This window comes from Nocardia sp. NPDC019323 (genome assembly GCF_044389845.1).
Taxonomy (GTDB): domain Bacteria; phylum Actinomycetota; class Actinomycetes; order Mycobacteriales; family Mycobacteriaceae; genus Nocardia; species Nocardia implantans.
In genome coordinates this window covers 512,837-596,663 of sequence record NZ_JBIRYN010000004.1, presented here as the reverse complement: position 1 = coordinate 596,663, position 83,827 = coordinate 512,837, and the positions used below count along the sequence as shown (strand labels likewise).

Below are 83,827 nucleotides of genomic sequence, written 5' to 3'. Positions count from 1 at the left end.
TGGTACTGCACTCGACAGGGTGTGGGAGAGTAGGACACCGCCGGAACATCCTTTCACGAAAGGCCCTCGACACAGTCGAGGGCCTTTCGTCGTTTCTGGAAAATTCCAGGAATTACTTGCCATGCCGGCCGGCGGTGAGCGCGGTCGTCAATTCGGCTGCCGTGCCGCGCGTCGCATCGATGAATTCGTCGCGTTCCACGCGCGTCGTCGCGGCACGCAGCGGTCCCAGCTGAATTTCGTAGGCCGCGGTGCCGCTCGCGTCGAAAACCGGGGCCGCGAGATAACTCAGCGGCAATATGTCGTCCGAATCCAATTCCGCCCGCGTGAAAGGCCGGGACGTGAGCGCGGCGAGCTGGCGAAGAGCGCGAGTACGCAGATGCGGTCGAAGCAATTCGGATCCGACCGCGCCGAGCAGATCGGCGAGAAGATCGACCATGCCCGCATCATCCGCGCGCGGCCGGAACACCGCGACCCCGCGTTCGTGCACCAACGCCAGCAGCGCACCCGCCATACGCTGATCCGCCCCGGTGGCAGTGCCCAGCCAGGTGTTCTGCTCATTCGCCGGACGCCACGGCATCACACTGGCCCCGGCGGGGAATTGCAGCGGAATGCGATGTCCCACCGGGATTCCCGGCACCACTCGGTCGACGCCGTGCCGGACGTCGAGCACGGTGAGCCGATCCGGTTCGATGCGGCTGAACGTGGCGCCGTAACCGGTCCGGGCGGCCAGGCCGGCGAGAAGTTCGCCCACGTCATGGGGAAGCGCGGCCCCGTGCAATCCCACCAGAGCCGGACCGATGCCGTAACCGCGCGCCGGATCGCGCACGACCCAACCGGCCGTATCCAATTCGGCCAGGATCGCGGTCGCGGTCGCGCGGGCTATGCCCAGCCGTTCGGCGATGCCTGCGACGCTGATCGGCTCCCCGGAAGTCGCCAGCAGCGACACGATATCGACGACGCGACGCGTCGGCGGCGACGCGGATCGGTCCGGCATGGCGGCAACCTCTTGTCCCGGCTCGGGTGAGCGACCTACGATGACGAATATTAGATCACAGACTGTCGAATATTCGTCAGTTCGACGGGTAGGGAGCGCCAATGATTCTGGATCTGTTCCGCATCGATGATCAGGTCGCCATAGTCACCGGCGCGGGTCGTGGCCTGGGCGCGGCTATCGCGGTCGCTTTCGCGGAGGCGGGCGCGGATGTCGTCATCGCCGCCCGCACCAAGAGCCAGCTCGACGAGGTTGCCGAGCGGGTCGCCGCCGCCGGACGGCAGGCGCACGTGGTGCCCGCGGATCTGAGCGACGCCGAGGTCACGGCGGCGCTCGCCGGGGCGGCTGTCGAACGCTTCGGGCGATTGGACATCGTGGTCAACAACGTGGGCGGCGCGCTGCCGTGCCCGCTGTTGGACACGACGCCGCAGGCATTGACGGAAGCCTTCGAATTCAATGTCACCAACGCGCACGCCCTGGTCAGGGCGGCGGTGCCGCGCATGCTCGAAACAGCAGGTGGCGGTTCGATTCTCAACATCACGTCCACGATGGGGCGGCTGCCAGGACGTGCATTCGCGGCATACGGCACCGCCAAGGCCGCTCTCGCCCACTACACCAAACTCGCCGCCCTCGATCTGAATCCGCGTATCCGGGTCAACGCCATCGCGCCGGGCTCCATCCTGACCTCCGCGCTGGAGGTGGTCGCCGCGAACGACGCCATGCGGGCGGAGTTGGAGTCGAAAACGCCGCTGCACCGGATCGGCGAACCCGAGGACATCGCCGCGGCCGCGCTCTATCTGGTGTCGCCCGCGGGGAAGTACCTCACCGGCAAGATTCTCGAGCCGGACGGCGGCTTGATCGTTCCCAACCTCGACCTCCCGATCCCGGACCTGTGACATGACATATCGCGTAGTGCAATGGGGCACCGGCAATGTGGGCAGGCATGCCCTGGCCGGCGTGATCGCCCATCCCGAACTGGAATTGACCGGCGTGTGGGTGTCCGGTCCCGCCAAAAGCGGCACGGATGCCGGAACGCTCGCGGGGCTGGATCATCCGGTGGGAGTCACCGCGACGACCGACGCGGACGCGTTGCTCGCGTCGCGTCCGGACTGCGTCGTCTACTGCAGCATGACCGACAACCGGCTCTTCGAGGCCGTGCAGGATCTGCAGCGCATCCTTGCCGCGGGGATCAATGTCGTCGCGTGTGCCCCCGTGTTCTTCCAGTATCCCTACGGTGTGCTGCCCGACGAGCTGCTGAAGCCGGTGGAAGAGGCGGCAGCGCAGGGCAATTCGTCGCTGTGGGTGAACGGCATCGACCCAGGTTTCGCCAACGACCTGCTGCCGCTCGCGCTCGCGGGGACCTGTCTGCGCATCGACCAGCTGCGCTGTCTGGAGATCGTGGACTACGCCAGCTACGACAATCGCGCGGTCATGTTCGACATCATGGGCTTCGGCAAGCCCATGGACGAGACGCCCATGCTGTTGCAACCCGGCGTGCTGTCGCTCGCCTGGGGCGGCACGGTTCGTCAGCTCGCGGCCGGGATCGGGGTCACCCTCGACGCCGTCACGCAGACCTACGAGCGCATCCCCGCGCCGGAGTCGTTCGACATCGCGACCGGGCACATCGCCGAGGGCACCGCGGCGGCGCTGCGCTTCGAAGTCAGGGGCATGGTCGGGGACACGCCCGTCACGGTGCTCGAGCACGTGACCCGGCTGCGCCCCGACCTGTGTCCCGACTGGCCGCAGCCGGCGGACCCGGAGGGCTCCTACCGCGTCGAGATCACGGGCGAGCCGAATTACGCGCTGGACCTGGTGACCTCGAGCCGCAACGGGGATCACAACTACGCGACCGTCCTGGCGACCGGCCTGCGCATCGTCAACGCCATTCCCACGGTGGTCGCGGCACCCGCCGGAATCCGCACCGCGCTGGATCTCCCGCTGATCACCGCTCCCGCGCACCGCCCTGGCCGGTGATCGCCGCGTCGGCTGCGCGGAGGTTCCGGCTCGATCGGGTTCCCAACTGATTCGGGGCGGCGGTTCGGCGGTCCGCGACCGGCGGCGGGGCTTCAAGGCATGCCGCGCCGCCGGTCCCGACCCGCCCGGCGGTCGCGGCCGCCACGGGGACTGACATCAGGATCAGGGCGGACCCGAGCACGGTAGACCGGGGGACCCGCAACCGCACCCTCGGTCGCGGGTCCAACACTGGATCTGCCGGACGGCTTCGGAACCGGCACTGCTCTGCTCCCGCAAGCCCATCAGTCCCAGCGCCTGACTGCTGCTCGACCGATCAGGACCAGGACGGACCGAGCACAGTAGGCCGGCTCTCGGCACGAGCAGTCCCCGCTCGACCTCAGCCTTCGGCCAGCGCGCGCAGCAGAGTGTTTTTGCCAGACGCGCTGCGGCCGATCGGACCGCGGTCACGCGCTGGAGCTGACAGGCTGGCGGGAGCAGTGCCCGCTCGACCTCATCCGCGAGCTCCAGTCGCGGGTCCGCAGTCGAGATGCGGTTGCGGACCCACCGGCCTACCGTGCTCGGGCAGCAGGCGGCGGGATCTACCCGGCGCGCAGTGCGGACAGCGCCCGTTCGACATCTTCGGCGCTGTTGTAGAAATGGAAGGCGAACCGCAGACCGCCGCCACGGGCCGAGGCGACCACCTCCGCCTGTTCGAGCCGGGCCGCCAGATCGCCCGCGCCAGGAACGGAGACGATCGGCGAGCGCGCATCGACCGGCTCGAAACCCAGTGCGCGCAGTCCCGCTCGGAAATCGTCGGCGAGTTCCAGGTCGTGTGCGCCGATCTTGTCGACGGTGAGTTCCTCGATCAGCGACAACCCTGCCAGCGCGGCCACGACGCCGAGCCAGTCGGGCGTCGTGTCGAAACGGCGTGCCGTCGCGGGTAGCGCGCTGGGGCGGTAGAGCTCCGCCCAGCGGTCCTCGGCGGCATACCAGCTGGAACCGATCGGGCGCAGCTGCGGGACGAGTTCGGGCGGCGTGGCCAGGAACGCGACGCTGCGCGCGCCGATCAGCCATTTGAAGCTGGCGCAGACCCAATAGTCCGCGTCGGCGAAGCGCAGTGGCAGCCAGCCCGCGGCCTGGGTGGCGTCCACGAGCAGGCGCGCGCCGTTGGCTCGGGTGACCGCGCGCAGTTCGGCGAGATCGGTGACCCGGCCGTCCGCGGATTGCACGACGCTCACCGCCACCAGCGCGGTCTCCGGCCGCACCTGGGCGGCCAGCTCCGCCAAGGGCGCGAACCGCACGGCCAGGTCGCCCCGGTAGACGAAAGGCATGGACACCGAGGCGAATTCGCCTTCCGGCAGCAGCACCTCCGCGCCGGGTGGCAGTGCCGCGGCCACGGGCGCGATCAGCCCCGCGACACCGCTGCCGAGCGCTATGTCGTCGGCGGTAGCGCCGTCGAGCAGCCGGGCGAACCCCGCGCGCAGGTCGGGTACCAGCAGGTCCACCTGGGAGGTCGGCCCGTTGCGGCCGGTCGCCCAGCTCGCGCTGGCATCGCGCACCGCGGCAAGGGCACGGGCGGACGGCAGACCGAAGGAGGCGGTGTTCAGATAGGTGATCTCGGGAGTGAACTCGTCAGGCGCTAGCGAGGGCATGGTGGCAGCATCCGCCGGGCGGCGCGGGACCGTCCAGCGCCACCGGGCGGATAGTGGACCGATTTCGCGCGACTATCGGGTGGCGCCCGGTGCGCCCGTCACTTGTCCGGCGCCCACATGTTGGACAGCAGGTGGAAGCTGGGTGTGTCCGACAGCGACTGCATGGATTCGTAGACGCGCCGGTAGGCCGTGGAGGCGATGCGCCACTTGCCGTCGGCGTCTTGGCGGTAGGTGTCGGTGTAGTAGCCGGCCCCCCGGATCAGTACCCCGTACTCGGTGGCGATCACGGTGTCCTCGAACGCCCAGGATCCGGTGGCCGTCGCGCCGTCGACGACGATCTCGGGGTGGTTGGCGATATGGACCGTGACCAGCGAGGGCCCGAGGTTCTCCCGCATGAACGCGGTGATGGCCGCACGGCCGTCGAGCTGTAGCGGCTCGCCCATGGCGTGCGTGCCGTAGCGCCCCTGCGCGTCCGCGGCGAGGGTGTCGGCGAACTCGTCCCACTCTTTGAGGTCGAGGGTGCGGAAGTAGCGATACTTCAGCTGGCGGACGGCTTCGATGGCGTCGAGATCCATCTGTCGAGCCTGGCACGCGCAGCTTCCACAGACAAGAACGTGTTCTATTTTGGTGGATTTCGGCCGAGGGTGTCGAGCCGGCACGACCGGGTATTCGTGGGACGGGCGTTGCCGTGCGGTCACGGCAGCGCCGAGGTGCCCGATCTCGTCACGACCAGGGGAATTCGCGATGACCGACCGTCCCGCCACCCACCAGCCGAGCCAGGAAACCGCCCTCGATCAGGAACTCGCGCTGAAAGCTGCCGCGCGGCGCTTGGAGAACGAATTCGGCGGCGTCGTCAGCGAAGCCGCGATCGAGGACCATCTCCAGGCCTCCTACGACCAGGTCGCCGACCACGCCACCGTGGTCGGTTTCTTGCCGCTGCTGGCCGAGCGGAACACCCGCGAGTGGCTGTTCGCCCAGGCTGATTCCGGGCACGGGTCCGCTTAGTGCCCTCTAAGCTCTACGCGAGCACGCGTGGAGGTTGTTGGCAATGACGGTCGAGGTGATGACCGATCCCGAGCCGGGGGAGTTACCGTACGGATCAGGATCGGCAGCACGACCGAGCCCGCCTCCGGTATCGATGATCGAGCGGATGACGCTGATTCTGGAGGCGTTCGACGGCGCTACGCCGACGCTCACCCTCGTCGAACTGTCCGAGCGCACCGGGCTGCCGCGCTCGACCGTGCATCGCATCCTCGATCAATTGGTCCGGTTGCGCTGGCTGGCGCACGCGCCCGGCGGTTACCGTCTCGGCCTGCGCACACTGGAGTTGGGCGGCCTCGCCGCCGACCACAACGAGATCCGCGACGCGGTGAGTCCGCTGCTGCACGACGTGTGCCGGCAGACCGGCATGGTCGGCCACCTCGGCGTTCTGGACGGCCACGATGTGCTGTACCTGGACAAGATCGGCGGCCGGATCGCCGCGAGCGTGCCCACCCGGCTCGGCGGCCGGATGCCGGCGCACAGCACCGCCCTCGGCAAGGCGCTGCTGGCGACGCTGGACCCGAGCATCGTGGAGGCGTCCTTCCGGGATCGCCTGCCCCAGTTGACCGCCCGCACGCTCGCCGACCGCTCCGAACTGCATCGCGAACTCGGCCGCATCCGCAACCGCCAGGGCGTCGCCGTCGACAACGAGGAATCCGTGCCCGGCATCACGTGCGTGGCCGTGCCGATTCGCGGTCGCGGCGCGGCGGTGGCCGCGGTGTCGCTGTCGAGCCGGGCCTGCGCCGACGTGGCGGCGCCGGACACCGCGCGGCTGGCTCGTGCGCTGGCCGAGATCGCCCGTGAGGCAGCGCGAACCCTCTGCCCTCGATACAGGCGGTGAAGGGGGCCTGCTCCGGTGCGCACGGGCCACGCCCGGATCATTTCCGATCCGCGGCTGCCGTCGCTGAGCGGAATGGCCGGAATTAGCGGCGCACTTGCTGAATCGCCTGCCTTTCACTGCGGATAATTTTCGTTCGCCGTGCGCGGCGGCGGCCGGGCTGCTTTCCTGGTGAGGTCAGGATGGAAAGTCCGTGAGCAGCCGAGCCGGAGCCGGGGGAGCGATGCACCGGGTACCGATCCAGGAGCGACCATTCCGTGCCGAATGGCTATGGTTTGCCGCAGGAGCGCTGGCCACCCTCGCGGTGGTCGTCTGGCTGGTGCGGCCGTCGGCGCCGACCTGCGGCGCCGCGCGTCCGCTCGACGAGGTGTCCGCACCGTCCCGATTCCCGGTGTCCGCGGTGACTTTCGCGCCGATCGGGCCGGATATGTCCGCCGAGGCGCGCTACTACGTGTTCGGCAGACAGGTCTCGTGCTCGTTCCGTGCGCTGCCGCCCGACGGCTACTATGCCGGGCTGTCCACTCCCGGCTACGGGCGCGCCGACCTCTGCGGGGCCTATCTGGACATCGCGGGTCCACGCGGGTCGGTCCGGGCGATGGTGGTCGACCACTGCCCGGCATGCGCTCCGGGGCAACTGGATCTGAGCGCGGCGGCGTTCGAGCGGATCGCCGATCCGCGCGACGGCGTGGCGCGGGTCGGCTACCGCTTGGTCCGCGACCCGCAACCGGCGCAGGAGTTGACCTACGAGGTACAACCGGATTCCTCCGCGTCCTGGTTCGGCATCCTGTTCGGCGGCACCGGGAATCCGTTGCGCGAAGCGGCTGTTCGCCCAGCCGATGGCGGCCCGTGGCGACAGCTCACCCGCCGAGGGGACAACTATTGGACCATCTCCGGTGCTGGCCCCGGCCCGTTCACCGCGCGCGTGACGGACGTCTTCGGCAACGAGGCCGAGATCGCCGAGGTGGTGGTGGAACCGGGCCGGTATCCGGCGGGTACCCGGCTCTATTCGGGCGCGCCGTCTTTCGCGTCGTCGCCGTCGCTCGCGACCGCGACGGGGCCCGTCACGGTCGCGTCCGGCTGCCGGCGATAGGCCGATCAGGCCAGTTTCGCGGCGAGCGCGCGCCCTGCGGCCCGGCCGGAGAAGATGCACCCCCCGAGAAAGGTGCCCTCGAGCGCGTTGTAGCCGTGCACCCCGCCGCCGCCGAATCCGGCGACCTCACCCGCGGCGTACAGGCCGGGGAACACCGTGCCGTCCGGCCGGACCACCTGCGAATCCAGGTCCGTCTGCAGGCCGCCCAAAGTCTTGCGGGTGAGGATGTTGAGCCGCACGGCGATCAGCGGGCCCGCGGCGGGATCGAGGATGCGGTGGGGTTTGGCGACCCGGCCCGCCCGGTCGCCGAGGTACCGGCGCGCGTTGGCGATCGCCATGAGCTGGCTGTCCTTGCCGTATTTGTTCGCCAGTTCCCGGTCGCGCGCGATGATCTGGCGTTCCAGGTCGTCGTAGTCGAGCTGGGGTCCGCGCGCGATCTTGTTCATGCCCTCGACCAGCTCGCGCAGCGTGTCCGCGACGACGAAATCGACACCGTGCCGCTTGAACGCCTCCACCGGGCCCGGCGCGCCCTTGGCGACGCGGCTCTTCAGGGTGAGCTTGAGGTCCTTGCCGGTGATGTCCGGGTTCTGCTCGGAGCCCGACAGCGCGAACTCCTTCTCGATGATCGACTGGGTGAGCACGAACCAGGAGTAGTCGTAACCCGTCTTCAGGATCTCCTTCATGGTCGTGTTCGTATCGAATCCGGGAAAACACGGCGCGGGCAGGCGCTTGCCGTTGGCGTCGAACCACAGCGAGGACGGCCCGGGGATGATCCGGATGGCGTGGTCGGGCCAGATCGGGTCCCAGTTGACGATGCCCTCGGTGTAGTGCCACATGCGATCCCGGTTGACGATGGCGCCGCCAGCGGCCTCGGTGATGGCGAGCATCCGGCCGTCGACGTGCGCGGGCACGCCGGAGATCATGGTCTCCGGGCACGGGCCCAGTCGCTCGGTGGGCCAGTTGCGCCGGATCAGCTCGTGGTTGTGGCCGATTCCGCCGGAAGCCACGATCACGGCCTTGGCGCGCAACTCGAACCCGCCGACTTCGGTCCTGGACGAGGCGCGGCCGCGTTCCAGATCGGTGTCCTCCAGCACGGCGCCGCGCACGCCGATCACCGCGCCGTCCTCGACGATCAATTCGTCCACCCGGTGGCGGAAACCGAAGCGGACCAGCCCGCGCCGCTCGCCCTCGAGCACCGGCTCGGCGAAGACCCGCACCACCTCGGGGCCGGTGCCCCAGGTGAGGTGGAAGCGCGGCACCGAGTTGCCGTGCCCGTCGGCGCCCGCGCCGCCGCGTTCGGCCCAGCCGACCAGCGGCGTCACGCGCAGGCCGAGTTCGCGCAGATAGTCCCGCTTCTCGGTGGCGGCGAACCGCACGTACGCCTGCGCCCACTGCCGGGCCCATTTGTCCTCGTCGTCGCGGTCGAACCCGGCCGAGCCGAGCCAGTCCTGCAGGGCCAGCTCGTAGGAGTCCTCGATGCCGAGACGCCGCTGCTCCGGGCTGTCGACGAAGAAGAGCCCGCCCAGCGACCAGAACGCCTGGCCGCCGAGATTGTTGCGGTTCTCCTGGTCAAGCACGTGCACTGTGCGGCCGGCCTTGACCAGTTCGTGCGTGGCGACCAGGCCGGCCAGCCCGGCGCCGACGACGAGGACGTCCACTTCGGGGCTGCTGTGGGACATGTTCATCCTTCGGTTGCGGTGCTGTAGGCCAGCACGACGTGGTGGAAGAGTTCGGTGCGGCGCTCGCGCACGGCCTGGTTGTCCGGCTCCATCAGCACCTGCACGCTGGTGCCGTCGTGCACGGCGATGAGCGCTTGCCCGAATGCCTCCGGATCGGGCACGATGCGGCCGCCGCGGGCGAGCGCAGCGACGATCGTCGGCATGAGGGCGGCGACGATGGCCTCCTCGCGGGCGGCCATCACTCGGCGCAGCGCGGGGGTGCGCAGGGCGTGCGCGGTGAATTCGGCCGTGATCCGGTACCAGCCCTCATCGACCGGCACCGCGCGTTCCAGCCGCTGGACCGCGGCGCGGATGTCGTCGGTGCCCTCGGCCGCGATCTCGTCCAGGATGGCGCTCGCCTGCGTGAGCATCGCCGTGGAGCGCTGCTCCCACATGGCCAGGAACAACTCGTCCAGCGAGCTGAAGTTCGAGTAGAACGCTCCGCGGGTGAATCCGGCGCGCTCACACACCCGCTCCACGGTGGCGCGGCCGAAGCCCTCCTCGGCGAACGCCTCGTAGGCGGCGGTGAGCAGCCGGTTCCTGGTTTCGGCGCGGCGGCGGGTGACCCGGGCCGGCGCGGCCTGCGCGGCGTCGGACGTCATCGGGCACCTCCTCGTTCGGGTGCATTGGATACAGGAATGTACTCGATACAGGAATGTATCAGAGGTCGTCGGGCTGCGTGCCGTATTTCCCGAGTAGGGTGATTCCGGCGCTGGCTACCGCCGGGGTGCCCCATCCGTGTCGATCCGATCGGTGCGAGGTGATCCGATGAGCGAAGTTCGCAGCGATGCGCCCGCGATGCGCTGCTGGCGGGTGCGCAGGCCCGGTGCGATCGAGAGCGGGCCGCTGGACGCGCAGCGCGCACCCGTCCCCGAACCCGGTCCCGGGGAGCTGCTGGTGCGTGTGCTGGCCTGCGGAGTGTGCCGGACCGACTTGCATGTGGCCGAAGGCGACCTTCCGGTGCACCGCCCCGGGGTGGTGCCGGGGCACGAGGTCGTCGGCGAGGTGGCCGCGCTCGGGCCGGCCGCGGAGGGGGAGGGCTTCGCGGTGGGGGACCGGGTGGGCATCGCCTGGCTGCGGCACACGTGCGGGGAGTGCAAGTTCTGCCTGCGCGGAGCGGAGAACCTCTGTCCGCATTCGGCCTACACCGGCTGGGATGCCGACGGCGGTTACGCCGAATTTGCTTGTGTACCAGCGGCATACGCACTGCGCCTGCCCGCCGGGTACTCCGACGCCGACACCGCTCCGCTGTTGTGCGCGGGCATCATCGGGTACCGCGCGCTGCTACGGGCCGCGGTGCCGCCGGGCGGGCGGCTGGGCATCTACGGTTTCGGCGGCAGCGCCCACATCGCCGCTCAGGTGGCCGCCGCACGCGGAGCGCAGGTGCACGTGATGACCAGGGACCCGGCGGCGCGGGAGCTGGCCGCCGCGCTGGGTGCGGCCTCCGTGCAGGGGGCGGCGGATCCCCCTCCGGTGCCGCTGGATTCGGCGATCCTGTTCGCGCCCGTCGGTGAACTGGTGCCGCCCGCGCTCGCGGCGCTCGATCGGGGCGGAGTCCTCGCCGTCGCCGGTATCCATCTCAGCGACATTCCCGCATTGAACTACCAGCGGCATCTGTTCCAGGAACGGGAGATTCGCTCGGTGACCGCGAATACCCGCGCGGACGCTCGCGAATTCCTGGCTTTCGCGGGCGAACACCGGATACATCTGACCACGCACGGGTATTCCCTGGACATGGCCGATCGGGCGCTCGCCGACCTCGCGCGCGGACGATTCGCCGGAGCGGCAGTTCTCGTCCCGTAGAACACGATTCGGCGCTGACTCCGTATCGGTCGGATGGAGTTGCTTGACGACCGGCGAAGCCGTTCCTACCTTCGCGGATATAGCCGAGTAATTGTCACTGACAAGTGTCGCTCGGCTGTCTCACAACGGCGTGAGTAGGTGAGCACGATGGCCAACCGGAAGGTAATCCAGTTCGAGAAGTGGCGTGTGGCAAGGGCATTCGCCGTGCTACTGCTCGCAGCGGCGTTCGGGGCCGCGACGGGCATGCACGCATGGGCGGCGTCCTGCGCGGCGGTCGACGTCGTCGTCGCGAGAGGCACCCATGAACCCGGATATCTGGGTTCGGTGGTGGGCGACCCGCTCTACGACGCACTGTGGCAGACGCTTCCGATCGATTCGCAGGCCTATCGGGTGGACTACCCCGCCGACCTGCTCGACCCGTCCTCCATCAGCCGCGGCACCCAGGACATGACCGCTCACGTGATCTGGCAGGCGGCGAGGTGCCCCGACCAGCGGTTCATCCTGGTCGGCTTCTCGCAAGGCGCCGTCGTCACCCACGGGGTCCTCGGCACCGGCATCGTGACGGTGCTCGGTGGCATCCACACACTGCCCGCGGATCTGGAATCCCGGGTGGCCGCGGTGCTGCTGTTCGGCGACCCGATCCGGCTGATCGGCTGGAACGTGCCGGACCCATACGCCTGGCGGACCGGAAACTACTGCGCGAGCGGTGATCCGGTGTGTGAAGGCGGCATCCGTCCGGCTGCGCACACGGACTACCGGTGGGCCATGCGGCCCGCCGTGGCGTTCGCGGTGGACCGGGTGTGACATCCCGGAACGACAGGGTGGGACCGGTTCGAACCCGGCCCCACCCTCAGCTGTGCGTGGCTACCACTGCAGACCCGGAACGACCCGCGCGACGCGCGCCGCGGGCCTTGGCAGCGCCATGAGCGGCATGATCACCGGAGCCAGCGCGGACAGCGGGCCGCCGGACGCCTCGGTGGCGGGCGACGACTCGGCCGGACGGTCGTGCGAGTCGCCGCGCGCCGCGCGGGACTCCCCGAACAACCGGAAACCCTGGTGCATGATCTGCCGCTTCACCGACGGCATCAGCAATTCGACCGCCTGGGCGAAGGTGCCGACCGGCGTGTCGATGCGATGCGGCCGGTCCTCGAGCGCGCGCACCACGATCGCGGCGGCCTGATCCGGATCCGGCACCGGAAGCGCGCGGTACAGGTCGGTCGGCGCGATCATCGGGGTCCGCACCAGCGGCATCCGCACCGAGGTGAACGTGATCCCGGCATCCCGGTTCTCCACCGCCGCGATCTCGCTGAAGTTGTCCAGCGCCGACTTGCTCGCCACGTAGGCGGCGAACCGGGGCACCTTGGTCTGCACCGCGATCGAGGAGATGTTGACCACGTGCCCGAAGCGGCGCGCCCGCATCGACGGCAGCAGTCCGAGGATCAACCGCACGGCGCCGAAGTAGTTCACCGCCATGGTGCGCTCGAAATCATGCATCCGGTCGGTGGAATTGAGCACGGAGCGGCGGATCGAGCGGCCCGCGTTGTTCACCAGGTAGTCGACGTGGCCGTGGTCGTCGAGGACGCACTGCACCAGCTTCTCGACCGCTTCGGAGTCGGTGATGTCGCACGGATAGGTATGCGCGACACCGCCTTCCGCGCGGACCGCCTCGGCGGCGGCCGCGAGGTCGTCGTGCCCGCGCGCGACCATGAGGACCGTGGCGCCGCGCCGGGCGACCGCGTGCGCGGTGGCAAGACCGATCCCGGAGGACGCGCCGGTGATGAGCACGATCCGTCCGGCGAGCGGGTCGCCGGTGACCGACACGCGGCCGCGCTGCGGGTCGAGGTGATCGCGCCAGTACTGCCACAACCGCTCGGCGTAGCTGTCGAACGACGGCACGGTCAGACCGGCGCCGCGCAGCTGGGCGCGGGTGGAGTCGCTGATGAACTCCGCGGAGAACGAGGTGTGCGGAGCGACTTCGGCGGGGATGCCCACCTGTTCGAGCAGGAAATCGCGCACGGTGGTGACGCCGGGGATGTGTGCGAGGCCGCTGAGGGCCAAGCCGCTGCCGGGCACCGTGCCCAGGCCGGTCGGGGCGCCCGCCGCCGCGGCGAGCGCGCGGTACACCTCCGCGAACGGCTGCGGTTCCGGGTTGACCAGGTGAAAGGTCCGTCCGTCCAGGCCGGGGCGGCGGATCAGTTCTCCCATGGCGGCCGAAACGTAATCGACCGGAACGATATTGGTCGCGCCGAGATCGGGCAGCGGCAACGGCAGATCGGACGGCAGCGTGGCCAGCCGCGCGATCGCGCCGAAGAAGTAGTAGGGGCCGTCGATCTTGTCCATCTCGCCGGTGCGGGAATCGCCCACGATGATCGCGGGCCGATAGACCCGCCAGCGCACCCCGCGCGACTCGCGGACCAGCTTCTCGGCGGCGAACTTGGTGCGGTGGTACGGCGAGGTCAGCTGCTGCCCGAGGTCGAAGTCCTCCTCGAAGAACTTGCCCTTGTGGTCGCCCGCCACCGCCACGGAGGACACGTGGTGCAGCACCGCGCCCAGTTCGGCGGCCAGGGCCAGCACCGAACGCGTGCCGGTGACGTTCGCGGCGTGCGCGGTGTCCTCGTCGGCCGTCATGTCGTAGACGGCGCCGAGGTGAACGATGTGGTCGGCCTGCGGCGCCTCGCACGCCAAGCCGAGTCCTTCGGCGGTGAGATCGCCGATCAGGGCGTAGACCCGTTCGGCGCCGCGCCAGCCCGAGGCGATATCGGTGAACTTCCCCAGCGACGTCTCGCGCACCAGCACGTGGACGATCGCTTCCGCGTCGTGGTCGAGCAGGTCTTGCACAACCCGCCTGCCGAGGAATCCGGTTCCGCCCGTCACGATGTAAGTGGCCATCGCACTCTCCTGCTGTTCACTCGAACCTTGTTGTCGCACAAGTCATCCGGCATGCGGCAATGGATGCGGACAGCGTGATTCGGCCCCCAGCGACAGACGTCGGGCCGAAAGTAGGAACACCTTCGTCCTGACTTATTACTGAAGAGTAATCGACCGCTCTCGACCCCGGCAAGCGATCATGAGCCGTTCACCATGTGGGACTGATCACCCGTCTGCGCAGGTCAAACGGTATGTGTTACAAAGATTTCCAGTTACCCGGATTCTGGTCGAGTGTCCAGCAAATAGATGGCGGCCGGTGCCGCTACTTCTTCTCGACGCGGGCGGGCGGCGTCTGCAGTGGAGGCTTGTCGCGCAGGAACGTCTCGAGGGCGTCCAGGTCGGTCGGGCCCACCGCGGTATCGGTGCCCTCGGTGAAGACGGTGAATCCGTCGCCCCCCGAGGCCAGGAAGTTGTTGGTCGTGATGCGATAGGTGGCGACCGGGTCGAGCGGCCGGCCCGCGATGCGGACGCTGTGCGCGATCACCTTCGCGCCCGCGGGGGCGGTGGCGGAGTAGGCGTAGCCGATCCCCGCCGGAGAGAGGATCGTCGCTCTGCCGGAGTCGTTCCACTGCTGTTCCAGCAGGCGCAGGAGCTGGCTGCCGGTCAGCGTGAGCGTGACGACCTGGTTGCCGAACGGTTGGACGGTGAAGAGGTCGCCGTAAGTGACCGGTCCCTGCTTCAGGTCCGCGCGCACGCCGCCGGGGTTCATGAAGGCGGCGACGGCGGCGGCCGGACCCGCCGTGACCGACAGCATGGAATCGGCGATCACATCGCCCAGTGGTGAGGTGCCCGCAGGCGCCGGATCGTGCGGGAGAGTGGTCGCGGTCGCGCCGACCACGCGGCCCGCGCGCGGGCGCGACTGTTCGGTGTAGAAATCGATCAGCGCGGTGGTCTCCGCGTCGGGCGTCACCTCGCGGGTGACCACGCGGTTGACCGCCGAGGCGTGCACGCCGTCGCTGCCGAAACGCAGCGTGACATCGGTGATGAGCCGCCCGTACGAGGCCGCCTGGGTGATCACCTTGCCGCCGATGGTGCACACGTAGGGCTGGTGGCTGTGCGCGGTGAAGACCGCCCGGACCGCGGGGTCGATGCGCTCGGCCAGTCCCGTGACGTTGGGCGTGACGTTCGCGCAACCGTTGTAGTCCAGCGCCGCGTCCCGCTCTGGCCGCTGGGAACCGCCGTCGTGCACCAGCGCCACGATCGCCTCGGCGCCCGCCGCCTTCAGCTCCGGCACGTAGCGGTTGATCGCGGCGGCTTCGTCGCCGAAGTGGAAGCCCCGGATCCCTTCGGGCAGCACGATACTCGCGGTTTCGGGCGTGACCGTGCCGACTACGCCGATGCGGTGGCCGCCCACCTCCAGCATGGTCCACGGACGCAGCGCGGGCGGCAGGTTGCCCTGCGCGTCGGTGACGTTCGCCGCCAGATAGGGAAACTTCGCGCCGGTGAACGGGGCGCCGGGAGAACATCCGTCGTAGGCGCACCCGCCGCGCTGCAAGCGCGCCAATTCCAGTACGCCGTCGTCGAATTCGTGATTGCCGACCGCGGACGCGGCCACTCCCACGTGATCGAGGAAGTCGATCGTCGGCTCGTCGTGGAACAGGCTGGAGATCAGCGGACTGGCCCCGATGTTGTCCCCGGCCGCCAGCACGGCGCTGGACGGATACGCCGCCTTCAGCCGGGCGAGATGGGTGGCGAGGTACGCGGCTCCGCCCGCCTCGTAGTGCGCGATCTTGCCGTTGGATCCGCTCGGCGGCTGCAGATTCCCGTGCAGGTCGTTGAAGCCGAACAGGTGCACCTCGTCCGGTTGCGCCCCGCGCAGGTCGTTCGTCGAGATCAGGGGCACGATCCCGGCGACCGTCGACGGGCCGGGACCACTGCCGGGATCGGACGTCGTGCCGCAACCCCCTACCAGACCGGCGCCGGCGAGACCGGCAAGAATCACGGCGATGCGACGGCGCGCTCTCATACCATGACTGTCCCACGGCGGCGGCGTTCGCGCACGACGGCCGAAATGCGGCGCGGCACAGGGGGATGCGCCGTGCCGGTCCGGCTACTGCGCGGCCGGGAACTGTTCGGCGAGTTCCTCGAAGACCGCGGTGTTCATCGCGAAAGCGCGCTTGCCCTCGTCGAGCACGCGGCGGCGTTCCAGGTCGTCGAGGTCCAGCTGGTCGAGCAGGCCGCGGTATTCCCGCTTGAACGCCGCCGGATTACCCACGCCGTCGAAGACGTAGAAGCGGACTCCGTCGCCGCGATGGGGCAGGTTCCACAGCTTCTCCGCGGTGCCGCGGATGACCTGCCCACCGGACAGGTCGCCGAGATAACGGGTGTAGTGATGGGCGATGTACCCGGCGGGCCACTCGCGCGCGCACTCGTCGATGCGTTCGGCGTAGGCGGCGGTGGCCGGCAACGGTTCCAGGCCGGTTCGCCAGCCGGGACCGAGCAGATGCGTGAGGTCGCGCTCGAGTTCGGCGGTGCGGGCCAGCTCGGGCCGGATGAACGGCCCGGCCACCGGGTCGTCGGCCAGCGTGGCCCACCGCTGTTCGAGCGCGCGATAGATGAACCAGAGCTGACCGGTGTAGCGGTGATACGAGTCGACGCCGAGCGATCCGCCGAGCATGTCGCTCATGAAGCGGGAGTTCTCCGCCTCCGCATGCTGTTGCGCGGTGGCGGTGCGGATCTGCGTCGAGAACGGCACTGCTTCCGACATGTCCGAACCACCTCACCTCACACCGGGGCGCCGCCCGATCGCGGCGCCCTGACCAGTTCGATATGAGGTTACCGGGCGGGCGTTCGGCGCGCATGCGCCTCGCGGCTCACTGCGCGGGCGCCGAACGGCGGCGGCGCCGCACGATCGGGCGGCGCAGCGAGCCGAACCGGCGCAGTATCCGCGGTCTGCGCACGGTGCGGTCGCACCATTCGCCGAGGGTGACGCCCGCCGCGAGCGCGCAGCCGATGCCGAAGGCCGACAGCAGCTGATTGCCCCCGATCAGCAGTTCGTCGTTGAGCAGCGCGTAGAGCCCGCGGTAGACCTTGAGGCCGGGAAGCAGCGGAGTGATGCCCGCGACGGCGACGACCAGCGGCGGTGTCAGCGCGCGGCGGGCCATCAGGCCACCGGCCAGGCCGACCAGCGTCGCCGCGACGCCGGAGGAGATGACGGGGCCGAAACCCGCCTCCTGGATGGCGAGGAAGCAGATGATGCCAGCGGCGCCGCTGCCCGCCGCTGCGGCCAGCGCCCGTCGTTCGGCGTAGCAGGCGAGCGCGAACGCCAGGGCGGCCACCGCACCGGCCAGGATCTTCACCGGCAGGTCGGTGAGGTCGCGGGAGGAGGTCAGATAGACCGGCGGCACGGTGGCGTCGAGGAGATCGGCGATGCGCAGGGTGAGCGCGATGCCCGCGATGATGCCGCCGGTCATCATCATCACCTCCAGCATGCGGGCCGTTGCGGTGATCGGCGCGCCGGTTATCGCGTCCTGCACCGAGCCGACCAGCTGCAATCCACTGAGCAACACGGTGATTCCGGCCGCGATGATCAGGGTCGGGTCGACGTCGATCCGCAGGCGCGCGGCCAGGCTCGCCAGCACGATGGCCGGGATCGCCGCGATGGCCCCGCCCACCATGTGCTGGAAGAAGAACGGCAGCCCGTAGCGATTGAGGACGCGATTGGCGCGGTCGATCGCCGCGGTGGTCGCGAAACTGACCGCGGCCACGAGGGCGCCCGCGCCGAGCAGCGCCGCGATCGCCGCCGCCATCAGCGACCACGCCGCGGTGGCCGTCCACCGGTGATACGGGTGTGGCGCCGAGGTGATCGCGTCCAGTGCGGCGCGGGCCTGCTGCGGCGGGACCACCTCGTTGCGAATCCGGCGGGTGAGCCGGTCCACGGCGGCGAGCCGGGTGAAATCCAGGGCGCGGTAGTGCACGATCCGCATCGTGCTGGCCGGGGGCAGCGCGGGGCCGCGGTCGGCCCAGATGCGGATGGCGTCGTAGGTGACGTCGATGCTGCAACGGGACAGCCCGTAGGTGGCGGCGATGAACCGCACCGTCGTGGTGGTGTCCACCACGCCGGTGCCTGAGGCCAGCACCACTTCGCCGACCCGGACCGCGAGGTCGAGGACCTCGGCGACCCTGGCGTCGTCGGTGAGGTCGATCGGCTGCAACGGCGTCGGCGCAGTGACGATGGTGTCCGCGGTCGCCTGCCGGTCCGCGACCAGCAGGCCGACGGCCTGGGTGACGACCGGAATCGGCCGGGCGCGCCGCAGGCGAAGCCCGCGACGCCAGCCGAAGTGATCCACCCGTTCGGTGGTGGGATCGCCTACGGAAGTTGCGTCAGGACTCATGGAGGCGAACCTAGTCATCGGATGACTTCTCGGCATCCGTGCGGGTCGCGGCGGGCGCGCCGGTTGTGCCCGGCCCCTTGGTGCCCCCGGCGATCCGTGGTAGAACTTGTTCTAATTTCGGCGATGGGAGCGCGTACGGTGCGGTACGGAATCGTGTTGTTCACCAGCGATCGGGGCATCACCCCCGCGGACGCGGCGGTGGCCGCCGAGCGTGCCGGATTCGACACGTTCTATGTGCCCGAGCACACCCACATCCCGGTGGTCCGTGCCGCGGCGCACCCGCGCACCGGCGACGCGAGCCTGCCGGACGACCGCTATCTGCGGACCCTGGACCCGTGGGTCGCGCTGGGCACCGCCGCTTCGGTGACCGAGCGCATCGGATTGTCCACCGCGGTGGCGCTGCCCGCCGAACACCATCCGATCACGTTGGCCAAGACCATCGCCTCGCTGGATCATCTCTCCGGCGGCCGGGTCAGCCTCGGTGTCGGATTCGGCTGGAACACCGACGAACTGGCCCACCACGGCGTGCCGGCGGGCAAGCGCAGGACGGTGCTGCGGGAGCACCTGGAGGCGATGCGCGCGCTGTGGACCGAAGAGGAGGCCCGCTTCGACGGCGAGTTCGTCACCTTCGGCGCGAGCTGGTCCTGGCCGAAGCCGGTGCAGAAGCGCATTCCCGTCCTGCTCGGCGCGGCGGGCACCGAGAAGAATTTCACCTGGCTGGCGAAGCACGCCGACGGATGGATCACCACACCCACCGAGGACGACCTGGACCAGAAGATCGCTCTGCTGCACCGGGTATGGCGCGAGCAAGAACGCGCCGACAGCCCCGAGGTCGTGGCGCTGGCCGGGCGGCACGACGCCGCGCAACTGGCGCGCTGGGCCGGATCCGGGGTCACGGAAGCGGTTTTCGGACTGCCCGACCGTTCCGCGGAGGATGTGCGGGCCTATCTCACCCGCCTGGCGGGGAAGCTGGGGATCGAGCACGCCGGGTGACACGCCGGCGCATCCTCGCCGACGGACTGGTTGAGGCGCTCGGGGCGCGCCCACCGGCGTCACTGTGAGGGTGGGGCCCGCGTCGCTCATCGTGGGGGCTGGGCCCGTGTCGCGCTGAAAGCTCGAACGCCATGGGCAGCACGACCTGTCCCGTCGCGTTACGCAGCTCGACCGCCCTGGCGTCGGCCTCGACGCGAACGTGCCCGCGTCGAGGACGGCTCGGTGCGCAACCGCCGTGAGCGTCGGTGCAGGTTTCCGGTGGCCCGCGCCCGCGCAGGTGAACTGCGCGCGTATCCAGCACGTGAACCCGATCGCTGGCGTCGATGCCGCGCTGCGTCACCCCATGCGGAACATCAAGATCTCGTCGTCGGCATCGTGGCGGTCCATCGCGCCGCGCGTCGAGTCGAACCGCATCCGGACGGAAGCGGCCCGCGCGAAGCGGATTCGCGCGGGCCACGAGCCGGACCTGTCAGCGCAGGTCGCGGCGGCGGAAGGCGGTGATGCCTACGGCGAGCAGCGTCGCGGCGAGCGCGAGCAGCCACAGCAGCGGCTGAGCCTGGAATTCGGAGCCGGGCACCTTCGGCGGGTGGACGAACGGCACGAGATCCAGCATCCAGTGCGGCAGGCCGTCGAGCGAGCCGACGAAGAAGATCACCACCATGGCGCTGAGCACGCCCCACGCGACCGGCGCGAACCGCGGTGCGACGCCGTAGAGCGCGACCGCGATCCCCGTGACTACCCACACCGCGGGCACCTGCACCGCGGCGGCGGCCAGCGACTGGCCGAGCTTGGTGCCGAGGCCGCCGCCGGTGCCGCCGTAGACGACGCCGATCGCCACGCCGGAGACCAGCAGTGCCGCGGCGGGGCCGAGCAGCGCGAAGCCGACGTGGCTCAGCGCGTAGCGGACGCGCCCGACGGCGCCCGATAGCGTGGCCTCGACCCTGGCGCTGGTCTCCTCGTCGTGCAACCGCAGGGCGGCGGAGATCGAATAGGCGGACGCGGCCGCGGCGAGCATCGTGATCGCGTAGGTGATGAAGGACTGCTGCAACTGCTGTGAGCCGCCCATCCTGGTGACCATGTCGCGGATGGACGCGCTGCCGTCGAGCATGTCGCCGACGCTGTTCACCGCGCCGCCGATGAGCAGGCCGTAGAGGGCGAAGCCGATCGTCCACGCCAGCAGGGTGCCGCGCTGCAACCGCCAGGCGAGCCCGAACGGGCCGGACAGGATCGCCGCCGCCGCGGACGGCCCCGGACGCTCGGCGATGAGTCCCGAACCGATGTCGCGATTGCCGAGCAACGCGTAGGCGACGGCGGTGGCGAGCACGGCGAGTGCGGCGAACAGCAGCAGCACCCACCAGCGTTCATCGGCGTACGGGCGGATCTGCAGCGACCAGCCGATGGGGGACAACCAGGACAGCACGCCGTTTCCGGCGTCACCGACCGCGCGCAGGGCGAAGGCCGCGCCGAGCGCGCCGAACGCCACGCCGCGCGCCACCCTGGCGCCCGAGCTCACCTGGGCGGCGACCGCGGCCACCGCGGCCCAGACGATGCCCGACGCCGCGAGGGCGGAGCCGAAGGCAAGCGATCCCCCCAGTGGCAGGTCGGTGCCGTAGAGCGACAGCGCGCACACGACTCCGGCGAGCGCCGCGCCCGCGTAGGTCATGATCACGGTGGCGGTGAGACCGGCGTAGCGGCCGATGCTGGTGGCGCCCACCAGCTCCGCGCGGCCGGTCTCCTCCTCGACGCGGGTGTGCCGGATCACCGTCAGCACCGTGGCGATGGCGATCATGGTGTACATGGCCCCGGCCTTCCAGGTGCCGATCGACCCGAGCGCGGAGCTGAACACCGGCCCGTACATGGCGATCAACGCGGGGCTGTCGGCCGTGGTCCGCGCGAAGCTGTCCAGGGACGCCTGATTGTCGTAGAGATCCTTGATGCTGACGACCTGGAAGGCGGGCATCACTCCGATCAGCAGCGTCCACAGCGGCAGCACGATCCGGTCGCGCCGCAGATACAACCGCAGCAACCGTCCGGTGCCCGCGAAGTCGCCGGAAACACCGAATGCCGGCGCCGCCGCGGCGCGGCCGGCGATGGCGGTGGTCATGCTCGCACCTTCTCCCCGGTGGCCGCGCCGGACTCGGCGTCGTGACCGTCGACGTGGTAATGCCGCAGGAACAGCTCCTCCAGCGTGGGCGGCGTGCTGGTCAGGCTGCGCACGCCCGCGTCGCCGAGCACCCGGATCAGCTCGCCGAGGTGCTCGTTGTCGACCTGGCAGCGCAGCGTGTGGTCGTCGAGTTCGATGTCCTCCACGCCCGGGATGCGGCTCAGATCGCCCGCGTCCCCGGTCAATTCGGCGGTGATCGACGTGCGCGACAGATGGCGCAGATCCGACAGCGACCCGCTCTCCACCGTGCGCCCGGCCCGGATGATGGTCACCCGGTCGCAGAGCACCTCGACCTCGGACAGGATGTGGCTGGACAACAGGACGGTCGCGCCGCGCTCCCGCGCCTCGCGCACGCACTCCCGGAAGACCTGCTCCATCAGCGGGTCCAGACCCGAGGTCGGCTCGTCGAGCAGCAGCAGCGGCGCGTCGGAGGCCAGCGCCGCGACGAGCGCGACCTTCTGGCGATTGCCCTTGGAATAGGTGCGTGCCTTCTTGCGGGGATCGAGATCGAAGCGCTCGATCAGCTCGTCGCGCCGCCGCACGTCGAGACCGCCCCGCATCCGGGACAGCAGATCGATGGTTTCCCCGCCCGACAGCGACGGCCACAGCGTGACATCGCCTGGCACATAGGCTAATTCGCGGTGCAGGGCGACCGCGTCGGCCCACGGGTCGCGGCCGAACAACCTGGCTCGCCCGCCCGTGGCGCGCAGGATGCCCAGCAGCACCCGGATGGTGGTGGACTTGCCCGCGCCGTTGGGGCCGAGGAAGCCGTGGATCTCGCCTTCGGCCACGGTGAGGTCGAGGCCGTCCAGCGCGGTGACGTGACCGAAAGTCTTACGCAGATCGCGGACTTCGATGATGTCGGACATCACTTCTCCTTGGTGAATGTGTCCAAGATCGTGGGATCGGTGAGCAGCCCCTGGGTGTAGAACTCCAGGGCTGGTGGGGTGAGTTCTTCGGAGAGCTCGCGAATCGCCTTGCGATAGTCGATCTTCTCGTCGCGGTGCTGGCGCATCTGCATGTACAGCATCGTTGCGCCGACGTTCAGCAGCATCAGGTAACGGGCGCGTGCCGCCGGATCTCGGCTCGGTTTGATCGTGCCCGCCTCGACCGCCTTCTCGATGTATCCCTCGGCATCGGCGGCCATGTGCTCGAACAGTGATTCCGCCATCGGTCCTCCCGCCTGCAGGCTGCGCACCATGTAGGCGACCAGCGGCGCGTACGACTCGATCTCGGCCAGGGCATCGAGCATGCCCGCCTTCACCGACGACGCGGTGATCGCCTTGACCTTCTCGTCGCGGATCAACTGCAACACCCGATCGTCGCAGGCGGCCCGCAGGCCGTCCTTGGAACCGAAGTGATGGTTGACCAAACCGGGGGAGACGCCGGCGGCTGCGGCGATCTTGCGGACTCCGACCTGGAATCCGTGTTCGCCGAACACCTCGATCGCGGTATCGCGAATGCGCGCCGCGGTGGTCAGATCCTCGGCGGATCCTTGCGGAACGGGCTGTTGGTTAAACACATGTTCAGTATATTAAACACTCGTTCAACGGTCGAGCAAGACCTTGCGCCGACTTGTCCTGCGTCACGGTTTGCCGCGCGTGTACGGGGCTATCGTCGAGACATGACTAGCGGCACGGCAACGACGGCGGACCACCTTCGCGCGGCACTCGACGGCCCATGGGCGGCCGTCCGGGACGAAGCCCGCACCCTGCTGGCCGGGGAGGAGTTCACCGCCGATCCCTACCTCGACTACAAGGCCGCTCGGGCGCGGGTGCTCGAGCAGATGAAGGCGATCTCCACCATGGGTTTCGCCGAACGCGGTTTCCGCAGGGAGAACGGCGGCACCAGTGAGCCGGGCGCCGCTGTGGTCGGCCTGGAGATGCTGGCGTACGCGGATCTGTCGCTGTGGGTCAAATCGGGTGTGCAGTGGGGACTTTTCGGCGGCGCCGTGGAGAACCTCGGCACCGAACGGCACCGGGAGTACATCGAGCGGTTGATCTCGCTGGACCTGCTCGGCTGCTTCGCCATGACCGAGTCCGGGCACGGCAGCGACGTCGCCAACCTGGAGACCACGGCGACCTACGACCCGGAGACCGAGGAGTTCGTGGTGCACTCGCCGACGCCGTCGGCGCGCAAGGACTACATCGGCGGCGCGGCCGAACACGCCAGGATGGCCGCGGTGTTCGCGCAGCTCATCACGCGCGGCGAGAACAAAGGCGTGCACTGCCTGCTGGTGCCGATCCGGGACGAGAACGGCGCCGATCTACCGGGCGTGACCACCTACGACGACGGTCTCAAAGGCGGCTTGCCCGGCGTGGACAACGGGCGCATCGTCTTCGATCACGTGCGCGTGCCCCGGGAGAACCTGCTCAACCGCTATGCCGACGTCGCGCCGGACGGCACCTACAGCTCGGAGATCGAGAATCCGAGCCGCCGGTTCTTCACCACGCTCGGCACGCTGGTCCGCGGGCGGGTCAGTGTCGGCGGCGCGGCGGCGGCGGGCGCGCGCGTGGCCTTGAGCATCGCGGTGCGCTACGCGTTGCAGCGCCGCCAGTTCTCCGACCCCGACACCGGGGTGGAGACCGTGCTGCTGGACTACCGCAGCCATCAGCGCCGCCTGCTGCCATTGGTCGCGAAGTCCTACGCGCTCGCGTTCGCGCAGAACGACCTGGTGCGGCGGATGCACCTGGTGCAGACCGGCCAGAATCTCGAGCCCGGCGCGCAGCGCGCACTGGAGAAGCGCGCGGCCGGCCTGAAGGTCGCGCAGACCGCGCATGCCACCCGCGCCATCCAGGAATGCCGCGAGGCGTGCGGCGGTGCGGGGTATCTCACGGAGAACCGGCTGGTCACGCTGAAGGCCGACACCGATGTCTTCACCACCTTCGAAGGCGACAACGTCGTGCTGACCCAGTTGGTGGCGAAGGAACTGCTGACCGCCTACGCCGACGAGGTGCGCGACCTGGACGCGCTGGGCTGGGTGCGCTTCGCCGCCACCATGGCCGGTGACGTGGTGCGCAAGCGGTCCGGTGTGCGTCAACTGATCCAGACCCTGCGTGACCGCGGGGACGACTCCATCGACGAGGGCGACCTGTCGCGCCGGGTGGTGCAGCTGCAATTGTTCGCCGACCGTGAGGACTACCTGGTCCGCACCGCCGCGCACCGGCTGCGCGCCAGGGCCGAGGAGACCGGCCCGTTCGAGGCGTTCAACAACGCCCAGGACCACATCCTGGCCGCGGGCGCCGCGCATATCGACCGGCTGGTGCTGGAGGCGTTCATCGAAGGAATCTCCGACATCGAGGATCCGGCCGCGCGCGAACTCGCCGATTGGATGTGCGACCTGTTCGTCTACTCCACCATCGAGGAGAACCAGGCCTGGTACATCATGCACCGGTTCATGTCGGTGGACCGGGCCAAGACCGTGCGCCGCGGGGTGAACGAACTGGTCGACCGGCTGCGTCCGCACGCGCTGACCCTGGTGGAGGCCATGGGCGTGCCGGAGACCATGCTGCGCGCGGCCATGCTCGACGACGCCAGCGTCTTCCAGCGCGACCAGCCGGTGCCGGCGTCGTCGTAGCGGCCCTGCCGCCGCGCTCGCCGGCGGCCGGTCAGCCCGGTCCGTACGCCGCGAGCGCGGTGACCAGGAACCACACGACCCAGACGAAGCCGACGACCATGCCGATGGCCAGTACGGTGCGCATCACCGCGCGCCCGAAGTCCATGTCGCCGGACTCGCGCGGGTACAGCTTCCACGGGCTGTACCAGGGCGCCCGGATGACGAAGCCGGAGGCCTGCGCTTCCCGTTCGGCCTGGGCGAGTTCCTCCGCGTAGGCCTCGGCCTGCGCCTGGTTGGGCCCGCCGTGCCAGAGCGTGATGTCGATCGGGCCGAGGAAGCCCTCGTTGAGCAACTCCTGCGGCGCGGGCAGGTAGGGCAGGATGCCGAGACCGCGGAACGCGACGGCGACGTCGTTGGCCGTCCAGAGGAATTTCTCCTCGGTGGCGAGCGCGTCGAAATAGTGCCGCAGCCGCCCCGGATCGTCGCCGATGATCACGTCGAAACTCGGGTCGGCCCACCGCTGTTCGAGCTGCAGCTGCGCGCCCGGCATCGGGACGAGCAGGGCGACGCCGTGCACCACCCGCTGCCCGAGGCCGCGGGCGGCCAGCCATTCCTGCAGCGCGAAGGTGTGCTCGCGCGACTTGTCCAGCGGCGTGCGGCGGTCGCGGCTCTCCGTCGCCACCGGTTCGCCGTTGATGGTCCACTCGCCGTTCAGCGGGACCTCGAGCACGCCGTCCTGGCGCGCGACCAGCGCGTCGGCCTCGATCACCACGCAACTGGTCGGGGTCCAGATCACGGCATCGAACTGGTGCAGCCGATCCTTGTGGAACAGGCTGCAGGTGATGGTCGCGACACCGTGCGGACTGTCGGGGTCCTTCCAGGTGCGCAGCCAATCGATCAGCGCCCGCTCGGCATTGGTGCCTGCGGCGTTCTGGACTCGCACGAGCATTGGCGTCCACCCTTCACGTCGGCACTCGACAGTGGACAGGATACGAGGTGCCGCAACGGATTCGCCGCGCCAGTGCCGCCCGGCGGCGTGTCGGGCGCGAAGCGCGGTGCCGGGCTACTCCGGCTCCTCGGCGTCGATCCGGCCCGCTCGCACGGCCTCGGTCAGTTCGGCATGGTCGGCTTCGGTGCGGTCGGCATAGCGCACCGCGAACGCGGCCACCGCGTCGTCGAAGCGCTCGTCGTCGTCCAGATATCCCGAGAGCAACCGCGGGTCCAACGAGCGGGAATGGGCCCTGGCCAGCAGCGCGCCCGCCAGCCGTCCGTAGTCGTCGAGATCGTCCGCGGGCAGCTCCGCGGGATCGATGCTGCCCTTCATGTTGCGGAATTGCCGGACGATGAACGGCAATTCCGCGCCGTCTCCGCCCGGGACGAGGGACGTCCATCCGAGCAGGAGATCGGACTCGGATTGAACGAGCCTGGCGCCCCGCACGATTCGCTCACCCTCGTGCCGGGCGGCGGGCGTCGGCAGGAACGGGGCGAGCGCCGCCGTCGCGGCCTGCTTCACCTGCAGGACCAGCGCCTCGCCGTCGTTGCCGTGCAACAGCGCCAGGTAACTGTGCAGGCCGACGCTGCCGGTCCCGACGATCCGGAAGGCGATGTCGGACACCGCGAAGCGGGCCAGCAGATTGCGCCGCGATTCGGGCAGGGTGTCGGCGTAACGCTCCAGCCCGCCGATCACCGCCTCCGCGACGCGCTCGTCCACCGCGGTGAGAATCGGAGGATCGCTGACGAAGCGGTGCTTGCGGATGCCGGTCCGGTGATCCTCGAGGTGCTCGGTCCACTTGGCCACCACCTTGGCGCTGGTGTTCTTGCGGGCCTTCTTCGCCGCCTTCTCGAAGTCGTCGAGCAGGTCGTCGGCCTTGGCCCTGGCCAGCACCGACTCGTCGGGCAGCGCGCACCAGGACGTCATGAACGGCATCGCGGCCAGCTCCGCCACGGCCAGGCGGTAGGAACGGGCGGCGTCGCGCGCCGCGGTGCGGCACTCGTCCTCGTCGGCGCCTGCCTCGCGGCCGGCCAGCACCAGACCGGCCGCAAGGCGCTCCAGGTCCCATTCCCACGGGCCGGGCACGGTCTCGTCGAAATCGTTGATGTCCATGATGATCTCGCCGCGCGCGGTGCCGTACAGGCCGAAATTCGCCGGGTGCGCGTCACCGCAGAGCTGGGCGGTGAGACCGCTGTCCGGGCCACCCGCCAGATCGGCCGCCATCAAGCCCGCCGCACCCCGGTAGAAGGTGAACGGCGAGGCGATCATCCGCCCGATCCGCAGCGGGATCAGATGCGGCAGCCGGCCCGCGTTGCTCGCCGCGACGAAGTCGAGCACGCTGGGACGCCGGGCTCCGGTGGCCTCCCGGTCCCGCGCGATGACCGGAACCCGCTGACGCAACGCGTGTCCCCGAGCGCGCACCTCCGCGGCGGGAACATAGGAGCGCAGGTCGATACCACTGTCTGACACGACGGATCACGCTAGCCGGTGGCAACCGTCCCTGCCGCGTGGTGTCGGCCTCACGGGGCCGGAATGCGGGGCGGTGCGGGCTCGATCGGCAAACGCAGAGCGCCCGGCGCAGCGGCGGGTACCGCTGGTCGCGCGGGCGGCACCGCGGCGACGCGCCGGTAGGGCGACCCCAGTTCCGGTCGCGGGTCCGGATCGCCACGGTTGGGCCAGAACGCCATCGCGCGCTCGGCTTGCGCGGTGATCGTCAGCGAGGGGTTCACGCCGAGATTGGCGGTGACCGCGGAGCCGTCCGCGACGTGCAGGCCGGGATGGCCGTAAACCCGTTGGTAGGGGTCGACCACGCCGGTGCTCGGGCTGTCGCCGATCACGCAGCCGCCGATGTAATGGGCGGTGGCCGGGATGTCGAACACGTCCATGATCAGCCCGTGGGTGTCGCCGTCGACCTTCGCGCCGAACCGCCTGCCGATGTCGTGGGCCAGCGGGATCCAGGTCGGGTTCGGCTCGCCGGTGCCCTGCCTGGTGCGCAGCCGCCCGCGTTCGCGGAACGAGGTCAGCGAGTTGTCCAGCGACTGCATGATCAGCAGAATCACCGACTTCTCCGAGGCGTGCCGCGCGTCGAGGCTGCGCAGGAACACCAGCGGATGCAGCACGATCGCCAGCAGGAAGCGCAGGAAGCGGAACGCGCCGCCGTCCACGATCGGCACCGACATCGGGAACAGCGCGTTCTGGCCCTTGCCGTAGTGACACACCTCGACGTGGGTGTCGGGCTCCGGGTGGATCGATGAGGTGATCGCGATGCCCTCGGCGAAGTCGCGGCGGGCCCGGCTGACCACGTTGAGGATGGCCTCGGAGTTGCTGCGGGTGAGTTCGCCGAGCCGGGGGGACAGGTGCGGCAGCGCGCCGTCGTCGCGCATCTTGTGCAGCAGTTTCTGGGTGCCGAGCGCGGCGCCGGCGAACACCACCTGCTCGGCGGTGAAGGTTCTGCGTTGCTTGCGGATCCAGCGGCCGGAGCGCTCGGTGTCGACGGCGTACCCGCCGCCGGGCAGTGGCCGCACGGCGGTGGCGGTGGTCATCGGGTGAACCTGCGCACCGGCCTGCTCGGCGAGGTAGAGATAGTTCGTGGTGGTGGTGTTCTTGGCGTTGTGCGGGCAGCCGGTGAAGCAGCGCGCGCAGTGCACACAGCCGTTGCGGCGCGGGCCCGCTCCGCCGAAGTAGGGGTCGTCGACCTCGGTGCCCGGATCGCTCTCGTTGAAGAACACCCCGACATCGGTCGGATGGTAGGTGTCGGCCACGCCGAGGTCTTCGGCGATCTCCCGGATCACCTCGTCGGCCGGGGTCGTGCGCGGGTTCGGCGCCACGCCGAGCATGCGCTTGGCCTGGTCGTAGTAGGGCGCCAGTTCCGCGCGCCAATCGGTGATGTGCGCCCACTGCCGGTCGGTGTAGAAGTTCGGCAGGGGTTCGTAGAGCGTGTTCCCGTAGATCAGCGAGCCGCCGCCCACGCCGGCGCCGGAGAACACCGCGCACTTGCCGAGCAGGCTGATCCGCTGCGGACCGGTGAGGCCCAGGCGCGGCGCCCAGATCGATTTGCGGACATTCCAATTCGTGCGCGGGATGTCCTCGGCGTTCCATCGGCGGCCCGACTCGAGCACGCCGACCCGGTAACCCTTCTCGGTGAGCCGCAGGGCGCTGACGCTCCCGCCGAAGCCGGAGCCGATCACCGCCACGTCGTAGTCGAATGCGGACATGACTTCCTCTCGCTCACCGGCCACACAGTGAGAAATATTTCAAATCATTCTGTCATCGCCGCGCTGTGGCGGGAACCATCCTCGCACGGGCGCGCCGCCCCGATAATTGGAAATTCGGCCCGTGCGGATGGCGAGGACCGGGGTCGGTGGGGTATGCACGGGGCGTGACAACCGAATCGGGCGCCGCCCAACCGGAGGAACGCGCCGCCGACGGCGGAGTGCGGGGCATCTTCGCCGACCGCATCCTGACCGTGCCGAACGTGCTGAGCGTGCTGCGCCTGCTCGGCGTCCCGCTGTTCCTGTGGTTGCTGCTGATCGAGCGGGCCGATGGCTGGGCGTTCGCTCTGCTGGTCGTCAGCGGCGTCACCGACTTCCTGGACGGCAAGCTCGCCCGGCTGCTCGAGCAGTCCTCCCGGCTGGGAGCCCTGCTCGACCCGTTCGTCGACCGGCTCTATCTGGTCACCACGCTGGCGGCCTTCGTGATCCGCGGCCTGATGCCGTGGTGGGTGGCCGTGATCCTGGTGGGGCGCGACCTCGTGCTCACCGCGACGCTGTCGGTGTACAAGCGCCGCGACCTGCCCCCGCCGGAGGTGATCTACCTGGGCAAGGCGGCCACCTTCGCGCTGATGTCCGCGCTGCCGTGGCTGCTGGCCGGGCAGATGGACTGGGCTGCCGCCGGTTTCGGGCGTGCCTTCGGCGGGGCACTGCTGATCTGGGGCACCGTGGTCTATGTCTGGACCGGCGTGCTCTATACCGGCAAAGCCATCGCGGTCGCAAGAGCGATACCGGCTGTGGGGCATCGGACGGCCTAGCCGATAGAGTTTGCGTGCAACGTTCAAACGAAAGGACGGCCTGTGACCCAGACCCCCGAGGATCTGCGCTACACCGAGGAGCACGAGTGGGTACGCCGGATCGCCCCGACCCGGGTGCGGGTGGGCATCACCGACTACGCCCAGTCTCAACTCGGTGACGTTGTGTTCGTGCAGCTGCCCGAGACGGACGCGGACGTGGCCGCCGCGGACAGCATCGCGGAGGTGGAGTCGACCAAGAGCGTGTCCGACATCTACGCGCCGCTGAGCGCGAAAGTCGTTGCGGTGAACGACAAGCTGACCTCGGAGCCGGAGACGTTGAACACCGATCCCTACGGTGACGGATGGCTGTTCGAGTTGGAGGTGGGCGATGCGGCGAGTCTCGACGCGACGCTCGGTGAACTGCTCGATGCCGCAGGTTATCAAGGAGTTATCGGGGGCTGAGGCAGCCTTCCCAGTTCTACCTGCACGGGTGCGGCCCGGCAGGGTACGGTCAATGCCAACAGATGCACCCGGCGGCTGCGCCGGGAATCTAGAGACTCGACGGCAGGTCGTGGTGCCAGAGGCATCACCTGCTTGCATGGATAATCAGGTTCGAGGAGGAGAGAAACGGTGAGCGAGAACAAAGACCCGGGTTACGGGGAGACCGCGGCCGAGACGACGTCGGTCTTCCGCGCGGATTTCCTGAACGAGGTCGACGCGTCGCGCTCCGGAGAGCCGACCGGCGAGCAGCCGGTCCAAGGGGTCGAGGGTCTGCCCGTTGGCGCGGCCCTCCTGGTCGTCAAGCGCGGCCCGAACGCGGGCTCGCGGTTCCTGCTGGATCAGCCGACCACGTCGGCGGGGCGCCACCCCGACAGTGACATCTTTCTCGACGACGTCACCGTCAGCCGCAGGCACGCCGAGTTCCGACAGGACGACGATTCCTTCCAGGTCGTCGACGTGGGCAGCCTGAACGGCACGTATGTGAACCGGGAGCCGGTGGACTCCTCCGAACTGCAGAACGGTGACGAGGTCCAGATCGGCAAGTTCCGGCTGGTGTTCCTCACCGGACCGCGCGCCCAGGTGTCCGACTCGTCGGCGGGCGCGGGGAGTCTATGACAGCGTCGGCGCCGGGTCGCGCACTCATGAAAGGCTCGGAGTCATGAAGGACCCGGCGCTGTGACCGGTGCGGCGCAGTGGGCACGCGGAGGGATGTCGATCGGCTCCGTGCTCGACCTGCTGCGCCCCGACTTTCCCGACGTCACCATCTCCAAGATCCGCTTCCTGGAAGCGGAGGGCCTGATCCGGCCGGAGCGGACGCCTTCGGGCTACCGCAGGTTCTCCGTGGCGGATGTGGAACGGCTCCGGTTCGTACTGACCGCGCAGCGTGACCAGTACCTGCCGCTGAAGGTGATCAAGGAACAGCTCGAGGCGATCGATAGCGGTGCGGCGACGCTCGGCGTGCGGGAAGCCCGCGCCCGAGCGCACTCCGTCCGGCCCGGGGCGCCGGAGTCCGGGCGGGGCACGCCCGACACCGAACCGGCCGTGCCGGGTTCCGAGCGGGGTGCGCGCCCGGTGGCCGCCCCGCGCAGGCTCGGCGTCGTGCCGAGCGAGATCTCCCCGGAAGATCTGCGGTTCGATCACGAAATCCGGGTCACCCGCGCCGATCTCCTGGACCAGGCCGGGATCGAGGAGAAGTTCCTCAACGACCTCATCCGGGCCAACTTGATCACGCCGGGCCCGGCGGGATATTTCGACGCCGACGCCGTCACGCTGGCCAAAACCGCACGGGCGATGGCCGAATTCGGTTTGGAGGCACGGCATCTGCGTGCGTTCAAGCTCGCCGCCGACCGGGAGGCCGCGCTCGTGGCGCAGATCGTCGCCCCGATCGCGAAGAGCCGGGACGCTGGTGCGCGCGCCCGTGCGGAGGAGACGGTGCGCGAACTGGCCGCGCTGTCGCTGACCTTGCACACCTGTCTGGTCAAGTCCTCGGTCCGGGGCTCGCTCGGGGGCTGACCCCCGTCGGGCCCCTCGGCCCGGAGGTCGCGGCGATCCAACACCCTGATTTCTGCTGTGCAGACGGATCGCTGGACCGGTGCCGGTTCGCCTAGACTCGTGGTACGGCGAGCTCTGCAGCGGTCATGCCGGGCCGGCGGCGAGTATGGGAGGCAGTGCGATGAGCGAAATGCGCGTGATCGGCATCCGTGTCGAGCAGCCACAGAACCAGCCCGTGCTGTTGCTCCGCGAAGTGGCGGGCGACCGGTATCTGCCGATCTGGATCGGGCAAGCCGAGGCGACGGCGATCGTGCTCGAGCAGGAGGGGGTGACCCCGATCCGCCCGCTGACGCACGACCTGATCAAGGTCCTGATCACCGAGTTGGGGCACACCCTGAAGGAAGTGCGGATCGTCGATCTGCAGGAGGGCACCTTCTACGCGGATCTGGTCTTCGAGAACGATCTGCGGATCTCGGCGCGGCCGTCGGATTCGGTTGCGATCGCCTTGCGGGTGGGTTGCCCGATCCATGCCGAGGAGTCGGTTCTGGAGGAGGCCGGCCTCGTCATGCCGGACGAGCGCGAGGACGAGGTGGAGAAGTTCAAAGAATTCCTGGAGTCGGTGTCTCCCGACGACTTCAAGGCGACCGATAGCTGAAGTAGAGGTCGAGACTTTTCCCGCGCGTCGCGTTTGGCTCGATGACGTCGCTGGCTGGACAATCGTGGGGAGTAATCTCGACAGTTGGGCCACGACCGTTTCGGCCGAATCCGCACCGATTCGGTCGGTGACGGCGCCGGGTCATCGATGAGGCTGGGAATGCGTCGGCGAAGCAAGGGAGTGGTCAGTGGCAGAGCAATCGCAGGATGTGGTACAGCCAGGACTGTTCCCCGACGACTCGGTACCCGACGATCTGGTGGGCTATCGCGTTCCCAGTGCGTGTCAGGTGGCCGGAATCACCTACCGGCAGCTCGACTACTGGGCGCGCACCGGTCTGGTGGTGCCCTCCATCCGCAGCGCGGCGGGCTCGGGTAGTCAGCGGCTGTACTCGTTCAAGGACATCCTGGTCCTGAAGATCGTCAAGCGGCTGCTCGACGCGGGCATCTCGCTGCAGAACATCCGGATCGCCGTCGATCATCTGCGCAGTCGAGGGGTGCAGGACTTGGCGGGGATCACGCTGTTCTCCGATGGCACCTCGGTGTACGAGTGCACCTCGGCCGAGGAGGTCGTCGATTTACTGCAGGGCGGGCAGGGCGTCTTCGGGATCGCGGTGAGCGGCGCCATGCGGGAGCTGACCGGCGCCATCGCGAACTTCCCCGCCGAGCGCGCGTCGGCGATCACCGAACGTCCGGAGGACGAGCTGTCGTTCCGTCGCAAGGCGCGGATGAACCGCAAGACGGGCTAGGATTCGCGGGTTCGGCGCGGAACGAAATGAACAAAACGCACGCACGGCCGGGCAAGGCGTCGAGCCTCCCGGCCGTGCGTTGTGGACATGCCGTCGGCGGTGGGTAGCAGGGCCACGGTGGCAGCGAGAGGGGGGCGCTGTGCAGACAGGCGACATCACCGGGCTCGTCGGCCCGATCGGCCGCATCGACGCGTTTCCGACCGTCGACGAACTGAACCGATACGCCGACGCGCTGGCGGCCGGTCATCCGGACCGGATCTCGATCACCGAACTCGGACGTTCCCGCGGCGGCGACCCGATCCGGGAGGTGACGATCGGGTCCGGCGACCGGCACATTCTGGTGTTCGGCAATCCGCACCCGAACGAGCCCATCGGCATGGCCACGATCCGTCACCTGCTCGGCCGGATGGCGGCGGACGAGACGGTGACAGTGGGCGCCACCTGGCATTTCCTGCTGTGCGTCGACCCGGACGGCACCCGGTTGAACGAGGGCTGGTTCGCCGGTCCGCACACCAGAACCGGCGTGGCACGCGGCTTCTACCGCCCACCGGCGACCGAGCAGCCGGAATGGTGCTTCCCGACCGAGTGGCGCGGCAAGCGGGTGGGGGTGCCGTTGCCGGAGACGGAGGCGATGATGGCGCTGATCGACCGCACCCGGCCCGCGCTGATCGCCTCGCTGCACAACGCGGAATTCGGCGGCGGGTTCTTCTACACCGCCGGCGGCGATCCCGAGTACTGGGCGGCGTTGACCGCCGGGCTTTCCGCCGCGGGCGTGCCGATCTACCGGGGCGAACCCGACGCGCCGGGCGCTCGCGCGCTGGCGCCGGGCGTCTTCGAGCTGCCGCTGTTCGGTGCGATGGCCGATCTGCTCGCGGCCCAAGGGCTCGACGCGGTCGCCGCGCTGGGCGGGGGCGGCTGCCGGGACTACGCGGCGCGCTACGGCACGGCCATCCTGGTCTGCGAATTGCCGCTCTGGGTGGATTCCCGCATCGGCGACGGCTCGGCGGGCGACCGGGTGCTCGGCGACCTGCTCGACGCCACGGCCGCCGACTATCGGGCCATGGCCGAGGTCGCCGCCGCGGTGCTGGCCCGCGTGGACGGTGAATTGAGCGGTCGCAGCCCGTTCGAACGATCGGTGCGCGCACTGGTCGCCGGGCTGCCCGGTCTCGCCGTGAGCAGGCAGTCCGTGCCGCAGCGGGATCGGATCGCGACCAGGGGCGAGATTTTCGTCGAGCAGTACGACTGGACCGCGATGCTGCGCCTGCGGCTGGGCGGCATGTTGCTGCGCCTGCTGGAGGACGAGTACGCGCGCGGCGGCGCGCCGGCGCTGGCCGTCGAGCGCGACCGGTTCGCCGCGGTGTTCGACCGATGGTGCGCCGACGTGGAGCACAACGCGCCCGGCGTCGCGGTGCCGCTGGCTCGTCTGGTCGGCGTGCAAGCGGAGTCCATCGTGCTCGCCGCGACGAGGCTGCGCGCGGGACTGGCCATCTGACGGGTGACGCCGGCTCGGTCCACGAGTGACCAGAACGACACGGGGCGGGCGGGGTCCCGTGGCGCGCTCCGGCGTGTCGTCGGCTTAGACTGGCGGTGCGTCGCCGCCGTGCGGGAGAGCCTCGGTCCGGAAACGAGTCCGAGCGCCGAAGGAGCAGCACCTCCCCGTCAATCTCTCAGGCAAAAAGGACCGTGCGGGCTTCGGCGCCTCTGGAAAGCGGCGGCTTCGAGCCGCCCGCCCATGGGGAAAGGGGCTCGGCCACCGGTCGGGGTACCCGAATCTCTCAGGCGCCACGACAGAGGGGGAGGGCCGGTACCCGTCGACCGCCCGGTCGACCCCGCCCGACCTTGGGAGCTGTTGTGACTCGCTCATTCGCCGACCGCCATATCGGACCCGACCGGGAGGAACTGGCCCGGATCCTGGACGTCGTCGGCGTGTCGTCGCTGGACGAGCTGGCCGCCGCCGCGCTGCCGGCGAGCATCCTGGACGGCGACGGCCTGGCCGGGCTGCCCACCGCGGGCTCCGAGCACGAGGTGCTCGCCGAACTCGCCGAACTGGCCGCGTCCAACACCGTGGCCACCTCGATGATCGGGCTCGGCTACTACGACACGCTGACCCCGCCGGTGCTGGTGCGCAATCTGCTGGAGAATCCCGCCTGGTACACCGCCTACACGCCCTATCAACCCGAGATCAGCCAGGGCAGGCTGGAGGCGCTGCTCAACTTCCAGACCATGGTGTCGGAGTTGACCGGCATGGATGTCGCCAACGCGTCCATGCTGGACGAGGCCACCGCCGCCGCCGAGGCGATGACGCTGCTGCGACGCGCGGGCAAATCGAAGTCCGCCCGGCTGGTCGTCGACCGCGACCTGTTCCCGCAGACCAGGACCGTGCTCTACACCCGAGCCGAACCGCTCGGCCTGCAGATCGTGGAGGCGGACCTGTCGGCCGGTGAGCTGCCGGAGGGGGAGTTCTTCGGTGTGCTCGCGCAGACGCCTGGCGCGTCCGGCCGCATCGTCGACCTGACCGAGGTGATCGCCGCGGCACACGAGCGCGGCGCCTTGGTGGCGGTCGGGGCCGACCTGCTGGCGATGACGCTGATCACGCCGCCCGGTGAGCAGGGCGCCGACGTGTGCTTCGGCACCACCCAGCGTTTCGGCGTCCCGCTCGGTTTCGGCGGCCCGCACGCCGGATACCTCGCGGTGCGGCAGGCGCACGCCCGCCAGCTGCCCGGCCGCCTGGTCGGCGTCTCGGTGGACGCGGACGGCGCCGTGGCCTACCGGCTCGCCTTGCAGACCCGCGAGCAGCACATCCGCCGGGAGAAGGCGACCTCGAACATCTGCACCGCGCAGGTGCTGCTGGCCGTCGTGGCCGCCATGTACGCCTCTTACCACGGCGCCGACGGGCTGCGGGCGATCGCTCGCCGGGTGCACGGGCACGCCGCGGCGATCGCGGCCGGGCTGGACGGCGCCGTGGTGCACGACAGCTTCTTCGACACCGTGCTGGCGCACGTGCCCGGCGGCGCGGAAGCCGTTGTGGCGAAAGCGAAGTCGCGGGGGATCAATCTGCGCCTGGTCGACGCCGACCACGTCGGCATCGCGTGTGACGAGGCCACCACCGACGCGCACGTCGCGGCCGTGCTCGAATCCTTCGGTACCGCGGTGTCCGCCGAATCCGGTGCGCCCGCGCCGGTCGCGGCGATCGAGAACCGGACCTCGCAGTTCCTGACCCACCCGGCGTTCACGAAGTACCGGACCGAGACGGCGATGCTGCGGTATCTGCGCGCACTGTCCGACAAGGACATCGCGTTGGACCGCAGCATGATTCCGCTGGGCTCCTGCACCATGAAGCTCAACGCCACCGCCGAGATGGAGGCCATCACCTGGCCCGGATTCGCGCGGGTGCATCCCTACGCGCCGGTCGAGGACGCGCCCGGTCTGCTGCGGGTGATCGCTGACCTGGAACGCTGGCTGTCGGACATCACCGGCTACGACTCGGTGAGCCTGCAGCCCAACGCGGGCAGCCAGGGCGAGTACGCGGGACTGCTGGCGATCCGCCGCTACCACCTCGATCGCGGCGACACCCATCGCGACACCTGCCTCATCCCGTCGAGCGCGCACGGCACCAACGCGGCGTCGGCGGCCATGGCCGGGCTGCGGGTGGAGGTGGTGAAGTGCCGCGCCAACGGCGACGTCGACCTCGACGACCTGCGCGCCAAGATCGCCGATCACGCCGATCGCCTGGCCTGCATCATGATCACCTATCCGTCCACGCACGGCGTGTACGAGCACGAGGTCGCCGAGCTGTGCGCGCTGGTGCACGACGCGGGCGGACAGGTCTACGTGGACGGCGCGAACCTGAACGCGCTGGTCGGACTCGCGCGGCCGGGCCGCTTCGGCGGCGACGTGAGCCATTTGAACCTGCACAAGACCTTTTGCATCCCGCACGGTGGCGGCGGCCCCGGGGTCGGTCCGGTGGCGGTGCGCGCGCACCTGGCGCGGTACCTGCCCGGCGATCCGCTGGAAACGGGGTCGCACGCGGTGTCGGCGGCGAAGTACGGTTCGGCTTCGATTCTGCCGATCACCTGGGCCTATATCCGCATGATGGGCGCCGACGGGCTGCGTCGCGCCACGCTGTCGGCGATCGCTTCGGCGAACTACATCGCGCGGCGGCTCGACGAGTACTTCCCGGTGCTCTACACCGGCGAGCGCGGCATGGTGGCGCACGAGTGCATCCTGGACCTGCGCGAGATCACCAAACGCACCGGCGTCACCGTCGACGATGTGGCGAAACGATTGGCCGACTACGGGTTCCACGCGCCGACGATGAGTTTCCCGGTGGCCGGCACGTTGATGGTCGAGCCCACCGAGAGCGAGAACCTCGCCGAACTGGACGATTTCATCGAGGCGATGATCGCGATCCGGGCGGAGATCGACCAGGTCGCCGCAGGGGTGTGGCCGGTGACCGACAACCCGCTGCGCGGCGCGCCACACACCGCGGCGTCGCTGGTGGGCGAGTGGGATCACCCCTACAGCCGGGAAGTCGCCGTGTATCCCCGTGGCCTCGGGCATGCCAGGGCGAAGGTGTGGCCGCCGGTGCGCCGGATCGACGGCGCCTACGGCGACCGGAACCTGATGTGCGCCTGTCCGCCGCTGGAGGCGTACGCGGACTGACCACCGGTCCGGTCGCGTATCTGCCTCACCGCGCGGCGGCCGCCTTCGCGTAGGTGTTCGCCAGATCGGGTCAGCCGCCCGCGCTGCCGACGGCGTCGTGCATGGACTGGTGAGAGTTCGGTCTTCCGCAGAGCAGGGCGCTACGGCGTGGTGAGAGCCTTGACGACGGCGGAGCCGAAGCCGATGTCGTCGGAGGTGGTCAGCCGGGTGTAGCTTCCGCCGGTCTGTTTCGCCAGGTCCTGGAGTGTCTGGGTGCCGTTGCCGCCGATCACGACGACATCCACCCGCACCGGCCGGGCGGGGTCGGTCGCCGCGGTGATGTCCGCCGCCAGTTGGGTGCCGGTGACCGACGAATCGTCGTCGGGTCCGTCGGTGATCAGCAGGACCGAATTGGTGCGGCCCGGCGTGTACCCGGCGACGGCGCTCTTGTACGCCGCGATCAGCGACGGGTAGGCCTGGTCCGATCGGTTCTCGCTCGGGCGAACCGAACTCAGCGCGGTGCCGATCTTCGTGCGCTGGTCGGTGGTCAGCGGGGCGGTGGCGGCGGCCACCTGGTACGGCGTGCTGCCGTCGAGGTTCTTGCCGAAGGTCCACACACCGAGCCCGAACTCGGGTGGCATGACCGTCATCGTGGAATTCAGCGCGGCCAGGACGTTCGCCAGACGGGTCGTGGCGCCCTCCGCGGTCCCCATCGACGCCGACACGTCGACCAGGGCGGTGGACCGCACGCCGAGGACGGGGTCGGCCAGGGTGGCGCGCACCTTGTCGAGCGCGCCACGGGGCGGGACGGCGGCCGCGGTCTGCGGCGAGGCGAATCCCGCCGCGACGAAGGCTTGCGCCTGCTCGGGCTTGCGCAGGTAGTCGGTGAACCGTCCGGCGATGAGGTTCTGCGTCTTGTCCACCCACGCGCCGGACATCAAGGCGGCCGGGTAGTCGGCCACGAGCGCGGACCCGGCGGGCCGGAACGCCGCGACGCCGGGAAACCCCTTCAGTTGCTGTTCGGTAGCGGCAATCGCGTGCACGGGTCCGTCCTGTGCCGTGAGCCGCGTCAGCGCGGCCGCGGCGTCGGACGCTTCGGGGGCGTCGGCGGCGAGCCCGGAGATCGCGGCGACCACCTGGCCGGACCGCGCGGCCTGCTCGCTGAGCGGTTCCGCGCCCGAGACCGCGGAGCCGACCGCCGTGGCCGCGGCGAGCGTGGCGTCACCCGCGGGCAGCGCCATCCGCAGCCCGCCCCAGCCGTTCAGGCCGATCTCGCCGAGCGAGCCCTGCTGCAATCGCGGCAGATCCGCCCAGGACGCGTCGGCCTGCTCCAGGGCGCGACGCAGGTCCTCCGGCACGGCGAGCACGATCGGGCTGGCGGCGACGGACACCGGCGTGCCCTCGATCAGGCCGGGAACCCGCATGGACTCGATGGAGCGGGTGGAATCGGCGATCCACAGCGCAGGCTGCGGGCCGAGCGCCTGATCCCACGGCTTGCCGCTGGTGAACGCGGAAACGACCGCGGCGGACGGCTGCGCGGTCACCTCGACCCGCGCACAGTGGTCGCGCACCTTCGGCTGGGTGGCGTTGTAGCCGTCGGCGGCGGCGCGCACCTGCGCGGCGATGCCGGGATCGGCGGTGACGTAGAGCGTCGCGGGCCCCTCCACGCATTCGGCCGCCGCCGCGCTGTCCTGATTCGCCGCGCGATCGCGCAACTGGAACCAGCCGACGACGATCGCGGCCAGTAACGCAACGGCGACCACTGCGATAACCGGACCTTTGCTGACGCCCCGGGATCTGGTTGCGCTGCGATGAGTGCCCACGCGCTCAGTGTATGGTCACCGGCGCCGGGCGAAGTCGTCGAGGCTCCCCCGCACCGGCACGGGTGCGGCGCGGTCGCGCTGTCCCCCCGCCGCGCCGGACGGCACGACGGCGGGACCCCTCAGTCGCGGATGACTCGTCCGCGGTCGAACTCGTGTCCGCCCCACACGCCGGATTGCCCGGTACGGGCGGCGAATTCGCCACAGGCATCCCGGATCGGGCAGCGGGCGCAGACTTCCCGGGCGTAGTCGAAGTCCTGAGATGGGTACGGGAACCAGGCTTCGTGGTTCGGGTCGCCGCGGCAGGCCGCCCGGTGCCACCCTCGGGAATCCGAGAGCGGGAGCAGGTCGGCCAGGGTCAGCTCCGCGACGGCGGTGGTCTCGGTGCGCGTCATCGCGATCTTCTCCTTTCTCGGGTCGTGGTCAGGTCGCGGCGAGTTGCTTCCAGATCCGGCGCTGCTGCCGGATCCGGTGGGTGGGGGCCTTCGGCTCCCAGAGCAGGCGCATGCCCGCCTCCTCCGGGGTGCGGTCCGCCTTGGCCGTGTTGCACGGCGCGCAGCAGGCCACGAGGTTGCTCCAGGTGTTCGGACCGCCCCGCGACCGTGGGCGGATGTGGTCGACGGTGCGCGCCCACCCGGCGCAGTAACCGCACCGGTTCCGGTCGCGGCGCAGCACGCCCGCCAAGGTGGCCCTGCTCTCGTCGTGCACCAGTACGGTGTGCTCGAGGTAGACGTAGCGCAGCAACCGAATAGACTGCGGCAGAGCGATTTCCACGTGCCGGGACCGGATCGGGAAACGCGGCTCGCGGTCGGCGACGGACTCCGCCGCTCCGGCGACCAGCAGCACGACGGCCCGGTCGGCCTTGATCTCGTCGAGCGCCTCGTAGGAGGCGTTCAGCACGAGTACCCCGGTGTGTATCCAATTGTCGGCGGTTATCGCCGCCTGATCGGCGGCACGGCAAAAGGTCATGGGAATCACCATGTTTCGTGCGAGCGGGAGCGAATGAGCAGAGTCGCGGCGATCAGCCGAGGATCTGGAGGCGGCTGCCGACCGGTTCGTCGTGCCGCGCGCGCAACGGCCTGCCGAGCGCGTCGCCCGCGGCCGACGAGCACGCCGCGATGGCATTCATTCGCTTCGTCGTCTCCGGGATCACTGCCGCCCCTCCTCTCCACTGCTCTGCGGCCACCTCGAGGCGGTGACCGGTGTCGAAACACATGGTGGCACAGCGCACCCGCCGTTGTCGGGTCATTTTCCGGCGGCGGCGCGGTGGGTCAGGCCGGTCGCAGTTCGGCCGCGCCGAAGGACACGTCGAACCGGTCGCACCAGATCGCGACGCTGGTCAGCCGGGCCAGGTCGGCATCGGCGGGAATGGGGTAGTTCTGCGAGCCGTGGTTGCCTTTGAGCTTGCCCAGATCGGTGTGGTCGCCGTCGTCGAAGACGAACCACCCGTCGCGGCCCGCGCGCACCGGCGCGTCGGTGAGCCAGACGTGCAGGTCGGGGCCGTCGGAGGTGTCGAGGTCCGTCAATCGCAGCACTCTGCTGCCGTCGGGCAGCAGCAAGACGGTGACGGCGCCGGTGGTGGCGTGCTCGTGTGAGATGAAGGCGCCCTCGGCGATGGTGCGCGGCTGCGACGGCCCGCCGGAGCCCGGCGCTGGGGAAGCCGACGGCGCGGCCTCCTGCACGGTGGTGTCGGTGAACAGCCGCCACGGCTGGAATGCGGCCAGTCCCGCGCCCAGGCCGGCGATCAGCAGTGCCACCGTCACCCAGGTGATCGGCGATCGAGCGATGCTCCGTGCGGACGCCATGGCTGCTCCTCGAAGTGTCGTCGCGGGACCGGAAGGGCTGGTGCACTACGTGCGGAAACTCGCCCCCATCCGAGTATGGGGGCGAGCGGGGGTGGCGTTGGCGGAACGGGCGTCATCCGATCGGGGAGTGCCCGAGCAGGACGTGACCGGTGAAGTGGGTCTGCTTGGCCCGTGGCAGCGGGTGGAACAGGCAGCCGTGCACGTCGCGGTAGCGCATTTCCAGTTCGCAGTCGCGCGAAAAGCCGAGTCCGCCGACGGTTTCGATGGCGAGGCGGACGGTCCGCACGAGCGCGTCCGCGGCGGCGGTCTTACGGCTGAGCGTCCGGCTCGCGTACTGATCGGTGTTGGCGAAACGCAGATTCTCCGACCCGGTGAACATGGCGTCCACGAGATCGCCGGCGGTGGTGTGCGCGGTGGCCATCTCACCGGCCAGTTGGACGGTCGGCGCGTCGGCCCGGCCCGCCGCCAGCGCGGTGGCCAGGTCGACCGCGCCGTCGGCGATGCCGAGGTAGGCCGCCATCACCAGCGGCATCGCCGCGCCGATGACGACGTTCAACAGCGGCGGCCACACGGTCGCCGGGCGGATGAGCGAGACCGCCGCGTCGGGCACGAACACATCGTCGAGCACCACGGTGTGCGAACCGCTGGCCCGCAAACCCAGAGTGTCCCAGGTCTTCTCGATTCGCACGCCTTCGGCGGCGAACGGGATCGCGCAGTGCAGCACCTGCGGCCCGCCGGGTGCGTCGTCCCAGCGCACGCTGGTCACCAGGACGGTGCCCGCCTCACATCCGCTGGCCGGCGCTTTGCGCGCGTGCACCCGGTAGCCGCCCTCGACCCGCTCGGCGCGTCCGCCCGAGCCGACCCAGTCGGAGGCGCCGGTGCTGACCAGGATCGCGCCCGCGACCACCTTGGCGAACAGCGGCGCGGCGTCGATGCCGTGGTTGTGCCGCCACACCTGGGCGGCGACCAGGTGGGTGTGCATCGCGAACGCGACGGCGGTGGAGGGATCGTGGCGGCCGAGTTCACGCAGGATCGCGCCCATCTCGCGGTGCGTGACCCCGCCGCCGCCGAACTCGGCGGGAACGAGAGCCGCCGACAGCCCGCTCTCGCGCAGCGAGCCGAAGGCGGCGAGGGAGAGCTCGCCGGAGCGGTCGCGGGCGGCGACCTCGGGACGGAGGGCTTCGCCGACGCGGCGTGCGCGGGCGATCCAGTCGGTGGTGACGTCGGTGGGGGCAGGAGCTGTAATGGTCATGTTTCGAAGTTAGGAACGGCCGCGATAACCGGATAGTGCAGAAAGTGGACCGCCCCGGTCCGCCGACGAGATCCGTTCGCGAGGTGCCATGACGACTTCGACGCCGAGTTACGGCCAGTACTGCCCGATCTCCCGGGCGCTCGAGGTGGTGGGCGAGCGCTGGTCGCTGCTCATCCTGCGCGACCTGCTGCTGGGCACCACCCGGTTCAACGACCTCGCGCGCGGCCTGCCCGGCTTGTCGCGCAGCCTGCTCGCCAAACGCCTGCGGCAGTTCGAGCGAGCCGGGCTGGTGGCGAAACCGGGCGGGGAGTACCTGCTCACCGACGCCGGACGGGACCTGGAACCGATCCTGTTCGGCCTCGGCGAATGGGGCGCGCGCTGGACCTTCGGCGCGCCGCGCGACGACGAGCGCGACCCGGCCCTGCTGGTGTGGTGGATGCACACCAGGGTCGACACCTCGTCGTTCCCTGGCCGTCGCCACGTGCTGCACGTGCGCTTCACCGACGACCTGCGCCGCTTCTGGATCGTGATCGAGGCCGGCGTGCCCTCGGTCTGCGAATCCGATCCCGGCTATCCGGTGGACGTCGCGATCAGCTCCGACGTCGCCTCGCTGTACCAGGTGTGGCTGGGGCGGCTGCCGCTGGCGCACGCGCTGCGGGCGGGCCGGGTGGCCTTCACCGGTCCGCCCGCGCTCACCCGCCGGATGCCGTCGGTGCTGCGGCTCAGCCCCGTCGCGGGGTACGCGGACCCCGCGCCCATGGGGGCGGCCGCCCGGCGCGCGTCGTGAACTCCGTCAGAGATTCCCCACGACGTGCTCGAGACGCCGGGCGACCAGTTCGCGGGCCTTCTCGCGCAGCGCGGGCCGGTATCCGCTCGGGTACACCGGGTCGCCCGGGGCGTAGTCCTTCAGGACCTCCTTCGCGAGGGTGATCTTGTGCACCTCGGTCGGTCCGTCGGCGATGGCCATCACCTCCGCGTAGCTGAGCATGTCGACGAACGGCAGGTCCTGGCTGACGCCGAGCGCGCCGTGCAGGTGCAGCGCGCGCTGGGCGATGTCGTGCATCACCTTCGGCATGGCGACCTTGATGGCGGCGATGTCCTTGCGCACCTTCTTGTAGTCCTGCTCCTTGTCGATGCGCCAGGCCGTGCGCAGCACCAGCAACCGGAACTGCTCCATCTCGATCCAGCTGTCGGCGATGCGTTCCTGGGTCATCTGCAACCCGGCCAGCGGACCGCCGCGCATCGGGCGCGAGACCGCCCGCTCGGCCATCATGTCGAACGCTTTGCGCACCATGGCGACCGTGCGCATCGCGTGGTGCACCCGCCCGCCGCCCAGGCGGGTCTGCGCGACGACGAAACCCTCGCCCTCCGCGCCGAGCAGATGGTCGGCCGGGACGCGGACGTCGGTGAACCGCAAGTGGCCTTCGTGCTCGCTGAACCCGGCCACGTGGTAGTTCTTCACGATCTCCAGCCCGGGCGCGCCCGCGGGCACGATGAACATCGACATGCCCTGGTACGGGCTGACCTCGGGATCGGTCACCACCATCACGATGTGGAAGGCGGCGAACTCCGCGTTGGAGTTGAACCACTTCTCACCGTTGATCACCCACTCGTCGCCGTCGCGCACCGCGCGGGTCCGGAACAGCGTCGGGTCCGAGCCGCCGGTCGGCTCGGTCATCACGTAGCACGAGCCGATCTCCCCGGCCAGCAGCGGCTCGAGATAGGTCTTCTTCTGCTCGGGCGTGCCGTAGTGGGCGAGGATCTCCGCGTTGCCGGAATCCGGCGCCTGGCAGCCGAATACCGACGGCGCCCACACCGAGGTGCCGAGCACCTCGTTGAGCAGAGCGAGCTTCATCTGCCCGTAGCCGGGGCCGCCCAGCTCCGGCCCGAGGTGGCAGGCCCACAGGCCCTGCTCCTTGACTCGCTCCTGCAACGGCCGCATCAGCGCCATCGCCTCGCGGTCGGTGCGGTCGTACGGATTGGGGTAGAGCAGGTCCAGCGGCTCCACTTCGGTGCGAACGAACTCCGCGGCCCAGTCCAGCTTGCGCTGGTATTCCGGGTCGGTCTCGAAATCCCAAGCCATGGTCAGCCTTTCGTGTCCCGCGCGGTGCCGGTCACCACGCCGTCGAGCAAAGTGGTCGCGAGGATGTCGGCGATCTCGCCGGGGGAGCGTCCGCCGCGCGGGCGGTACCAGAACGACACCGTGTTGAGCATGCCGAGCACGCTGTTGGTGACCACGTGGTCGTCGGTGCGCAGCAGCCCTTCGGCATGACCTGCGTCGACCACGCGCTGCCAGCAGTGCTGCACCCGGTCGCGCAGGTCCTGCAGTTGCGCGGCGCGCTCGCCGGTGAGCGCGCCGACGTCGCGCAGTTGGATGGACACCTCGCGCTGATGACGGATGATCAGCCGCACATGACTGTGGATCAGCGCGCGCAGTTTGGTGATCGGATCGCCGGGGCCGTCGGCGATCTGTTCGGCCTCAGCCAGCATGAGCTGGGTGTAGTCGCGCAGGATCTGCCAGAGCAGCTCTTCTTTGGAACCGATGTGGTAGTACAGCGCGCCGCGCTGCACGTCGGCGCGCTCGCCTATCTCGGCCACGCCGGTGCCGTGGAAGCCCTGCTCGGCGAACAACTCGATCGCGGCCCGCACGATGCGCGCCCTGGTGTCGCTCGCCGTCGATTCGGCCGCGGGCGGACGGCCCCGCCTGCGCGACGGGGCGGTCATGCCGACGGGTCCAGCACGATCTTGCCGACCCCGTCGGCCCGCTCGGCGAACAGACGGTAGGCGGCGGCTCCTTCGGACATCGGGAGGTGGTGGGTGACCACCGCCTCGGGGCGCAGCCTGCCGCCCGCGGTGAGTTTCAGCAGCGTGGGCAGCTCGTACTGGATCGAGCACAGCCCGATGTGGAATTCGAGGTCCTTCACCTGCGCCGCCATCAGGTGGAACGGATAGGCGCGGTTGTGGCTCACACCGATCACACTGACCCGGCCACCGTGCCCGACGGCGCTGATCGCCAGCTTGATCGTTTCGTCGGCTCCAACCGCTTCGATCGCGACATCCGCTCCACCGCGCGACATCTCGCGGATCGCCTGCTTCGGATCGTCCGACTCGACCGGCTCGGCGCCGAGATCGGCGGCGCGCTCGCGGCGCTCGGCGAGCAGATCGACGCCGAGCACCCGGGCCGCGCCCATCGCGAACGCGGACTGGACCGCCATGAGCCCGACCGGACCGAGTCCGATCACCACCACGGTGTCGCCCGGCGCGATGCGGGCGCGGCGGGCCCCGTACCAGGCGGTGGGCGCGTTGTCGGTGAGCACGACGGCGGCGGTGTCGCTCACCTCGCCGGGCAGCTTCGCCAGGTTGCCCGCGGCGTGCGGGACGGCCAGCAACTGGGCTTGGCACCCGTCCAGCGCGCCGCCGAGCCCGTAGCAGGCGTCCACCGGCAGCGGGTGGCGAGCGCACGCGGTGACGATTCCGGCGCGGCACTGCGCGCAGCCGTCGCACCCGGCCGACGCGGCGACCAGCACGCGGTCGCCGACGGCGAAGCCGCGGGTGTACGGGCCCAGTTCCACGATCTCGCCGACCGCTTCGTGCCCGACGCCGTAACCGTCGCCCGCGACGAATCCGTGGCCGGCGTAGATGTGCAAGTCGCTGCCGCAGATGCCCGCCGCGGTGACCCGGACGATCGCGCCGTCGGATCCTGGCAGGACGGGATCGGGCCGTTCGCCGTAGGAGATCTCCCGCGGTCCTTCGTAAGTCAGCGCCTTCATCGCCATCCCCCATCGATCGCGAGGGTGGCTCCGGTGCAGAACGCGGAGGCCTCGGTGGCGAAGAACAACGCCGCCCCGACGATCTCCTCCGGCTTGCCGACCCGGCGCAGGGCGTTGTGCTTCGTGAGCTCCGCGCGCAGCTCGTCGGGCCACGCCGTGGCGATATCGGTCTCGAACGGCCCGCACTGGATGGTGTTGACCCGCACGTTCGGCGCGAACGTCTGGGCCAGTCCGCCGGTCAAGGCGTTGAGACCCGCCTTGGCCGCCGAATAGGGGACCGCGAAGGGCTCCGGCCTGATCGCCTCGATCGAGGAGATGTTGATGATCGAGCCGCCGCCGCCGGCCGCCATCCGGCTGCCGATCAGCGCCGACAACCGGAACGGTCCTTTGAGGTTCACGCCGATGACCTTGTCGAACAACGCCTCGGTGACCTGGTCCAGACTGGGATACAGCGGTGACAGGCCCGCGTTGTTGACCAGCACGTCCACCCGGCCGAACGCGTCGTAGACGGTCTGCACCAAGGCGTCGCACTGGGCCCAGTCGCTGACGTTGCAGGCCACCGGCAGGGCGCGGCGGCCGAACCGTTCCTGCACCTCATCGGCCAGTGCGGCGCACCCGTCCAGCTTGCGGCTGGCGATCACCACGTCCGCGCCCGCCTCGGCGAACGCGAGCACCATCTGCTTGCCCAGCCCCCGGCTTCCCCCGGTGACGACGACGACCTTGTCGGTGAGTGACAACTCGACTCCTGCGCTCGGAAATGTTCCGATCAGTACATTAAATCGGGCGCACGTTAGGATCAAGGGGCTGTCCGGCCGACCGCCGACGGCTCACGACCCGCCGGGTGCCCGACCAGCTCGCCTCGGCGTGGCGGACGGATTCGGGCACAGGGCCTGGGCGACCCGGCGCGCGGTCACACCGCTACCCACGGGTAACATGGCACTGTTTTCCCACTCGGCTTTCCCGGAAGTGAGGCAGTAGATGACAGAGCGGATTCAGGTCGGCGGGCTCCAGGTGGCACGCGTTCTCCACGAGTTCGTCGAGAACGAGGCGCTCCCCGGTTCCGGCGTGGATTCCGCCGCGTTCTGGGCCGGCGCCGAGCAGGTCATCAATGATCTCGCTCCGCGCAACCGCGCTCTGCTGGCCGAACGCGACGAGATCCAGGGCAAGGTCGACGCCTGGCACGCGGAGCACCCCGGCGCGAACTACGACAAAGCCGCCTACAAGAACTTCCTGACCGAGATCGGCTACCTGCGGCCCGAGCCCGCCGATTTCCAGATCACCACCCAGAACGTGGACGAGGAGATCGCGGCCACCGCGGGCCCGCAGCTGGTGGTGCCGGTGATGAACGCCCGTTTCGCGATCAACGCCGCCAACGCGCGCTGGGGCTCGCTCTACGACGCGCTCTACGGCACCGACGCCATCTCCGAGGCGGGCGGCGCGGAGAAGGGCGCCGGCTACAACAAGGTGCGCGGCGACAAGGTCATCGAGTGGGCGCGCAACTTCCTCGACGACTCGGTCACCCTGATCACCGGTTCGCACATCGGCTCGACGTCCTACAAGATCGTCGACGGCGAGCTCGAGGTCGGCCTGGAGGACGGCACCAGCATCGGTCTGGCCGACCCGTCCCAGCTGGTCGGCTACCTCGGTGACCCGGAGGCGCCGAGCTCGGTGCTGCTCAAGCACAACGGTCTGCACATCGAGATCCAGATCGACCCGCAGTCCCCGATCGGCAGCACCGACACCGCGGGTGTGAAGGACGTCGTGCTGGAGTCCGCCGTCACCACGATCATGGACTTCGAGGACTCGGTCGCCGCGGTGGACGCCGAGGACAAGGTGCTGTGCTACCACAACTGGCTCGGCCTGATGAAGGGCGATCTCGCCGAGAAGGTCACCAAAGGCGAGAAGACCTTCACCCGCACCATGAACCCCGACCGGGTCTACACCGCGCTGGACGGCGGCGAGCTGGTGCTGCACGGCCGTTCGCTGCTGTTCGTGCGCAACGTCGGTCACCTGATGACCTCCGACGCCATCCTGGACGCCGAGGGCAACGAGGTGCCGGAGGGCATCATGGACGGCCTGATCACCTCGCTGATCGCCAAGCACAGCCTGGCCGAGGACGTGCAGCTGAAGAACAGCCGCACCGGCTCGGTCTACATCGTGAAGCCGAAGATGCACGGCCCCGACGAGGTCGCGTTCACCAACGAGCTGTTCGGCCGGATCGAGGACGTGCTCGGGCTGGAGCGCAACACCCTCAAGGTCGGCATCATGGACGAGGAGCGCCGCACCACGGTGAACCTCAAGGCCTGCATCCAGGCCGCCGCCGAGCGGGTGGTGTTCATCAACACCGGCTTCCTCGACCGCACCGGCGACGAGATCCACACCTCCATGGAGGCCGGGCCGATGGTCCGCAAGGCGGACATGAAGTCCCAGCAGTGGATCCTGTCCTACGAGGACTGGAACGTCGACACCGGCCTCGCGGCAGGCCTGCCCGGCAAGGCGCAGATCGGCAAGGGCATGTGGGCCATGCCGGACCTGATGGCCGACATGCTCACCCAGAAGATCGGTCACCCGCGCGCGGGCGCCAACACCGCGTGGGTGCCCTCGCCCACCGCCGCCACCCTGCACGCCACGCACTACCACCTGGTCGATGTGTTCAAGCGGCAGCAGGAGATCGCCAAGGGCGGTCGCCGCGCCACCGTCGACGAGATCCTGGAGATCCCGCTGGCCGCCGCGCCGAACTGGACCGACGAGGAGAAGCGCCAGGAGCTGGACAACAACTCGCAGTCCATCCTCGGCTACGTGGTGCGCTGGATCGACCAGGGCGTCGGCTGCTCGAAGGTGCCCGACATCAAGGATGTCGCGCTCATGGAAGACCGTGCGACCCTGCGCATCTCCAGCCAGCTGATGGCAAACTGGCTGCGCCACGGCATCGTCACCGCAGAGGAAGTGGTCGCGAGCCTGGAGCGGATGGCCCCCGTCGTCGACCGGCAGAACGCGGGTGATCCGAACTACCGGGCGATGGCGCCGGACTTCGCCGGCAGCATCGCGTTCCAGGCGGCCAAGGAGCTCATCCTGGAGGGCACCAAGCAGCCCAACGGGTACACCGAGCCGATCCTGCACCGCCGTCGTCGTGAGGCGAAGGCGCTGGCCTGCGTCTAGTCCCCGGGTGTCGCGAATCCCCCGGTCTTTCGGCCGGGGGATTCGTGCTTTTGCGGGCAATCGGAGTTTCGACTCTTGTTTATCGGTCCGTTACCCTGGGTGCCGCACGAGATCGTTCGATTTGTGAGGAAGATTCATGGGAAGCGTTGTGCTCGACATCGTGGCATTGCTCGCCAATCGCGCGGCGATGTTCTGGAATTGGATGGCCACCGGATCGGCGGGCTTCCCGCCGCTGTGAGCATGCGGTGCACGATGTGCTACGAGTAGTGAAATCCCCTGGTCAGGTGTACTGGCCGGGGGATTTTCCGATTCGGGCCGCAATCGTGAAACGTTCCGAATTGTTCGTTTTCACACTGTGGGCACCGTTGCTCGGTGAGCGCGGGATCAGCAGGTCGCGAAATTCGCCGGGCAGCTCTGCATCGGACCATGGGTGGCCCGCGGATTCGGATGGCCGCGTACCTTTTGCGCCACGCCCGCTGCGGCGTCCGCGTCGTCGTGATCCCTGACGCCCCGGGGGATTTCGCCGCCGATCCCGCGCGCGAAGCCGCTGCCCCTCGTATCTTGAACACGTGAACTCCGCAGGGTCCGTGCGCACGCGGTCGCGTATTCCTCGTTGGTTCGTGCTGTGGATGGGGCTGGTGACCGCCCTGGTCGCGCTCTGCTGCGCGGCGCTGTTCTGGCAACTCGCCGCGGAGGGCACGTTTCCGACCCTCGTCGTGCTCTGGGCGGTGCTCGGCGTGCTCGGCGGGATCGCCGTCCTGTTCGGACTGCTCGGGCTGCTGCGCTACCGTGCCGTCTTCCACAGCCTCGCCTCGCCCGTGCTCATCGTCGTGCTCCTGGCGCTGACGCTCTACGACGTCCCGGAGGACACCGGCTGGCGCCTCTCCCGGGGGATTCTCGAAGACCAAGCCGTCGACTGCGCGCATTCCGGCCACCGCACCCGCCTCGGCGTCTACACGATCACCTTCATCACCCCCCGCGACGGCGGCTGCCTGTTCTATACCCAGTCGGGAGACTCGAATTCGGAGGGCTTCGCCTTCTTCCGTGACCCGGCCACCCCACCCCACCTCGGTCCACCCGCCACCAACGGCATCGAATACTCCGCCTTCGACGGCCAGTGGTACCGCTTCGCCGACACTCACTGAACCCGGTCGCCGAAGATCGCTTCGAGGGTGTCGGCGTTGGCGGCGCGGGCTATCCACATGGTCAGGCGGGCGTCGTCGCGGCATGCTTTGATCTTGCTGACTTCCACACTGGGACTGTCCCTCCCGGAATTCGATCACGCCCGCGTCGATTCGGGCGACCTACCTGATATCGAACCCACCGAGTACCGTGCGGACCTGGTCCGTCACACTCACCGAGGCCGACGTCCCGGTTCTCGGCATCGTCGTCGAAGTCCAGCTGCAACGCGACGACGACAAGATGTGGAGCTGGCCGGTCTACCTGACCACGCTCTGCGCCTGACTAATTCGATGAGGACTTCGTGTACCGACGAAGGCATGGCGCGGAGGTTACCGATAGCCACCGACAGGTTCGGGTGGGGTGGGTCACCATTCGAAGGGCAGCGGTTGGCGGGGCTCGATCCACAGCGCCTCGGCGAGGGCGCAGAGCGTTCCGTCGGCGCGGGCCAAGGCCACGCCGACCGTGTGTTTGCGGCCGTCGGCGGAGACCGGCCAGCCGTAGGAGACGTAGGGGTCGCCGGCGCGGACCGGTTGGAACTGGGTGGCGGTGAGGGCGGCGGTGACCGCTCCGGGGCGCAGGTCACGCAAAGCCATCGCGGCCCAGCCACCGGGGCAATCGAGAGCGGCCCAGACGTTTTCGGTGGGCAGGTAGCCGTCCGGGCCGGCGAGCAGCGGATCCGGTGTCCAGGCGGCGATGACCATGTCGTGCGCGGACATGGCCCAGGGCGACAGGCGTAATCCGCGTCCGGGGGCACAAGCCGCGCCGCAGCCGTAGCAGTGGCTCATTTTGCGCAGTGCGCCCGCGGTCGCGCTCGCTGTCCGCGCCTGTTCCCACGTGGGCGCGGGCCGTGGCGTGACCGTGACCGCCGACGGGGAAGCCTCGGCGAGTATCGCGCCGTCCAGGTCGGTGAGTGATGCGCCGCCGGAGCCGTCGGCGGCCAGCACCACCGGAGTGTCCACGAGCACTCCGCGGCGGAAGTCGACGCGCACCTGCGTGGCGCCGCTCGCGGCGGCGAGCACTCCCGCCACATATCCGCCGAACGCCACGCCCGGATAACCACGCACGTGCGGGGGCACTGTGAACGCATCGGTCCGAATCATCAGCTGCCCAACCTTTCCGGCCGACGATCATGACCCGGCCCAGCCGACGATACCGCCGGGAGAGCGCCGATCCTCAGCCGGGCCGCCGTGTTCGCGGACCTTCCGCCGTCGACTACGACCGGAGCATGCGCCTCGCAGCCGGCCGCGAGGTCAGCGAAGCCTCCGGCTGCGGGTCGTATGCGGTGTCGTGGCGGCCCGGTGGTCAGGGCAGCGGGGCCGCCCCGCGCCGTGTGAGCAGCATGCCCATCACCCCGGCCTCCTGCCCCTGCCCATGGATCATGGACCGGGCGATCTCCTTGACCGGCCCGGAGCGCAGCAGGCCGTCGGCGGCCTCGGCCATCGCGATTCCGCCTTGGTGGTGGCGGAACATCAATTGCAGGAACAGGATCTCCGCGTTCGGGCCGCGCGCCGCGGCCAACTCGTCCAGTTCCGCCGTGCTCGCCATCCCCGGCATCACCCCGGCGGTCTGCGCGGCCGCTGCGTGGTGCCGATGCGGCGACGCGTCCGCGCTGTGCATCCACGCCATCGGCTGTGCGGAGGTGGGCGGCGCGTCGGCAAGGCGCAGCCAGCCGAGCATGGTGCCGATCTCCATGCGCTGTGCGCGGTCGAGTTGTTCGGCCAGCCGGGTGACCGCCGGATCGACCGCGCGGTCCAGCCGCTGCACCATGAGCAGGGCTTGCTGGTGATGGGTGGTCATGTCCTGGACGAAGCCGATCTCGACCTCGGTGAGAACCGGTGCGGCCGAACGGTGTTCCGAAAACACCAGCGGCCGCAGCGCGGCGCCGAGCACGAGCAGGGCGAAGGCCGCCGAAGCCAGGGCGGCGATCCGCATCCAGCGCGGCATCGCTACGACCCGACGATCGACCGCTGGTCCGCCGGAGGCGAGTACACGTCGTCGTCCAGTCGCAGCACCATGAAGCCGTTGTCCGAGCACGCGACGTAGAGCTGCGAGCCGCGCCATTCCGGCGGCGACAGACACCAGTCGGTGGACACGTCGCCGAAGGCGAGGCGGCCGGTGCGCGGGGTAAGGGCATCCAGCGGGTTGAACTGCCCCTCGAGCACGGCGCGCACCGCCGAAGGGGTGCTCATGAGCGGAACGCCGATGATCGAGGCGAGCGCGTGCGGCGAGTTCCACAGGCCGAGGTTCTGCCCGGTGCGGGCAGGCGGGTTGTAGTAGGCGATCTCGCGGATGGCGTAGGGATCGCGGATGTCGAACACCCGGATGCCGGAGGAGATCCATCCGCAGGCCAACGCGGTCGGGTTCTCCTGCCGGTCGGCGGCGCAGTAGTGCGATTCGTAGGCGAAGGCGGAACCGCCCATCGACGAACCGATATTGCTGTCCATGTGCTGGGGCAGGTTGATCTCGAGCTTGATCTTGCCGGCCACCCTCGGCGCGGTCTCGTCGGAGATGTCGATGAGTTTGACTCCGCCGGAACCGCCTTCGTCGACGGTGTAGAGGTAGGGCTTGCCGTCGTAGCTGACCGGGATGCTGTGCTGGGTCGCCCAGCCGTCGGTCCAGAACACCCGGCCCAGGTGGTGCACCTGCGGGTTGGGGTCGCGGCGCTGCACCGCGCTGATGTCGAGGACGGTGAACCCGCCGAGCGCGGAGATGTACATCCGGTTGCCGTCCGGACTGATGCCGAACCCGTGCGCCTCGATGCCCGTCAGTCCCTGCCAGACCACGTGCGGGTTGGCCGGATCGGTCAGATCGACCGCGCTGACGAAGCCGGGCGCGATCCCCGAGGCCCAATAGGTGTTGCCGTCGGGGGAGAAGCCGCCCTCGTGCGTGGTGATCGGCAGCGGCATCGCCAGATTCGTCCCCGGGCCGGGATTGAGCAGCCGCGGATGCGCGCAATCGGAGACGTCGTAGACCGACAGGTAGCCGACGCCCTCGCCAACCGGCACGCCGGTGCCGACCAGCAGTTTGCGCTCGGTGTTGACCTTGAGGCTCTCCCAGGTTCCGGCCAGCATCGCGGGCTCGGTCAGCGTCACCGTCGGCCGCGGACGCGCCGGATCGGACACGTCGAGTACCTGGACGCCGCGGCCCTCGCTGATCAGGTCGCCGGGAAAGAACGAACCCAGATAGGCGCAGTGCTCGAAGCTGGTGGAGGTGATACCCGCACCGCGGCCCGCGTAGCCGCCGACGAAGGAGATGTTGCACCGGTAGCCCTGCGTGCTGCGCCCACTGTCGCGATCGGCGGCGGTGACATCGCCTTGCAGTCCGTTCTCGGGGGCGGAGCCGGGTCCGCAGTCGGCGCGGGGGACCGAGGTGCGCCCGACGTCGAGGAATTCCTGGACGGCGTCACGGGGGGCCGATCGCGGATCGGCCGACGCGCTCACGGGCAGCAGCGCGACCGTGATCAGGCCGATGGTGAGCAGAGCCAGCGGTTTGGCGCGGCGCAGTGTGGCCGATGGGCGCATCGTCGCGACCCCCCAACTTCGTCGTCGAGATTGGCTGCCCAGGGTGGCTGGGACAGTCACCGCCGAACTGACTGAATGGTAATGATTCCGCTCGGCGCGAGCGTGAGTTTCGCCGAATCGCGGCCGAATTCGCGAAGTTTTCCGTCCGGCGTGGTCAGCGCGGCTGAGTCGGTTCGGTGCCGAGAGCGGCGGAATCGAGATGCGCCGACAAGAGATGCTGGCAGACACCCAGGAAGGTGCGTCGCAATCCGGCCGCGCGCTGCGCCAACTCGGACTGCGCGCGAACGTACTCCGCGCGCCCGGACGGCGTCTCGATGCGAACCGGCTCGTAACCGAACTCCGACAGATCGTAGGGGCTGGCGCGCATGTCGAGTTCCCGGGCGGCGCAAGCCAGCTCGAAGCAGTCCAGCAGCAGGTCCGAGGAGATCAGCGGGACGAGTTTGAAGCCCCACTTGTACAGATCCATGTTCGCGTGCAGACAGCCCGGCTGTTCGCGGCGCAGCTGGTCGGCGCGGGTGAGCGGCTCGGCGTTGCGGCCCACGGCGTCCGGAGTGAAGAAGCGATAGGCGTCGAAATGCGTGCACCGCAACTGCATCGAGTCGAGCACGGCGTCGGTGCCCGCGTGTCCCAGCCGCAGGGGAACCTTCTGGTGGCGGATGTCCTCGGTGCGGTACACCATCGCCCATTCGTGCAGGCCGAAACAGGACAGGTGGGCGGGCCGAGACGCGGTGGCGCGCAACAACTGCGCGACGAACGCGACGGTATCCCGGCGTTTGCCGAGGTAGGCGGGATCAGCGGAGTAGCAGTCCGTACCGGAATCGGTGACGACGTGGTGGTAGCCGCGGGCCCCCCGGTATTCCGCGGCGTCGGCCAGCCCGATGCCGTATCCCGGATGCCAACGCCGCAACTGCGCGGGTTTGTGCCCGTAGTAGGTGAACAAGAAATCGATCACCGGGTGCGACGCACCATGTGCTCGTCGCTCCAGATAGGGCCCGACCAGATCGTCCAGCCGGGCCCGATGTGCGGCGGCGGACGTTCGCCACCGCACACCGGACAACACCCGCATTGCTACCGCACCCCGCCTGGCCGGATCGTCACTCGCCCACTCGATGCGTTCCGTCTCGGACGGTGCCGACGAACTCCTCCACCAAGTCCTCCAGGGCGACGATGCCGGTGGTGTTGCCCCGGTCGTCGACCACCCGGCCGAGATGGCTGTTGGTGCGCCGCAGCCGGGCCAGCGCCTCGTAGAGCGTCGCGCCCATGCCCACCGTCGGCAGCGGGCGGATATCGGTGCGCGGGATCGGCGTCCCCGGGCCGGCGCTCTCGTCGGCCACCTTGTCGAGCACGTCCTTGACGTGCAGGTAGCCGACCAGCGAGCCGTCGTTCGCCCGCACCGGGAAGCGGGAGAAACCGGTCTCGGCGACGGCGGACTCGATGTCGCCGAGTGTGGTGCCGTTGCCGCGCAGCGGGATCGATCTGGTCGCGTCCCGCGGCACCATCACGTCGGCGACCACCCGGTCGCTGGTGCCGAGGGCCTGGGTGAGGCGGCGGTGCTCTTCCTCGTCGAGCAACCCCTCCGAGCGGGACTCACCGATCATCTCGGCCAGTTCGACCGTCGACACGGTGGCTTCGAGCTCGTCCTTCGGCTCGACCCGCAACATGCGCAGCGACAGGTTGGCGGCCAGGTTGTACAGCGCGATGAGCGGGCGGGCCAGCCGCAGCCACATCAGGTGCACCGGCACCAGCAGCAGCGCGCTGCGTTCCGGCCCGGCCAGCGCGATGTTCTTCGGGATCATCTCGCCGAACAGGATGTGCAGGATCACCACGATGGTCAGCGCGAGGGCGAAGGCCACCGGGTGCAGCAGTTGCTGCGGCAGGCCGAGCAGCTCGAACGGACCTTCCAGCAGGTGCGCGACGGCGGGTTCGCCGACGCGGCCGAGCAGGATCGAGCAGATGGTGATGCCGAGCTGCGCGGCGGCGAGCATCATCGAGAGGTTCTCACCCGCCCGGATGACGGTGTTCGCGTTGCGCTTGCCCTGTGCGGCCAGCGCTTCCAGCCGGTCGCGGCGGGCGGAGATGAGCGCGAACTCGGCGGCGACGAAGAAGGCGTTGCCGCCGAGCAGCACGACGGTGAGCAGGACGCCGAACAGGTCACCCATGGCTGTGCTCCTTGGTCGCGATGATGTCGGCGTCGACCGGGATCAGGCGGACGCGGTCGATGCGCCGCCCGTCCATGCGCTCCACCCGGGCGATCCAGCCGCCGGAACCGTGGCTTTCCGGCGCCGTCCACTGCTGCGAGCGGGGATTCGGCAGCACGACCTCGTCGCCGGGCACCGGGATGCGGCCGAGCCGGGTCAGCACCAGGCCGCCCAGCGTCTCGTACTCGCCCTCCGGCGCGTCGTATCCGGTCGCCCGGGACACCTCGTCGATGCGCAGCAGGCCCGAGCAGTCCCAGCCGTCGATGACGCGCCGGACGTCGCGCTCCTCCTCGTCGTGCTCGTCGCGGACGTCGCCGAGGATCTCCTCGATGATGTCCTCCATGGTGACCAGGCCCGCGGTGCCGCCGTATTCGTCCACGACGAGGGCGACCTGCATGCCGTCGGCGCGGACCCGTTCGAGCACCTCGTCGCCGTCCAAGCTGGCGGGCACGATGGGGACCGGCTGGGCGAGCCGGTACAGCGGGGTGGTGGTGCGCGCGTGCGCTGGGCGGGTGAACGCCTGCTTGACGTGCACGAAGCCGAGGGTGTTGTCGAGATCGCCGTCGATCACCGGGAAGCGGGAGTAGCCGGTGCGGCCCGCCGCGTCGATCAGATCGGCGATGGTGTCGTCCTTGTCGAGCGATTCGATCTTCACCCGCGGCGTCATCAGCTCCTCGGCGCTGCGCTCGCCGAATTGCAGGGAGCGGTCCATCACCTGGGCGGTGGGCTGGTCGAGCGCGCCGCGCAGCGCGGACGTGCGGACCAGGGAACCGAGTTCCTGCGGCGAGCGGGCCGACCGCAATTCCTCCGCGGGCTCGACGCCGAGCCTGCGCACCACCCAGTTGGCGGTGCCGTTGAGGAAATGGATCATCCACTTGAACACCACCGAGAACGCGATCATCGGTCCGGCCGTGACGCGGGCGGTGGCCAGCGGCTTGGCGATGGCGATGTTCTTGGGCACCAGCTCGCCGTAGATCATCGACAGCGAGGTGGCCAGGACCAGGGCCAGCGTCAGCGCGACGCCGCTCGCGGCGGCCGCGCTCAGCCCGAGGCCGGCGAACACCGGATGCAGCAGCCTGGCCAGCACGGGCTCGGCGATATAACCGGTGATCAGGGTGGTGATCGTGATGCCGAGCTGGGCGCCCGACAGCTGGAACGACAGCGTGCGATGCGCCTTGCGAACCATGCGGGCGCGGACGTCACCGGTGCGGGCGTGCGCCTCGACGGTGCTGCGCTCGAGGGCGGTGAGGGAGAATTCCGCGGCGACGAACAGGGCCGTGCCGACGGTGAGAGCGATGAATCCGATCAGGCTGAGCGCGGTGAGCGCGACGGACATGATCAGCACCACCCGGACGGTGCTGCGTGACGGCCTGTGCGGAATGGGACTACTGCGGAGCGGAGGACGCCGGGTTGGTCACCCGGCTCGATAGAGGAGCCCTCCTGTGCGGCGCCCTCGGACGCGGGTGACAACTGGATCCTTTCGCAAATGAGTCGTGGTGCCGGTGTCCGGCAACCACCATGCTACCGGCCCACGTGCCGCGCGGCGTGGGCCGGTGCCGGTGCGATGCGCGTGTCGGCGCTCACCAACCGCTCGGCAGCGGGCGGCCTTCGGCGAACCCCGCGGCGGACTGCACGCCGAGCACGGCCTTGTCGTGGAATTCGGCGAGCGTGCGCGCTCCCGCGTACGTGCACGCGCTGCGGACGCCGGAGCAGATGTGGTCGATGAGATCCTCCACGCCGGGACGCTCGGGATCCAGCCGCATCCTGGAGCTGGAGATGCCCTCTTCGAACAGTCCCTTGCGGGCGCGGTCGAACTCGCTGTCGGAGGCGGTGCGGGCCGCGACGGCGCGCTTGGAGGCCATGCCGAAGCTTTCCTTGTAGGCGTTGCCGTCGCGATCGACACGCAGGTCGCCCGGGGACTCGTAGGTACCGGCGAACCAGGAGCCGATCATCACGTTGGACGCGCCTGCGGCCAGCGCCAGCGCCACGTCGCGGGGATGACGCACGCCGCCGTCTGCCCAGACGTGCACGCCGATTTCCGCGGCCGCCGCGGCGCATTCGGCTACCGCGGAGAACTGCGGGCGGCCGACGCCGGTCATCATCCTGGTGGTGCACATGGCGCCGGGCCCGACACCGACCTTGACGATGTCCGCGCCCGCCGCGGCCAATTCCCTGGTGCCGTCGGCGGAGACGACGTTGCCCGCGACCAGCGGGACGCCGAGCCCGAGATCGCGCACGGCGGTGAGCGTTTCGAGCATCTTGGTCTGGTGTCCGTGCGCGGTGTCGATGACCAGCAGGTCGGCGCCCGAATCCACGAGGGACTTGGCCTTGGCGGCCACGTCGCCGTTGATGCCGACCGCGGCGGCGACGCGCAGCTTGCCCGCGGTGTCGACGGCGGGCTGGTAGATGCCCGCGCGCAGCGCGCCGGTGCGGGTCAGTATCCCCGCCAGGGCGCCGTCCTCGGCGGTGAGCACCGCGAAGTCGGCGTGCTCGGCGTGCAGCAGATCGAACAGGTCACGCGGGGTGGTGGTGGCGGGCGCCCGGACGAAATCGGTGACCGCGACCTCGCGCAGGCGGGCGAAGCGGTCGACGTCGGCGCAGGCGGCCTCGGTCACCACACCGACCGGACGTCCGCCGTCGACCACCACGACCGCGCCGTGCGCGCGCTTGTGCATCAGGGCCACCGCCTCGGAGACCGAGCGGTCGGGGGCGAGCGTGACCGGAGTGTCGGCGGTGAGCGAGCGGCTCTTGACGAAGGCGATGGTGTCGGCGGCCGCGGTGATCGGCAGATCCTGGGGCAGGACGACGATGCCGCCGCGGCGGGCCACGGTCTCGGCCATCCTGCGCCCGGCCACGGCGGTCATGTTCGCCACGACGAGGGGGATGGTGGTGCCGGACCCGTCGGTCGTCGACAGATCGACGTCGAAGCGCGACGCGACGTCCGTCCGGTTCGGGACGAGGAAGATGTCGTCGTAGGTCAGGTCGTACGGCGGCTGATGACCGGGGAGAAAGCGCACTCGACCGATGATATCCGCGCGCCGACCGGTGCGCGCCGTTCTCCGAGGACGCGATCGCGTCGTAACGGGTGCGGGCAAAGGCGCGGGACACAACGCGATGGGCCGTCGGCAGGCAGTTGCCCACCGACGGCCCGGGCGCACGCGCGGTCAGACGTAGGTGAAGGGGAGTGCGTTGCTGATGCCGTCCAGCTCCACTTCGACGGTGACGTCCACCGTGCCTGTTCCCGTCGGGGAGATGGCCGTGATCTGGGTGTCGGAGTCGATGGTGAACGTGGTCGCCTTCGTACCGAAGCGCACGGTCAGAGGACCGACATTGCTGAACCCGGAGCCGGTGATCACCACAGTGCTGAAAGTCGTCGCCGGGCCGGTGTCGGGGGTGAGGGAGGTGAGTACAGCTGCCATGGTTCGACTCCAAGCCGAGTAGTGAAAGAGATTATCGTGCAACGGATGTCGATCTTCTGCGGCAACCGCTACATATTCAGTAAGCCTCCGGCGACGGCTCTTCGACAAGGGATCCGAAGTCCGATTTCGTCCGGTTTCGACCCGCTGTCACGCCTTCCTGGAATCAGCATCAGCGCACCCTGGGCCTGCTCGATGGGGTCGGGCCGAGCGAGCACCGCGCGGGGGCCGCCGCACCCGTGGATTCAGGCGGCGGCTTGCGAGCGGGAGAGCATGATCGTCGCGGCGGCCATCACGACCACCGCACCGGCGGTGACGACCAGTCCCGCGGTGTCCGTCCGCAACCGCTCGTCCAGCACGGCGATGCCGATGAACGCCGCGGCCAGTGGCTCGACGACCGTGACGGCGGGCAGCGACGCGGTCAGGGGCCCCGCTTGATAGGCGCGCTGCTGGAGATAGACGCCGGTGACGCCTGCTCCGACCAGCGCCCAGGTCTGCCAGCCACTCAGCACGTCGCCGAGACCGTGCTCGAACAGATCGGTGACGTAGTCGGTGAGCGCGGCGGCCAGTCCGTAGAGCGCCCCGCTCGCGGCCCCGATCAGCAGAGCGCGCCACGCCGGATCACGCGCGGCGATCCCACCGACCGCTGCGGCGACGATCAATCCGAGCAGGATGCCCAGCGGCACGAGCCATTCGCGCAGGGGCGCGTTGGTATCACCCTCGGTCGGATTGCCGACCAGCAGGAAGCAGGCCAGCGCGGCGGCCAGCACGAGCGCGGTCGCCCAGGTGCGCGGCGCGACGCGGCGGTCGTTGAGCCGGGCCGACAGCGGCAGCGCGAACACCAGCGCGCTCACCAGGAGCGGCTGCACCAGCAGCACCGCCCCCAACGCGAGCGCGAGGACCTGCATGCCGTATCCGCCCGCGTCGCCGACGACCCCAGCCCACCAGCGCGGGGTACGCAGCAGCGAGCGGATCAGCGACGCGTCCTCCGGCACCGCGGCAGCAGCGTGCTGTTGTGCGACCGCGGCGACCGCGAACAGCAGCGCCGCGAGCAATGCGCAGAGGACGGCCGCTGCCGCGTGGGTCGACACCTTCTAGTTTGCTCCGCGATTGCCCCGCTGTGGCGACTGCTGGGCTCGCACGGCGCGTCGCCGGGGCCGGCCCGGCGTGTCGCCGGAGCCGGAAGCCGCGGCGCGTCCGGAGAATCCGCCCGCCGCGCCGGAACGGCGGGTGGACGCGCCCTCGCCCGAACTCGCACCGTATCCGGCGGTGTTGCCCGCGGCGGGCTTCCCGGCGACTTTCGCGTGGCCGCGCCGGCGTCCCGGCGCGGTGACCGATTCACCACGGCCCGAGACCGAGCCCGATCGGGACTGCTTCACGGCACCGGCGCCGCGACCACCGGCCGGAGCTGTCTCCGAGCGCCGGTTCGCTCGGCGGCGTGCGGGTTCGGGCGCCTGGGCGGCCACGGGCGCGGCGGAAGCCGGGACCACGGGGACACCGGACGGACGGCGGGCGCCGGTGATCTCCACCAGCGCGCGGTCGCCGGGACGGACCGCGACCCCGTCGACCTCGACACCCGCCTTCCGGGCCATCGCCTCCACCTCGCGGCGCTCTTCGTCCATGACCAGCGTGACGACCACGCCGTCCTCGCCCGCGCGGGCGGTGCGCCCGGCCCGGTGCAGATACGCCTTCGGCTCCGGCGGCGGGTCGACGTGCACGACGAGGGAGATCCCGTCGACGTGGATGCCGCGGGCGGCGACATCGGTGGTGACCAGCACCGGCACCGAGCCGTCGGCGAACGCGGCGAGCGTGCGGGTGCGGTTGTTCTGCGCCTTGCCGCCGTGCAGCGCGCCCGTTGGGATGCCTGCCGCGCGCAGCTGTTTGGCGAGCCGGTCGGCGCCGTGCTTGGTGCGGACGAACATGATGGTCAGCCCCTCGCGGGCGGCGATCTCGGTGGCGACCGCGCGCTTGGTCACCTTGTCGCCGACGTAGAGCAGGTGATGCGACATCGTGGCGACCGAGGCCGACGGCGGCGCGGTGGAATGCGTGACGGGGGAGCGCAGGTAACGCTTGACCAGCTTGTCGACCTCGCCGTCCAGCGTGGCCGAGAACAGCAGGCGCTGACCGTCGCGCGGCGTGCGGTCGAGCAGCTTGGTCACCTGCGGCAGGAAGCCCATGTCGGCCATGTGGTCGGCCTCGTCCAGCGCGGTGATCGTCACGTCGGACAGATCGGCGGATTTCTGGGCGAGCAGGTCGGCGAGCCGTCCCGGTGTGGCGATCAGCAGGTCGACGCCGCGGGCGAGCCGGTCGGCTTGGCGTTTGATCGGGGCGCCGCCCACCACCGAGGCCACGCGCAGGCCCAGCGCGAGCGCCGGTTCGTCCAGCGCCCGCTCGATCTGCGCGGCCAGCTCACGGGTCGGCACCAGGACCAGGCCGCGCGGGCGGCCCGGCTTGGCCGGCCGCCCCGCCAGCCGGGTGAGCATCGGGAGGCCGAAGGCCAAGGTCTTGCCGGAACCGGTCGGTCCGCGGCCGAGTACGTCCTTGCCCGCCAGGACGTCGGGCGTCGTCGCGGCCTGGATGGGAAACGGCATCTCGATGCCGTCGCGTCGCAGTGCCTGCACGAGCACGGCGGGCAGGCCCAGATCCGCGAAGGTCGCGGGGGGCGCCGCGGCGACGGTGGTCGAGGGGGTCACGAGGAGGATGTGCCTTTCGTCGCACGGCGGGTTCCACGCGGAACGCGCTGTTCGGTGGGATGGAGAGCGGCGCGCGATGCGGTTTCACCGCGCGGTGGCGCGAGCGATGACGCGCGCCGGGTGGAGCGAAGAGGATGGCCGACCGGAGACGGGCCGAAGCTCCAGGATACGCGCCGGGAAGTCAGCCGTGGAACAGTCGGCTCAGTTCCACCAGCCAGGGTACGGCCACCGCCTGCGTCGGCACCACCAGGATGGCGGCCGATCCCAGATAGGCGGCCGTGGCGATGCGGATGTCGCCGATCCGGCCGCTGAGCCGCTGGATGCGGATGAGCGTGGTGGGACCGCCCGCGGCGAGCGCGCCTTGCGGCGCGGTGGACTTCGCACAGGCGACCAGAGCGCGGGCCAGCGGTTTCGGCCCGGTGACCTTGACCGCCGAGTCGTCGGCGAGCAGCTCGATGAGCAGTTTCACCGAGCCGAGCGCGGCCTTGCTGCGCACCACCCTGGGGAACGCCTCGTGCACGGCCGTGAACGCCTCCAGCACCAGATCGTGCCTGGCCCGCAGATGCGAACGCTCGTGGCTGACGATGGCGGTGACCTCGGCGTCGGCCAGATTGGTCAGGGTGCCCTCGCTGAGCACGACGCGCTGGCGCAGGCCGGGCAGGCAGTAGGCGATCGGCTCGGTGGCGGCCAGCACCCTGATGTCGGCCGCGCGCCGGTGCGGACCGCTCTGGTCGAGCAGATCGACGAGCATGCGGTGCCGCGCCCGCCGCCTGCGGGTGTGCACGCCGACCCGGATGATCGCGTAGATCAACCGGGCGCCGATCAGCAGCGTGAGCGCGAACACGAACACGTACGCCAGCCACAAGGGCAACCCCAGCGCGTCGATCTCCCTGGTCGGCGCGGTGGTCGGGCGGCCGTCGGGGCCGGGGACCAGCAGTTCGGCGGCGATGGCCAGCCCGGAGCCGAACGCGCTGAGCACGGCGGCGAGCGCGATGGCCTGCCAGAGCACCAGCGCTGCCCGAGGCGTCCGATAGGTCCAGGTCGCCCGGCTGAGCAAGGCCGGGGCAGGCCCCGCGAGAAGCAATGCCAGTCCGGCGAATACCGGCGCGGTTGCGTTCATCGACTCAGCTCACTGCGTTGTGGGGCCAGGGCGCCCGAGGAGTCTACTGCGGCGGCGGCGCCGAGTCCTCGGTTGCTTCGAGCTTAGCGAGTGCTTCGCGGAGAGCGGCAGCCTCGTCCTTGCCGACCTGTTCGACGAAGTGCACCAGTGCCGCGGCGCGGCTGCCCGCCGCGTCGGCCTGTTGCAGCGCGTCGACCATCAAACTCGCCACCAGTTCGTCGCGCGTGTGCACCGGCGCGTAACGGTGGGCGCGGTCGTCGCGCCGCTGCACCACGAGATTCTTCTTCGCGAGGCGTTGCAGCACGGTCATCACCGTGGTGTACGCGAGCTCACGGCGTGCGGCGAGCGCCTCGTGCACCTGCCGGACCGTTTGTGGTTCGTCGGCCGACCACAACTGATCCATGACCGCTTTCTCGAGTTCACCAAGACCTGCCATTCCCTAATTTTAGGGACTCAACGACGAGGATGCGTACTACGGGGTGTCGTAACTATGGAGTAGCTGGTGTGTCATTTCTCATACGGCGCGGTCTCGGGCGGTGTGGCAGCCGGTCCGCCCACTTTTCCACGCACGTGCCGCGTGCCGATCGGGACGATCATCGGCCGCCCCGACACCGGGTCCTCGAGCACCCTGGCGTCCAGGTCGAAGACCTCACGCAGCAGCTCGGCCGACACCACCTCGCCCGGCGCGCCCGCGGCGACGACGCGCCCGGCGTGCATGACGACCAGTTGGTCGCTGTAGCGGATCGCGAGATTGAGATCGTGCAGCACCATGACGACGGTGCGCCCGAGATCGGCGTGCAATCGGTCCACCAGGTCGAGCACCTCGATGGAGTGCGCCAGATCCAGGTAGGTGGTCGGCTCGTCGAGCAGCAGGATGTCGGTGCCCTGCGCCAGCGCCATCGAGATCCAGGCCCGCTGACGCTGGCCGCCGGACAGCTCGTCGAGCGGGCGGTCGGCGAGGTCGGCGATCCCGGTTTGTTCCAGCGCCGTCGTCACCTCGGATTCGTCGGCGCCCGACCACTGCCGGAACCAGGACTGGTGCGGATGACGTCCGCGGGCGACCAGATCGGCGACGGTGAGCCCTTCCGGGGCAACCGGCGACTGCGGCAGCATGCCGACGATGCGGGCGACGTCCTTGGTCTTCATCGTCGAAATGGCTCTGCCGTCCAACATCACCCGGCCTTCCCGGGGGCGCAGCAGGCGGCCGAGCGAGCGCAACAGGGTGGACTTTCCGCAACCGTTTGGCCCGATGACCGTGGTGATCACACCCGGAGTGATGGTCAAACTCAGCCCGTTCACGATCACCTGATCGCCGTAGCCGAGGGTGACCTCCTCGGCGCCGAGCCGGTGACCGGGAGCGCTCGCCCGCTCGGTGGCGGCAGGGGTGAGGTCTGCGATCGTCATGACAGCGTCGCCTTCCGGTTCATACGCACGAGCAGGTACAGCAGGAACGGCCCGCCGAACGCCGCCGTCACCACGCCGAGGGGCAGGTCGACCGGGAACACCGTGCGGGACGCGACATCCGCGCCGACCACCAGGATGGCCCCGGCCACCGCGGAGCCGACCAGCGGCTCGCCCGGCGTGCGCAGCAGGCGGCGGGCGATCTGCGGCGCGGCGAGGGCGACGAAGCCGACCGGCCCGACGGCGGCGGTGGCCACCGAGGCGGCCACCACGGCAGCCGCGATCAGGATGGCCTGCTGGGTCTGGACGCGCACGCCGAGCGCCCGCGTGGTGTCGGAGCCGAGGCGCAGCGCGGCGAGCGTGCGGGCGGCGGCGAGCGCGACGAGCGCGGCGATCCCCGCGGCGATCGCCGCGGGAGTCAGGTGCGCGGTGTCGGCCGAGTTGAGCGATCCGTTGAGCCACAACTGCACTCGCTGGGCATCGGCCAGGCTGGCGCGGGTCAGCAGCCAGCTGATCGCCGCGGTCAGCAGGGCGTTCACGCCGACGCCGATCAGCACCAGCCGCAGCCCGGTCGCGCCGTACCCGCCGGTGGCGGTGCGTCCCCAGGCGAGCAGGTAGATGGCGACCGCGGTGAGCAGGCCGCCCGCCAGCGCCGCCACCGGCGCGCCGACCGAGGCGGCCAGCCCGGTGCTCGCGCCGCCGGTGCCGACCAGCACGGCGACCGCGCCCAAACTCGCGCCCGAGGTGATGCCGAGCATGTCCGGTGCGGCCAGCGGGTTGTGCAGGATGGACTGGGTGATCGCGCCGGCCAGCCCGAGCGCGAGGCCGACCACGAGCGCGGTGAGCGCGCGCGGCAGCCGGGATTCCAGCACGATGAACCGCTGCGCTCTGGTACCGCCGCCGGTCAGGACCTCCAGCACGCGTCCGAGCGGCATGTGGGACTCGCCCACCGCGATGTCCAGGCAGAACAGCGCGAGCGCCAGCGCGATCAGGATGGCGATGATCAGGATCATCCGCGGTCGCAGCACCGTCGACACCGGCCCGACGCGCAGCGCGGGTCGCGCACCCGTGGTGCGCAGCGAGATCGTCACAGGTTCACCAGCTTTCGTCTGCGCACGAACGCGAGGAAGAACGGAACGCCGAGCACGGCGACCACCACGCCGACCTCCAGCTCACCGGGGCGAGCCGCCACCCGGCCCGCCACATCGGCGATCAACAGCAGCAACGCGCCGAGGAGCCCGGAATAGGGAATCAGCCAGCGATGATCCGGTCCGGTGATCGCCCGCGCGAGATGCGGAACGACCAGGCCGAGGAAGGCGATCGGCCCGGCCGCCGCCGTCGCCGCGCCCGCCAGCAGCACGACGGCCGCGAGTCCGAGCGCGCGACTGCGGCCGACATGCACGCCGAGCCCGCGCGCCACGTCGTCGCCGAGGCCGATCAGATTCAATCCCGGCGCCGCCAGCACCGCCAGCAGCATCCCTGCGGCCAGGAACGGCAGCACCTGCCAGAACACCGCGGCGTCGCGGCCCGCGACGGTGCCGATCACCCAGAATCGGTAGGTGTCCAGCGCGGCGGCGTCGAACAGCACGACGGCGTTCGTCATGGCCTGCAGGAAGGCGGTGACCGCCGCGCCGGCGAGCACGAGGGTCAGCGGGCTCGCCTTGCCGCCGCCCACCGAAGAGGTCGCGAACACCGCCACCCCGGCGATCAGCGCGCCGGTGAGCGCGAACCAGATGTATTGCTCCGGTGCGCTGAAGGCGAACAGGTACACGCTCAGCGCGGCGAGGAACGCCGCGCCCGCGTTCAGTCCGAGCAACCCGGCGTCGGCGAGCGGATTGCGGGTGTACCCCTGTACCAGCGCGCCCGCTGTTCCCAGCGCCGCGCCGCAGACCAGCGCCAACGCGGTGCGCGGCAGGCGCAGTCCGCGCACGATCTCTTCCTCGGTGGAACCGGCCGCGCAGGTGAAGGGTCCGCTCGGGCAGGCGAGCGCGTGCTGCACAGCGTCGAACACCGTCCCCGGTGCGAGCGAGCGCGCGCCCACCGCGACACCGGCGAGCACGGCTAGCAGCAGTAGGACGGTCGAGACGAGGAGTCCGCAAAGACGTCGCCGCCTCACGGTGGCAAGAGAGGTCACGGCGACGAACTGCTCCTGAAATCATCGATACGGTTGCTAGGTCTGGTAAGCCTAACCTATCTTTCGCTGTACGGACGGGCACGGCCGAATGTCCGCCGCGCCGCGCGACGGAGCCGATCCCCGAGGAGGTTCGATGACCGAGCTCATCACCACGCCACATCGCTCGACGACGGCGTTCGGACGCGCCTGTGCCCGGCTGCGCGCGCTGCAGCCGGAGCATCCACGGGTCTATGCCGTCGCCGCGATCGCCGAGCAGGGTAAGCGCCGCTGGTGGCAACTGGCGGACGGAGTGCGCGAAGGTCGCGTCGAACTCATGTACCGCAGGCATGCCGCGGAGATGATCAGCGCCGACATCGCGGCGGAAGTGGTTGCCACGGCGCTGATCCATGCGATCGCCGGACGGGTGGTGGCGCTGCTCGTCGCGGAGGGTCGGGCATGGGACCCCGGGTTGGAGAATCTCTGGATCCACACGGACAACGACGGCGGCATCGACTGGGCGGGTTTGTCCGACACCACGATTCGCGTGGTCGACGGCGATCCGCTGGCGGGTGGACCCGGTGTGGTCGCCTTGCCGTGCCCGGAGGCGATGTCCGTCTGGCTCGCGCATCGCTGCGAGTCCGCGTTGACCGTCGTCCAGCGGAACCTGACGCGCTGCTCCGGATTGAGCGCACGGCGGTTCTGGTCCCTGGTGGGTGAATCCGTCGCGGGCGCTTCGGCTTACGTGCCCGATCTGGCGCGGACCGATTCCGTCGCCGGTGCGCGCCGCGGCCAGGCCCTGCTGGCGGCGATGGCCGAGCGCGGGCTGCCCGTGCGGCGGTCGGGCGGTTGCTTAGTTAGGTAAGCCTGACCTATACTCGGATCCGGCGTACGGATCGCGTGAGCGTCCCGAGGGCTGCGGTGACCCCCGATCCCTTGCCGCGGCGGGCTCCACCTCCGGTGGGGCCCGCCGCTCTGTCCGTCTGTGAAGTGCGTCGCCGACTCTGGCGCGCCGTCCGGCCCTGGTTCTACGCTGACGCCGACACGATCGCGAACCCCCTGTACAGCAGGGGTATTCGTCGTCCGGCCGTCCTCGCCCGGCCACCGCCGCACCGGGGAACCCGGCCCGGTGCCGTGTCGCGCCCATCGGCGCGCCACCTCCGAGGCCGCGCCGATGCCCGCCGTCGCGGACCGGACGCACGACGGCTCAACGGAATTCGAGGCTGTCAGCTTGTCCACCCGCAGATCGTCCCGCCGCCGTTCGATCGCTGCCGTGCTCACCGCTGTCGCATTGCTCGCCGTGCCCGCTTGCGGATTCGGTGAGCAGCGGGCGCGAAGCACCCCTGCGCCGCACTGGGATTACGACGCCGAAGGCCCCGATCACTGGGCCGACTTGGATCGTGACTACCTGACCTGCAAGAGCGGCCACCAGCAGTCGCCCGTCGACCTGCCAGGTCACGCGAAACTCGAGCCGTCCGAGCACATCACCATCGACTATCACGCGGCCCCGGCTGTGACGCTGCGGAACAACGGGCACACGGTGCAGGCGAATCTTCCAGCGGGAAATGGAAATCGCATCGTCGTCGACGGTGTTCCGTACGAACTCGTGCAATTCCACTTCCACCTGCCCAGCGAGCACACCGTGGACGGCGTGGGCACGACGATGGAAGCGCACTTCGTGCACAAGAGCGCGGCGGGCGCGGTGGCCGTGCTCGGTGTGCTGCTGCGCGCCGCGCCGGGACCGTCGGCCTTCGCGCCGATCCTCTCGGTCGCGCCGCGGGCCGTCGACGCCGAGACCGTCGTGCCGGGCCCGATCGATCTGCGCGCGATGCTGCCAGGTGCGACCGACCAATACCGCTATCAGGGTTCGCTCACCACCCCGCCGTGCAGCGAGGGCGTTTCGTGGACGGTGCTGGGCAATCCCGTCGCGGTGGCCCCGGCCGACGCCGACCGGTACCGGACGTTGTTCGCGCACAGCAACCGGCCGACCCAGCCGCTGAACGGCCGGACGGTCACGCTGGCGGGCGGGTGAGGCCGCGACGGCCTGGTCCGGGCGCTGTGCGACAGTGAGTACATGACACAGCAGGAAACCCGTCAGTTCGGCTCGCTGGCGGATGTCACACCCGAGCAGATGAACGCCTACAGCGAAGGCACCTTCGCCGATCTGATCGGCCTGCGTTACACCGAGCTGAGCCCGGAGCGCGTGCGCGGCGAGTGGGTCGTGAAACCGCATCTCTACCAGCCCGCCGGTATCCAGAACGGCGGCGTGTACTGCACCGTCATCGAGACGCTCGCCAGCATCGCCGGCGGCATCTGGTTCGGCGACCGAGGCACGGTCGTCGGGGTCAACAACAACACCGATTTCCTGCGGGCGGTGCGCGAAGGCACTCTGACGGGGGAGGCGACGCCGCTGCACCGGGGCAGGCTGCAGCAACTGTGGCAGGTCGTCATCACCGATGAGCAGGGCCGCACCGTGGCCCGCGGGCAGGTGCGATTGCAGAATCTGCCGCATCGGTCCTGACCGCTCGACCGGCGGCGGCGGAACGGGCGTGCCAGAATGTGCCTCACCCGTCACGGTGAACCGGTGAGGAGCCAGGATGCGACTGTCACCGCACGAGCAGGAGCGCCTGTTGCTCAGCTACGCCGCCGAGCTTGCCCGGCGCAGGCGGGCGCGCGGACTCGCGTTGAACCATCCCGAGGCGGTCGCGCTGATCACCGACCACGTGCTGGAAGGCGCGCGCGACGGCCGCACCGTCGCGGAGCTGATGTCCTCCGGGCGGACGGTCCTCACCCGCGCCGACGTGATGGAAGGGGTGCCGGAGATGATCCCCGAGGTCCAGGTCGAAGCGACTTTCCCGGACGGCACCAAGCTCGTCACCGTGCACCACCCGATCGGTTAGGCGGGCGGGATGCGGTTCGCGAGCGCCCCCGGGACGGATCGAGGCGCGGTGTGATCCCCGGCGAATACTTCTGCGCCGAGGGCGTCGTCGAACTGAACGCCGGCGCCGCGCGCATCGAACTCGACGTGATCAATACCGGCGACCGCCCCGTGCAGGTCGGCAGTCATGTGCACTTCCCGCAGGCGAACGCGGCCCTGGAGTTCGATCGAACGGCCGCGCACGGTCACCGCCTCGACATCCCGGCCGGTACCGCGGTGCGCTTCGAACCCGGTCTCGCGCAACGGGTGCGGCTGGTGCCGCTGGGCGGCGCCCGCGAGGTGCACGGGATCAGCCGGACACCGCCGGGCCGTCTCGATGACCGGCGCGGGACTCGGTGCGGGGAGGTAGGACGCGATGAGTGAGCTGAGCCGGGCGCGATACGCCGAATTGTTCGGACCGACGACCGGCGACCGGATCCGTTTGGCCGACACCGATCTGCTGATCGAGATCACCGAGGACCGCAGCGGGGGACCCGGCCGCGCGGGCGACGAGGCAGTGTTCGGCGGCGGCAAGGTCCTGCGGGAATCCATGGGCCAATCCCGCGCGACGCGCGCCGAGGGCGCTCCCGACACCGTGATCACGGGCGTGGTGATCATCGATCACTGGGGAATCGTCAAGGCGGACGTCGGCATCAGGGACGGGCGGATCAGCGCGATCGGCAAGGCGGGCAACCCCGACACCATGTCCGGGGTGCATCCCGACCTGGTCGTGGGGCCGTCCACCGAGATCATCTCCGGCAACGGCCGCATCCTCACCGCGGGCGCGATCGACTGTCACGTGCATTTCATCTGCCCGCAGCTGCTGGAGGAGGCGCTCGGCGGCGGCATCACCACCCTCATCGGCGGTGGCACCGGTCCGGCGGAGGGCAGCAAGGCGACCACCGTGACGCCCGGCGCGTGGCATCTGGCGCGCATGCTGGAGGCCACCGACGGCTGGCCGGTGAACATCGTGCTGCTCGGCAAGGGCAACACCGTCAGCGCCGAGGCGATGTGGGAGCAATTGCGGGCCGGGGCGTCGGGCTTCAAGCTGCACGAGGACTGGGGCTCGACCCCCGCCGCGATCGATGCCTGCCTCACCGTGGCCGACGCGGCGGGGGTGCAGGTGGCGCTGCACTCGGACACGTTGAACGAGGCCGGTTTCGTCGAGGACACCCTCGCGGCGATCGCGGGCCGCGGCATCCACGCCTATCACACCGAGGGCGCCGGCGGCGGGCACGCGCCCGACATCATCACCGTCGCCGCCCATCCGAACGTGCTGCCCAGTTCCACCAACCCGACCCGCCCGCACACGATCAACACCCTCGACGAGCACCTGGACATGCTCATGGTGTGTCACCACCTGAGCGCGTCGATCCCGGAGGATCTGGCCTTCGCCGAGAGCCGGATCCGCCCCTCCACCATCGCGGCCGAGGACCTGCTGCACGATCTGGGCGCCATCTCGATGATCGGCAGCGACTCGCAGGCCATGGGCCGCATCGGGGAGGTCGTGTTGCGCACCTGGCAGACCGCGCACGTGATGAAGCGCCGCCGCGGCGCGCTGCCGGGCGACGGCGCCGCCGACAACGCGCGCGTCCAACGCTACATCGCGAAATACACCATCTGCCCGGCCGTCGCGCACGGCCTCGACCACGAGATCGGGTCGGTCGAAGTGGGCAAGCTCGCCGATCTGGTGCTGTGGGAGCCCGCGTTCTTCGGCGTGCGCCCGCACGCCGTGCTCAAGGGCGGCGCGATCGCCTGGGCCGCGATGGGCGACGCCAACGCCTCCATTCCCACGCCGCAGCCCGTGCTGCCGCGCCCCATGTTCGGCGCCGCCCCGGCGGCCGCCGCCGCGACCTCGCTGCATTTCGTGTCCGAGCAGGCGATCGAGGACGGCCTCGCCGACCGGTTGCGGGTCCGGCGCAGACTCGTGCCGGTCCGCGACGTCCGTGGCGTGCGGAAGACGGACCTGCCGCACAACGACGCCATGCCGCGCATCGAGGTCGACCCCGACACCTTCACCGTCCGCATCGACGGCGAGGTCTGGCACGAAGACCCCGCCCCCTCCCTCCCCATGGCCCAGCGCTACTTCCTCTTCTGACACCCCGTGAGTGGCACATGGCTGCGGAGAAATGCGAGAAGAAGTCTCGATGGTGTGCCACTCGTGGGGAACCGGCGCGGAGCGTATAGTCCGCTGGACTCGGAGGAAGGGAGGGAAGGATGCCTCGGTCAGGCGAGCGGGGGGTGGGGCGCCGTGTTCTGGTGGGTTGTGTGGGGGCGGGGACGCTTCTGGCCGCGATGTTCGCGACATCGGCTGCCGCACCGTTGTCGCCCGGCAGCGGGTCGGCGAGCTCGACGGTCGCATTGAACGACTACTGCCAGGAGCACGGCGCGGTGGGCCACCTCGCCGACGGCCGGACGGTTTACTGCACACAGGTGCAGAACACCGACGCGTTCGTGTGGTCTTACAGCCGAGGCCCGATCCCTCGCGATCCCCACACCCGCGACTACACCTGTGACAGCGATACCTGCCACCGGCCCGACGGCAGCGCCGTTCCGAACTATCAGCGCTGCGGTCTCCTGTGCGGCGAGCCTCCCACCAGCGGCGACGTGCAGAGCGGGCTGTACGACTGCTTCGCGACGGGAGCCGAATTCGGAGAGTGCGAAGGCCGGATCCGATGACCGGTCGAATCCGTCCTTCGCCAACGAACGGATCGAAACCTACGTGAGCCGGTGCTCGTGGATCGGTGCGCTCAGCGCGGTGCCGTTGAGGTCGAGGTACAGCAGACGCTCGGTGACGGATACGGTCATGGCGTTGCGGCGTTCGGTCGCGGCGACGGCGGCATCGATGAATTCACGGTCGAAGCTGTACAGCGGTATCGCTTCGGCGCGGTGCACGCGCTTGCCGGTGAGTTGCGCCAGTACCTTGGCCGGGTCGCGGTGGGTATAGACGGCGACGCGGTCGGCGAGTTTGCTGCCTCGGTGCACCCGCTCCGCGTCGGGTGCGCCGATCTCGATCCAGGCGGTCAGGCGTCCGGTGAGGTCGCGCACCAGCACGGCGGGCTCGTCGGTCGCGGAGACGCCACCGTCGCTGAAGGCGATGCCCTCCTCGTATTCGAGGCAGTAGGCGAGCACCCGGGTCAGCATGAACTCCGCGGATTCGGACGGATGCCGCGCCACCCGCAACTCCAGCTCCTGGTAGACGCCTCGATCGACGTCGGCCAACTGGACGGCGAAGGTATGCAGTGTCGCGCTGAGTGCCATAGCTGCAGGAGCTTAGTGCCGACGGAGGCGTCGGCCGGGGTCGAGCTTCCTTCGGTGCAGGGCGGTCCGGCGCACGCAACGGGCTGGTTCTCGGCGTTCAGCGAATGCCATTGCGGGGCCGTAGGATCCGGCGATGACACTTACTCGTGCCGACCTGGCCGGATACGTCGAACGTGACTTGGACGCCGAGCTGGCGAGATGGTTCGCCGATCGCCCGCCGGTCGTCGTGCCGGAGCAGACCCGGCCGGTGGCGCCCTTTCTCCAGCGCCTGGCGCCCGCGTCCGCGGCGGCGCTGGCTGCGTTCGACCGCAGGGTGCGGTCCGGGCGGATGCCGCAGTTCCTGGACATCCACGATTGGTCCTATGGTTTCGACTTCGCCGGAAATGATTGCGGTATAAGGGATTCCGACTACGAAACCGAGCTCACCGACGACGACGTCTACTCGATCGGCGCGGACGGCGGCGGCAACCTGTACGTCGTGCTCACCAACGGGCAGGTCGCGCTCTGGTTCCACGAGGAGGAAGTGGTCGAGGGTGGCACCCGCTTCGACGACCTGGATGTCTTCCTCTGGTCGGTCGTGCGTTACCACGCGGTGCGGTCCGGGGCGCTGGCGCGCGATGCGGTCGAGGCGGACTTCCTGGCGCTGGGGCAGGACGGCGCGCTGGAGCCGGACCTCGGGTTGCTGCGCTCGATGAAGTAACGCGCGTTCGCTCAGTCCTCGCCCGCTCGCCGCTGGAACGGCCGCCCGGTTCGGAAGACGTCGCGCAGCCAGGGCGCCCGGCGGTGGTGCGGACGGCTGCGGTCGGCCCAGAGCGGATTGGATTCGTCCCGGCGGTAGGCCGCGAGCTGTCCGGCGATGGCGAAGTGCAGCCGGGTGGCTGTGCCGACCACCTCACCATCGGTCGCCAGCGCTTGCGGCGTGGGTACCTGCACCAGCAGTTCCGGCAACTGGCGTTCACCGTAGACCTTGCTGTGGCCGATCGCCGCCAGCAGCAGCGCCAGCACGGCGCGGGTGCGCGACCAGCGCAGGTCGGCCCGCAGCCAGCGGATGTCGAGCAGCCCGGCGTCGAGCCGGTCGCGGAAGGCGGGCACCGCGCCGTGCGGGTGGTAGGGACCGTTGCCGACGAACAGGAACCAGACTCGCCGCCACTGCCCGTCCAGGCAGATCTCGATCGGCTCGGCCCGGCGCAGGGTGACCACGAGCGCGGCGGCGAAGGCGGGCCACTTGCCCCAGCGCGACTGCCACTTCTCGCGCAGCTGCACCAGGTCCGGATAGGCGCCGAGGCTGGCGGTGTTGATCAGGTGCCGGGTGCGGGAGCCGGTGTCGTCCTCGCATTCGACGGCGGCGATGTCCACCGCCACCGCCTCGCCCGCGCCGGTCGCATCGATCACCTCGCGCAGGTCGTAGACGCCCAGATCCCGGGCGAAGTGGTTGAGCGTGCCGGTGGGGATCACGACCAGCGGCAGCTCGTGGCGCAACGCGACCGCGGCCACCGCGGCCACCGTGCCGTCACCACCGGCGACGCCGACCGCGAGCACCGGTTCACCGTGCTCGGCGATGGCCTGCTCGAGTTGCTGCGCGCAGTCCAGATCGGGTCGCGTGCGCAGCACGGTGGCGGCGGGCAGGGCGTCGACGACGTCGTCGGTTGGATCGTAATTCGGGTCGCCGGACATCGGATTCACCATGACCACAAGGCCTTTGCCCTCCACCAGCACGGGCACTTCGCGGACCGGACGGGCCTGCGCCTCATCGGATTCGCGCACGGGCCACCAGCGACGCGTGGCCAGGGCGACACCGGAACCCACGGCCGCACCGACGAGCACGTCGGAGCTCCAGTGCACGCCGGTGTGCACCCGCGAGTAGGCGACGGTGGCGGCCAACGGGGCGACAACCAGTGCGGTACGCGGGCTTTCGAGTGCGACGGCGGTGGCGAATGCCGCGGCGCAGGCGCTGTGGCCCGAGGGGAACGAGGAGGACCTCGGGGTCGGGACGAGTCGCCGGTGCACCGGCAAGAGTTCGGCGGCGGGCCTGCGCCGCGCGATCAGCGACTTGAGGCCGACGTTCACTACGAGACTCGCTCCGGCGACGGAGACGACACCGCGCAGCGCGGCCCGCCGCGGCGCGCCTTGGCGTGTGGCGAGCAATGTCGCCATGGTCAGCCACAGTCCGCTGAAATTCGCACTGCTGGTGAGCCGCAGCAAACCGTGGTCGACCGCCGAGGCGGGCAGTTCGGCGACCGCTCCGCCGATCGCTCGATCGATTCGTCCGATGCCGTGGAACTTCCGGCGCACCCAGCTACTCACGTGTCCGACATTACCGATCACCACCCCGGCGTCTCGAAACACGAAGGCGCGGTGCGTTCCGGCGGGGACGGCAAGGCTCTGGCGCGGCAGGACGGTCACAAGGTGGAGACTTGCCCCGAAAGCCCGTGTTCTAACGGTGCTCTCGTGATCCGAATGCCACCTGCCGGGAAGTCGGAAGCGGTCGATGCCGGTACGGACGCGGTCGCCGCTAGCGAATGGCGGTGGGGATGAGGTGGTGACGGGCGAAGGCGCGGGCTTCTTCGTCGGTATCGAGCGAGAAGTAGCTGTCCGGAATGAGCAGGAGGGTGAGGGACAGGCGCGCGGCGATCTCGGCGGACGCGTCGGGATCGATGTCGCCGATGTCGTCGGCGCGGCGGAGTTGTTCGGCGAAGAACGCGCGCGCGGCGGCGAGGAGCGTCGCGCCGTAGGTGATGACGAAGGGCTGGCCGCCTTCGTCGGCGAGCAGGATGCGGTTGGTGAGCGGATCCGTGCGCAGCGTGCGCAGTGCGATCGCGAAGCCCTCTGCCGCGCGGTCGCGTACGTCGGTGTGGTCGGCTACGGCCGTGGTGATCCCGGACAGGACGCGCCGCAGCCACACGGTCAAGGCCGTGGTGACGAGCAGGTCCTTGCTGGGAAAGGCCCGGTAGACGGTGGCGCGGTGCAGGCAGGCGCGGCGGGCGATGTGCTCCATGCGGACCCGGTCGATGCCGTGGTCGCGGAACTCCGCCAGGGCCGCGTCGATGATCCGGGTGGCCTGCGGGTCGCCTTCGATGCCTGCCGCGAGCCGGTCGACATCGAAGGCGGCGTTCGTCTGCCGGGCACTGCGCATGGACCTAATCCTGCCCGACCGCCCGGGCGTGGCGCATGCCCGCGCGCGCCCGGGGGTGGTAGCGCAGGGGTTCCGGAATCAAAGGCCATGCGTTGCGGATCAGCGTCGCGACGGCGCGGAAGTGGGCCTGATCGGCCCGGTTGTAGCGCAGGCCGAGTTTGTCGCGGGCCGGCTCGGGCAGCATGGCGGCGGTGATCACCCGGTACTCGGACATGATCACCGGCCGCAGCAGCCGTTCGACCGGTTGCGGCAGATACGGCAGCCGCATGTCGCTGGTGAACCGGAGCCGATCGGTCAGCCAGCGCGCCGACTCGGTGGCTTCCAGCACGTCACGGCAGATGTCGTCGAAGTACCGCTGGAAGCCGGCGTAATCGGGGGGCATCGGCCGGTCGCTGACGCCGTATCGCCGGAACCAGGTTTTGCTCTGCTGGTACAGCTGCTCGCGTTCGGCGCCGGTCAGTCCGTCGCCGAACACGTCGGCGATGTCGATGACCGCCTGCACCATCGTGGCGTGGGTCCAGTAGTAGGTCTCGGGATTGAGGGCGTGGTACCGGTCCCCGTGCGCATCGGTGCCGCGGATGTCGCGGTGGTAGTCGCGGACCCGGGCACCGGTGCCGCGTTCGACGGGGTCGTAGACGGTGCCGATGATCTCGGGTATCGAGCGCAGGACCCGGTCCCAGGGATCGCCGAAGAAGTCGGAGTGTTCGGTGACGCCGGCCCCCACCGCGGGATGCATCAGCTCCAACATGCCGTACGGCGCGGCGACCAGGAACAGTCGCAGGTCACCGAGGTAGCGCCAGAGCAGCGTGCCCGGTCCGAGCCGCGGGTCCTCCTGCGTGGCCTCGTCCGGCACGGCTTCAAGATGTGCGGTCATCCTCGACCCCTCTCTCGTGGTGCGACGAAAAAACTATAAATGTCGCATGTGTCGCAGACAAGGAGGACTTGGTTGGAGCTCGCGAGGATATGCAACCAATAGTTGCGTGATGACTGGCCGTCGACTAGCGTCATATGCAACCAAACGTTGCATATTGGAGGTCGCGATGATGGAGTACGGCAGCATCGAACGGGAGATACACGTCGACGCCTCGCCCGAGGTGGTCTTCGAGGTGGTCAGCAGCCCGGAGCACATCTCGCAGTGGTGGAGCGACGACGCCGAGTTCAGCGCGGCTCCCGGCGCCGTCGGCGAACTCGTCTGGGGTGACCGGGCCCAGGTCGCGCCGATCAAAGTGGAGCGCGCCGAGCCGCCCCGGGTGTTCTCGTTCCGCTGGTGCCATCCGGGCGGAGTGGTCGACGACCCCGCCGGTTCGCTGCTGGTGACGTTCGAGCTCACGCCGTCCGGTGCTGGTACCAGGATTCGGCTCACCGAGACCGGTTTCCGGGAGATGGGCTGGGAAGCCGCGAAGCTCGAGGAGCTCTACCGCGACCACACCACCGGGTGGGACACCTTCGTGCCCCGGCTCGGGGAGTACATCGCGCGGCTGGTGTCGACGCCGTGACCGCCGCCGTCGACGACGACCTGTGGTCGGCCATCGGGGATCCGACGCGCAGGCGGATGCTCGACCTGCTGCTCGCGGAGGGGGATGGCACGGCGACCAGCCTCAGCGAGCGCCTGCCGGTGACCCGGCAGGCGGTCGCGAAACATCTCGGCGTGCTCGACCGGGTCGGCTTGGTGCACGCGACGCCCGCCGGGCGCGAGCGGCGGTACCGGGTGGACGAGGCCCAACTCGCTCGCGCCGTGGCCCAGCTGTCCTCGGTGGGGGCGGCGTGGGACGCCAGGCTCCGGCGGATCAAGCGCATCGCGGAGGCGATTCAGCGCAAACAAGATCAACAGTGAAAGGAATCGAACATGGTGGACATCCTGCACAAAGTCGGCATCGAGGCGCCGGTGGACGAGGTCTACGCCGCCTTGACCACCACCGAGGGACTGTCCGGGTGGTGGACGACCGATACCGAGGGAAACGGCGGCGATGTCGGCGGCCTGCTCGAATTCCGCTTCGCGGCGGGTGGATTCGACATGCGGGTGCGTGAACTCGACCCGGCGAAGCGCGTGCTGTGGGAGGTGGTCGGCGGACCCGAGGAATGGATCGGCACCCAGGTGGACTGGAGTCTCGATCAGGAGGGCGATTACACCTCCGTCCTCTTCACGCACCGAGGCTGGCGGGAACCGGTGGACTTCATGCACCACTGCAGCACCAAATGGGCGGTCTTCCTGCTGAGCCTGAAGTCGCTGATCGAAACCGGCAAAGGCGCGCCGGATCCCGACGACGTCAAGATCGACAGCTGGAATTGACCCGCTGCCCTCCGGCCGCTCGTTCTCGGACGCGCGGCCGGAGGAAAGGTCCCGCGTTCCGGCGCGCAGGCCACCCGCTCCCGCGCGCCGTTCAGGCGCCGACGTAGGCCGCGAGATGTTCGCCGGTGAGGGTGGAGCGGGCGGCGACGAGATCGGCGGGAGTGCCCTCGAAGACGACCCGGCCGCCGTCGTGTCCGGCCCCGGGCCCGAGGTCGATGATCCAGTCCGCGTGCGCCATGACCGCTTGGTGGTGCTCGATGACGATGACCGACTTGCCGGAGTCGACGAGCCGGTCGAGCAGGCCCAGCAACTGCTCGACATCGGCGAGGTGCAGGCCGGTGGTCGGCTCGTCGAGGACGTAGACCCCGCCCTTGTCGGCCATGTGCGTGGCCAGCTTGAGCCGTTGCCGCTCGCCGCCGGACAGCGTGGTGAGCGGCTGGCCGAGGCTGAGGTAGCCCAGCCCGACGTCGGCGAGCCTGCGCAGGATGGCGTGTGCGGCCGGGGTGCGCGCCGCCTCGGTGTCGAAGAACTCCTCGGCCTCGAGCACCGACATCGCGAGCACTTCGCTGATGTCACGGCCACCGAGGTGGTATTCCAGCACCGACGCCTGGTACCGCTTGCCCTCGCACTCCTCACAGGTGGTGGCGACGCCCGCCATCATGCCCAGGTCGGTGTAGACGACGCCCGCGCCGTTGCAGGTGGGGCACGCGCCTTCGGAATTCGCGCTGAACAGCGCGGGCTTGACGCCGTTGGCCTTCGCGAACGCCTTGCGGATCGGCTCGAGCAGCCCGGTGTAGGTCGCCGGATTGCTGCGCCGCGAGCCGCGGATGGGCGTCTGGTCCACCGCAACCACGCCTTCGCTCGCGGGGATGGATCCGTGCACCAGCGAGCTCTTGCCCGAGCCCGCAACGCCGGTGATGGCGACGAGCACACCCAGCGGAATGTCCACGTCGACGTCGCGCAGATTGTTCGCTGTCGCGCCGCGGATCTCCAGCTTGCCCTTGGGCTCCCGTACGGTGGCCTTGAGCGTGGCCCGGTCGTCGAAATGGCGGCCGGTGACGGTGCCGCTCGCGCGCAGGCCATCGACGCTGCCCTCGAAGCAGACGGTGCCGCCCGCCGTGCCAGCCCCTGGACCGAGGTCGACGACATGGTCGGCGATCACGATCGCCTCGGGTTTGTGCTCCACGACGAGCACGGTGTTGCCTTTGTCCCGAAGCCGCAGCAGCAGGTCGTTCATCCGCTGGATGTCATGGGGGTGCAGGCCGATGGTCGGCTCGTCGAAGACGTAGGTGACGTCGGTGAGCGAGGAGCCGAGATGACGAATCATCTTGGTGCGCTGGGCCTCTCCGCCCGAGAGGGTGCCGGAGGGCCGGTCCAGCGAAAGGTAACCGAGCCCGATCTCGACGAACGAGTCGAGCGTGTGGCGCAGCGCGGCCAGCAGCGGCGCCACCGACGGCTCGTTCAGCCCGCCGACCCATTCGGCCAAGTCGCTGATCTGCATCGCGCAGGCGTCGGCGATGCTGATCCCGTCGATCTTCGACGAGCGAGCCGCCTCGGTGAGCCGGGTGCCGTCGCACTCGGGACAGGTGGCGAAGGTGACCGCCCGGTCCACGAACGCCCGGATGTGCGGTTGCATCGCCTCCCGGTCCTTGGACAGGAAGGACTTCTGGATCTTGGGGATCAAGCCCTCGTAGGTGAGGTTGACGCCCTCGACCTTCACCTTGGTGGGCTCTTTGTAAAGGAAGTCCTGCATCTCCTTCTTGGTGTACTTGCGGATCGGCTTGTTCGGGTCGATGAACCCCGACTCCGCGTACACCCGCACCGTCCAGAAGCTGTCGGACTTCCAGCCCGGGATGGTGAACGCGCCTTCGGCCAGCGACTTGGAATCGTCGTAGAGCTGGGTGAGGTCGATGTCGGACACCGAACCCCTGCCCTCGCAGCGCGGGCACATCCCGCCGGTGACGCTGAAGCTGCGACGCTCCTTCACGGTCCTTCCGGCGCGCTCGGTGGTGACCGCGCCCGCACCGCTGATCGAGGCGACGTTGAAGGAGAACGCCTGCGGCGAGCCGATGTGCGGCTTCCCGAGCCTGCTGAACAGGATGCGCAGCATGGCGTTGGCGTCGGTGGCGGTGCCGACCGTGGAGCGCGGGTCGGAACCCATACGTTGCTGATCGACGATGATCGCGGTGGTCAGTCCCTCGAGCACGTCGACGTCGGGCCGGGCCAGCGTCGGCATGAAGCCCTGGACGAACGCGCTGTAGGTTTCGTTGATCAGCCGCTGCGACTCCGCGGCGATCGTGCTGAACACCAGCGAGCTCTTGCCCGAGCCGGAGACGCCGGTGAACACCGTCAGCCTTCGCTTCGGGATCTCGATGCTGACATCCTTGAGGTTGTTCTCGCGCGCACCGTGCACGCGGATCAGATCGTGGCTGTCGGCGGCGTGCGGCGCGGGCGCCTGCGTGTCCGTCGTCGTGGCCGTGCTCATCGTGTCTCCATCTGTTCTGGCGGGGGCCGCCGCGGCGGTCTCCCTCGGCGTCGCCGGGCTCGATTCAACCAGTTCGCTTCGGGCGGGTCAGCGCAGTTGCTGGATGCGGATCAGGTTGCCGGCCGGATCACGCACGGCGCAGTCGCGCACGCCGTAGGGCTGCTCGGTCGGCTCCTGGACGATCTCCGCGTCACTGGCCGCCAGCCGTTCGAAGGCGCCGTCCAGATCCTTGGTTGCCAGCAGGATGCCGCCGTAGGTGCCCTTGGCCATCATCTCGGTGATGGTGCGACGCTCGTCCTCGGTGATGCCGGGATCGGCGCCCGGCGGGTGCAGAACGATGGACGTCTCGGGCTGACCGACGGGGCCCACGGTGAGCCACCGCATACCTTCGTATCCGACGTCGTTGCGGACCTCGAAACCCAGAATGTCGCGGTAGAAGGCGAGGGCCGCCTCCGCGTCGTCGTGCGGCAGGAAGCTCGCGTGAATGGTGATGTCCATGGCAGTCAGGCTAATTGCGGCTCGGTAACCGGCGCTTCTCGATTCCTGATCGGTCTGGTCACCTGTTTCGCCACGCAGGACGGTATGCCCGCGGTGGCGCGCCCCGCCTCGCGCCGGTAGATGCTCGGCGGCACGCCGACCAGCTCGGTGAAACGGGTGCTGAAGGTGCCCAGCGACGAGCAGCCGACCGCGAAGCACACCTCGGTGACGCTGAGGTCGCCACGGCGCAGCAGCGACATCGCGCGTTCGATGCGGCGGGTCATCAGGTAGGAGTACGGCGACTCGCCGTAGGCGAGCCGGAACTGGCGGCTGAGGTGCCCGGCCGACATGTGCGCGTCGCGCGCGAGCGCCTCCACGTCCAGCGGCCGCGCGTACTCCCGATCGATGCGGTCGCGGACGCGGCGCAGCCGCGCGAGGTCCCGCAGGTGCTGTGTGGCGGCGGGTCTGCTGGTCACGAACGCGATCGTGCCACATGGCGGTGACAAGCGGGCCGCATCGGGGTGCTACCAGAAGGTCGCCGTGAGCTCGTGCTCGGCGAGCGCGGTCCGCACCAGTTCGCTGAGCTGCCCGGCGTCGAGCAAGGCGGGCGGGTGGTACCCCATGACGCGCAGCGCGATCTGGTCGGCGGCCTCGACCAGCGCGACGTACAGGTTGCCGCCGCGCTCGGTCACGACGCGGGGCGAGTTCAGGCTCTGATTGACCAAGCCGAGCATCATCGCCGAAGCCGGGCGGCCGTCGATGCGCAGAATCTCGGGGTCGAGCTTGCCGAGGCTGGAGCACACCGTGGAGATGGGGTCGGTGGCGGCCTGCCGCGCCAGGTGGGCGTAGCGTCCGCGCGGCAGCGCCACCGCGACCGGAACCAGCGGCGGCACGTCCTGTCCGCCGGCGGCGGCCGCGGTGAGCTTTTCCTTCATCACCGCGCGCAGTGCGGCGAGGTCGGCCGGTGCGCCGTCGCGCACGTCCACTTCGAAGGCGATCGAGGTCAGCGCGTTCGCCCTGAGGTCGTCGGCGGTGCGGGTGCTGACCGGCATCATCATGCGAACCCGGCCCGCCTCGTCGGTGCGGCCGAGCCGCGTGGCGATGGCGGTCATCATCGCCACCGCCAAGGTGGTGCCGGTTCCGCCTCTTGCCCGTGCCGCCGCGTGCCAGAGTTGCGCCGGGACCGTCGCGGTGACGGTGGGAAGCCGGAAGCGCGCCTCGTCCTCGGAGGGCCCGGCCCCGCCGCGGCCGGTGACGGCCAACCGCAGCGCCAGACCGGCTGCCGACGGGAACGAGCGGGCCCGCCGCGCGGCGTCGCGAAGGTCGGCGGCCAGCAGGCGCATCCGGCCGAACTCGTCGGTGCGGTAGGACAGGTCGAGCCGTTTGTCCGCGACGGCGTCGGTCACCGCCGCGCAGAATGCGGAGCCGTCCGCGAGCGTGTGCGAAACCAGCAGCGACACCGCGCTTTCCCCATTGTCGATGCGGGTCGCCGCCAAACGCCACGCGGGGCCGCCGAACGTGCGCAACTCCGTGTGCCCCTGTTCGGCGATCCAGGCCTCCAGATCGCCTGCGGCAATGGGCTCGTCCGCGACCTCGAGCGGGCTGAATTCGACTCGGGTGGTCCACCGGTCCCCGGCGGCGGGGATCGTCGCGGGCGCGACCGCTCGGCCCAGTCTGCCGTGCCGCAATGCCTCGTGGAAATGTTCCAGCGCCGCGAGATCGACGG

At 69.9% G+C, this 83,827-nt stretch carries 78 protein-coding genes, 1 pseudogene and 1 riboswitch (1 of these 80 only partly in view); of the genes and pseudogenes, 32 read left to right on the top strand and 47 right to left on the bottom strand.

What is annotated here, in order from left to right:
* Positions 1–112: 112 nt before the first annotated feature.
* The gene (locus ACH49X_RS19405) at positions 113–1,096 is read right to left on the bottom strand and encodes a helix-turn-helix domain-containing protein (RefSeq protein ID WP_323124105.1); all 984 of its coding nucleotides are present in this window, start codon (positions 1,094–1,096) and stop codon (positions 113–115) included.
* Here ACH49X_RS19405 and ACH49X_RS19400 point away from each other — a divergent pair.
* The gene (locus ACH49X_RS19400; RefSeq protein ID WP_357208821.1) at positions 1,096–1,887 is read left to right on the top strand and encodes an SDR family oxidoreductase; all 792 of its coding nucleotides are present in this window, start codon (positions 1,096–1,098) and stop codon (positions 1,885–1,887) included. The genes ACH49X_RS19405 and ACH49X_RS19400 overlap by 1 nt on opposite strands.
* A 1-nt stretch (position 1,888) precedes the next feature.
* Complete coding sequence (locus ACH49X_RS19395) at positions 1,889–2,965, top strand: diacylglycerol kinase (RefSeq protein ID WP_357208820.1); 1,077 nt, start codon at positions 1,889–1,891, stop codon at positions 2,963–2,965.
* A 578-nt stretch (positions 2,966–3,543) separates the two neighbouring features.
* Here the strand turns inward: ACH49X_RS19395 and ACH49X_RS19390 are convergent.
* Positions 3,544–4,596 carry an aminotransferase class V-fold PLP-dependent enzyme gene (locus ACH49X_RS19390; RefSeq protein ID WP_195078973.1) on the bottom strand — a complete coding sequence of 351 codons (1,053 nt, stop codon included), beginning with the start codon at positions 4,594–4,596 and terminating at the stop codon, positions 3,544–3,546.
* A gap of 98 nt (positions 4,597–4,694) precedes the next feature.
* Positions 4,695–5,171 carry a nuclear transport factor 2 family protein gene (locus tag ACH49X_RS19385; protein WP_357103523.1) on the bottom strand — a complete coding sequence of 159 codons (477 nt, stop codon included), beginning with the start codon at positions 5,169–5,171 and terminating at the stop codon, positions 4,695–4,697.
* 169 nt (positions 5,172–5,340) lie between these two features.
* Between ACH49X_RS19385 and ACH49X_RS19380 the strand changes: the two genes are divergently transcribed.
* The 3 genes from ACH49X_RS19380 (at position 5,341) to ACH49X_RS19370 (ending at position 7,565) form a co-directional block, all read left to right on the top strand.
* On the top strand, positions 5,341–5,601 hold the full coding sequence (locus ACH49X_RS19380; RefSeq protein ID WP_195078975.1) for a three-helix bundle dimerization domain-containing protein: 261 nt from the start codon (positions 5,341–5,343) through the stop codon (positions 5,599–5,601).
* A 145-nt stretch (positions 5,602–5,746) separates the two neighbouring features.
* Complete coding sequence (locus tag ACH49X_RS19375; RefSeq protein ID WP_357103519.1) at positions 5,747–6,478, top strand: IclR family transcriptional regulator; 732 nt, start codon at positions 5,747–5,749, stop codon at positions 6,476–6,478.
* Positions 6,479–6,668: 190 nt separating this feature from the next.
* Positions 6,669–7,565 carry an expansin EXLX1 family cellulose-binding protein gene (locus ACH49X_RS19370; RefSeq protein ID WP_195078977.1) on the top strand — a complete coding sequence of 299 codons (897 nt, stop codon included), beginning with the start codon at positions 6,669–6,671 and terminating at the stop codon, positions 7,563–7,565.
* A 5-nt stretch (positions 7,566–7,570) separates the two neighbouring features.
* Here the strand turns inward: ACH49X_RS19370 and ACH49X_RS19365 are convergent, their stop codons facing one another.
* Positions 7,571–9,250, bottom strand: a complete 1,680-nt coding sequence (locus ACH49X_RS19365) for an FAD-binding dehydrogenase (protein WP_357208819.1) — start codon at positions 9,248–9,250, stop codon at positions 7,571–7,573.
* Complete coding sequence (locus ACH49X_RS19360; RefSeq protein ID WP_195078979.1) at positions 9,247–9,885, bottom strand: TetR/AcrR family transcriptional regulator; 639 nt, start codon at positions 9,883–9,885, stop codon at positions 9,247–9,249. The genes ACH49X_RS19365 and ACH49X_RS19360 overlap by 4 nt, the downstream gene beginning before the upstream one ends.
* Positions 9,886–10,081: 196 nt before the next feature.
* On the opposite strand from ACH49X_RS19360, the gene ACH49X_RS19355 reads away from it, so the two are divergent.
* On the top strand, positions 10,082–11,086 hold the full coding sequence (locus ACH49X_RS19355; RefSeq protein WP_195079411.1) for a zinc-binding alcohol dehydrogenase family protein: 1,005 nt from the start codon (positions 10,082–10,084) through the stop codon (positions 11,084–11,086).
* A 147-nt stretch (positions 11,087–11,233) separates the two neighbouring features.
* A complete protein-coding gene (locus ACH49X_RS19350; RefSeq protein ID WP_195078980.1) occupies positions 11,234–11,890 on the top strand; it encodes a cutinase family protein in 657 nt (218 codons plus the stop codon).
* 60 nt (positions 11,891–11,950) lie between these two features.
* Here ACH49X_RS19350 and ACH49X_RS19345 read toward each other — a convergent pair whose 3' ends face one another.
* The 4 genes from ACH49X_RS19345 to ACH49X_RS19330 all read right to left on the bottom strand — a co-directional run bounded on the left by ACH49X_RS19345 (position 11,951) and on the right by ACH49X_RS19330 (position 18,348).
* Positions 11,951–13,975, bottom strand: a complete 2,025-nt coding sequence (locus ACH49X_RS19345) for an SDR family oxidoreductase (protein WP_357208817.1) — start codon at positions 13,973–13,975, stop codon at positions 11,951–11,953.
* A gap of 301 nt (positions 13,976–14,276) precedes the next feature.
* Positions 14,277–15,980, bottom strand: coding sequence for a 5'-nucleotidase C-terminal domain-containing protein (locus ACH49X_RS19340; protein WP_357208815.1), 1,704 nt, complete (start codon positions 15,978–15,980; stop codon positions 14,277–14,279).
* Positions 15,981–16,064: 84 nt separating this feature from the next.
* On the bottom strand, positions 16,065–16,721 hold the full coding sequence (locus ACH49X_RS19335) for a biliverdin-producing heme oxygenase (protein ID WP_357208813.1): 657 nt from the start codon (positions 16,719–16,721) through the stop codon (positions 16,065–16,067).
* A gap of 106 nt (positions 16,722–16,827) precedes the next feature.
* Positions 16,828–18,348, bottom strand: a complete 1,521-nt coding sequence (locus tag ACH49X_RS19330) for a threonine/serine exporter ThrE family protein (protein ID WP_195078984.1) — start codon at positions 18,346–18,348, stop codon at positions 16,828–16,830.
* A 138-nt stretch (positions 18,349–18,486) separates the two neighbouring features.
* On the opposite strand from ACH49X_RS19330, the gene ACH49X_RS19325 reads away from it, so the two are divergent.
* A complete protein-coding gene (locus ACH49X_RS19325; RefSeq protein ID WP_195079412.1) occupies positions 18,487–19,341 on the top strand; it encodes an LLM class F420-dependent oxidoreductase in 855 nt (284 codons plus the stop codon).
* Positions 19,342–19,810: 469 nt separating this feature from the next.
* Here ACH49X_RS19325 and ACH49X_RS19320 read toward each other — a convergent pair whose 3' ends face one another.
* From ACH49X_RS19320 to ACH49X_RS19310, 3 genes are read right to left on the bottom strand one after another with little or no spacing between them, the layout of a single operon-like run.
* On the bottom strand, positions 19,811–21,445 hold the full coding sequence (locus tag ACH49X_RS19320) for an ABC transporter permease (protein ID WP_357208812.1): 1,635 nt from the start codon (positions 21,443–21,445) through the stop codon (positions 19,811–19,813).
* The gene (locus ACH49X_RS19315) at positions 21,442–22,374 is read right to left on the bottom strand and encodes an ATP-binding cassette domain-containing protein (RefSeq protein WP_195078986.1); all 933 of its coding nucleotides are present in this window, start codon (positions 22,372–22,374) and stop codon (positions 21,442–21,444) included. The genes ACH49X_RS19320 and ACH49X_RS19315 overlap by 4 nt, the downstream gene beginning before the upstream one ends.
* The gene (locus ACH49X_RS19310) at positions 22,374–23,027 is read right to left on the bottom strand and encodes a TetR/AcrR family transcriptional regulator (RefSeq protein WP_195047157.1); all 654 of its coding nucleotides are present in this window, start codon (positions 23,025–23,027) and stop codon (positions 22,374–22,376) included. Before ACH49X_RS19310 ends, ACH49X_RS19315 begins: the two co-directional genes overlap by 1 nt.
* Positions 23,028–23,129: 102 nt before the next feature.
* On the opposite strand from ACH49X_RS19310, the gene ACH49X_RS19305 reads away from it, so the two are divergent.
* Entirely contained in the window at positions 23,130–25,082 is a 1,953-nt protein-coding gene (locus ACH49X_RS19305; protein WP_195078987.1) for an acyl-CoA dehydrogenase, read from the top strand.
* Positions 25,083–25,113: 31 nt separating this feature from the next.
* On the opposite strand, the gene ACH49X_RS19300 is transcribed toward ACH49X_RS19305, so the two are convergent.
* The 3 genes from ACH49X_RS19300 to ACH49X_RS19290 all read right to left on the bottom strand — a co-directional run bounded on the left by ACH49X_RS19300 (position 25,114) and on the right by ACH49X_RS19290 (position 29,267).
* A complete protein-coding gene (locus ACH49X_RS19300) occupies positions 25,114–26,010 on the bottom strand; it encodes a nuclease-related domain-containing protein (RefSeq protein WP_357208810.1) in 897 nt (298 codons plus the stop codon).
* 114 nt (positions 26,011–26,124) lie between these two features.
* Positions 26,125–27,522, bottom strand: a complete 1,398-nt coding sequence (locus ACH49X_RS19295) for a DUF2252 domain-containing protein (protein ID WP_195078989.1) — start codon at positions 27,520–27,522, stop codon at positions 26,125–26,127.
* Between the two features lie 50 nt (positions 27,523–27,572).
* The gene (locus tag ACH49X_RS19290) at positions 27,573–29,267 is read right to left on the bottom strand and encodes a GMC family oxidoreductase (protein ID WP_357208808.1); all 1,695 of its coding nucleotides are present in this window, start codon (positions 29,265–29,267) and stop codon (positions 27,573–27,575) included.
* A gap of 218 nt (positions 29,268–29,485) precedes the next feature.
* On the opposite strand from ACH49X_RS19290, the gene ACH49X_RS19285 reads away from it, so the two are divergent.
* The 8 genes from ACH49X_RS19285 (at position 29,486) to gcvP (ending at position 38,112) form a co-directional block, all read left to right on the top strand.
* Complete coding sequence (locus ACH49X_RS19285; RefSeq protein WP_323124110.1) at positions 29,486–30,079, top strand: CDP-alcohol phosphatidyltransferase family protein; 594 nt, start codon at positions 29,486–29,488, stop codon at positions 30,077–30,079.
* 42 nt (positions 30,080–30,121) lie between these two features.
* Positions 30,122–30,520, top strand: a complete 399-nt coding sequence (gene gcvH / locus ACH49X_RS19280) for a glycine cleavage system protein GcvH (protein ID WP_067811038.1) — start codon at positions 30,122–30,124, stop codon at positions 30,518–30,520.
* A gap of 168 nt (positions 30,521–30,688) precedes the next feature.
* Positions 30,689–31,174: an FHA domain-containing protein gene (locus ACH49X_RS19275; protein ID WP_040866480.1), complete on the top strand. Its 486-nt coding sequence runs from the start codon at positions 30,689–30,691 to the stop codon at positions 31,172–31,174.
* Positions 31,175–31,267: 93 nt separating this feature from the next.
* Positions 31,268–32,071: a MerR family transcriptional regulator gene (locus tag ACH49X_RS19270; RefSeq protein ID WP_195079413.1), complete on the top strand. Its 804-nt coding sequence runs from the start codon at positions 31,268–31,270 to the stop codon at positions 32,069–32,071.
* A 160-nt stretch (positions 32,072–32,231) separates the two neighbouring features.
* A complete protein-coding gene (locus ACH49X_RS19265) occupies positions 32,232–32,705 on the top strand; it encodes a bifunctional nuclease family protein (RefSeq protein ID WP_159848783.1) in 474 nt (157 codons plus the stop codon).
* Positions 32,706–32,892: 187 nt separating this feature from the next.
* On the top strand, positions 32,893–33,450 hold the full coding sequence (locus ACH49X_RS19260) for a MerR family transcriptional regulator (protein ID WP_039797830.1): 558 nt from the start codon (positions 32,893–32,895) through the stop codon (positions 33,448–33,450).
* Positions 33,451–33,589: 139 nt separating this feature from the next.
* On the top strand, positions 33,590–34,942 hold the full coding sequence (locus ACH49X_RS19255) for a M14 family zinc carboxypeptidase (RefSeq protein WP_357208806.1): 1,353 nt from the start codon (positions 33,590–33,592) through the stop codon (positions 34,940–34,942).
* Positions 34,943–35,043: 101 nt separating this feature from the next.
* Positions 35,044–35,144: riboswitch (glycine riboswitch) on the top strand.
* Between the two features lie 157 nt (positions 35,145–35,301).
* Positions 35,302–38,112: an aminomethyl-transferring glycine dehydrogenase gene (gene gcvP, locus ACH49X_RS19250; protein WP_357208805.1), complete on the top strand. Its 2,811-nt coding sequence runs from the start codon at positions 35,302–35,304 to the stop codon at positions 38,110–38,112.
* A gap of 140 nt (positions 38,113–38,252) precedes the next feature.
* Here gcvP and ACH49X_RS19245 read toward each other — a convergent pair whose 3' ends face one another.
* The 5 genes and pseudogenes from ACH49X_RS19245 to ACH49X_RS19225 all read right to left on the bottom strand — a co-directional run.
* Positions 38,253–39,854 carry a VWA domain-containing protein gene (locus ACH49X_RS19245; RefSeq protein ID WP_357208803.1) on the bottom strand — a complete coding sequence of 534 codons (1,602 nt, stop codon included), beginning with the start codon at positions 39,852–39,854 and terminating at the stop codon, positions 38,253–38,255.
* Positions 39,855–40,033: 179 nt separating this feature from the next.
* The gene (locus tag ACH49X_RS19240) at positions 40,034–40,306 is read right to left on the bottom strand and encodes a WhiB family transcriptional regulator (RefSeq protein WP_195078995.1); all 273 of its coding nucleotides are present in this window, start codon (positions 40,304–40,306) and stop codon (positions 40,034–40,036) included.
* A gap of 28 nt (positions 40,307–40,334) precedes the next feature.
* On the bottom strand, positions 40,335–40,880 hold the full coding sequence (locus ACH49X_RS19235; protein WP_323124102.1) for an HNH endonuclease: 546 nt from the start codon (positions 40,878–40,880) through the stop codon (positions 40,335–40,337).
* A 302-nt stretch (positions 40,881–41,182) separates the two neighbouring features.
* On the bottom strand, positions 41,183–41,716 hold the full coding sequence (locus tag ACH49X_RS19230; RefSeq protein WP_357208801.1) for a DM13 domain-containing protein: 534 nt from the start codon (positions 41,714–41,716) through the stop codon (positions 41,183–41,185).
* Positions 41,717–41,957: 241 nt separating this feature from the next.
* Positions 41,958–42,968 (bottom strand): annotated as a pseudogene (locus ACH49X_RS19225) (acyl-CoA dehydrogenase family protein); the annotation flags it as partial.
* Between the two features lie 88 nt (positions 42,969–43,056).
* Between ACH49X_RS19225 and ACH49X_RS19220 the strand changes: the two are divergent.
* Positions 43,057–43,755 (top strand): helix-turn-helix domain-containing protein, encoded by a 699-nt coding sequence (locus tag ACH49X_RS19220; protein ID WP_357208797.1) that lies wholly within the window; start codon positions 43,057–43,059, stop codon positions 43,753–43,755.
* A 6-nt stretch (positions 43,756–43,761) separates the two neighbouring features.
* On the opposite strand, the gene ACH49X_RS19215 is transcribed toward ACH49X_RS19220, so the two are convergent.
* Genes ACH49X_RS19215 through ACH49X_RS19200 form a run of 4 tightly spaced genes read right to left on the bottom strand, consistent with a single transcriptional unit; the run spans position 43,762 to position 47,475 of the window.
* Positions 43,762–45,051, bottom strand: coding sequence for an acyl-CoA dehydrogenase family protein (locus ACH49X_RS19215; protein ID WP_195079000.1), 1,290 nt, complete (start codon positions 45,049–45,051; stop codon positions 43,762–43,764).
* Between the two features lie 2 nt (positions 45,052–45,053).
* The gene (locus ACH49X_RS19210; protein WP_195079001.1) at positions 45,054–45,692 is read right to left on the bottom strand and encodes a TetR/AcrR family transcriptional regulator; all 639 of its coding nucleotides are present in this window, start codon (positions 45,690–45,692) and stop codon (positions 45,054–45,056) included.
* Positions 45,689–46,738: a zinc-binding dehydrogenase gene (locus tag ACH49X_RS19205; protein ID WP_357208795.1), complete on the bottom strand. Its 1,050-nt coding sequence runs from the start codon at positions 46,736–46,738 to the stop codon at positions 45,689–45,691. The genes ACH49X_RS19210 and ACH49X_RS19205 overlap by 4 nt, the downstream gene beginning before the upstream one ends.
* Entirely contained in the window at positions 46,735–47,475 is a 741-nt protein-coding gene (locus ACH49X_RS19200) for an SDR family oxidoreductase (protein WP_357103479.1), read from the bottom strand. Before ACH49X_RS19200 ends, ACH49X_RS19205 begins: the two co-directional genes overlap by 4 nt.
* A gap of 241 nt (positions 47,476–47,716) precedes the next feature.
* Here ACH49X_RS19200 and ACH49X_RS19195 point away from each other — a divergent pair, with 241 nt between their 5' ends.
* The 3 genes from ACH49X_RS19195 (at position 47,717) to ACH49X_RS19185 (ending at position 51,361) form a co-directional block, all read left to right on the top strand.
* On the top strand, positions 47,717–49,897 hold the full coding sequence (locus ACH49X_RS19195) for a malate synthase G (RefSeq protein WP_357103476.1): 2,181 nt from the start codon (positions 47,717–47,719) through the stop codon (positions 49,895–49,897).
* A 569-nt stretch (positions 49,898–50,466) separates the two neighbouring features.
* Positions 50,467–51,042 carry a hypothetical protein gene (locus ACH49X_RS19190; RefSeq protein ID WP_195079005.1) on the top strand — a complete coding sequence of 192 codons (576 nt, stop codon included), beginning with the start codon at positions 50,467–50,469 and terminating at the stop codon, positions 51,040–51,042.
* Between the two features lie 187 nt (positions 51,043–51,229).
* The gene (locus tag ACH49X_RS19185; protein ID WP_323124101.1) at positions 51,230–51,361 is read left to right on the top strand and encodes a hypothetical protein; all 132 of its coding nucleotides are present in this window, start codon (positions 51,230–51,232) and stop codon (positions 51,359–51,361) included.
* 83 nt (positions 51,362–51,444) lie between these two features.
* Here ACH49X_RS19185 and ACH49X_RS19180 read toward each other — a convergent pair whose 3' ends face one another.
* From ACH49X_RS19180 to ACH49X_RS19110, 15 genes are all read right to left on the bottom strand, one after another.
* Entirely contained in the window at positions 51,445–52,179 is a 735-nt protein-coding gene (locus ACH49X_RS19180; protein ID WP_195079006.1) for a PaaI family thioesterase, read from the bottom strand.
* Positions 52,180–52,381: 202 nt separating this feature from the next.
* Positions 52,382–53,023: a DUF305 domain-containing protein gene (locus ACH49X_RS19175; protein ID WP_357103469.1), complete on the bottom strand. Its 642-nt coding sequence runs from the start codon at positions 53,021–53,023 to the stop codon at positions 52,382–52,384.
* A gap of 2 nt (positions 53,024–53,025) precedes the next feature.
* Positions 53,026–54,600, bottom strand: a complete 1,575-nt coding sequence (locus tag ACH49X_RS19170) for a hypothetical protein (RefSeq protein WP_357103466.1) — start codon at positions 54,598–54,600, stop codon at positions 53,026–53,028.
* 154 nt (positions 54,601–54,754) lie between these two features.
* Positions 54,755–55,666: a 3-methyladenine DNA glycosylase gene (locus ACH49X_RS19165; protein WP_357208793.1), complete on the bottom strand. Its 912-nt coding sequence runs from the start codon at positions 55,664–55,666 to the stop codon at positions 54,755–54,757.
* Between the two features lie 28 nt (positions 55,667–55,694).
* Entirely contained in the window at positions 55,695–56,759 is a 1,065-nt protein-coding gene (locus tag ACH49X_RS19160; protein WP_357103462.1) for a hemolysin family protein, read from the bottom strand.
* Positions 56,752–58,134, bottom strand: coding sequence for a hemolysin family protein (locus ACH49X_RS19155; protein ID WP_357103576.1), 1,383 nt, complete (start codon positions 58,132–58,134; stop codon positions 56,752–56,754). The genes ACH49X_RS19160 and ACH49X_RS19155 overlap by 8 nt, the downstream gene beginning before the upstream one ends.
* Positions 58,135–58,378: 244 nt before the next feature.
* On the bottom strand, positions 58,379–59,815 hold the full coding sequence (locus ACH49X_RS19150; protein WP_195079010.1) for a GuaB1 family IMP dehydrogenase-related protein: 1,437 nt from the start codon (positions 59,813–59,815) through the stop codon (positions 58,379–58,381).
* A gap of 147 nt (positions 59,816–59,962) precedes the next feature.
* Positions 59,963–60,217: an IPT/TIG domain-containing protein gene (locus tag ACH49X_RS19145; RefSeq protein WP_195079011.1), complete on the bottom strand. Its 255-nt coding sequence runs from the start codon at positions 60,215–60,217 to the stop codon at positions 59,963–59,965.
* Between the two features lie 242 nt (positions 60,218–60,459).
* Positions 60,460–61,305: a DMT family transporter gene (locus ACH49X_RS19140; RefSeq protein ID WP_195079012.1), complete on the bottom strand. Its 846-nt coding sequence runs from the start codon at positions 61,303–61,305 to the stop codon at positions 60,460–60,462.
* A 3-nt stretch (positions 61,306–61,308) separates the two neighbouring features.
* Positions 61,309–62,907 (bottom strand): DEAD/DEAH box helicase, encoded by a 1,599-nt coding sequence (locus ACH49X_RS19135; protein WP_357103459.1) that lies wholly within the window; start codon positions 62,905–62,907, stop codon positions 61,309–61,311.
* Positions 62,908–63,088: 181 nt separating this feature from the next.
* Complete coding sequence (locus tag ACH49X_RS19130; RefSeq protein WP_039797863.1) at positions 63,089–64,027, bottom strand: M56 family metallopeptidase; 939 nt, start codon at positions 64,025–64,027, stop codon at positions 63,089–63,091.
* A 43-nt stretch (positions 64,028–64,070) separates the two neighbouring features.
* Positions 64,071–64,463, bottom strand: a complete 393-nt coding sequence (locus tag ACH49X_RS19125; RefSeq protein ID WP_039797864.1) for a BlaI/MecI/CopY family transcriptional regulator — start codon at positions 64,461–64,463, stop codon at positions 64,071–64,073.
* A gap of 71 nt (positions 64,464–64,534) precedes the next feature.
* Positions 64,535–65,431 (bottom strand): ABC transporter ATP-binding protein, encoded by an 897-nt coding sequence (locus ACH49X_RS19120; protein ID WP_357208791.1) that lies wholly within the window; start codon positions 65,429–65,431, stop codon positions 64,535–64,537.
* Entirely contained in the window at positions 65,428–66,519 is a 1,092-nt protein-coding gene (locus tag ACH49X_RS19115) for an iron chelate uptake ABC transporter family permease subunit (RefSeq protein ID WP_323124099.1), read from the bottom strand. Before ACH49X_RS19115 ends, ACH49X_RS19120 begins: the two co-directional genes overlap by 4 nt.
* Positions 66,516–67,487 carry an iron ABC transporter permease gene (locus tag ACH49X_RS19110; RefSeq protein WP_357208789.1) on the bottom strand — a complete coding sequence of 324 codons (972 nt, stop codon included), beginning with the start codon at positions 67,485–67,487 and terminating at the stop codon, positions 66,516–66,518. Before ACH49X_RS19110 ends, ACH49X_RS19115 begins: the two co-directional genes overlap by 4 nt.
* Before the next feature lie 208 nt (positions 67,488–67,695).
* Here ACH49X_RS19110 and ACH49X_RS19105 point away from each other — a divergent pair, with 208 nt between their 5' ends.
* The 7 genes from ACH49X_RS19105 to ACH49X_RS19075 all read left to right on the top strand — a co-directional run bounded on the left by ACH49X_RS19105 (position 67,696) and on the right by ACH49X_RS19075 (position 73,134).
* Positions 67,696–68,403 carry a hypothetical protein gene (locus tag ACH49X_RS19105; RefSeq protein ID WP_195079016.1) on the top strand — a complete coding sequence of 236 codons (708 nt, stop codon included), beginning with the start codon at positions 67,696–67,698 and terminating at the stop codon, positions 68,401–68,403.
* Between the two features lie 408 nt (positions 68,404–68,811).
* The gene (locus ACH49X_RS19100; protein WP_323124097.1) at positions 68,812–69,570 is read left to right on the top strand and encodes a carbonic anhydrase family protein; all 759 of its coding nucleotides are present in this window, start codon (positions 68,812–68,814) and stop codon (positions 69,568–69,570) included.
* Positions 69,571–69,669: 99 nt separating this feature from the next.
* Positions 69,670–70,059: a PaaI family thioesterase gene (locus tag ACH49X_RS19095; protein ID WP_323124109.1), complete on the top strand. Its 390-nt coding sequence runs from the start codon at positions 69,670–69,672 to the stop codon at positions 70,057–70,059.
* 76 nt (positions 70,060–70,135) lie between these two features.
* Complete coding sequence (locus ACH49X_RS19090; RefSeq protein WP_195079018.1) at positions 70,136–70,438, top strand: urease subunit gamma; 303 nt, start codon at positions 70,136–70,138, stop codon at positions 70,436–70,438.
* 50 nt (positions 70,439–70,488) lie between these two features.
* Positions 70,489–70,839, top strand: a complete 351-nt coding sequence (locus tag ACH49X_RS19085) for an urease subunit beta (RefSeq protein WP_195079019.1) — start codon at positions 70,489–70,491, stop codon at positions 70,837–70,839.
* Positions 70,832–72,553 carry an urease subunit alpha gene (locus ACH49X_RS19080; protein WP_195079020.1) on the top strand — a complete coding sequence of 574 codons (1,722 nt, stop codon included), beginning with the start codon at positions 70,832–70,834 and terminating at the stop codon, positions 72,551–72,553. The genes ACH49X_RS19085 and ACH49X_RS19080 overlap by 8 nt, the downstream gene beginning before the upstream one ends.
* Before the next feature lie 197 nt (positions 72,554–72,750).
* Positions 72,751–73,134 carry a hypothetical protein gene (locus tag ACH49X_RS19075; RefSeq protein WP_357208788.1) on the top strand — a complete coding sequence of 128 codons (384 nt, stop codon included), beginning with the start codon at positions 72,751–72,753 and terminating at the stop codon, positions 73,132–73,134.
* A gap of 39 nt (positions 73,135–73,173) precedes the next feature.
* Here ACH49X_RS19075 and ACH49X_RS19070 read toward each other — a convergent pair whose 3' ends face one another.
* Entirely contained in the window at positions 73,174–73,716 is a 543-nt protein-coding gene (locus ACH49X_RS19070) for a YaeQ family protein (protein WP_195079022.1), read from the bottom strand.
* 133 nt (positions 73,717–73,849) lie between these two features.
* Between ACH49X_RS19070 and ACH49X_RS19065 the strand changes: the two genes are divergently transcribed.
* The gene (locus tag ACH49X_RS19065) at positions 73,850–74,416 is read left to right on the top strand and encodes a hypothetical protein (protein ID WP_357208786.1); all 567 of its coding nucleotides are present in this window, start codon (positions 73,850–73,852) and stop codon (positions 74,414–74,416) included.
* An 11-nt stretch (positions 74,417–74,427) separates the two neighbouring features.
* Here the strand turns inward: ACH49X_RS19065 and ACH49X_RS19060 are convergent, their stop codons facing one another.
* From ACH49X_RS19060 to ACH49X_RS19050, 3 genes are all read right to left on the bottom strand, one after another.
* Entirely contained in the window at positions 74,428–76,020 is a 1,593-nt protein-coding gene (locus tag ACH49X_RS19060; RefSeq protein WP_357208784.1) for a phosphatase PAP2 family protein, read from the bottom strand.
* Between the two features lie 208 nt (positions 76,021–76,228).
* Positions 76,229–76,849 carry a TetR/AcrR family transcriptional regulator gene (locus tag ACH49X_RS19055; protein ID WP_195079024.1) on the bottom strand — a complete coding sequence of 207 codons (621 nt, stop codon included), beginning with the start codon at positions 76,847–76,849 and terminating at the stop codon, positions 76,229–76,231.
* Between the two features lie 4 nt (positions 76,850–76,853).
* The gene (locus tag ACH49X_RS19050; RefSeq protein ID WP_195079025.1) at positions 76,854–77,723 is read right to left on the bottom strand and encodes an oxygenase MpaB family protein; all 870 of its coding nucleotides are present in this window, start codon (positions 77,721–77,723) and stop codon (positions 76,854–76,856) included.
* A gap of 169 nt (positions 77,724–77,892) precedes the next feature.
* On the opposite strand from ACH49X_RS19050, the gene ACH49X_RS19045 reads away from it, so the two are divergent.
* The 3 genes from ACH49X_RS19045 to ACH49X_RS19035 are packed head-to-tail and all read left to right on the top strand — an operon-like array spanning position 77,893 to position 79,139.
* On the top strand, positions 77,893–78,345 hold the full coding sequence (locus ACH49X_RS19045) for an SRPBCC family protein (RefSeq protein WP_195079026.1): 453 nt from the start codon (positions 77,893–77,895) through the stop codon (positions 78,343–78,345).
* Positions 78,342–78,683 carry a metalloregulator ArsR/SmtB family transcription factor gene (locus ACH49X_RS19040; RefSeq protein ID WP_067810800.1) on the top strand — a complete coding sequence of 114 codons (342 nt, stop codon included), beginning with the start codon at positions 78,342–78,344 and terminating at the stop codon, positions 78,681–78,683. The genes ACH49X_RS19045 and ACH49X_RS19040 overlap by 4 nt, the downstream gene beginning before the upstream one ends.
* A 12-nt stretch (positions 78,684–78,695) precedes the next feature.
* On the top strand, positions 78,696–79,139 hold the full coding sequence (locus ACH49X_RS19035; RefSeq protein ID WP_195079027.1) for an SRPBCC domain-containing protein: 444 nt from the start codon (positions 78,696–78,698) through the stop codon (positions 79,137–79,139).
* Positions 79,140–79,230: 91 nt separating this feature from the next.
* Here the strand turns inward: ACH49X_RS19035 and ACH49X_RS19030 are convergent, their stop codons facing one another.
* The 4 genes from ACH49X_RS19030 to ACH49X_RS19015 all read right to left on the bottom strand — a co-directional run.
* Positions 79,231–81,624, bottom strand: a complete 2,394-nt coding sequence (locus tag ACH49X_RS19030; RefSeq protein WP_195079028.1) for an ATP-binding cassette domain-containing protein — start codon at positions 81,622–81,624, stop codon at positions 79,231–79,233.
* 87 nt (positions 81,625–81,711) lie between these two features.
* Entirely contained in the window at positions 81,712–82,122 is a 411-nt protein-coding gene (locus ACH49X_RS19025) for a VOC family protein (protein WP_195079029.1), read from the bottom strand.
* Between the two features lie 5 nt (positions 82,123–82,127).
* Positions 82,128–82,577 carry a helix-turn-helix transcriptional regulator gene (locus tag ACH49X_RS19020; RefSeq protein WP_357208782.1) on the bottom strand — a complete coding sequence of 150 codons (450 nt, stop codon included), beginning with the start codon at positions 82,575–82,577 and terminating at the stop codon, positions 82,128–82,130.
* A 48-nt stretch (positions 82,578–82,625) separates the two neighbouring features.
* On the bottom strand, positions 82,626–83,827 hold the 3' portion of the coding sequence (locus tag ACH49X_RS19015) for a hypothetical protein (protein ID WP_357208781.1). Its footprint extends 100 nt past the window's final position; only the last 1,202 of its 1,302 coding nucleotides appear in the window; its start codon lies beyond the right edge, outside the window; it ends in the stop codon at positions 82,626–82,628.

Excerpts from the sequence above, each read along its gene's own strand:
- ACH49X_RS19075 (WP_357208788.1), top strand. The coding sequence starts at position 72,751 with ATGTTCGCGACATCGGCTGCCGCACCGTTGTCGCCCGGCAGCGGGTCG.
- ACH49X_RS19175 (WP_357103469.1), bottom strand. The coding sequence starts at position 53,023 with ATGCCGCGCTGGATGCGGATCGCCGCCCTGGCTTCGGCGGCCTTCGCC.
- ACH49X_RS19400 (WP_357208821.1), top strand. The coding sequence starts at position 1,096 with ATGATTCTGGATCTGTTCCGCATCGATGATCAGGTCGCCATAGTCACC.
- ACH49X_RS19130 (WP_039797863.1), bottom strand. The coding sequence starts at position 64,027 with ATGAACGCAACCGCGCCGGTATTCGCCGGACTGGCATTGCTTCTCGCG.
- ACH49X_RS19230 (WP_357208801.1), bottom strand. The coding sequence starts at position 41,716 with ATGGCGTCCGCACGGAGCATCGCTCGATCGCCGATCACCTGGGTGACG.
- ACH49X_RS19330 (WP_195078984.1), bottom strand. The coding sequence starts at position 18,348 with ATGAGTCCTGACGCAACTTCCGTAGGCGATCCCACCACCGAACGGGTG.
- ACH49X_RS19210 (WP_195079001.1), bottom strand. The coding sequence starts at position 45,692 with ATGACCGCCCCGTCGCGCAGGCGGGGCCGTCCGCCCGCGGCCGAATCG.
- ACH49X_RS19125 (WP_039797864.1), bottom strand. The coding sequence starts at position 64,463 with ATGGCAGGTCTTGGTGAACTCGAGAAAGCGGTCATGGATCAGTTGTGG.
- ACH49X_RS19360 (WP_195078979.1), bottom strand. The coding sequence starts at position 9,885 with ATGACGTCCGACGCCGCGCAGGCCGCGCCGGCCCGGGTCACCCGCCGC.
- ACH49X_RS19160 (WP_357103462.1), bottom strand. The coding sequence starts at position 56,759 with ATGGGTGACCTGTTCGGCGTCCTGCTCACCGTCGTGCTGCTCGGCGGC.
- ACH49X_RS19155 (WP_357103576.1), bottom strand. The coding sequence starts at position 58,134 with ATGTCCGTCGCGCTCACCGCGCTCAGCCTGATCGGATTCATCGCTCTC.
- ACH49X_RS19180 (WP_195079006.1), bottom strand. The coding sequence starts at position 52,179 with ATGATTCGGACCGATGCGTTCACAGTGCCCCCGCACGTGCGTGGTTAT.
- ACH49X_RS19380 (WP_195078975.1), top strand. The coding sequence starts at position 5,341 with ATGACCGACCGTCCCGCCACCCACCAGCCGAGCCAGGAAACCGCCCTC.
- ACH49X_RS19390 (WP_195078973.1), bottom strand. The coding sequence starts at position 4,596 with ATGCCCTCGCTAGCGCCTGACGAGTTCACTCCCGAGATCACCTATCTG.
- ACH49X_RS19105 (WP_195079016.1), top strand. The coding sequence starts at position 67,696 with ATGACCGAGCTCATCACCACGCCACATCGCTCGACGACGGCGTTCGGA.
- ACH49X_RS19220 (WP_357208797.1), top strand. The coding sequence starts at position 43,057 with ATGACGACTTCGACGCCGAGTTACGGCCAGTACTGCCCGATCTCCCGG.
- ACH49X_RS19065 (WP_357208786.1), top strand. The coding sequence starts at position 73,850 with ATGACACTTACTCGTGCCGACCTGGCCGGATACGTCGAACGTGACTTG.
- ACH49X_RS19090 (WP_195079018.1), top strand. The coding sequence starts at position 70,136 with ATGCGACTGTCACCGCACGAGCAGGAGCGCCTGTTGCTCAGCTACGCC.
- ACH49X_RS19025 (WP_195079029.1), bottom strand. The coding sequence starts at position 82,122 with ATGGACATCACCATTCACGCGAGCTTCCTGCCGCACGACGACGCGGAG.
- ACH49X_RS19205 (WP_357208795.1), bottom strand. The coding sequence starts at position 46,738 with ATGAAGGCGCTGACTTACGAAGGACCGCGGGAGATCTCCTACGGCGAA.
- ACH49X_RS19375 (WP_357103519.1), top strand. The coding sequence starts at position 5,747 with ATGACGCTGATTCTGGAGGCGTTCGACGGCGCTACGCCGACGCTCACC.
- ACH49X_RS19165 (WP_357208793.1), bottom strand. The coding sequence starts at position 55,666 with ATGCGGGTGTTGTCCGGTGTGCGGTGGCGAACGTCCGCCGCCGCACAT.
- ACH49X_RS19120 (WP_357208791.1), bottom strand. The coding sequence starts at position 65,431 with ATGACGATCGCAGACCTCACCCCTGCCGCCACCGAGCGGGCGAGCGCT.
- ACH49X_RS19365 (WP_357208819.1), bottom strand. The coding sequence starts at position 9,250 with ATGAACATGTCCCACAGCAGCCCCGAAGTGGACGTCCTCGTCGTCGGC.
- ACH49X_RS19300 (WP_357208810.1), bottom strand. The coding sequence starts at position 26,010 with ATGCTCGTGCGAGTCCAGAACGCCGCAGGCACCAATGCCGAGCGGGCG.
- ACH49X_RS19355 (WP_195079411.1), top strand. The coding sequence starts at position 10,082 with ATGCGCTGCTGGCGGGTGCGCAGGCCCGGTGCGATCGAGAGCGGGCCG.
- ACH49X_RS19170 (WP_357103466.1), bottom strand. The coding sequence starts at position 54,600 with ATGCGCCCATCGGCCACACTGCGCCGCGCCAAACCGCTGGCTCTGCTC.
- ACH49X_RS19270 (WP_195079413.1), top strand. The coding sequence starts at position 31,268 with ATGTCGATCGGCTCCGTGCTCGACCTGCTGCGCCCCGACTTTCCCGAC.
- ACH49X_RS19145 (WP_195079011.1), bottom strand. The coding sequence starts at position 60,217 with ATGGCAGCTGTACTCACCTCCCTCACCCCCGACACCGGCCCGGCGACG.
- ACH49X_RS19045 (WP_195079026.1), top strand. The coding sequence starts at position 77,893 with ATGGAGTACGGCAGCATCGAACGGGAGATACACGTCGACGCCTCGCCC.
- ACH49X_RS19340 (WP_357208815.1), bottom strand. The coding sequence starts at position 15,980 with ATGAGAGCGCGCCGTCGCATCGCCGTGATTCTTGCCGGTCTCGCCGGC.
- ACH49X_RS19215 (WP_195079000.1), bottom strand. The coding sequence starts at position 45,051 with ATGGCTTGGGATTTCGAGACCGACCCGGAATACCAGCGCAAGCTGGAC.
- ACH49X_RS19080 (WP_195079020.1), top strand. The coding sequence starts at position 70,832 with ATGAGTGAGCTGAGCCGGGCGCGATACGCCGAATTGTTCGGACCGACG.
- ACH49X_RS19320 (WP_357208812.1), bottom strand. The coding sequence starts at position 21,445 with ATGACCACCGCCATCGCCGGCCGCGCCGCGGCGGCGCCGGCATTCGGT.
- ACH49X_RS19050 (WP_195079025.1), bottom strand. The coding sequence starts at position 77,723 with ATGACCGCACATCTTGAAGCCGTGCCGGACGAGGCCACGCAGGAGGAC.
- ACH49X_RS19035 (WP_195079027.1), top strand. The coding sequence starts at position 78,696 with ATGGTGGACATCCTGCACAAAGTCGGCATCGAGGCGCCGGTGGACGAG.
- ACH49X_RS19055 (WP_195079024.1), bottom strand. The coding sequence starts at position 76,849 with ATGCGCAGTGCCCGGCAGACGAACGCCGCCTTCGATGTCGACCGGCTC.
- ACH49X_RS19195 (WP_357103476.1), top strand. The coding sequence starts at position 47,717 with ATGACAGAGCGGATTCAGGTCGGCGGGCTCCAGGTGGCACGCGTTCTC.
- ACH49X_RS19030 (WP_195079028.1), bottom strand. The coding sequence starts at position 81,624 with ATGAGCACGGCCACGACGACGGACACGCAGGCGCCCGCGCCGCACGCC.
- ACH49X_RS19240 (WP_195078995.1), bottom strand. The coding sequence starts at position 40,306 with ATGACGCGCACCGAGACCACCGCCGTCGCGGAGCTGACCCTGGCCGAC.
- ACH49X_RS19315 (WP_195078986.1), bottom strand. The coding sequence starts at position 22,374 with ATGTCCGACATCATCGAAGTCCGCGATCTGCGTAAGACTTTCGGTCAC.
- ACH49X_RS19265 (WP_159848783.1), top strand. The coding sequence starts at position 32,232 with ATGAGCGAAATGCGCGTGATCGGCATCCGTGTCGAGCAGCCACAGAAC.
- ACH49X_RS19350 (WP_195078980.1), top strand. The coding sequence starts at position 11,234 with ATGGCCAACCGGAAGGTAATCCAGTTCGAGAAGTGGCGTGTGGCAAGG.
- ACH49X_RS19070 (WP_195079022.1), bottom strand. The coding sequence starts at position 73,716 with ATGGCACTCAGCGCGACACTGCATACCTTCGCCGTCCAGTTGGCCGAC.
- ACH49X_RS19235 (WP_323124102.1), bottom strand. The coding sequence starts at position 40,880 with ATGACCTTTTGCCGTGCCGCCGATCAGGCGGCGATAACCGCCGACAAT.
- ACH49X_RS19335 (WP_357208813.1), bottom strand. The coding sequence starts at position 16,721 with ATGTCGGAAGCAGTGCCGTTCTCGACGCAGATCCGCACCGCCACCGCG.
- ACH49X_RS19290 (WP_357208808.1), bottom strand. The coding sequence starts at position 29,267 with ATGTCCGCATTCGACTACGACGTGGCGGTGATCGGCTCCGGCTTCGGC.
- ACH49X_RS19345 (WP_357208817.1), bottom strand. The coding sequence starts at position 13,975 with ATGGCCACTTACATCGTGACGGGCGGAACCGGATTCCTCGGCAGGCGG.
- ACH49X_RS19095 (WP_323124109.1), top strand. The coding sequence starts at position 69,670 with ATGAACGCCTACAGCGAAGGCACCTTCGCCGATCTGATCGGCCTGCGT.
- ACH49X_RS19385 (WP_357103523.1), bottom strand. The coding sequence starts at position 5,171 with ATGGATCTCGACGCCATCGAAGCCGTCCGCCAGCTGAAGTATCGCTAC.
- ACH49X_RS19305 (WP_195078987.1), top strand. The coding sequence starts at position 23,130 with ATGACTAGCGGCACGGCAACGACGGCGGACCACCTTCGCGCGGCACTC.
- ACH49X_RS19395 (WP_357208820.1), top strand. The coding sequence starts at position 1,889 with ATGACATATCGCGTAGTGCAATGGGGCACCGGCAATGTGGGCAGGCAT.